This window comes from Variovorax sp. SRS16, assembly GCF_901827165.1.
In the GTDB taxonomy this organism is placed as follows: Bacteria; Pseudomonadota; Gammaproteobacteria; order Burkholderiales; family Burkholderiaceae_C; genus Variovorax.
Genome location: NZ_LR594668.1, coordinates 1 through 114,273 on the forward strand (window position 1 = coordinate 1; position 114,273 = coordinate 114,273).

103 protein-coding genes and 10 pseudogenes (1 of these 113 only partly in view) are annotated in these 114,273 nt (G+C 63.9%); 68 read left to right on the forward strand and 45 right to left on the reverse strand.

Annotation, left to right across the window (positions count from 1 at the left end; genetic code table 11):
• From E5P2_RS32155 to E5P2_RS32205, 11 genes are all read left to right on the forward strand, one after another.
• Positions 1–1,254 carry an AAA family ATPase gene (locus tag E5P2_RS32155; protein WP_162571156.1) on the forward strand — a complete coding sequence of 418 codons (1,254 nt, stop codon included), beginning with the start codon at positions 1–3 and terminating at the stop codon, positions 1,252–1,254.
• 3 nt (positions 1,255–1,257) lie between these two features.
• On the forward strand, positions 1,258–2,328 hold the full coding sequence (locus tag E5P2_RS32160; protein ID WP_162571157.1) for a ParB/RepB/Spo0J family partition protein: 1,071 nt from the start codon (positions 1,258–1,260) through the stop codon (positions 2,326–2,328).
• Positions 2,329–3,217: 889 nt separating this feature from the next.
• Complete coding sequence (locus tag E5P2_RS32165) at positions 3,218–3,550, forward strand: hypothetical protein (RefSeq protein WP_162571158.1); 333 nt, start codon at positions 3,218–3,220, stop codon at positions 3,548–3,550.
• A gap of 154 nt (positions 3,551–3,704) precedes the next feature.
• Positions 3,705–3,998 (forward strand): FitA-like ribbon-helix-helix domain-containing protein, encoded by a 294-nt coding sequence (locus tag E5P2_RS32170; protein ID WP_162571159.1) that lies wholly within the window; start codon positions 3,705–3,707, stop codon positions 3,996–3,998.
• Complete coding sequence (locus E5P2_RS32175; protein WP_162571160.1) at positions 3,995–4,411, forward strand: PIN domain-containing protein; 417 nt, start codon at positions 3,995–3,997, stop codon at positions 4,409–4,411. Before E5P2_RS32170 ends, E5P2_RS32175 begins: the two co-directional genes overlap by 4 nt.
• Positions 4,412–4,889: 478 nt before the next feature.
• Positions 4,890–5,156 carry a hypothetical protein gene (locus E5P2_RS32180; protein WP_162571161.1) on the forward strand — a complete coding sequence of 89 codons (267 nt, stop codon included), beginning with the start codon at positions 4,890–4,892 and terminating at the stop codon, positions 5,154–5,156.
• Positions 5,153–6,994: a phage integrase family protein gene (locus E5P2_RS32185; protein ID WP_162571621.1), complete on the forward strand. Its 1,842-nt coding sequence runs from the start codon at positions 5,153–5,155 to the stop codon at positions 6,992–6,994. Before E5P2_RS32180 ends, E5P2_RS32185 begins: the two co-directional genes overlap by 4 nt.
• Before the next feature lie 41 nt (positions 6,995–7,035).
• Positions 7,036–7,356, forward strand: coding sequence for a hypothetical protein (locus E5P2_RS32190; protein WP_162571162.1), 321 nt, complete (start codon positions 7,036–7,038; stop codon positions 7,354–7,356).
• Positions 7,357–7,681: 325 nt separating this feature from the next.
• Entirely contained in the window at positions 7,682–7,963 is a 282-nt protein-coding gene (locus tag E5P2_RS32195) for a CopG family ribbon-helix-helix protein (RefSeq protein WP_162571163.1), read from the forward strand.
• On the forward strand, positions 7,960–8,235 hold the full coding sequence (locus E5P2_RS32200; protein ID WP_162571164.1) for a type II toxin-antitoxin system RelE/ParE family toxin: 276 nt from the start codon (positions 7,960–7,962) through the stop codon (positions 8,233–8,235). Before E5P2_RS32195 ends, E5P2_RS32200 begins: the two co-directional genes overlap by 4 nt.
• A gap of 143 nt (positions 8,236–8,378) precedes the next feature.
• On the forward strand, positions 8,379–9,260 hold the full coding sequence (locus tag E5P2_RS32205) for a hypothetical protein (protein WP_162571165.1): 882 nt from the start codon (positions 8,379–8,381) through the stop codon (positions 9,258–9,260).
• Between the two features lie 191 nt (positions 9,261–9,451).
• Here the strand turns inward: E5P2_RS32205 and E5P2_RS32210 are convergent, their stop codons facing one another.
• A complete protein-coding gene (locus tag E5P2_RS32210) occupies positions 9,452–9,850 on the reverse strand; it encodes an Ig-like domain-containing protein (protein WP_162571166.1) in 399 nt (132 codons plus the stop codon).
• Positions 9,851–10,350: 500 nt separating this feature from the next.
• On the opposite strand from E5P2_RS32210, the gene E5P2_RS32215 reads away from it, so the two are divergent.
• The 5 genes from E5P2_RS32215 to dctA all read left to right on the forward strand — a co-directional run bounded on the left by E5P2_RS32215 (position 10,351) and on the right by dctA (position 16,083).
• Complete coding sequence (locus E5P2_RS32215; RefSeq protein WP_174262739.1) at positions 10,351–11,211, forward strand: FAS1-like dehydratase domain-containing protein; 861 nt, start codon at positions 10,351–10,353, stop codon at positions 11,209–11,211.
• Positions 11,212–11,241: 30 nt separating this feature from the next.
• Positions 11,242–12,432, forward strand: coding sequence for a CaiB/BaiF CoA transferase family protein (locus tag E5P2_RS32220; protein WP_162571167.1), 1,191 nt, complete (start codon positions 11,242–11,244; stop codon positions 12,430–12,432).
• Positions 12,433–12,442: 10 nt separating this feature from the next.
• On the forward strand, positions 12,443–13,273 hold the full coding sequence (locus tag E5P2_RS32225) for an HpcH/HpaI aldolase/citrate lyase family protein (protein WP_162571168.1): 831 nt from the start codon (positions 12,443–12,445) through the stop codon (positions 13,271–13,273).
• 41 nt (positions 13,274–13,314) lie between these two features.
• On the forward strand, positions 13,315–14,661 hold the full coding sequence (locus E5P2_RS32230) for a class-II fumarase/aspartase family protein (protein WP_162571169.1): 1,347 nt from the start codon (positions 13,315–13,317) through the stop codon (positions 14,659–14,661).
• A gap of 90 nt (positions 14,662–14,751) precedes the next feature.
• Positions 14,752–16,083, forward strand: a complete 1,332-nt coding sequence (dctA, locus tag E5P2_RS32235; RefSeq protein WP_162571170.1) for a C4-dicarboxylate transporter DctA — start codon at positions 14,752–14,754, stop codon at positions 16,081–16,083.
• Here the strand turns inward: dctA and E5P2_RS32240 are convergent.
• Positions 16,077–17,030 (reverse strand): LysR family transcriptional regulator, encoded by a 954-nt coding sequence (locus E5P2_RS32240; protein WP_162571171.1) that lies wholly within the window; start codon positions 17,028–17,030, stop codon positions 16,077–16,079. The two genes, dctA and E5P2_RS32240, sit on opposite strands and share 7 nt — an antisense overlap.
• Before the next feature lie 160 nt (positions 17,031–17,190).
• On the opposite strand from E5P2_RS32240, the gene E5P2_RS32245 reads away from it, so the two are divergent.
• Complete coding sequence (locus E5P2_RS32245) at positions 17,191–18,162, forward strand: Bug family tripartite tricarboxylate transporter substrate binding protein (RefSeq protein WP_162571172.1); 972 nt, start codon at positions 17,191–17,193, stop codon at positions 18,160–18,162.
• Between the two features lies 1 nt (position 18,163).
• Complete coding sequence (locus E5P2_RS32250; protein ID WP_162571173.1) at positions 18,164–20,188, forward strand: 4-oxalomesaconate tautomerase; 2,025 nt, start codon at positions 18,164–18,166, stop codon at positions 20,186–20,188.
• A 313-nt stretch (positions 20,189–20,501) separates the two neighbouring features.
• Here the strand turns inward: E5P2_RS32250 and E5P2_RS32255 are convergent, their stop codons facing one another.
• Together E5P2_RS32255 and E5P2_RS32260 are read right to left on the reverse strand one after the other, a co-directional pair.
• Positions 20,502–22,235, reverse strand: coding sequence for a tannase/feruloyl esterase family alpha/beta hydrolase (locus tag E5P2_RS32255; protein WP_162571174.1), 1,734 nt, complete (start codon positions 22,233–22,235; stop codon positions 20,502–20,504).
• Positions 22,236–22,408: 173 nt separating this feature from the next.
• Positions 22,409–22,669, reverse strand: a pseudogene (locus tag E5P2_RS32260) (DUF4158 domain-containing protein); the annotation flags it as partial.
• Positions 22,670–23,139: 470 nt separating this feature from the next.
• On the opposite strand from E5P2_RS32260, the gene E5P2_RS32265 reads away from it, so the two are divergent.
• Both E5P2_RS32265 and E5P2_RS32270 read left to right on the forward strand, forming a co-directional pair.
• Positions 23,140–23,487, forward strand: coding sequence for a hypothetical protein (locus E5P2_RS32265; RefSeq protein WP_162571176.1), 348 nt, complete (start codon positions 23,140–23,142; stop codon positions 23,485–23,487).
• Between the two features lie 22 nt (positions 23,488–23,509).
• Positions 23,510–24,931 (forward strand): aspartate ammonia-lyase, encoded by a 1,422-nt coding sequence (locus E5P2_RS32270; protein WP_162571177.1) that lies wholly within the window; start codon positions 23,510–23,512, stop codon positions 24,929–24,931.
• A 203-nt stretch (positions 24,932–25,134) separates the two neighbouring features.
• On the opposite strand, the pseudogene E5P2_RS32275 reads toward E5P2_RS32270, so the two are convergent.
• Positions 25,135–25,601: pseudogene (locus E5P2_RS32275) on the reverse strand (winged helix-turn-helix transcriptional regulator).
• On the opposite strand from E5P2_RS32275, the pseudogene E5P2_RS37955 reads away from it, so the two are divergent.
• The 7 genes and pseudogenes from E5P2_RS37955 to E5P2_RS32310 all read left to right on the forward strand — a co-directional run.
• A pseudogene (locus tag E5P2_RS37955) lies at positions 25,514–25,822 on the forward strand (FAD-dependent oxidoreductase); the annotation flags it as partial. The pseudogenes E5P2_RS32275 and E5P2_RS37955 overlap by 88 nt on opposite strands.
• A pseudogene (gene alr, locus E5P2_RS38435) lies at positions 25,807–26,453 on the forward strand (alanine racemase); the annotation flags it as partial. The pseudogenes E5P2_RS37955 and alr, both read left to right, overlap by 16 nt.
• Before the next feature lie 153 nt (positions 26,454–26,606).
• Positions 26,607–26,759, forward strand: a pseudogene (locus E5P2_RS32290) (HAD family hydrolase); the annotation flags it as partial.
• Between the two features lie 20 nt (positions 26,760–26,779).
• Positions 26,780–27,988: a M20 aminoacylase family protein gene (locus E5P2_RS32295; RefSeq protein ID WP_162571180.1), complete on the forward strand. Its 1,209-nt coding sequence runs from the start codon at positions 26,780–26,782 to the stop codon at positions 27,986–27,988.
• A gap of 124 nt (positions 27,989–28,112) precedes the next feature.
• Complete coding sequence (locus E5P2_RS32300; RefSeq protein WP_162571181.1) at positions 28,113–29,870, forward strand: dihydroxy-acid dehydratase; 1,758 nt, start codon at positions 28,113–28,115, stop codon at positions 29,868–29,870.
• 19 nt (positions 29,871–29,889) lie between these two features.
• The gene (locus tag E5P2_RS32305; protein ID WP_162571182.1) at positions 29,890–30,816 is read left to right on the forward strand and encodes a 2-hydroxyacid dehydrogenase; all 927 of its coding nucleotides are present in this window, start codon (positions 29,890–29,892) and stop codon (positions 30,814–30,816) included.
• A gap of 165 nt (positions 30,817–30,981) precedes the next feature.
• Positions 30,982–31,653, forward strand: a complete 672-nt coding sequence (locus E5P2_RS32310; protein WP_162571183.1) for a haloacid dehalogenase type II — start codon at positions 30,982–30,984, stop codon at positions 31,651–31,653.
• Between the two features lie 276 nt (positions 31,654–31,929).
• Here E5P2_RS32310 and E5P2_RS38310 read toward each other — a convergent pair whose 3' ends face one another.
• The gene (locus E5P2_RS38310) at positions 31,930–32,208 is read right to left on the reverse strand and encodes a hypothetical protein (RefSeq protein WP_197908641.1); all 279 of its coding nucleotides are present in this window, start codon (positions 32,206–32,208) and stop codon (positions 31,930–31,932) included.
• Between E5P2_RS38310 and E5P2_RS32320 the strand changes: the two genes are divergently transcribed.
• Complete coding sequence (locus E5P2_RS32320; protein WP_197908643.1) at positions 32,201–32,398, forward strand: hypothetical protein; 198 nt, start codon at positions 32,201–32,203, stop codon at positions 32,396–32,398. The two genes, E5P2_RS38310 and E5P2_RS32320, sit on opposite strands and share 8 nt — an antisense overlap.
• 46 nt (positions 32,399–32,444) lie before the next feature.
• On the opposite strand, the gene E5P2_RS32325 is transcribed toward E5P2_RS32320, so the two are convergent.
• Positions 32,445–33,425, reverse strand: coding sequence for a threonine ammonia-lyase (locus E5P2_RS32325; protein ID WP_443083568.1), 981 nt, complete (start codon positions 33,423–33,425; stop codon positions 32,445–32,447).
• Positions 33,422–34,417 (reverse strand): ornithine cyclodeaminase family protein, encoded by a 996-nt coding sequence (locus tag E5P2_RS32330; protein ID WP_162571184.1) that lies wholly within the window; start codon positions 34,415–34,417, stop codon positions 33,422–33,424. Before E5P2_RS32330 ends, E5P2_RS32325 begins: the two co-directional genes overlap by 4 nt.
• Before the next feature lie 330 nt (positions 34,418–34,747).
• Between E5P2_RS32330 and E5P2_RS37975 the strand changes: the two are divergent.
• Positions 34,748–34,822, forward strand: a pseudogene (locus tag E5P2_RS37975) (aldolase); the annotation flags it as partial.
• 179 nt (positions 34,823–35,001) lie between these two features.
• Here the strand turns inward: E5P2_RS37975 and E5P2_RS32335 are convergent.
• From E5P2_RS32335 to E5P2_RS32405, 15 genes and pseudogenes are all read right to left on the reverse strand, one after another.
• The gene (locus E5P2_RS32335) at positions 35,002–35,550 is read right to left on the reverse strand and encodes an Lrp/AsnC family transcriptional regulator (RefSeq protein ID WP_162571185.1); all 549 of its coding nucleotides are present in this window, start codon (positions 35,548–35,550) and stop codon (positions 35,002–35,004) included.
• 78 nt (positions 35,551–35,628) lie between these two features.
• Positions 35,629–36,981: an aspartate aminotransferase family protein gene (locus E5P2_RS32340; protein WP_162571186.1), complete on the reverse strand. Its 1,353-nt coding sequence runs from the start codon at positions 36,979–36,981 to the stop codon at positions 35,629–35,631.
• Positions 36,978–38,018, reverse strand: a complete 1,041-nt coding sequence (locus E5P2_RS32345; protein WP_162571187.1) for a phosphotransferase — start codon at positions 38,016–38,018, stop codon at positions 36,978–36,980. The genes E5P2_RS32340 and E5P2_RS32345 overlap by 4 nt, the downstream gene beginning before the upstream one ends.
• Positions 38,015–38,680, reverse strand: a complete 666-nt coding sequence (locus tag E5P2_RS32350) for a haloacid dehalogenase type II (protein WP_162571188.1) — start codon at positions 38,678–38,680, stop codon at positions 38,015–38,017. The genes E5P2_RS32345 and E5P2_RS32350 overlap by 4 nt, the downstream gene beginning before the upstream one ends.
• A gap of 263 nt (positions 38,681–38,943) precedes the next feature.
• Positions 38,944–39,408: pseudogene (locus E5P2_RS32355) on the reverse strand (IS256 family transposase); the annotation flags it as partial.
• A gap of 152 nt (positions 39,409–39,560) precedes the next feature.
• Positions 39,561–40,001, reverse strand: a complete 441-nt coding sequence (gene fur / locus E5P2_RS32360) for a ferric iron uptake transcriptional regulator (protein ID WP_162571189.1) — start codon at positions 39,999–40,001, stop codon at positions 39,561–39,563.
• 67 nt (positions 40,002–40,068) lie between these two features.
• Positions 40,069–40,696: pseudogene (locus E5P2_RS32365) on the reverse strand (haloacid dehalogenase type II).
• Between the two features lie 745 nt (positions 40,697–41,441).
• The gene (locus E5P2_RS32370) at positions 41,442–42,767 is read right to left on the reverse strand and encodes an NAD(P)/FAD-dependent oxidoreductase (RefSeq protein WP_162571190.1); all 1,326 of its coding nucleotides are present in this window, start codon (positions 42,765–42,767) and stop codon (positions 41,442–41,444) included.
• A gap of 21 nt (positions 42,768–42,788) precedes the next feature.
• Complete coding sequence (locus E5P2_RS32375) at positions 42,789–43,508, reverse strand: cupin domain-containing protein (RefSeq protein WP_162571191.1); 720 nt, start codon at positions 43,506–43,508, stop codon at positions 42,789–42,791.
• Between the two features lie 46 nt (positions 43,509–43,554).
• Positions 43,555–45,036 carry an aldehyde dehydrogenase family protein gene (locus E5P2_RS32380; protein ID WP_162571192.1) on the reverse strand — a complete coding sequence of 494 codons (1,482 nt, stop codon included), beginning with the start codon at positions 45,034–45,036 and terminating at the stop codon, positions 43,555–43,557.
• 142 nt (positions 45,037–45,178) lie between these two features.
• Positions 45,179–45,673, reverse strand: a complete 495-nt coding sequence (locus E5P2_RS32385) for an Lrp/AsnC family transcriptional regulator (RefSeq protein WP_162571193.1) — start codon at positions 45,671–45,673, stop codon at positions 45,179–45,181.
• An 80-nt stretch (positions 45,674–45,753) separates the two neighbouring features.
• Positions 45,754–47,157, reverse strand: coding sequence for an aspartate aminotransferase family protein (locus tag E5P2_RS32390; RefSeq protein WP_162571194.1), 1,404 nt, complete (start codon positions 47,155–47,157; stop codon positions 45,754–45,756).
• Between the two features lie 317 nt (positions 47,158–47,474).
• Entirely contained in the window at positions 47,475–47,909 is a 435-nt protein-coding gene (locus tag E5P2_RS32395; protein ID WP_232080951.1) for an aminotransferase class V-fold PLP-dependent enzyme, read from the reverse strand.
• A 111-nt stretch (positions 47,910–48,020) separates the two neighbouring features.
• Positions 48,021–48,956 carry a 2-hydroxyacid dehydrogenase gene (locus E5P2_RS32400; protein WP_162571195.1) on the reverse strand — a complete coding sequence of 312 codons (936 nt, stop codon included), beginning with the start codon at positions 48,954–48,956 and terminating at the stop codon, positions 48,021–48,023.
• A 5-nt stretch (positions 48,957–48,961) separates the two neighbouring features.
• The gene (locus E5P2_RS32405; RefSeq protein WP_162571196.1) at positions 48,962–49,840 is read right to left on the reverse strand and encodes a GNAT family N-acetyltransferase; all 879 of its coding nucleotides are present in this window, start codon (positions 49,838–49,840) and stop codon (positions 48,962–48,964) included.
• 506 nt (positions 49,841–50,346) lie between these two features.
• Here E5P2_RS32405 and E5P2_RS32410 point away from each other — a divergent pair.
• The 10 genes and pseudogenes from E5P2_RS32410 to E5P2_RS32455 all read left to right on the forward strand — a co-directional run.
• Positions 50,347–50,709, forward strand: a pseudogene (locus E5P2_RS32410) (haloacid dehalogenase type II); the annotation flags it as partial.
• A gap of 37 nt (positions 50,710–50,746) precedes the next feature.
• Positions 50,747–52,039 carry an NAD(P)/FAD-dependent oxidoreductase gene (locus tag E5P2_RS32415; protein WP_162571197.1) on the forward strand — a complete coding sequence of 431 codons (1,293 nt, stop codon included), beginning with the start codon at positions 50,747–50,749 and terminating at the stop codon, positions 52,037–52,039.
• A gap of 57 nt (positions 52,040–52,096) precedes the next feature.
• A complete protein-coding gene (locus tag E5P2_RS32420) occupies positions 52,097–53,716 on the forward strand; it encodes an ABC transporter substrate-binding protein (RefSeq protein ID WP_162571198.1) in 1,620 nt (539 codons plus the stop codon).
• Positions 53,717–53,732: 16 nt separating this feature from the next.
• Entirely contained in the window at positions 53,733–54,689 is a 957-nt protein-coding gene (locus E5P2_RS32425; RefSeq protein WP_162571199.1) for an ABC transporter permease, read from the forward strand.
• Between the two features lie 11 nt (positions 54,690–54,700).
• A complete protein-coding gene (locus E5P2_RS32430) occupies positions 54,701–55,576 on the forward strand; it encodes an ABC transporter permease (protein ID WP_162571200.1) in 876 nt (291 codons plus the stop codon).
• A 1-nt stretch (position 55,577) separates the two neighbouring features.
• Complete coding sequence (locus E5P2_RS32435; protein WP_162571201.1) at positions 55,578–57,206, forward strand: ABC transporter ATP-binding protein; 1,629 nt, start codon at positions 55,578–55,580, stop codon at positions 57,204–57,206.
• A gap of 13 nt (positions 57,207–57,219) precedes the next feature.
• Entirely contained in the window at positions 57,220–58,308 is a 1,089-nt protein-coding gene (locus E5P2_RS32440) for a tartrate dehydrogenase (RefSeq protein WP_162571202.1), read from the forward strand.
• A gap of 37 nt (positions 58,309–58,345) precedes the next feature.
• Positions 58,346–59,815: an NAD-dependent succinate-semialdehyde dehydrogenase gene (locus tag E5P2_RS32445; RefSeq protein ID WP_162571203.1), complete on the forward strand. Its 1,470-nt coding sequence runs from the start codon at positions 58,346–58,348 to the stop codon at positions 59,813–59,815.
• Between the two features lie 124 nt (positions 59,816–59,939).
• Complete coding sequence (locus tag E5P2_RS32450) at positions 59,940–61,274, forward strand: NAD(P)/FAD-dependent oxidoreductase (protein WP_162571204.1); 1,335 nt, start codon at positions 59,940–59,942, stop codon at positions 61,272–61,274.
• Positions 61,275–61,362: 88 nt separating this feature from the next.
• Positions 61,363–61,614 carry a hypothetical protein gene (locus E5P2_RS32455; protein WP_443083569.1) on the forward strand — a complete coding sequence of 84 codons (252 nt, stop codon included), beginning with the start codon at positions 61,363–61,365 and terminating at the stop codon, positions 61,612–61,614.
• A 609-nt stretch (positions 61,615–62,223) separates the two neighbouring features.
• Here E5P2_RS32455 and E5P2_RS32460 read toward each other — a convergent pair.
• The 3 genes from E5P2_RS32460 to E5P2_RS32470 all read right to left on the reverse strand — a co-directional run bounded on the left by E5P2_RS32460 (position 62,224) and on the right by E5P2_RS32470 (position 64,741).
• A complete protein-coding gene (locus tag E5P2_RS32460) occupies positions 62,224–62,832 on the reverse strand; it encodes a hypothetical protein (protein WP_162571205.1) in 609 nt (202 codons plus the stop codon).
• Between the two features lie 75 nt (positions 62,833–62,907).
• The gene (locus tag E5P2_RS32465) at positions 62,908–63,453 is read right to left on the reverse strand and encodes a flavin reductase family protein (RefSeq protein ID WP_162571206.1); all 546 of its coding nucleotides are present in this window, start codon (positions 63,451–63,453) and stop codon (positions 62,908–62,910) included.
• Between the two features lie 13 nt (positions 63,454–63,466).
• Positions 63,467–64,741 (reverse strand): acyl-CoA dehydrogenase family protein, encoded by a 1,275-nt coding sequence (locus E5P2_RS32470; protein WP_162571207.1) that lies wholly within the window; start codon positions 64,739–64,741, stop codon positions 63,467–63,469.
• Positions 64,742–64,872: 131 nt separating this feature from the next.
• On the opposite strand from E5P2_RS32470, the gene E5P2_RS32475 reads away from it, so the two are divergent.
• Complete coding sequence (locus tag E5P2_RS32475; RefSeq protein ID WP_443083570.1) at positions 64,873–65,406, forward strand: MarR family winged helix-turn-helix transcriptional regulator; 534 nt, start codon at positions 64,873–64,875, stop codon at positions 65,404–65,406.
• Positions 65,407–65,523: 117 nt separating this feature from the next.
• Positions 65,524–66,483 carry a LysR family transcriptional regulator gene (locus tag E5P2_RS32480; protein ID WP_162571208.1) on the forward strand — a complete coding sequence of 320 codons (960 nt, stop codon included), beginning with the start codon at positions 65,524–65,526 and terminating at the stop codon, positions 66,481–66,483.
• 28 nt (positions 66,484–66,511) lie between these two features.
• Here E5P2_RS32480 and E5P2_RS32485 read toward each other — a convergent pair whose 3' ends face one another.
• The 4 genes and pseudogenes from E5P2_RS32485 to E5P2_RS32500 all read right to left on the reverse strand — a co-directional run bounded on the left by E5P2_RS32485 (position 66,512) and on the right by E5P2_RS32500 (position 69,022).
• Positions 66,512–66,826 carry an iron-containing alcohol dehydrogenase gene (locus E5P2_RS32485; protein ID WP_162571209.1) on the reverse strand — a complete coding sequence of 105 codons (315 nt, stop codon included), beginning with the start codon at positions 66,824–66,826 and terminating at the stop codon, positions 66,512–66,514.
• Positions 66,827–66,881: 55 nt separating this feature from the next.
• Positions 66,882–67,007, reverse strand: a pseudogene (locus E5P2_RS38230) (Dabb family protein); the annotation flags it as partial.
• Between the two features lie 135 nt (positions 67,008–67,142).
• The gene (locus E5P2_RS32495) at positions 67,143–68,012 is read right to left on the reverse strand and encodes an intradiol ring-cleavage dioxygenase (protein ID WP_162571210.1); all 870 of its coding nucleotides are present in this window, start codon (positions 68,010–68,012) and stop codon (positions 67,143–67,145) included.
• Positions 68,013–68,044: 32 nt separating this feature from the next.
• Entirely contained in the window at positions 68,045–69,022 is a 978-nt protein-coding gene (locus E5P2_RS32500) for an amidohydrolase family protein (RefSeq protein ID WP_162571211.1), read from the reverse strand.
• Positions 69,023–69,534: 512 nt separating this feature from the next.
• Here E5P2_RS32500 and E5P2_RS32505 point away from each other — a divergent pair.
• Complete coding sequence (locus tag E5P2_RS32505) at positions 69,535–70,932, forward strand: MFS transporter (RefSeq protein ID WP_162571212.1); 1,398 nt, start codon at positions 69,535–69,537, stop codon at positions 70,930–70,932.
• Between the two features lie 274 nt (positions 70,933–71,206).
• On the opposite strand, the gene E5P2_RS32510 is transcribed toward E5P2_RS32505, so the two are convergent.
• Entirely contained in the window at positions 71,207–72,850 is a 1,644-nt protein-coding gene (locus E5P2_RS32510; protein ID WP_162571625.1) for an ISL3 family transposase, read from the reverse strand.
• Positions 72,851–73,047: 197 nt separating this feature from the next.
• Between E5P2_RS32510 and E5P2_RS38315 the strand changes: the two genes are divergently transcribed.
• The 4 genes from E5P2_RS38315 to E5P2_RS32525 all read left to right on the forward strand — a co-directional run bounded on the left by E5P2_RS38315 (position 73,048) and on the right by E5P2_RS32525 (position 76,836).
• Positions 73,048–73,596 (forward strand): alcohol dehydrogenase catalytic domain-containing protein, encoded by a 549-nt coding sequence (locus tag E5P2_RS38315; RefSeq protein ID WP_332107579.1) that lies wholly within the window; start codon positions 73,048–73,050, stop codon positions 73,594–73,596.
• Positions 73,571–74,014, forward strand: coding sequence for a zinc-binding dehydrogenase (locus tag E5P2_RS38320; protein ID WP_332107572.1), 444 nt, complete (start codon positions 73,571–73,573; stop codon positions 74,012–74,014). Before E5P2_RS38315 ends, E5P2_RS38320 begins: the two co-directional genes overlap by 26 nt.
• 333 nt (positions 74,015–74,347) lie before the next feature.
• Complete coding sequence (locus E5P2_RS32520; RefSeq protein WP_162571213.1) at positions 74,348–75,337, forward strand: NADPH:quinone oxidoreductase family protein; 990 nt, start codon at positions 74,348–74,350, stop codon at positions 75,335–75,337.
• Between the two features lie 338 nt (positions 75,338–75,675).
• Positions 75,676–76,836, forward strand: a complete 1,161-nt coding sequence (locus E5P2_RS32525) for a CaiB/BaiF CoA transferase family protein (protein ID WP_232080953.1) — start codon at positions 75,676–75,678, stop codon at positions 76,834–76,836.
• A gap of 16 nt (positions 76,837–76,852) precedes the next feature.
• Here the strand turns inward: E5P2_RS32525 and E5P2_RS37985 are convergent, their stop codons facing one another.
• Both E5P2_RS37985 and E5P2_RS32530 read right to left on the reverse strand, forming a co-directional pair.
• Positions 76,853–77,407 carry a helix-turn-helix domain-containing protein gene (locus E5P2_RS37985; protein ID WP_232080954.1) on the reverse strand — a complete coding sequence of 185 codons (555 nt, stop codon included), beginning with the start codon at positions 77,405–77,407 and terminating at the stop codon, positions 76,853–76,855.
• Positions 77,319–78,188 (reverse strand): sigma 54-interacting transcriptional regulator, encoded by an 870-nt coding sequence (locus E5P2_RS32530; RefSeq protein WP_232080955.1) that lies wholly within the window; start codon positions 78,186–78,188, stop codon positions 77,319–77,321. The genes E5P2_RS37985 and E5P2_RS32530 overlap by 89 nt, the downstream gene beginning before the upstream one ends.
• Before the next feature lie 124 nt (positions 78,189–78,312).
• Here E5P2_RS32530 and E5P2_RS32535 point away from each other — a divergent pair, with 124 nt between their 5' ends.
• The 4 genes from E5P2_RS32535 to E5P2_RS32550 all read left to right on the forward strand — a co-directional run bounded on the left by E5P2_RS32535 (position 78,313) and on the right by E5P2_RS32550 (position 83,439).
• On the forward strand, positions 78,313–79,125 hold the full coding sequence (locus E5P2_RS32535) for an alpha/beta fold hydrolase (protein ID WP_162571214.1): 813 nt from the start codon (positions 78,313–78,315) through the stop codon (positions 79,123–79,125).
• Positions 79,126–79,154: 29 nt separating this feature from the next.
• Positions 79,155–79,913: an SDR family NAD(P)-dependent oxidoreductase gene (locus E5P2_RS32540; protein ID WP_162571215.1), complete on the forward strand. Its 759-nt coding sequence runs from the start codon at positions 79,155–79,157 to the stop codon at positions 79,911–79,913.
• A gap of 368 nt (positions 79,914–80,281) precedes the next feature.
• Positions 80,282–82,375, forward strand: coding sequence for an acetate--CoA ligase family protein (locus E5P2_RS32545; RefSeq protein WP_162571216.1), 2,094 nt, complete (start codon positions 80,282–80,284; stop codon positions 82,373–82,375).
• 107 nt (positions 82,376–82,482) lie between these two features.
• On the forward strand, positions 82,483–83,439 hold the full coding sequence (locus E5P2_RS32550) for a LysR substrate-binding domain-containing protein (protein WP_162571217.1): 957 nt from the start codon (positions 82,483–82,485) through the stop codon (positions 83,437–83,439).
• Between the two features lie 18 nt (positions 83,440–83,457).
• Here E5P2_RS32550 and E5P2_RS32555 read toward each other — a convergent pair whose 3' ends face one another.
• From E5P2_RS32555 to trxB, 5 genes are all read right to left on the reverse strand, one after another.
• Positions 83,458–83,967, reverse strand: a complete 510-nt coding sequence (locus E5P2_RS32555; RefSeq protein WP_162571218.1) for a UGSC family (seleno)protein — start codon at positions 83,965–83,967, stop codon at positions 83,458–83,460.
• Positions 83,968–83,991: 24 nt separating this feature from the next.
• Entirely contained in the window at positions 83,992–85,068 is a 1,077-nt protein-coding gene (locus E5P2_RS32560; RefSeq protein WP_162571219.1) for a hypothetical protein, read from the reverse strand.
• A gap of 34 nt (positions 85,069–85,102) precedes the next feature.
• The gene (locus E5P2_RS32565; RefSeq protein ID WP_162571220.1) at positions 85,103–85,954 is read right to left on the reverse strand and encodes an SDR family NAD(P)-dependent oxidoreductase; all 852 of its coding nucleotides are present in this window, start codon (positions 85,952–85,954) and stop codon (positions 85,103–85,105) included.
• 9 nt (positions 85,955–85,963) lie between these two features.
• Positions 85,964–86,923: a Bug family tripartite tricarboxylate transporter substrate binding protein gene (locus E5P2_RS32570; RefSeq protein WP_162571221.1), complete on the reverse strand. Its 960-nt coding sequence runs from the start codon at positions 86,921–86,923 to the stop codon at positions 85,964–85,966.
• 67 nt (positions 86,924–86,990) lie between these two features.
• The gene (gene trxB, locus E5P2_RS32575; RefSeq protein WP_162571627.1) at positions 86,991–87,938 is read right to left on the reverse strand and encodes a thioredoxin-disulfide reductase; all 948 of its coding nucleotides are present in this window, start codon (positions 87,936–87,938) and stop codon (positions 86,991–86,993) included.
• A gap of 87 nt (positions 87,939–88,025) precedes the next feature.
• On the opposite strand from trxB, the gene E5P2_RS32580 reads away from it, so the two are divergent.
• Positions 88,026–88,970, forward strand: a complete 945-nt coding sequence (locus E5P2_RS32580) for a LysR family transcriptional regulator (RefSeq protein ID WP_162571222.1) — start codon at positions 88,026–88,028, stop codon at positions 88,968–88,970.
• A 25-nt stretch (positions 88,971–88,995) separates the two neighbouring features.
• Here E5P2_RS32580 and E5P2_RS32585 read toward each other — a convergent pair whose 3' ends face one another.
• The 4 genes from E5P2_RS32585 to E5P2_RS32600 all read right to left on the reverse strand — a co-directional run bounded on the left by E5P2_RS32585 (position 88,996) and on the right by E5P2_RS32600 (position 94,898).
• Positions 88,996–89,970, reverse strand: coding sequence for a Bug family tripartite tricarboxylate transporter substrate binding protein (locus tag E5P2_RS32585; RefSeq protein ID WP_162571223.1), 975 nt, complete (start codon positions 89,968–89,970; stop codon positions 88,996–88,998).
• Positions 89,971–89,990: 20 nt separating this feature from the next.
• The gene (locus E5P2_RS32590; protein ID WP_162571224.1) at positions 89,991–91,667 is read right to left on the reverse strand and encodes a GMC family oxidoreductase; all 1,677 of its coding nucleotides are present in this window, start codon (positions 91,665–91,667) and stop codon (positions 89,991–89,993) included.
• A gap of 80 nt (positions 91,668–91,747) precedes the next feature.
• A complete protein-coding gene (locus E5P2_RS32595; protein ID WP_162571225.1) occupies positions 91,748–93,397 on the reverse strand; it encodes a GMC family oxidoreductase in 1,650 nt (549 codons plus the stop codon).
• A gap of 4 nt (positions 93,398–93,401) precedes the next feature.
• Complete coding sequence (locus tag E5P2_RS32600; protein WP_162571226.1) at positions 93,402–94,898, reverse strand: aldehyde dehydrogenase family protein; 1,497 nt, start codon at positions 94,896–94,898, stop codon at positions 93,402–93,404.
• A 192-nt stretch (positions 94,899–95,090) separates the two neighbouring features.
• On the opposite strand from E5P2_RS32600, the gene E5P2_RS32605 reads away from it, so the two are divergent.
• The 4 genes from E5P2_RS32605 to E5P2_RS32620 all read left to right on the forward strand — a co-directional run bounded on the left by E5P2_RS32605 (position 95,091) and on the right by E5P2_RS32620 (position 100,484).
• Positions 95,091–96,524: an MmgE/PrpD family protein gene (locus tag E5P2_RS32605; RefSeq protein ID WP_162571227.1), complete on the forward strand. Its 1,434-nt coding sequence runs from the start codon at positions 95,091–95,093 to the stop codon at positions 96,522–96,524.
• Positions 96,525–96,549: 25 nt separating this feature from the next.
• Positions 96,550–98,037 carry an aldehyde dehydrogenase gene (locus E5P2_RS32610; protein ID WP_162571628.1) on the forward strand — a complete coding sequence of 496 codons (1,488 nt, stop codon included), beginning with the start codon at positions 96,550–96,552 and terminating at the stop codon, positions 98,035–98,037.
• Between the two features lie 176 nt (positions 98,038–98,213).
• Positions 98,214–99,263, forward strand: a complete 1,050-nt coding sequence (locus E5P2_RS32615) for an IS110 family transposase (RefSeq protein WP_162571228.1) — start codon at positions 98,214–98,216, stop codon at positions 99,261–99,263.
• 303 nt (positions 99,264–99,566) lie between these two features.
• Positions 99,567–100,484 carry a LysR family transcriptional regulator gene (locus E5P2_RS32620; protein ID WP_162571229.1) on the forward strand — a complete coding sequence of 306 codons (918 nt, stop codon included), beginning with the start codon at positions 99,567–99,569 and terminating at the stop codon, positions 100,482–100,484.
• A gap of 27 nt (positions 100,485–100,511) precedes the next feature.
• Here E5P2_RS32620 and E5P2_RS32625 read toward each other — a convergent pair whose 3' ends face one another.
• A complete protein-coding gene (locus E5P2_RS32625) occupies positions 100,512–101,390 on the reverse strand; it encodes a Bug family tripartite tricarboxylate transporter substrate binding protein (protein WP_162571230.1) in 879 nt (292 codons plus the stop codon).
• Positions 101,391–101,794: 404 nt separating this feature from the next.
• Here E5P2_RS32625 and E5P2_RS32630 point away from each other — a divergent pair, with 404 nt between their 5' ends.
• The 10 genes from E5P2_RS32630 (at position 101,795) to E5P2_RS32675 (ending at position 111,361) form a co-directional block, all read left to right on the forward strand.
• Positions 101,795–103,234, forward strand: coding sequence for an aldehyde dehydrogenase family protein (locus tag E5P2_RS32630; RefSeq protein ID WP_162571231.1), 1,440 nt, complete (start codon positions 101,795–101,797; stop codon positions 103,232–103,234).
• 65 nt (positions 103,235–103,299) lie between these two features.
• A complete protein-coding gene (locus E5P2_RS32635) occupies positions 103,300–103,701 on the forward strand; it encodes a carboxymuconolactone decarboxylase family protein (RefSeq protein ID WP_162571232.1) in 402 nt (133 codons plus the stop codon).
• 42 nt (positions 103,702–103,743) lie between these two features.
• Positions 103,744–104,874: a zinc-binding dehydrogenase gene (locus E5P2_RS32640; protein ID WP_232080958.1), complete on the forward strand. Its 1,131-nt coding sequence runs from the start codon at positions 103,744–103,746 to the stop codon at positions 104,872–104,874.
• 122 nt (positions 104,875–104,996) lie between these two features.
• Positions 104,997–105,923 carry an NAD(P)-dependent oxidoreductase gene (locus tag E5P2_RS32645; protein ID WP_162571234.1) on the forward strand — a complete coding sequence of 309 codons (927 nt, stop codon included), beginning with the start codon at positions 104,997–104,999 and terminating at the stop codon, positions 105,921–105,923.
• A 110-nt stretch (positions 105,924–106,033) separates the two neighbouring features.
• The gene (locus tag E5P2_RS32650) at positions 106,034–106,846 is read left to right on the forward strand and encodes an SDR family NAD(P)-dependent oxidoreductase (RefSeq protein ID WP_232080959.1); all 813 of its coding nucleotides are present in this window, start codon (positions 106,034–106,036) and stop codon (positions 106,844–106,846) included.
• Between the two features lie 39 nt (positions 106,847–106,885).
• Entirely contained in the window at positions 106,886–108,046 is a 1,161-nt protein-coding gene (locus E5P2_RS32655; RefSeq protein ID WP_162571236.1) for an ABC transporter substrate-binding protein, read from the forward strand.
• A gap of 76 nt (positions 108,047–108,122) precedes the next feature.
• Complete coding sequence (locus E5P2_RS32660; protein ID WP_162571237.1) at positions 108,123–108,977, forward strand: branched-chain amino acid ABC transporter permease; 855 nt, start codon at positions 108,123–108,125, stop codon at positions 108,975–108,977.
• Positions 108,974–109,894, forward strand: a complete 921-nt coding sequence (locus E5P2_RS32665) for a branched-chain amino acid ABC transporter permease (RefSeq protein WP_269475712.1) — start codon at positions 108,974–108,976, stop codon at positions 109,892–109,894. The genes E5P2_RS32660 and E5P2_RS32665 overlap by 4 nt, the downstream gene beginning before the upstream one ends.
• Entirely contained in the window at positions 109,894–110,655 is a 762-nt protein-coding gene (locus tag E5P2_RS32670; protein WP_162571239.1) for an ABC transporter ATP-binding protein, read from the forward strand. Before E5P2_RS32665 ends, E5P2_RS32670 begins: the two co-directional genes overlap by 1 nt.
• Complete coding sequence (locus E5P2_RS32675; protein WP_162571240.1) at positions 110,642–111,361, forward strand: ABC transporter ATP-binding protein; 720 nt, start codon at positions 110,642–110,644, stop codon at positions 111,359–111,361. The genes E5P2_RS32670 and E5P2_RS32675 overlap by 14 nt, the downstream gene beginning before the upstream one ends.
• A 67-nt stretch (positions 111,362–111,428) precedes the next feature.
• On the opposite strand, the gene E5P2_RS32680 is transcribed toward E5P2_RS32675, so the two are convergent.
• Both E5P2_RS32680 and E5P2_RS32685 read right to left on the reverse strand, forming a co-directional pair.
• Positions 111,429–112,295: an N-acyl homoserine lactonase family protein gene (locus tag E5P2_RS32680; protein ID WP_162571241.1), complete on the reverse strand. Its 867-nt coding sequence runs from the start codon at positions 112,293–112,295 to the stop codon at positions 111,429–111,431.
• Between the two features lie 67 nt (positions 112,296–112,362).
• Positions 112,363–112,851: an enoyl-CoA hydratase-related protein gene (locus tag E5P2_RS32685; RefSeq protein WP_162571242.1), complete on the reverse strand. Its 489-nt coding sequence runs from the start codon at positions 112,849–112,851 to the stop codon at positions 112,363–112,365.
• Between the two features lie 181 nt (positions 112,852–113,032).
• Between E5P2_RS32685 and E5P2_RS32690 the strand changes: the two genes are divergently transcribed.
• From E5P2_RS32690 to E5P2_RS32700, 3 genes are all read left to right on the forward strand, one after another.
• Positions 113,033–113,527, forward strand: a complete 495-nt coding sequence (locus E5P2_RS32690) for a carboxymuconolactone decarboxylase family protein (RefSeq protein WP_332107573.1) — start codon at positions 113,033–113,035, stop codon at positions 113,525–113,527.
• Between the two features lie 29 nt (positions 113,528–113,556).
• Positions 113,557–113,784, forward strand: a complete 228-nt coding sequence (locus E5P2_RS32695) for a hypothetical protein (protein WP_162571243.1) — start codon at positions 113,557–113,559, stop codon at positions 113,782–113,784.
• An 82-nt stretch (positions 113,785–113,866) separates the two neighbouring features.
• Positions 113,867–114,273, forward strand: partial view of an SMP-30/gluconolactonase/LRE family protein gene (locus tag E5P2_RS32700; RefSeq protein ID WP_162571244.1) — the 5' end (the start) only. 568 nt of this gene lie beyond the right edge of the window; only the first 407 of its 975 coding nucleotides appear in the window; the start codon lies at positions 113,867–113,869; its stop codon lies off the right edge, out of view.

Consider the following 114,273-nt stretch of genomic DNA (forward strand, 5'->3'; position numbering starts at 1 on the left):
ATGAAGGAACTTGATATCACCATACCGTCTGAGATCTTTCTCCAGCCATCCACCATGGCCGACATCAAGGCACAGGCCCAACGCGCGAGCATCATGGTGGAGGAAATCCGAGCCAAGATGCTCGCCCCCTCGGCATCGAAGACGAGTCCTGTCTTCATCCAGAAGGAAGTGGCTGAAGCATGCGGGCTGGAACCAGGCCAATTCTCATATCGAATGAAGAATGCCGACCTCCATGCCCTGCCTGAAGGTCACTGGGATGCGAAGAGTCGGCGCCGCGAATTCAGTCTTGCCGAGACGCGGACGTGGGTCAAGGAGTTTCGGAAGGATCGGCTGCGGCCGCCGGGTGGTGAGGCTGTGGTGATCGCAGTGGCCAACTTCAAAGGTGGCGTCGGCAAATCCACGACGACAATGACATTGGCTCAGGGCCTGTCGCTCCTGGGCCATCGAGTGCTCATTATCGATGCTGACCCTCAAGGGTCTCTGTCGACCCTCACGGGGTTGGTGCCGGACATCGACGTCCAAGAGGAGGACACCTTCCTACCTCTGTGCCTGGGCGAAGAGGAATCGATTCGCTACGCGATTCGCTCGACCTACTGGGACGGATTGGACATCGTCGCAGCCGCGCCCCTCCTCTTTGGTATCGAGTTCAGCCTGCCAGCTCGTCAGGTCAAGGAAAGTCGAGATGGCTTCGAGTTCTGGAATGTCCTGAACTTGGGAATTGACGACGTGCGGCAAGACTACGACGTGATCCTGATCGACACGGCCCCTGCCCTTTCCTACGGAACAGTGAATGCTCTTTACGCGGCCAATGGGATCATCATGCCGCTGCCTCCGAACGCCCTGGATTTCGCATCGGGGGCTCAGTTCTGGACGCTTTTCACCGATCTAACGGAGAACCTGATCGGCGCCGCCGGTGTCGAGAAGACGTTCGATTTCATCAACGTGTTGTTGTCGAGGGTAGATAACGACGACGCCAGCACCATGGTTCGCAAGTGGATCATTCAGACCTACGGTGACAAGGTGTTGCCGGCGGAAATCCCGCGGACGGTCGTTACCTCTGCGGCGAGCGCTGAGTTCAACACCGTCTACGACATCTCGCGCTATGACGGCAACGCCCGAACGTACAAGCGTGCCCGTGACGCGTACGACAACCTTGTGCAGTACATGGAGGGCGTGGTTCGCGCCGTCTGGCAGAGAGACATCAAGCGCAGGCAGGCAACCAGCCAGACTAGCGCTGCATTGGAAGGAGCGTGATCGATGGCAACGCGTAAGTTCTTGGAGAAGGGCAACTCGATCGTGTTGCCTTCTGACCCGAAGCGGGAAGACCAGGCTCCCGGGGGAGACACCCCGTCCGTCGGAGCGACCACCAATGGCAACGCCGCGCCGTTGGGCTCCCGACCTCCGAGGACAGCAATCGGGGGAATGGCGGCTTTCATGCGGGAAGAGTCGATGGTGGTTGGCGAGTTGGAAGCGCTCAAGGTGGAGCACGCCCGGTTCGTCGGGGCCGATCCGGTTCGATCCCTTGATCCTCGGGCGATCCGGCGCTCTCGCTATGCCAATCGTCACGTCAGTTCGTTCGCTAGGAAAGAGTTCGCCGGTCTTCGCGACGAAATCCGCAGCGCAGGCGGGAACAACCAGCCGATCAAGGTTCGGCCCGTGACGCCGGGGAGCTTGACGCCAGAGGAGGCCGCAGCGGTTCCGAAGATCGAGTTCGAAATCGTCTACGGGCACCGGCGCCACGCGGCTTGTCTCGAGCTTGGCATTCCTGTCAACGCGGTCATTCAGGCCCGCACGGATCGTCAACTGTTCGAGGACATGGAACGTGAGAATCGGGAGCGCGCGGATCTTTCACCCTATGAGCAGGGGGCAATGTATCTCCATGCGCTCAAGGCAGGGCTCTATCCGTCGATGCGTCAGATGGCCGAAGCTTTGGGCGCCAACGTCTCCGTGGTGAGCCGGGCATGTGCACTCGCTGGATTGCCCTCCGCGGTTGTGGACGCATTTCCATCGCCGGTAGATATTCAGACGCGGTGGGCCAAGCCGCTGAACGATGCCCAACAACGCGATCCGGATCTGCTGCTTGAGCGCGCACGGCGACTGGGCGGTCAAGGAGTAAAGCTGACTGCTGCCCAAGTCTTCAGCTCGCTCATCGATGCGCCGGACGGCGACTCTAGTTCAAGTACAGACTTCGAAGTCGCCGGACCAGGGGGCAGGGCGGTGATGAGCATTGATCGGAAAGGGCGCATGACGGTGAAGTTCGACAGGCCTCTGACGCCTCAGGCCAAGGCCGAGTTTGAGCGTGTTCTAAAGAAGATGTTCGAGCGGTAGGGCTCATTAGCCGAGCAGTGAGCTCCTGTCCCAGGCGCTTTTTTTGAGTCGCGGCCGCTCCGCGCGCCAAGTGTTGCTCCGAGCAACACCCGCCACGGTAGGCTTGCGGAATGTCGGCACCTGACGCTTTGATGCCAAGTTGATGGTGGCGACGCAGACGGCTTGCGGCATTTGCGCTATTGGCGCGCCCTTGGCGCCGGCAGGGGTTGTGATGACCGCGGGGGGCGAAATCTGCGAGGTCCCTAGTCGTGCTGCTGCAGGTCATGAGGCGGCCTGCATCGCGCCATGCGCCACAGCAGACGAGTTTCCACTCGGCTTTGCACTAGGTGCAGGCCCTGAATTGACGACACCCCAGGACGCTCTACGTCGGCTGCTCGGCCCGCCAGTTGCGTCGGTGGTAAGCGTCGCGTGCCTCTTGCGCCTTCATCTCGCCACCATGCCGCAGTGAGCGGGGAGCGACGCCTCGGTGATCACGAGGTCAGCTTCGCGTTCGCGGTGTTCCAGCCGGGTGCGCGTGCAGCGATCGCATCTTGGCGCCGCGCGATTGCGGCGGAGATGTCCAATTCGGGTTCGCTCTTCTCGACGTCGTCGGCCCCACGCGCTCGTTGAGCGAGGCGCCGATTTGAGCCTTCAACTTGCCTTCGGCCTTGAGCATATGGCTTTGCTCATTGCCTTGTGGGCGGTAAGGAGCCTTGATCGAAGAAGTTGTTCGAGGGTAGGACGGCCAGTCGATCAGCGAGCGCCTGGCCCAGGCATTTTCTTTTGGCCTGGCCGCCGGGCGAGCGTCACGCGGACCAGGGTGTTGCTCCGAGCAACACCTGTGCGATTGCGACGAATTGCTAAAACAGGATCTCGCTGAGCATCGACTCATGGCTTCTAGCATTGGCCAATGGATTCGAGCCTTGACTGCGACTTGCCCCAGGCGATCGCCACCCAAGCAACCAACGCCGTGCAGCTCCGCCACCTGTTGCATGGCGGAGAGGTGCGCCAGAGGTATTCATCGTTGCCGCGCGGGTCCACCGGGCAGGCACCTGACGGCAACGAGCTGCGCTGGAACAGCCCGGACGGCAAAAAACTGGCAATGATGAAGGCGGATCGGAAGGGGAGGGTGACGCTTTCCATCGGACAGCCGTTGGATCTGGCCAGACGCGAGGAGCTGGGCAGGCTGATCGATGCCTTTCTGAAGGGTTCGGTACGCGCTGGGACGGCGTCCTCCCACTAATTCGTCGAAGGCCTGTTCAAGGAGCAGGGCCTCGAGTGCGACTCTGCGAGGACCTGGCTAGACGGTCCACCACCAGCAGCTGCGCGCTCGGAATTTTGCTATCGAATCAGAAAACAGCTATCATAACGATATCCTTCTTAAAGGAGTGATAGCAATGCCCACCTTGATCATCCGAAACCTTCCCGAGGAGGCGCATCTCGCGCTCAAAGTCATGGCGGCGAATCAGGCGGGCAGGGCGGCGCGCGGGAGTGTCGAAGGTGTGGCTCGCCGTCTCCTGGTCGAAGCGACCCAGCCGAAGGGACCAGGACTCGGCACCCGGTTCGCACGTATCAACGCCGAGCTCGCAGCAGATCTCGCCGCGGCTGGCGAGGAGGCCTATACCGACGCGGAAGTCGACGCGCTGTTCAAGCGCTCGGACGAGGTCAGTCAACCAGCGAACTTTGAATGATCGTTCTCGATACCAACGTGCTCTTGGAACCAAGCAAGAGCGTGGCCAGCCCCGTGGTCATGGAGTGGCTGGAGCGACAACAGATTGACGGCCTCTACACGACGTCAGTCAACGCAATGGAGCTGCTTGAAGGGATAGGGCGCCTGCCTGAAGGTGCGCGCAAGCGCTCCCTCGAGTCGGCCAACGGCAAGGTGCTCAACGAGTTGGAAGGGCGCATTCTCCCTTTTGATGTCGCAGCCGCCGCAGCTTACGCCGACCTCATGAACTCGACGCGCCGCAACGGTTTTAGTGTCGGAGTCGCCGATTGCATGATTGCCGCTGTGGCCTCAATCCACGGCTTCGTGGTGGCAACCGGCGACGACGCTCCCTTCAAGGCAATGGGCCTGAAGGTGATCAACCCCTGGACGGCCTGAAAACCCCAGTGCTGCGGCCAGTGCGCGTCTGGAGCCGCAGTTCTGGTCCCTTTTCTCGGACTTGACCGAGACGATGCTGGAAGGCCGCAGCCAGACCAAGAGCTTCCACTCCTTTGGCGCAGTGACGCAAGCCGAGTAAATTCGTAGTGAACACCGACTTCTCTTATGAGGCGCAAGAGGGGCCATGGGACTGATCCGTCAAACTCGCGCTCCATCCGCGTGCAAGAGGGCTCGATCGCCAGCAATCAGGGGATTGAAAAATCTCCAATGAAATCAATGGCTTGAAAAGACCTTCTCGAGAAATGCCACCAGCGACACCAAAAAATGGTATTGATGATAATAATGCCTATCATCGCGTCTAATCCGGTCCAATGCGATCCCGCTCCTCGAAGAGGAGGACAGTGCCATCTCCACTGCCGCACCCTTTTTGATGCATCCGCCCAAACGTCCAGCTTCTCATCGGTTTACCGTCGCAGCCATGGCCGCCGTACCGACCCCACAGCAACTCGGCCACCTCGATGATGAGGAGCTCGAGCGCCTGGCTGTGTCCTGGCGCACTCTGGCGCTTCGCGGCGACCGCGAGGCCAACGGGATCGCCCATGCCCTCGAAGTCGAGCGGCGCCGACGGATGCGGGCGAGCCAGCTGGCGCAACTGCCGCCGCAGCCGCTGGCAACACCGCGGCCCTGGTGGAAATTCTGGGGATCCCCTGCCGACAAGGACCGCGACCCGCCGTGGCCGACATGAGGAAAAAAGCGCTTCCACGCAAGTTGCACAGCGGGCACTTCGCCTTCATGAGGGCCCTGGCCCAAGGCCTCAACGAGCGCGCGAGCTGGGACCGGTACCTGCGGCTCGAAGGCGAGCACACGGATCTGCGGACGGTCCGAAAAACGATCGCCTGGATCCGCGACGAATTCGCGGCCGCGGCCAGGCGTGAGAACAAGCCGGGCACCGCCCGGCTGATCCTGCTGGACCCGGATCGGATCAAGTCGGCACCCAAGCAACCGACGCTGGCCGAGTTTGCCCAAGCGCAGGGCATGGAGGATTTTTCGGAAACCGAGCAGCTTGAAGCCTACGAAGAGGCCTATCCGCCCAGTGCGAGCGGAGGTAGGGGAGGGCAGGGCGCTTCGGCCCAGCCCACGCGCCGCGCCCGCGTCATCGAACGGCAGCTCGAAGCGCTGCGTTGGTTGCAAGGCCTCGTGGCGCAGGATCCGCGACCGGGCGACCGCGTGGGGGCGTGGCTGAATCCTTCGCTGGCCAGCCGCCTCGAGCGCGCCGACGTCCCGACACTCGCGACGCTCGTCGAACGCATCAACGGCATCGGCGCACGCTGGTGGGTGCAGGTGCCGGGCGTGGGAGCGCTCAAGGGCTCACGAATCCTCGAGTGGCTTCATGCGAACGAGGCCGTGCTGGGGCTGCGGGTCGGGAAGCACGTGGACCAACCGCGTGCGCAACTGTCGCCAGCCACCCTGGCCGACGTCGTGCCAGCGGCCACCGCCATCCGCCCTTTCGAGAAATTCCTGCTGCCGGCCGATCTGGATGGCCGTGCGGGGCGCTTTCGAGCGCCGATCGAGAAATGTCTCATCTTGGCCCGCAACGACCACGAGGCGATCGGCGCCTGGCTGGCTTCGAAGCAGCCGGGACGTGTCAATGGCGAACTTTCGTCGACGCAGCGGGCGTATCGCAAGGAGGCGGAGCGGCTGCTGCTGTGGGCGATCCTTGAACGGCAGAAGGCGTTGTCATCCTTGACGGTGGGGGATGTGGCTGACTACAAATCTTTTCTCGCGGATCCGCCGGCGACCTGGTGCGGCCCGCGCCATCACCAGCGCTGGTCGCCCCTGTGGCGGCCGCTCGAGGGGCCCCTGGCCGCGGCCGCGCTGCGGCATTCGCTGACCATCCTGAGGAGCCTGTTTGCTTTCCTCATGGGTCAGGGCTACGTGACGGGGAATCCGTTTACGGGCGTGACGTTGCCGTCAAACCAGCAGAGGCCGCTGGGCTCGAGCCGGGCCCTGACCTTCGCCCAGTGGGACCACGTCGACGCGCTGTTGAAAAACTATGTCGACACGGAAGCCGAGCGGCGGCTTCGGCGCGGCATGCGCTGGCTCTACGCGACAGGGCTGCGCCTGGCCGAGATCACCAGCGTGAAATGCGAGGACCTAGAGCAGATCGAATACAAGACGGCCGATGGGACCGTTACGACCGACTGGATGTTGTCGGTCACCGGCAAGGGCGGGCGCTGCCGGCGGGTGCCGATTCCGGGCGAGCTGGTCGACGAGCTTGGCGAAGAACTGGCTCGATTCGGCTTCGAGCGGCAGGTGAGCGCGCCGGGCAATCGGGGCATCCATGTGTTGGCGCGCTTCGACACGGAACTCGAGCGGCCGGGATGCTGGTCGGCCTCGGGGCTTTACCAGGCGGTCAAGGCATTCCTGGCGCACGCAGCCGACAGCCTCGAGGGAGTCGATGCGCAGCAGCTTCGAAAGGCCAGCACGCACTGGCTGCGCCACTGTGTCCCGCGCCCGACTATCGCCGGTTTTCGGCCGGCGACGCCACCGCACACGGAAGTCGCCCAAGTTCACCGGACATAGTCTTGCCCCTTCCAAGCTAACTCGATTGGAAGGAGCACGTCATGGCACATTCTCGCGAGCCTTCGTGGTCCATGGCACGCCCACCTGAAGGGCCGCTGGCCGGGCGCATCAATGCCTTCACCTCGCACCTGATCAACCAAGGCTACGCCGCATCCTCCGCGCACCTGGAGACACCCCTGGTTGCGGATTTCAGCCGGTGGCTGATGACCGGGGGAGTCGCGCTGGCAGAGATCACGCCTGGGCACGTGGCTCGGTATCTCCGTCACCGCGCGCGTCACAAGCGTCCGCGGCGAGGCGACCCGGTCGCACTGGGCCGGTTGTTGACGCTCCTGTGGGCGGCGACACTCTTCTTGTCCGGTTGAACGACAAATATGATGGCCAGTGGTGAGGAGTCGGAGGCGGCGTAGCCGCCGTAGACGACGAACCACCGGCGGCGCCGGATTGGCGGGGGTTCACGATGACGGGTTCAGGTCTCAAGAAGAGGTCGGTTCCCGTGTCAGGTCCCCGAATCACCGATCAGCGGGTACGCCTCGCCTCCGTCGTGGTGGCCGCGGTTTCGGCAACCCTGCGCAAGCGCACGAGCCGCTGGCTCAAGGGCGTTCACGGGCCATGCTTGACGATTGGTTCTCAATCAGATAGATTGGAAACCGATCAACACTTGCTGAACTGTCTTCAAGACCATTGACCATGGCACAAACCGCCGAAACCCGCGTACTCACTGCGCACGTCCCGTTGCAATTGGCAGAGAAAGTCGACCAATGGGCCGCGCGTCTGGAACGTTCCAAGGGATGGATCGTCAAGCAGGCGCTGACCGCCTGGATCGACCAGGAACAGGAGCGCAGCCGTCTGACGCACGAAGCGCTGGCGGACGTAGATGCTGGCCAGGTGATCGATCAGCAGGCGGTCCAGGCTTGGGCGGACAGCCTGGGCACCAACGCCGTGCTGCCGGTGCCCGCCGCCCGCCGATGAAAGTCCAATGGACGAGCAAAGCGCTTTCGGATCTGGTCAGGCTCCATGAGTTTCTAGCCGCCGTGAACGGGCCGGCCGCTGCACGCGCGATTCAGCAGCTCACAGCGGCGCCGAGCAAACTGACGATCAACCCACGCATAGGCGAACGCCTGGAGGAGTTCGAACCGCGCGAAGTGCGTCGGATTCTGGTGGGTCGTTACGAAGTGCGCTACGAGATCCAGGAGTCAACCATCTACGTGCTGCGGTTGTGGCACACGCGCGAGGACCGATGAAGTGGGTGACTGGCCAGCGACAGCGATCTAGTGCCGTGCACAAAGTTGGCGTCGCAAGCACCGCGCCGCGGCGTAAGCACATGCCTGCCCCCCACGAGCTGATTGACAGTCACGCGCAAGGACAGCCCGTTCGGAATGGGACCATGCAGCCGCAACAACTCGACATCTTCGATCACAGTCGCGACACCGTGCTCGGCAACGACGTCGCGGCCGCCCTCGAGCGTCGCGACCCGAGCGGCGCCAGATCGGCGTGGGGCACATTCGCAGAGGAATTCCCAAAGCATGAATCCCTGGCGCCGCTTTCCGTGCTCGTGGATGCGCTCGAGCAGCGCGTGGCTGTACCGCTCCAGGATCACGAGTCCCTGCACGATGCGCGCCGTGCATTGAGCGAAGTGATCGAACCTGCAGCGCTGCGTATTTTCGGGAAGTGCGCCGCTGCCACATGGCTCATCCCGCTGTGGAGGGAGATGGCGCAGCGGGCCGCGCATCTTGTGTTTCGCCCCGAGCGCCATGATGACCACGCCGCCGCACTGTGGCTGCGGGCCGGCGATTGGTCCGCGGCGAACGACGCCGTGGCACGGATCGCGTCGTGGCGCCGAATTCCGGCGCCGCTGGCCTGGATGGCAGAGGCGCGTTATCGCGCCCATGATCTGGACGGTGCATGGGGCCTGCTCGCAGAACTCGCCTGGCTGTCGCCCGATCGATTTGACCAACTGACGAAGAGGCTCGCCGACCCGCTGCTGGAGCGACTTCGCAAGGCGTTCGACGCGAGTTTTGACGGGCACGGCGACGTGCGCGACCTGGCCTGGTTTCCAGCCTGGGTGCTCACGGAAAAACCCAGCTTGTCAGCCCTGTTGGGCCAAGCGCAGCGTTCTCTCCACACCGAGGCCGAACAGGCGATGCGACTGCTGCTGGAACTTCTGGGTCTGGAGCGCCAGGGCCGGCATTACGAGGTGGTCGCGCAACGCAAGGCGCTGCGCGATGCCCATCCGTCGCTGTATGCGGCCTATATGAGGACGCGGTGATCGCGTCATTGCGAGCGGAGCGGAAAAAACCTGGGCCCTCAGACCAGCTATGAGACGCTCGTCGCTATTCGGTCAGAAGGCGGGATCACGGAATGGACGATCAGGCTCCGAGCTGACGCTGGCCCTTGATGTCGACAAACATTGCGTGGTTGGCTTGTTACCTCGGCATGGAGCCTCCGGCGCGTGAGCGATCAGGGCGCGGTCACGACCACGTTGACGTGCAGTTTGAGCCTGTCCTGTTGGGTGCGCGCCCGCGCGAAAGCCTCGTACTCGAATTCGTCATCGCCGACATAGCCCGGCTCGGGCGTGTAGCGCGCCTCGGGCGGCACGAACTCCGCCTTGCCGTGCGTCGGTTGTCTGGTGATGCTGCCCGAGTCTGCAGGGCCTGTCTTGTCGGCAGCCTCGCCATAATTGGCCATGACGCAGGCACTGCCGTCGTTGACAACGTGCATCTTGGTCGAAGTGCCCTGGGGCAACGTGGCGCCGCGTAACGAATCTATCCGGCAAGTCTTTTGCGCGAAGGCCGGCGGCGATGCTGCGGCGGCCACGAGCAAGGTGATGGCGGCATAGCGAGGGGGGCACAATTTCAAGGCGTTCTCCTTGGGCTGGGGTGCGAGCGAGAGTAGCCGTTGGAGTCATACCCTGGCAACCGATTCCGGTTCTGTTGCAATCCGGCCGTCCGGTTAGCTGGAGGATCCCGTTCGAATCGCGTCAGGAGACCCCTGCACTTGGGCGGCTCTGGTGCAGCAGGGCGTGCGGTTGGCTGCTGCATTGGTGAAATGCGGGCAGCTCGATGGCGAAGAAGGTTCAAAGCATGGACGATCTTTTCAAGGGTCGGCACTTTTGGCTAGCTGAGTTCAATGACTTCAACAAGCGCTCCCCCCCGCCGGATCAAGGTCTTGCGATCTGAGGCGATGGCTCGCAGCGAAGTGAAGCCAACGGCGATGAACATTCAGCACAAAGCAATAGCTGTTTATTGCACTGCATGCATCAATAAGTCCAAATAATGCAATTCCGCAGATAGAGCCTGCGCCGCAAACTTCGGGTCAAGAACTGCCGCCGCTCGGTGCAGTCAACGAAGGAGACTACTGTGGACGCTCAGCAAGATCAGCTGCAATCATGGATTGGACGCAGCGAGAGGGTCGAAGACACCATCAACCCCACCCCTGTGCTGGCGCTGACGGCAACGCTGGATCACCCAGCTGCACCGACCACCGCCGGCACCGCGATTCCGCCCCTGTGGCACTGGCTCTACTTCCTTCCGATGCATCGGCAGAGCGACATCGGCGCCGATGGCCATGCGAAGCGTGGCGGCTTCCTGCCGCCGGTACCGCTGCCGCGGCGCATGTGGGCGGGCAGCCAGTTCGAGTTCCGCTCGCCGATCCGCGTTGGTGATCGCGTTGCCCGCACCTCGACGATCGACGATGTCACCACAAAGGAGGGCCGCACCGGCAAGCTGGTGTTCGTCAAGGTGCGCCATGAAGTGCGCTGCAATGAAGCCACCGAACCGGCGCTGGTCGAGTTCCACGACATCGTCTATCGCGAAGCCCAGGGCCCGGAGGACGTCGCACCCCCGCCGCAGGCCGCGCCGGCAGAAGCCGCATGGCGCCGCGAGATCGTGCCCGACGACGTGCTGCTGTTCCGCTATTCGGCGCTCACCTTCAACGGACACCGCATCCACTACGACCGCCAGTACGTCACGCAGGTCGAAGGCTACCCCGGCCTGATCGTGCACGGCCCGTTGATTGCGACGCTGCTGATGGATTTGCTGCGCCGCCAGTTGCCCGACGCCGAGGTCGCGAGCTTCCGCTTCAAGGCCGTGCGCCCGACCTTCGACCTGAATGCCTTCCACGTCAGCGGCCAGCCGCAGCCCGACGGCAAGACGATCCGTCTCTGGGCCTCGGACCACGAGGGCTGGCTGACGATGGACGCCACCGCCGTGCTGCGCTGATCCACCTCCAACATAGAAAGAGACAACCACATGCAGCCACTCAAAGGCATCACCGTCGTCACGCTGGAGCACGCGATCGCCGCGCCCTTTGCGACGCGGCAACTGGCCGACCTCGGCGCCCGTGTCATCAAGATCGAGCGCCCCGGCTCCGGCGACTTCGCTCGCGGCTACGACGAGCGCGTTCGCGGCTTGGCGTCGCACTTCGTCTGGACTAACCGTTCCAAGGAAAGCCTTACCCTCGACGTGAAGCACCCCGAGGCCGCCAAGGTACTCGAACGCTTGGTCATGGAGAAGGCCGTCGTCGTCGTGCAGAACCTGGCACCCGGCGCGGCGACCCGCCTGGGGCTGGGCTACAGGAAGCTCTCGGCCGCCAAGCCGGGCCTGATCGTCTGCGACATCTCCGGCTATGGCGACGACGAGGCCAACCCCGGCCCCTACCGCGACAAGAAGGCCTACGACCTGTTGATCCAGAGCGAAGCCGGCTTCGTCTCGGTGACCGGCACGCCCGACGAGCCCTGCAAGGCCGGCCCGTCGATCGCCGACATCGCCGCCGGCATGTACGCGTACAGCAGCATCCTCGCCGCACTGCTTCAGCGCGGCCAGACCGGCAAAGGCCAGCGCATCGACATCTCGATGCTGGAGTCGCTGGTCGAGTGGACCAGCTACCCGCTCTACTACGCCTTTGAAGGCGCCGCGCCGCCGCCGCGCACCGGGGCGAGCCACGCGACCATTTACCCCTATGGCCCGTTTCCCGCCGGCGACGGCACCACGGTGATGCTCGGCCTGCAGAACGAGCGCGAATGGGCCAGCTTCTGCGACAAGGTGCTGCAACAGCCGGGCCTCGCGACGGACCCGCGTTTCACCGCCAACTTCAAGCGTGTGGCAGAGCGTATCGCCTTGCGCCAGATCATCGTGGACGCCTTCCAGACGTTGACCGGCGCGCAAGTGGTCCAACGGCTCGAGCTGGCTCAGATCGCCAATGCCCGGGTCAACACGATGGCAGATGTGTGGGCGCATCCACAACTCGCGGCGCGCGGCCGCTGGACCGAGGTCGGCACCGCCAAGGGCCCGGTGCCCGCGATGCTGCCACCCGGCACCTGGGACACCGGCCCGCGCATGGACCCGGTGCCTGCACTGGGCGAGCACACCGACGCGATCCTGTCCGAACTGGGCTATAGCACGGCCGAGATCGCCGGCCTGCGTTCGTCCAATGCCGTCTGAGGTCAGCGCCATGTCATCCCATTCACCGACCCACGCGCGCACCTACCTCTTTGTGCCCGGCTCGCGGCCCGAACGATTCGCGAAGGCACTGGCGAGTGGCGCCGATGCGGTCGTGCGCGACCTGGAAGATGCAGTGGCCGAGGACGACAAGGCCACGTCGCGCGATGCAGTGGCCGAGTGGTTCGCAACCGCCTCAACCGAAGACCGGTTGCGCATCGTGGTGCGCATCAACGACACAGGTTCGGCTTGGTTTGCCGCCGACCTCTTGACCATGCGCGACGCAGGGGTGATCAGCGTGCTTTTGCCGAAGGTCGAGTCGGCTGACCAGATCGACACGACGCAAGCGGCGTTGCCAGGCGTCAGCGTGCTCGCGCTCATCGAAAGCGCCCGCGGCGTGGCGCAGGTCGATAGCGTGGCTTCTGGCGGCGCATCGCGCCTGGTCTTCGGCACGCTCGACTTCGCGCTCGACCTCAACATAGACATCGGCACCGACGCAACCGGCCTGGCCTACGCGGCAAGCCGCATCGCGATCGCCTCGCGGGTCGCAGGAATACCCGCGCCGGTGGCTGGCGTCACGCCACAACTCGACGACGAGGCGTGCTTGCTGGCCGACCTGGCCGACGCACGCCGCTTCGGCTTCGGCGCCAAGCTGTGCATCCATCCGAAACAGGTGCTGCCGATTCACACCGCGCTGCGCCCCGACGCAAAGGCGCTCGACTGGGCGCGCCGCGTGCTGGTCGCCGACGCCGCATCCCCCGGTGCCGCACGCCTGGACGGCCGCATGGTCGACCGTCCGGTGGTGCTGCAGGCCCAACGCACGCTGGCCCTGGCCCGCGACTGAACCCCCTCCCCAACTTCCAGATCAGAAAGAGACAACCCACCATGGCCTCCACCATCATCGACTCCCGCATCTTCGGCGACATGTTCAGCGACGTGCGCATGCGCGACGTCTGGTCCGACGAGAACCGCACCGCCAAGTACCTCGACATCGAACGCGCTCTCGCCAAGGTGCAGGGCGAACTGGGGATCATCCCAAAGGAAGCGGCCGACGAGATCGTCAAGAACTGCGAGCTATCGCAGATTGACTGGGACAAGCTCAAGGCCAAGACCGAGCAGATCGGCTACCCGATCATCGCGGTGGTCAACCAGATCAATGCCAACTGCCGCGACAAGCTCGGCGAGTTCTGTCACTGGGGTGCGACCACGCAGGACATCACCGATACGGCCGCCGTGCTGCAGATGCGCGAAGGCCTGGCATTGGTGGAGCAGGACCTGAACGAGATCGGCGAGGCGCTGGCCGCGCTCGCGAAGAAATACCGCGACACGCCGATCATCGGCCGCTCGAACCTGCAGCAGGCCACGCCAATCACCTTCGGCTACAAGATGGCAAGCATCCTCGCGGGCATCGACCGCCATCGCGAGCGCCTGCAGCAGCTCAAGCCGCGCGTGCTGATGGGCGAGTTCGGCGGCGCTTCTGGCACGCTGTCGTCGCTCGAAAAGGGCGCGATGGAAACGCAGGCCGGCCTGATGAAGGAACTGGGACTGGCCCAGCCGCTGATCTCCTGGCACACGGTGCGCGACACCATCGCGGAAGTCGGCGCCTTCCTCGGGCTGGTCGGCGGCTCGCTCGGCAAGATCGCGATGGACGTCAAGTTGATGATGCAGACCGAAGTGGCCGAGGTGTTCGAGCCCTTCGCGCCGGGCCGCGGCTCGTCGTCGACCATGCCGCAAAAGCGCAATCCGATCTCCTGCCTCTACATCCATGCCAACGTGTCGGTGGCGCGCCAGCATGCCGCCGCGCTGATGGACGCAATGGTGGCCGACCATGAGCGCTCCACTGGCCCGTGGGAAATCGAGTGGGTGTCGCTGCCCGAGATCTTCTGCCTGATGTCGGGCGCATTGAAGCAGACAAAATTCGTGCTCAAGGGCCTTGAAGTGGACGCGACCCGCATGCGCGCCAACATCGACATCACCAATGGGTTGGTCATGTCGGAAGCCGTGATGATGGGCCTCGGCCCGTACATCGGTCGCGAATACGCTCACGACCTGGTGTACGACCTGTGCCGCCAGTCGCTCAGCGAGAGCCGGCCTTTGATCGAGATCCTCGCTGCGCACCCGGAGATCAACAAGCACGTCACCCGCGCGCAACTCGACGCCATGTGCGACCCGGCGAACAACCTCGGCCAGGCCGGCGTGATGGTCGACCGCGTGCTGGCCGCGCGACGCTGACCGCCGCGCACCCGCCCGCCACCGTGTCCAGAGACCCACCGGCAAAGACCGGTTCGCCTACCCGCGCGCCCAAATCCAGGAGACAACACCGTGAACATCCGCAAGCTCTTGAAGCTCCTCTACGTCCAGGTTCTGATCGGCCTGATCTTCGGCATCACCGTGGGCCACTATTGGCCGGACTTCGGCGCCGGCTTGAAGCCGCTCGGCGATGCCTTCGTGAAGCTGGTCAAGATGATGATTGCGCCAGTGGTGTTCTGCACCATCGTGACCGGGATCACTTCCCTCGGTGATTCGAAAGAGATCGGCAAGACGCTGCTGAAGGCGATGGGCCTGTTCTACGCGCTGACCATCCTCGCGCTGATCACCGGGCTGGTGGCGGTGTTCGTGCTACAGCCCGGAGCAGGCATGCACATCGACCCGAAGAACCTCGATGCGTCCGTCGCCACGAGCTTTGCGAAGCAGATCCACATCCACGGCTTTGCCGACTTCGTGCTGCACATCATTCCCAACGCCTTCTTCGGCGCGTTTGCGGAAGGCGAGGTGTTGCCGGTGCTGCTGCTGGCCGTGCTGTGCGGCTTTGGACTGACACGCATCGGTGCGGCGGCCAAGCCGGTGCTCGACGGCATCGATGGCTTCTCGCACATGCTGTTCGCGGCTTTCAGCATCATCATGCGGCTGGCGCCCATCGGTGCGTTCGGTGCGATGGCCTTCACCGTCGGGCGTTATGGCATCAAGTCGATCGGTTCGCTCGGACTTCTGATCGGTACGTTCTATGTGGCCTGCGGCTTCTTCGTCGTCGTGATGCTCGGCGTGCTGGCCCGACTTCACGGGTTCAAGCTCTGGCAATTGCTGCGCTACATCCGCGAGGAACTGCTGGTGGTGCTGGGCACTTCGTCGAGCGAGCCGGTGCTTCCGCGCCTGCTCATGAAGCTGGAGCGGCTGGGTTGCAAGAAGGGCGTGGTGGGCCTGGTGCTGCCGACCGGCTACTCGTTCAACCTCGATGGCACGGCCATCTACCTGACACTGGCATCGATGTTCATCGCGCAGGCCTGTGACATCCACCTTTCATGGGGCCAGATCGCAGCGATGCTCGGGATCATGCTGCTCACGTCGAAGGGCGCGGCAGGGGTCACGGGCAGCGGTTTTGTTGCCCTGGTGGCAACGCTCACGGTGATGCCCGAACTGCCGGTGGCCGGCGTGGCGTTGATCGTCGGTGTCGATCGCTTCATGTCGGAAGCCCGCGCGCTGACCAGCACCATCAGCAACGCGGTGGCCTGCATCGTGGTGTCGAAGTGGGAGAACGCCTGCGACCACGAGGTACTGACGCGGGAGCTGTCCACCAACTATGCCAGCACCGAGCACGAGCTTGAAGTTGGCGACGGGCAACCCGTAGTGATCGGTCGCGCCGGTACGGCTCACTGATCCACAGCAACAGAAATCGGCGCGGCGGCGCGGCCTTTGGCCGGCTTGCCGCGCTTTGCTTTCATCTCCAGGAAGAATCCATAGAGCTGTTGCGCGGCCGGCGACAGCGAACGGCCCTTGCGCCGGATCAGTCCGATCTTGCGTGTGACGAGCGGCTCGATCAGCGGCACGCTGACCAGCAGCGGGTGGTCGGCGGCGGGCATCGCCATCGACGGCACTGCCGCCACGCCCAGCCCCGCCTCGACCAGCCCGAGCATCGTCGTGACGTGCTGCGTCTCGTAGATGGGCTGCGGCCGGCCCCGCACGTTCGACAGCGCCTGGTCCAGCAGCAGGCGGTTGCCCGACACCTTGCTCACCGAGATGTAGTCGTAGGCGGCCAGTTCGGTCCAGGTGACGCGGCGCTTCTTGGCCAGTGAATGGTCGCGCCGGCAAGCCGCGACGAATCGCTCCTCCAGAAGGGGCATGAAATCGATGTCGGTCTCCTGGCTGCCGACGAAGTTGAGGCCGAAGTCGGCATCGCCATTCGCCACGGCCGACAGCACGTCATTGGCACCCGCATCGAGCACCTTGACCCGGATCTTCGGATAGCGCTCGTGGTATCGCGAGATCACCTGCGACAGGTAGTAGTAGACAGTCGACGGCACGCAGGCAATCGTCACCTCGCCCATGCGCGTCCCCGCGACGCCGCGAATGCCGAGCAGTGTCTGATCGAGGTCGTCGAGCAACTGCTGAACCTTGCGGTCGAAATCGCGGCCCACGGAGGTGAGGCTTACGCGCCGCGTGGTGCGCTCCAGCAGGCGCACGCCCAGCGCTTCCTCCAGTTTTTCGATACGCCGGCTGAACGCGGGTTGCGACACGTGCAAGGCCTCGGCCGCCTTGCGGAAGCTGCTGAGTTCGGCCACGGCGCGAAAGGCCTGCAGGTCGTTCAGGTTGAAGTTGATGGCCACGGGTGCTCTCCGGTTGTGGATCCCAGTGATCCAAAGTGTGCATCAATCCATCGGAAACATGCAATTCACAGTAGTTCGCAGGGCGCGGAACATACGTCCATCGGTCCAACGACAACAGACTCGCAGAGACCGCGGTTCCAGAATCCACCGGAGTAGACAAATGCATTTGAAGAAACATCACCTTGCCGGCGCTATCGCGCTGGTTGCGGCCCTGGTTTGCGGCAACGCGGCCGCGGCTTTCCCCGAGAAAGCGATCACGATCGTTGTGCCTACTGCAGCGGGCGGCGCCAACGACGCGATGGCCCGCGTCATCGGCCAGTCGATGTCGGCCATCCTGAAGCAGCCGGTCATTGTCGACAACAAGGCCGGCGCCAACGGCGCGATCGCCAGCGAATACGTGATGCGCGCCGCACCCGACGGCTACACGCTCATGCTCGGCTACGTGGCCACGCACGCCATGAACCCCTCGCTGCAGAAGCTGCGCTACGACCCGGTGAAGGACTTCGAGCCGGTCGGCATGGTGGGCTCGTCGGCCACGGTGATGGTGGTCAACCCGGGCGTCAAGGCGAGCAATGCGAAGGAGATGGTGGCGCTACTCAAGGCAGCGCCCGACAAGATCAGCTACGCGTCGGCTGGCAACGGCACGGCGCCGCACTTCGCGGCAGAGATGTTCAAGTTGTCGACCGGCACCAGCATGCTGCACGTGCCGTACAAGGGCTCTGCGCCCGCCATCACCGACACGCTTGGCGGCCAGACGCAGGTGATGTTTCCCAGCCTGTTCACTGCCATGCCCTATGTAAAGGCGGGCAAGCTCAAGGCACTTGGCATCGCCGGCAGCAAGCGCTCGGCGTTGATGCCCGACGTGCCCACGCTGAAGGAGCAGGGCATCAACGACGTCGACGTGTCGCAGTGGTATGGGATCTTCGCGCCGGCGAAGACGCCAAAGCCTGTCGTCGAGCAACTCAACAAGGTGCTGAATGACGTGCTGGCCGACAAGAGTGTCATCAAGCGCCTGGAGGACCATGGCGCCGAGGTCTCGACCATGTCCACCGACCAGATGCGCACCTACGTGGCCGAAGAACAGGTCAAGTGGAAGAAGGTCGTGCAAGCCGCAAAGCTCACGGCGGACTGAAATGAGTCAAAGCATCCCCTGCGTGCTGATGCGCGCCGGCACGTCGCGCGGCCCGTTCTTCCTGCGCGAATGGTTGCCCGAAGGCGACGAGGCGCGCGACCAAGCGTTGATCGGTGCCATCGGCGCATCTGACCCGCTGCAACTCGATGGCGTCGGCGGTGGCAGCACGCTCAACAGCAAGGTCGCGATCGTCTCGCGCTCGAAGGAACCCGGCTGCGACCTCGACTATCTCTTCGCACAGGTCGGTGTTGGGCATCGCTCCGTCGACACGCGGCCCAACTGCGGCAACATGCTCTCGGGTGTCGCGCCGTTCGCGATCGAGCAGGGGCTGGTCGCCGCGCAGGACGGCATCACGCAAGTGCGCGTGTTCAACGTCAACACGCGCTCGCGGATCGACGTCACGGTGCGCACGACCGGCGGCCGAGTCACCTACGAGGGCGATGCACGCATCGACGGCGTGGCCGGCACCGCGGCGCCGATCCTGCTCAATTTCCTGGATGCGTGGGGTGCGGTCACGGGTCAGGTGTTTCCGACCGGCCAACGCATCGACACCATCGACGGCATCGAGGTCAGCTGCATCGACGCGGCGATGCCATTGATGATCGTGCGTGCCAGCGACCTTGGCGTGACCGGCCGCGAAAAGCCAGCTGCGCTCGATGCCAACACGGCCCTGCTCGAACGCCTCGAGGCGCTGCGCCTGCAGGCTGGCCGGATGATGGGGCTGGGCGACGTGTCGAACAGCGTGATCCCGAAACCGGTGCTGGTGAGTGCAGGCGACTCGCCGAACAGCATCACCTCGCGCTATTTCACGCCGCGCAAGTGCCACGTGTCGCACGCGGTCACGGGCGCAATCGGCGTGGCCAGCGCGTTCGCATTGCCGGGCACAGTGGCGAGCGCCGCGGCACGCGCGCCGGCGCGGCACAGCCTGGTTGTGCTGCATCCGGCCGGCCAAATCGACGTCGAAGTGGAAATCGAAGGTGAGGGCGCCGACGCGACAGTATCGTGCGCGGCGTTGGTGCGCACGGCCCGCAAGATCATGCAGGGAGAACTGCATCTGCCCGACTATGTGTTCTCGCGATCCGAGGAACCGACCGTAACGCCGGTGGCCTTTCCGAGCAAACTCATCACCATCGTGGTGCCGACGCGTGCTGGCGGCGGCAACGACACCATGGCGCGGATCATCGCGGCCAAGCTCGGGCCGCTACTCGGGCAGGAGGTGCTGGTCGACGCGCGCGCTGGCGCCAACGGTGCGATCGCCAGCGAATATGTCGCGCATGCGGCGGCGGACAGTCACACCTTGATGTTCGGCTACATTGGCACGCACGCCATGAATCCGGCCTTGCAGAAGCTGGGCTACGACCCGGTGAACGATTTCGAGCCGGTGGGGCTGGTCGGCTCGTCGCCGACGATGATGGTGGCGCACCCGGACCTGCATGTGGCGGATGTGTCCGCGCTCGTCTCGCGGCTCAAGGCCACGCCGCGTTCGGTCGACTACGCTTCGGCGGGGGACGGTACCCCGCCACACTTTGCGGCCGAGTTGTTCCAACTCAACACCGGCACTTCGATGGCCAACACGACCTATGACGGTGCGGCACCGGCGATTGCCGACACAGTCGATGGTCGCACGCAGGTGATGTTCCCGAGCCTGTTCACGGCGCGCCCGTTCCTGCGCAGCGGTCAACTACGCGCGCTGGCCGTGGCGGGGCCGCGGCGACTCGGCGAGCTTCCGGGCGTTCCCACGTTGTCCGAAGCGGGCGTCGATGGCGTCGAGGTCACGCAGTGGTATGGACTGTTCGCACCGTCCGGCACGGCGCCCGCGGTCATCGATCAACTCAATCGCGCGCTGAACATGGTGCTCGCCGATCCAGCCGTGATCGATCGCTTCGAAAGTAACGGCGCGCATGTCGAGTCCGGAACCCCGGCCGCGCTCAGGGCGCAGGTCGGGTCGGAACTGGCGCGTTGGCAGCAAGTGGTCGCGCTCAGCGGGCTTGCGCCGCAGGAGCAGCGCCTCGCCGCCTTGGAGTAGCCAGCAGTCGGCCAACTGACGTCCGTGGCCTGACCAGCGCTTTGCCGTCACTCACCCAAGGTAGGAGCCGTATGCCCGAATCGGGCACGTACGGATCTGCGGAGGGCGTCCAGCAATGGGTGTCCCTACCGTAATCCTCGGCCAACGCCAGACCTTACGCCCAGCATCGAAAATTCAGTCTTCGCGTGATCCTCGAACCAGTCCAGCCGCTTTCTTGCCGCCGGTCCTTCCCATGCAAACACCGAGATCGGGCGGATGTGATCGCACTCCTCGGCAGAGTGCGACAGGCGTGATTGCGCAGACGCCCAATACGTCACGGCAACGACGCAACACAACGATAGCTTTCAGCCTTCGTCACGTCGCCCGAAACGTACGCCGGGTAGTTTGGGTAGCGGCACATGGGGCGCGTCGCGAGCGTGCTGAAGGGGGCGGCGGGCGAGTTGCGCACCTGCAGAAGCGCATCGGACGGCGCGCCGCCACTCGTCACCCAGTGATCAAGTGTCGTGAGCAAATCGTGATTGGTGGGAATTTCGGTGCCTGTCGTGAGGCTTGCCGCCGTACCGCCGTGATTCGACGCAGGTGACACATAGAGGCGCACGAACTCGTCCACGACCGGCTGCGTCAGCTTGTTGACGACGCTTTGGTAGTACTGGATGCCGGCCATCGGGCTCTGCGCCCAGTCACCGGAATTCTCGCGGATGATGAGCTTGCCGCCCCGTGCGCGAAAGGCTGCAAGATCAGGATCAGTCGCGTCCATCAGCGCCGACACCTCCTGGATGCGCGCCTGGAAGTTCAAGGCGTTCCATGTGCGGATGTCGAAATCGGCGTTCTTCGCGATCACATAGCGAGCGTAGCTGCTGCCGTAGATCACACCGCGAGCGTCTGCCGCAGTCGGTCGCAGATTGGGAACGAGGCCCGAGGTCACCCAGCGTCCCACGCCTTCACCCCCGAGTTGGATCTCGCCGCCGTACAGGCGGCCTGGGTAGGTCGTGAGACCGTTGGCAAGGGGGAAGGGCAAGACCGTCGGCCCGTACGACGCCTTGAGGACGGCGAGTTGCGCGTCGGACAGGCAGGTGTTGCCCGTGTCGCTACCGCCAGGGCAGCGCAGGCCCTGCAGGTTGATACGAGACGGACAAGCGAGATAGTTGCTCACCACGCCATCTGCGCTTTTGTCGAGCGCATCGCACGTGGTGTTCACGTAGTTGGCGAGCACGCGCACCTTGTTGGCGTTGATTGCGCCGCCCGAGAACTGCGGCAACTGGTAGCTGATGAAACCATTGAAGAGTCCCGTCCAGTTGATTACTGGCACGACGGATACGATGCCATCGAAATCTTGCGGGTACCGCTGTGCCATGAGGAGACCTTCGCGCCCGCCCTCGGACCCGCCATAGAAGTACTGTTTGCGCGGTGAGCGTAGGTAATACTGCTGCATCAACACGTGCGCGACGTCCTTGACCTTTTTGTACGACTGATGCGCGAAATTCAGGAACATCTCGTCGTTCAACGCAAACTTGGCGGGATCGGTCGTGCCGTAAGTCGTACCGTCGTGCCCAGAGTCGGTGCCGAAGGTCGCGAAACCCTGGGTGATCGGCTGCGCTTGGCCCGGCGCTGCGTCGCGAAGCGCCGCGACGGCATCGATGAGCGTGCCGTTAAAGCCGCCGCCGCCCACCATGACGGCCTTTTCGTTCCATGTGGTCGGCAGGTTGAGTTGGAAGCGTATCGGATCGGCACCTGCCGTATGGGGAGCGATCGAGCCCTGCACCCTGCAATATTCGGCAAAAGCTGGCGCGGTGGTGACGGCGGGTACGAGCACGGCCGACGACACAACCGCTCTACCGCTCGTCAGCGCGATCTGCCCCGACGAAACCGTTTTGCCGGCCATGCCGGCGCAAGCCTGAGCGAGCGTGGTCTTGTCCGGTACGGTTAGATTTGTGGCCTTGCCGACCCAGCCGCCTCCTCCGCACGCCGCAAGCAGCGTCGAGCAGGCGATAAGGCTAGCTACGCCGAGCCAGCGGCTCGGGCGATTTTTTAACGGCATAAGTGTCATGGGCTGGGCTTCATAAAGTGTGTCGGCACCTTGGAATCGATCACACACGGATCACAGATACAGAGGTTCTTTCCTCGCAAGTCCTGCACTTTAGTGCTTCCTCACGGCCCAGTCATCTAGGTGTACGAACCGCCCGAATCCGGGGCGGTTCATACAGGGTGCGACTACGACCAATACACGGCGCGCAGCGAGGCAATCTCGGGAGCGACGATGCCCAGTTCGTTGCCAACGCGCCGCCACAACCCCGGCGGCACGACCCGTACGGCGTCCAGCAGTCGACCACTCATGCTCAGCAATCCGATGTGCAATGCAAGACCCAACTTGAAGGCGTCGCCGCGGCGCGCTTGAATCAGCTCATGCTCGGCGCGGCTGAAGGTGAAGAACGCCTGCAACTAGAAGGCGCTGAGGTCGTGCGGGAACTCGCGCAGGCCAATGAATGTCGTGCGCCAGCCTTACATCGCGCGTCTCCTTGAAAGGGGAGAGACGATACGCTTGCCGAAAGCGAACAGCAATCTCAACCAGATCAAGGACTTGCGGATCGGCCCCCGCGCCAGCCACCTCTGTTGGCGCTGCATCCCGTCAGTCGGTGCACCGAAAACGGAGTCGACCCCAAAAAGCGCCCCGCGCCCGTTCTAGCGAGCCTGCCGGCCCGTTTGACCCCGAAGGCCTGCGAGGTCCGCAAGGGTGCGGATCCATGGGCCCGCAGGGCGTGCACGGAGCGCACCGGGAGCCAGCCGTCTATCTCGTCCGTGACCGAAGTGGAGGGGAGCGGTAGGCAAGACAGAATCGCCAGCGCATGGTTGATCTTGGGGCGACACGTGCGCGCTTCCGAGCATCGGCAACAATCTTCAACGCGGCTCGATCACCAAGACCGGCAATGCACGCGCCAGGCGGCTGATGCACGGTGGTGCCAATCGACGGATATCAGTTTGATCCACTTGTCGCAGCAGCAGACTTTGTGCCGATCACAGGCGCCCGCTTGCCAATGAACATCAACTTGACGAGAGCGACCTATCAGTCCCTGTACGTGACGAACAGCTGGCGGCACACCTTGCTGTCGAGGGTTGCCACAACGGCAGTTTGCTTGGAGCCAGTCCTCCAATTCGAAATCGAAGTGCGAGGGATCGATGCTGCAATCAGCGACATGAAACATTCAAAGGCTTCTGCCTTGCTCGCCTCCGCACAGTTCGACGCGATTTCGCGCTGCTTATTCATTGGTGGCGCCTGGGTGGACCCGATCGGCCGCATCTAATCCCATCCCTCGAAAGTCACTGATGAATGAATTGAACCCCCGCCTGGAGACCGACTTCCTCGGCTCAAAGCATATTCCGTCGCATGCCTACTGGGGCGTGCACACGGCCCGCGCCGTGGACAACTTCCCGATCACGGGCCAGACCGTCTCCCAGATGCCGGAATTGGTTCGGGCATTGGCGCATGTCAAGAAAGCTGCCGCCGCCGCCAACGCCCGGCTCGGCGTCATCGATGCGTCCAGGGCCGCGGCCATAAACGACGCCTGCGAAGATCTAATAGCCGGTCAACTGCACGACCAGTTCATCGTTGACGTGATCCAGGGTGGAGCGGGCACATCGACCAACATGAATGCCAACGAGGTGATCGCGAACCGTGCCCTTGAGCATATGGGCGCGGATCCGGGCTCCTACGACCTGATCCATCCCAACGATCATGTAAACGCTTCGCAAAGCACAAACGACGTGTATCCGACGGCGCTGCGACTGGCCGCTTGGAACGGTATCGAGCAACTTCTCGCCGCAATGGCCAACCTGCGTGCGTCGTTCGAGCGCAAGGCAGAGGAGTTTCGCGCGGTACTCAAGATTGGTCGAACCCAGTTGCAGGACGCCGTTCCGATGACGCTGGGCCAAGAATTCGCGACCTTCGCGATCATGATCGGCGAAGACGAGGCTCGGCTGCGCGAAGCTAGGGAGTTGATCACCGAGGTCAACCTGGGCGCCACCGCGATCGGCACGGGTATCAATGCCCCGGCTGGCTATAGCGAAATCGTCATTCCCCTGCTGGCCGAATTCAGCGGCGTTCCGGTCGTGCGCGCCGCCAACCTGGTCGAGGCGACGCAGGACACCGGTGCGTTTGTCCAGTTGTCCGGGGTGCTCAAGCGCGTCGCCTGCAAGTTGTCAAAGGTATGCAACGATCTGCGCCTGCTGTCGTCCGGCCCGCAAGCCGGCTTCGGCGACATACTCCTGCCGGCGCGCCAGGCCGGCTCGTCGATCATGCCCGGCAAGGTCAACCCGGTTATTCCCGAAGTGGTGAACCAGGTCGCGTTCGAGGTGATTGGCAACGACCTGATGATCACGATGGCATCCGAGGCCGGTCAACTGCAACTCAATGCCTTCGAACCGATCATGGGATGGGCGCTGTTCAAGAGCACCAAGCATCTCGCAAACGCCTGCAAGACGCTCCAGGTCAACTGCGTGGAGGGCATCGAAGCCAACCATATGATTCTCTCTAAGCGGGTCGCAGAGTCGGTGACCCTCGTCACAGCCCTGAATCCAATTGTCGGCTACGAGAAGGCCGCCAGGATCGCCAAGTCAGCACTGGCCACCGGCAACACTATCGCCGCCACGGCCGAGCAACTGGGCATCATGAGCTCCGCGGAAATGACCGCATTGCTCGTCCCGGAGAACCTGACGCAGCCAATCCGGCTTGTGACCCTAAACCGTTGAGAAAGCTGGCGTGGCCCTTGTTGGAGATCCGCCCTGCAATGGACGGAGGCGGTTCACCAAAATCGCATCTCGATGAGCGTGGACGCACCTGCAAACGAAATGACGTCCCTGAGTTGCGAAGCCCCCGCGGGTCGTTTTGGTGGCATCTGAGCACTGTGGCAATGTGAAGTTTTGCCGCAGCTCGACCGAGAAGACGTTCGAATTCAGCGGTCGGTGCGCAGCAGTAGCGATTCCTTGAGTTCTTCCATCACCACAGAGCTATTGGACTGTGCGGTCACCGGCAGCTTCTTCAGGATGTCACCCAGCAGACTGCGGTATTCCTCCATGCCGCTCAGGCGCGCCTTGACAAGGTTGCCGAAGGTGCCTGAGATCAGATGGCACTCCTGCACGTCGAGAACATGCAGCAGTTCCTTGCGCACCTTGTCGAAGACTTCGCCCGATTTCGCCGCGAGCGTGATCTCGACGACACCAGTGGCTTCTTGCCCAGCGCATTCGGTACCACACGCGCGTGGTATCCCGTGATCACGCCTTCGCGCTCCATGCGCTTGACCCGTTCCGAGCAGGGAGAAGGGGACAGGCCGATCTGTTGGGCGAGTTCGGTCATCGCGATGCGCCCGTTTCGCTGAAGGATGTCGAGGATTTTGCGGTCGATTCGAGCAGCTGCGTGCAGACACCGGTATTGAGTACGAGCGGCGCACCGGAGGAACGCTTCAACTGTTCCGCACTCAGGCACAGCTCGAAGCGGTCCAGCGCGATATCGCCGTGCTGCAGGAATGCAACGTAGTCTACGAGCTGCTCAACGCAGACCAGCTTGCCTTGATTGAACCCAGCCTGGCCCAAGCGCGTACACGGCTCGCCGGCGGGCTGCGTTTGCCCAAGCGACCGGCAGGGTGACGAACATCACGCTCATGACGCATTTCGCCAGGGCCGACGAGCCAGGCAGCGATGCGACATCCCGGCAAGTGGCGGCGTTCGATGCCGCAACGGAAGCGTTGCCAGGGGATCGCAGTGTGAGCAATTCGGCCGGCATTCTCCAATGGCCCTCAGGCCGGCGCGACTGGGCCCGGCCTGGCATCCTGTTATACGGTGCAGATCCCGTGCCGCAGCGAGGGGCAGGGGAGGGCGGCGATGAGCAATTGCGCCCCGTGATGAGTCTCGAAGCGAAGTCTTCGCAGTTCGCACGCTCCAATCGGGCGACGCCCTGGGATACGGCGGAGGATTCGTCGTGACGGAACCGACGAGGATCGGGCTGGTCGCGATCGGTTATGCCGATGGTTATCCACGCCTTGCAACGACTGGCACGCCCGTAGCAGTCGACGGCACGATCACCTGCGTGGTCGGCCGCGTCTCGATGGACGTGCTGACCATCGATCTGAGCAACCATCCTGGATCCGGGATCGGATGCCGCGTCGAACTGTGGCGCCGGCACGTGCCCGTCAATGAAGTGGCCCGTCGTGCAGGCACGATCTCCTGCGAGTTGCTCTGCAACGTGAAACGAGTGCCCATAATCTATGACAAATAGACAAGGCATGGTGCCGTTCCGATGCCAAAGAAGATGCTGGTAACGCGTCAATAACGAAACGCCGTGCCGCAGCGCAGACCCAATTCGGTATTGACCTGTGAGGCGCGCACTTATGCTCAAGTTCACTCTCATGCGCTATTTCTGGAGATTTTCATGTCCGTGCTGAATTTCAAGGACTTCACTGTCGACGTGGTTGGCGCGCTGATCGATTTCGAGGGCGACATGCTCGCCTGCCTGCGCTCAGCCGTGCCTAAGGCTGGCGAGACGGACGAGTACTTCCTCGCCGCCTACCGCCGTTCGCGTGCTGGTGCCGTCGAGGCCGGGCGTTGAGCTTGGACGCGATCGCCGCGCCGGTCGCCGACCTGCTGCCCGATCTAGTCGCGCTGCGCCGCGACCTGCACGCACATCCGGAGCTCGCCTTCGAGGAGCGGCGCACCGCCGGCGTGGCGGCCCAGGCGCTGCGCCTGCTCGGCCTCGAAGTCCATGAAGGGCTGGGCGGCACCGGCGTGGTCGGCACGCTGCGCTGCGGCAGCGGTGCGCGAAGCGTGGGCCTGCGCGCCGACATGGACGCCCTGCCCATGGTCGAGCTGGGGCGCACCGCCCATGCCAGCCGCACGCAAGGCGTTCACCACGGCTGCGGGCACGACGGCCACACCAGCATGTTGATCGGCGCCGCGCGTCAACTGACACGCACGCGGCGCTTCGACGGCACGGTGCACTTCATCTTCCAGCCGGCGGAGGAAGGCAAGGGTGGCGCACGTGCCATGATCGAGGACGGCCTGTTCGATCGCTTTCCCTGCGACAGCGTCTACGCGCTGCACAACTGGCCCGACCTGCCGCTGGGCCGGGCGCAGACGCGGGTCGGGCCGATCATGGCGGCGGCCGACCGCTTCGACATCGTGCTGCGTGGCCGCGGCGGCCACGCGGCGCAGCCGCATCACACGCCCGACGCCATCCTCGCCGCGAGCCAGCTGGTCGCGCAGCTGCACACCATCGTCTCGCGACGCATCGATCCGGGCGAATCGGCGGTGCTCTCGGTCACGCGCATCGAAGGCGGGCACAGCCACAACGTGCTGCCGGCGGAGGTTTCGATCACGGGCACCGTGCGCAGCTTCGACCTCGCGTCGCAAGACCGCATCGAGGCCGCGCTGCGCGCCATCGTCGATGGCGTGGTGCTGGCGAGCGGCGTCCAGGCCGAGGTGCGCTACTCGCGCTACTACCCCGCCACCCTCAACACGCCCGAAGAAGCAGCGCTCGCGCTCGCCGCGGCCCAAGCCGTCGGCCTGCAGGCCGACATGGCGCCGCGCGCGGCCTTCACCTCGGAAGACTTCGCCTTCATGCTGCAGCGCCGTCCGGGCGCCTACCTGTGGCTGGGTCAGGGGCGCGCGGACCCGGGGCCCGACGGGGAGCGCGCACTGCACCACCCCTGCTACGACTTCAACGACGACGCGCTGCCGCTGGGCGTGCGCTGGTTCTGCGAGGTGGCCGAGCGTGCGCTGGCATCTTCTTCTCTTCCATCCTCTTCATCCCCATGAGCATCACCGTTCTGCACCAACCCACCACCCTCGCCGACCTGCAAGGTGCAGGCCCCCGCGAGGGTGTGCATGCCCTCTGCCTCAGCCACCGCGCCGAGCCACTCCAATCCAACCCGATCCAGCCATGACCCAGAACAGCGCAGACAGCGGCGCCAACCTGCGCAGCGCGCGGTGGTTCCGCAAGAATGACCTTCCCGGTTTCATCCATCGATCAACGCTCGCGATGGACGGCTGGTCGCGGGACGATCTCATGCAGCGGCCGGTGATCGGCATCCTGAACACCTGGTCCGATCTCAACCCCTGCAATCTCAGCCTGCGCACGCTTGCCGTGAAGGTGCGCGAAGGGATATTGGCGGCGGGTGGCATTCCGCTCGAAGTCCCTTTGATGTCGATCAGCGAGAACCTCGTCAAGCCGACCTCCTTCCCCTTCCGCAACCTGCTGGCCATGGAGGCCGAGGAGACCATCCGCGCCTATCCACTGGACGCCGTCGTGCTGCTGAGCGGTTGCGACAAGACCCAGCCCGCGCTCCTGATGGGCGCGGCGAGTGCCAACGTGCCCGCGATCGTTCTCAACAGCGGCCCGGCCACGCCGCGCTCGATGTCCGGTGGCGCGCTCGCGACCGCGAACGGGGTCTGGAAATTCGTCGACCAGATGCGCGCGGGCACCTTGCCCGACAAGTCCTTCGAAACTTTCGAGCGCAATGTCATGGGCTCACCGGGGCATTGCGCCGAGATGGGCACCGCCTCGTCGATGTCGATCGTCACTGAGGCCTTGGGGCTCGCACTCTCCGGGTCGAGCCTGGTGCCTTCCACGGATGCGCGCCGCGGCCAGTTCGCCAGGCTGGTAGGCCAGCGCGCCGTCGAACTGGCGCAGACGGGCGGGCCGACGCCCAAGGAGATCCTCGATCACCGCGCCTTCGACAACGCCATCAGCCTGTTGTGCGCGATCGGCGGCTCCACCAACGTCATCATCCATCTGCTGGCCCTCGCCGGGCGCGTGGGCGTGCCGCTGCAGCTCGACCGCTTCGACGAGATCGCGCGCAAGGTTCCGTTGATCGCCAATGTGCAACCCGCCGGCGAGCACCTGACCGAGCGGCTGATGATGGCCGGTGGCGTGCCCGCCCTCTTCAAGGAACTGTCGCCGCTGCTTCATCTCGATGCGCGCACGGTCGAAGGCCGCACGATCGGCGAAATCGCGGATGCCGCCGAAACCACCGACGACGAGATCATCCGGCCGCGCCACAGGCCCGTGCGGCCCGGCGAGAGCCTGATCGTCGTCACGGGCAGCTTGGCGCCCGACGGCGCGGTCATCAAGGCGGCCGCGGCCGATCCTGCACTGTTCCAGCACCGGGGGCGTGCCGTCGTGTTCGAGGATGTGCAATCCCTGGCGGACTGCATCGACGACCCGGCGCTCGAAATCGACGAGAACAGCGTCCTCGTGCTTCGCAATGTCGGGCCCAGGGGGGCGGCCATGCCCGAGTGGGGCATGCTGCCCATTCCCCGCCGCCTGATGGCGCGCGGCATCCGCGACATGGTCCGGATATCCGATGCGCGCATGAGCGGTACGGCGTACGGCACGGCAGTGCTGCATGTCTCGCCCGAAGCGGCGGCCGGCGGCCCCCTGGCCCTGGTCCGGACGGGCGACATGATCGAGCTCGACGTCGCCGGGCGCCGCCTGGACCTGCTGGTTGACGAAGACGAAATGCAAAGGCGGCGCGCCGCATGGGCCGCGCGCGACGAAGTGCATTTGCGCGGCTATCGCAAGCTCTACAACAGCCATGTCGAGCAGGCCCACAAAGGCTGCGACTTCGACTTCCTGCGCGGCGCCAACCCCGACAACCTGCCCGAAGGCCTGTTCGACGGCTGGGTCAGCGGCTGGTGAAGCGAGAAGGGATGACGCCATGAGCGTGCTCTATAGGTCCGACGCGCCGCGCGCAGCGGCCTGGGCCCGGTTCTTCAAGGACAACGCGCCCGATATCGATTTCCGTACATGGCCGGATGCCGGCGATCTCGAAGAGATCGAATACCTGGTGTCCTGGGCCGCACCCGCCGCGTTCATCGCATCGCTGCCGAATCTGAAGGTGCTGTTCTCGTCGGGCGCCGGCATCGACCATATCGATCTTTCTGGCGTTCCCGACCACGTGCAGATCGTGCGCATGGTCGAGCCGGGCATCATCAACGGCATGGTCGAGTACGTCACGCTCTCGGTCCTCGCCCTGCACCGCGACTTCTTCGACTACGTTGCGATGAAACCTTCGGGTGCATGGAATCCGCTCGAGGTGTCGCCCGCTTCGAGCCGCACTGTCGGTGTCATGGGACTCGGAGTTCTGGGGCAGGCCGTTCTGCAGCGGCTCTCGACTTTCGGCTTTCGCTTGTCCGGCTGGAACCGCTCGCCAAAGAACATCGCGGGCGTCGCCTGCCATGCAGGCGCGCACACCCTCGATCAGTTTCTCGGTCAGTGCGACATCCTCATCTGCCTTCTGCCGCTCACCGATGCCACAAAAGGAATACTGAACGCGCGGCTCTTCGCCGCGCTGCCCCGCGGCGCAAGTGTCATCAACGTCGGCCGGGGGGGGCACCTCGATCAGGCGGCGCTACTGACAGCGCTCGACAGCGGTCACCTGTCGCACGCCATCGTCGACGTCACGGACCCCGAGCCCTTGCCGCCGGACCATCCCTTCTGGACGCATCCGCGCATGTTCGTCACGCCGCACGTGGCCAGCATGACCCAGCCCGAGACGGCTGCGCCCATCATGCTCGCGAATCTGCGCAGCCATATGCGCGGCGACGGGCTGCGGGATGTCGTGGATCGCAAGCAGGGGTACTGATGCCAAGCGGCACGTCGCGATCTGCTTGCAAATTTATGCCGAAACCCTCGTGAAAAAAGCTCAGCCTTCCGATTCGGATGGCCAATTCGGTACCGAACCCGAGAGCACCCTGCCTACGATAGTTCCATCCCAATAACGTGATTTGAATTTTCCAACGGAGCTTCCATGACCATCACCTTCCGGCCCAAGTACATCAGCTTCGATTGCTACGGCACCCTCACTGACTTCCAGATGGCGCCGACAGCGCGCAAGCTCTTCCCCGACCGGGTCAATCCGGAAGACATGGAACAGTTCTGCAAGGACTTCGCCGCCTACCGGCTCGACGAGGTGCTGGGCGAATGGCAGCCCTACTACGACGTCGTCTACAAATCGGTGCTGCGCACCTGCAACCGCTGGGGTGTGCCATTTCGCGAGGCCGACGTCTCGGAGATCTACAACGCCGTTCCTACCTGGGGTCCACACCCGGACGTGACGGCGGGCCTTGCCAAGATCGCGGACAAGATCCCGCTGGTCATCATCTCGAACGCCATGGACGCGCAGCTCGTGCACAACGTCAAGCTGCTCGGCGTGCCTTTCCACCGGGTCTACACGGCGCAGCAGGCCAAGGCCTACAAGCCCCGCCTGCGCGCCTTCGAATACATGATCGATGGATTGAACGCCAAGCCCGAAGACTTCCTGCATGTGTCGTCATCGATGCGCTATGACCACATGTCCGCCCGCGACGTGGGCATCAAGGACAAGGCCTTCGTCAATCGCAACCACGAACCCGGCGTCCCGGGCTACGGCACGACCGCGATCTCCGACATCGGCGGCCTGCCGGCGCTGGTCGGCCTCTGAGCCTGACGCGATCGCCTTCAGGGTGATCGCTTCGCGGGCATCGCGTGTGCGGCCCCGCCCGCGCGCCCGAGGAAGAAGGTCACTGCCCCGGGCTCCCCCCAACGCAGGGCGAGGGCAAGGTCATGACGGCCCGAGACCGCGCGTCGGCCGCACGGTCCTACGCCTCCAGGGTGGCGGTGCAAGCGATTGGTGCAGCATCGCCAGAAAGGCAGTTGCCCGCGCACTTCGCCCGAAGCGGGTGCCCAGCATGGCGACAACGTCGGCGGCAGGAACCTCTCAGCTCGCGAGCACGCGCTTGAGCCGGCCGGCTGCCAGATTGGCAGCGACGTTCCACTCCGACCGGATCGCGACACCCCGGCCTGTTACCGCCCACTCGCGCACCACGGCACCGTCATTGCTGCACATAGTGGGACGGATGCGCACGGTCTGCGGCTCGCGCGTAGCGTGCTCGAAGCGCCACAGCGTGACGTCCTCGCCGTTCTCTGACCACCAAGCATCGATGCCGCGGCAAGTCCGAAGGAGACTGAATCGGCGAAGCACTGGCGAGATGACCATTCCTGCGGCCGGAACGGTCGATCAGGCGGATGACAAGAACCGCCTGCCAATGAAGTTCCGCGGTCGCGATGAGGTCATCGAGGAAGGTGAGTTCATCCTTGTGCCGCATGGCGTCGAGCACTGTCCCATCGCACTGGAAGGAGCCTGCGAGGTCCTGCTCATCGACCGGGCGGCGAACTCGACGCGTTGAAGGAAGGCGCTGCCCTCCCATCGTGGGCACTCTAACTCGGGAGCGATCAGTTGCCGCGTTGAAAGACTTCGGCAAGGTCGCACAGATCCCAGTTCCCACCTGTCAACACCACACAGACCTTTTCCTTCGGCGTCACTTTGAGTCCTTTCGCCAGCAGCGCGCCAATGCCGATCGAGGCAGCCGGCTCTGCGATCAGCTTGGCGTCCTTGGCCAGCATGCGCATGCCCTCGATGATGTGTTCGTCCTCCACCAGCACGATCTCGTCGACGTACCTTTCGATGATGGGGTAGGGGTTCTGGCCCGGCACGCTGATGCGCAAACCGTCGGCGATCGTGTTCTTCAGCGGCAGCGACGTGCGCTCCTTGTTGATGCGGCTGTGGAAGTACTTTGGGGTCAGCGCTGGTTCCGCGCCCACCACACGCACGGAGGGCTTGGTTTCCTTGATGGCGGTGGCAATGCCGGAGATGAGACCCCCGCCGCCCATGGGGATGATGACGGTGTCCACGTCGGCCAGGTCGTCCAGGATTTCGCAACCAATGGTTCCCTGGCCCGCCATTACCATGGGGTCCTCGAAGCCGTGCACCGCTGCGTAGTGGTTGGCTGCCGCGATCTCGGTGACCCGTTTCCAACGCGCCGCGGTGTCTCCGTCGAACATGATGACCTCGGCGCCCAGCGCCCGTGTGTTTTCCACCTTGATGCTCGGGGTGGTAACGGGCACCACAATTACCGCCTTGACACCCAGCATCCGCGCCGCGTAGGCGATCCCTTGGGCATGGTTGCCTGAAGACGTGGCGATGATGCCGTTGGCAATGGCCTCGGGGGGCAACGACAGGGCCTTGTTCAGCGCGCCCCGGATCTTGAACGCTCCGGTGATCTGCAGCGTCTCGGGCTTGAGATACACCTCGCACCCGAGAAGCGGCTCCATCTTCTCGGCACGCAGCAAGGGCGTGTGTCGGACGTGCGGTTTCAGCCGCTCCCGCGCTTGGTGGATGTCGGCAAGGGTAGGGTGCTCGAGCAGGGGTGTCATGATGAAATGAACTCGAAGGCCGTACCGGTGTTGCTCGCGATGGCGTTGCGATAGATCAGGTTCGACGTCGTGTTGTCCTGGATGGCCATGCCCGTCGAGTCGAAGATCGTGATCTCGTCGTCGGACTCGCGCCCCGGCTTCTTGCCCAGCAGGATCTCGCCGATCTCGGCGTGGATGTCGTGTTTGCCGATGATGTTCTTGTGCAGCGGGTGCCAGGTTTCGCCCTTCTCGACGCACTGCGCGATCGAATCGTTGACAATCCTGGCGTTGCGGAAGATCTCCGGCTCCAGCTCCTGCTTGCCTTGCGTGTCCGTGCCGATGGCAACGATGTGTGTGCCGGGCCGAACCCAGGCGGCTTCCACCAGAGCGCCTTTGCCGCGGGTGGTGGTCACGAGGATGTCCGCCTGTTCCACCGCGTCTTGTTTGGAGCGCGCCATCACCACCGGGATGCCGAACTCGCGCTCGATGTCGGCCTTGTACTGGGCGAGGGTCTGGGGGTGGTGGCTCCAGGCATGGATGGCTTCGATCGTCATCACCTCGCGGATCGCCCGGATCTGCATCCGGGCCTGATTGCCAGTCCCGATGGAGGTGATGGTCTTCGCGTTCTTGCGCGCCAGCGCCTTCACCGAAACGGCTCCGGCGGCGCCGGTTCTCAGGCCGGTGATGAGGCTGCCATCCATCACGCAGATGAGCGCACAGGTTCTGGCGTCGAACAGGAGGATGGTTCCCATGCCGCTGGGCACGCCGTGCTCGATGAGGTTGTTCGGGAATCCCCCGGATGAGGCTTTCATCGAGATGATCTCGTTGGCCTCGCAATAACCCAGCTTGAAGTCGATTTCGCCCCGGGGTGGCGGGAGGTGGATGCATGTATACGGCGGTTGATTCACCTGGCCGCTGTTGAAGGCCTTGTACGCCTCCGCCACCGTCCCGATGACTTCTCTCATGGAAATCAGGCTTCCTACATCTTCTTTGTTCAGCAACAGTGTCTTCATCGGTGTGATCTCTGATCAAGGGCTCCGGCGGATTGCTCTCGGCGCCCGCACACGGTCGGCCACCAGGACCATCGGCGTGCCCAGCTGCTTCCGGCGCGGTGATCTTGCTGATAAGACTACATGCGCGCCGCCGCAGCGTGATGCTGCAATTCGGGCTCGATGCCGAGCTTCCTGTTGTTTTCAAGCGTGGCGCTGGCAGATGATGCTTTTGAATGCGGGCCTGCCCACTTCGGCCTAAGGGCCGCGTGACAGCATCAAGCCGCGTGCGATGTACATCTTCTCGATCGGACCGCACGTCTTGAGGAACGGCGCCCTGATGACGACGCGCACTTGGGTTCGAACGTCTGGCACGACACCCCGGCCGCCCCGATGGCGGTGCTCGAGGAGATCGAGGAGACCGCGCGGCGCTGCTGACGCGGCTGACACCGCGTGACTAGGCACAGATCGCCGGACTGTGCTGCGTGTTCGGCGTGATGTGGTAGCCGGTGCATCAGCTACTTGCGCAGTGCCCAGCGGGAAACCTCGGCCAGCTGGCCAGCAAGGCGCCTGTCCATCTCTCGGCGCAGCGGCGCTCGGCGCCGGAATCAACGCGGGTTGTTCGAAGTCTCGTGCCTATGGTTCACCGGGTGCGACCCGATGCCGCCGCGCGGCTCCGCGATGAGGCTAAGCGGATAGATGCGCTTGCTGGATGACTGGCGCAATACGATCCGGTTCGTGAACTTCTCGATGCCGATATCGCTTTGCAGCAGGCTCTCCATCAGCGTCTGAAAAAAGGCAACACTCGGCACCACGATGTTCAACAAGTAGTCGTAGCCACCGCTGACGTTGTACCACTCGACGATTTCGCGGTGCTGACCCACAACCTCTTCGAACTTGCGAAAGTCGTTGCGCCGATGGCTGCTGATGGTCACCTCGGAAAAGACGATCACGCACGTGCCGAGCTTCTCCAGCGCGATGTCAGCGCCATAGCCGCGAATCACCCCGATCTCCTGCAGCCGCTTCGTCCGCACGAGGCACGGACTCTGGCTCAGGCCAACGGCATCGGCCAACCCGACATTCGAACAGCGACCCTCGCGCTGAAGGTGCGCAAGGATCTTGAGGTCGAACTTGTCCAGTGAGACTGTCGAAGACATGGGTGAATCGTAGCGCCCTGCGTCGATGTGCCGCCAGGACCTGTTCACACGATCCGACACCAAGGCTGGACGCCTTGGCTAGACTGCGCAAGCCCTCTGCGCTTCACGCAGGGATTCGTCAACCGCCTGAATGACGAGGCTCGCCTGATCCGCTGACAGCACAAGCGGGGGTCGAATCTTGAGCACGTTGTGTCCCGTCGCGCAGGCGCTGATCAGCACGCCCTTGTCGCGCATCCGATTGACCACCTGGCTCGTGAGGCTGCGATCGGGTGTTCGCGATGCGCGATCGGAGACGAGTTCGACCCCGACGAACATGCCCGCACCGCGCACATCGCCGATGGCCTCGTGAAGGCCGGCCAGAGCGGCGATGCCGTCGCGCAGGATCTTCCCGACCGTGGCAGCGTGCTGCACCAGCCGGTCGCGCTCGATCGCGTCCATGACCGCCAATGCGGCCGCGCACGAGACGGTATTGCCCGCAAAGGTGTTGAAGTAGCGCGAGCTCTTGCCGAACTCCGCCAGCGCGTCAGCGGTCGCCAGCAATCCGGCAATCGGTTGACCGTTGCCCATCGGCTTGCCCATCGTCACGATGTCGGGCAGCACTCCATGGCGCTGAAAACCCCAGAGGTGCTCGCCGGTCCGGCCGAAACCGGGCTGGACCTCGTCGGCAATGAACAGCCCGCCTGCCCGCTTGATGGCATCGACTGCGCCCTTCAGGAAACCCTCTGGGCCGGGAAGGATGCCGTCGCTGGTGAACAGCGAATCAACAATCAGCGCGGCCGGCTTGATGCCATGACGGCGCAGGTCCGCGATCGCCGCCTCGACGTCGCGTGTGAAGCGCTCGGACAGGTCGGCGCCTTCGGCGTGATAGAGGCGCGGCGCCGGAACCAGGCGCACATGCTCGCCGAGATCGACGGTCACGCCCAGCGAGGGCGAGAATTTCGACACCGCGTCGGTGATGCCGTGATAGGCCGTGTCGGTCACGATCACGCCGGTGCCACCGGTGCGGACCTTCGCAATGCGATAGGCGAGGTCGTTGGCCTCGCTGCCGGTGCAGGTCAGCATCAGGTGGGCAAGCTCGGTCTCCGGCACGCTCGCAAGCAGGCGTTCCGCCAGTTCGAGAATCGTGTCGTGGAGATAGCGCGTATTGGTCGCCAGCGTCTGTACCTGCCGACAGATCGCCTCGGTCACCGCCGGATGGCAATGTCCGAGCGACGTGACGTTGTTGTAGGCGTCGAGGTAGCGGCGCCCTTCCGGGTCGATGAGCCAGGCGCCTTCGCCTCGCACGATGTGAAGCGGCCGCTCATACATCAGGCGGTAGGCCGGGCCAAGCAAGGCGTCGCGACGCGAGATCATCGCGGCGGTGGCAGGGCTCACGTCGGCGCGGCCGGGGATGTAGGCGTTGACCATGTTGAGGTCGGTCGTGCTGTTCATTGAGTGGCTCCAATTTGTAGGCCGGCCAGCAGCCGGTCGCGTGCCGTCGCGCGGGAAAGGTCTGCCATGTGGAACAGGGCTTCCCACGCTGCGGGGTTGTGACGCATGATGTAGGCGCGGTTCTCGGGGTAGCGCGCGGCGCGCCATTCGGAGATCAGCACCGTGATGAGGTGGCGCGTTGCCATGAGATCGGCGACGACCTCCTGTTCGGCGTCGGTCAGCGGCAAGGCGGCGTGATAAGCCGCCACGAACTGGGCCGGCCCCTCGAATGGATCAACGCTGCCGGCCATGTGGAAGGCGGCGGCTGTTGCGACTTCGCCGACGAGCGGCGCGTGCACCATGTCGCCGAAATCAATGACCCCCACGATGCGCGAATGATCGTCGGGTGCGACCAGCACGTTGTAGAGGTGGTAGTCGTTGTGGATCACCTGCGACCGTAGCGCCGCCAGGCGCGGCAGCACGTGTTCGGTGAAGCGCGTCATGAACGCTTGGGCGAGAACGCGGCGGTTCTCATCGACGATGCCATCGAGCTTTTCGGCCAGCCGGTGTGCCGTCGCAACGTTCCACAGCAGGTCATGCGCCGCACCCGGATGCGCAAAACCGTGCAGTGCGCGGTTCAACTCAGCAAGTCCTGTCCCCATGGCCCGACGCTGCGCGGCGGTGCGCACGGTCTCGCGAATCTGGATGCCGTCCAGGTAGGTCAGCATCCGCACGCGTGCGGGGAGGCCCTCAGGTAGCGCTATGTTGCCGTGCGTGCGTCCTTCCAGTGTCCGCACGACGCGCGGCACCGGCTGGTCCGGCGACGCGCGAGCAATGTGGTCGAGCGCCGCGATTTGGAAGTCGACGACCGAGGCCGGCTCGGATGGATTGCTGATCTTGAAGACGTAGCGACAGCCGTCCGACGCCTGCACCAGACAGTTCTGGTCACGTTCGCCCGCCAGCGGCCGGGTGGAACCCTCGATGCCGTAGAGGCGATGGACCAATGCCTCCACCACCGCGGGCGCGAGGTCTGGCGCGGTGGTGCTCAACGCGGTCATAGGCCGAGCAGGCCGGGAAGCTGACGGACGTCGGTCAAGCGGCTGACACCGTAGCCCTCGCGAGCCGGCTCATGCGCACGATCGATGTATGCCTTGGCCATGAAGCCCAGGTCGGAGGCCGTCATCAGGTCGTACCGGAAGCTCGACGAGACATGCATCATCTGGTCCGGCGGGCATCCGAGCTGGTCGAACATGTACTCGAAGGTCTGGAAGCGCGGCTTGTACGCGCGTGCTTCCTCGGCGGTGTAGACGGCGTGAAACTTTGCCTTGAGATGGGCGACGCTCGCCGGGATCAGGTCGACCATCGAGTTCGAGAGGATCACCAGGGGGACGTGCGGTGCGATCGCCTCCAGAACCTCGACGACGTTCGGATGCGGTTGCCACGTTGGGATGGCGTCGTACAGCGCTGCGGCGTCCGACGGCCTGTAGTCCACGCCGTGCGTCTTGCAGGCGCGCCGGATCGAGTTCTCCACGACGTCGAAAAAGGGCTTCCACTCGCCCATGACTTCGTCCAGACGATAGGCCCGAAAGCTGTTCAGGAAGGCAGGCATCCGATCGGTCGGGACGCGGTCCTTGAACAAGACGTTCGCGGTCGGGCCCATCTCGAAGTTGATGAGCGTGCCGTAGCAGTCGAAACTGATGAATTTGGGTTTGAAGGTCATCGACAAGTCCACTGGTTGGGGTGGCTATAAGTCTATGAATCCGGCGGCTGAGGAAATGCCGCATTCATGTGTGACGCAAGTGGAATCCGTTTCAATCGGGCCGCTTGTCGGAACTTTGCTCGGTGCTGACTTTTGGTGCCCTGACCTCAGGGAGCTGTCGGCATTGTTGTGCCTCGAGGCGGATTGGATTGATTGGCTCTCGAGTGTTTGTTCAATGTCTTCAGGCCCCCGCCGGGCCGCCGGAGGCACCCGGTTGAGCCATGTACGGTCGGTGGAAACGCGAAGAATGGAATCACCCGGTCCCACGCGCGGCGCCAGGCCGCCACGACCGTAGGGCACTTCAGTCCCCAGAGGCCGCGCGCAAAGGCATCGAGTTCGACCTCAGCCGCTTGGGCGCTCGCGGCCGTGTAGATCGGCCTGATCGCCGCGGCCAGCAGCTTGCGATCCTTCCAGCTGGCGTATGTCCAGCGAGTTGCGGATCAGGTGCACGATGCACGTCTGCAGCGTGGTGGCCGGATACACCGTCGCCAGCGCCTCAGGCATGCCCTTCAGGCCGTCGGTGACGGCGATCAGGATGTCGGCCACACCGCGGGTCTTCAGGTCGCTGAACACCTTCATCCAGAACTTGGCCCCTTCGGTGCCCTCGATCCACAGACCAGGATGTCGAGCGTGCCGTCGGGCAGCACGCCCAAGGCCAGGTAGATGGCCTTGTTGCGCACCACTGCGTCACACGCCGAACGCCTTGTTGACGCCGAGCAACGTCGGGCGGAAGGTCTTTGACAGGCCGCGATTCTGGCCATCGCGCGCTGAATAGGCTCTGCGGTCATGGAAGCGCCTCGGCCGTCCGCAGGCCCTTCAACAGCCTGTTAGGCACCTCCGCTCACCGACGCTCGCTGCTGATGCAACTGAAGCACAGGCCGTAAAGAGCAAGCGCGTGCTCCTGCAACCCGAAACCGATGGCGCGGGCCGCCTCGCGTTGGCGCGCTTCGATCTCGGCGTCGTAGAACTCGTCGACGCGGCCGCAGCCGAGGCACACAAGGTGGTCGTGATGCGTGCCCCTGTTGAGCTCGAAGACCGCCTTGCCGATCTCGAAACGGCAGCGCGTGAGCAGTCCGGCCTGTACGAGCTGCATCAGCACGCGGTACACCGTAGCGAGCCCGATTTGCGAGCCTTCGTTGACCAGCACCTTGTACACGTCCTCTGCACTCAAGTGCCGCGGCTCGGTGCGCTGGAAGATCTCGAGGACCTTGATGCGCGGCGTCGTAGCCTTGAGGCCACCCCTTTGGAGCGCACCCGTCCCATCACTCCTGAACTTCGCCATCGCGAGCGCCCAGCGACGTGTGTCGATCAGTTCGTTGAACTTGGACGCTCGCGATACGTACCCCCGCTTACAGCCCGACCAGCGCAGGCAGCCCGGTGATGTCCGCAAATCTCGGCGAAGCTGTAGGCCTCGTTGCCCCTCGGCTCGTGGCTGCGGATGACAAAGACTTTGTTCTTGATGCCCAGGTTGTGGGCCGGCATCAGGTCATAGCGTGGGCTGGATGACACGTGCAGGATGTCCAGTGGCGAGCAGCCGAACTGGTCGAGCATGTATTCGGAGGCGGCCAGGCGCGGCTTGTACGCACCGGCGTCCTGTGCGGTGTAGTCCTTGTGGAACGGAGGTTCGAGTTTGCGCAAATTCGAGTGGAACTGTTCGTTCATTGCATTGGAGAGGATCACCAACGGAATCTCCTTGCCCACCCGGGTCGGCGCCTGCGGCACGTCGGCATGCGGGCCCCAGGTGGGCACGGCGTCGTAGAACTTGCGCCCGTCTTCCTCGCGGAAGGCCACGCCGTAGCGTTTGCAGGTGCGGTCAATCGCCGACTTCAGCACCTGGTCGAAGGGCTTCCAGTCACCCATGACCTCGTCGAGTCGGTACGCCGCGAAGTCCTTGATGACCAAGGGCAGTTGCTCAGCGGGCAGCTGACTTGCGTAGATCTCGATAGCCACCTCCCGCATGCGGAAGTTGGTGAGCATGCCGTAGCAGTCGAAGGTGATGTACTTGGGTCGAATATCACGGTGGGTCGCGCTGATGAGTTGAACGGACAATTGTTTCTGGCGGTCTCGATCCTGCACCGGGTGTTCATGCAGTTCGTGTCGACAATGCTAGGCGGCGGCTGCAAAAGTCGGTGCGGTTCTGCACGGTCGGCACGAGGCAATGGTTTGGAATTTGCGTCGGAAACGAAGCCTTGTGCGGTGCGGTTCGTCCGTCGCGTGAATCTTTCGATCGTGTCGATCAGATGCGCAACGGCTCGGGCAATCCCAAGTGCATGGCGTGGCCAGGCACGCTCGATCCCGCGTTGATTGAGTGCTTTCGGCCCTTGAGTCTTCATACGCGGATGTCCGGGTGGGGTCGCAAGCTGCGATCGGCGAGAAGACTCTCGACCGAGGTGTGTGCGTCAGCAAGGCGCCGACTGCCGCAATGGCTTGCCATGCGATTCAATGCCACGCCGTTTAGGTCACCGACCCGGCCGGATGGCCGCTTGCGGCGGGGGCCGTATCGATGCGCCGGTGCAGCGTGCGTGATCGTCTTGCTGGCACGGTGTGCGTCGATCTGGCGTCCGCCGGCGTCAGCCGCGCCATCTGGTCCGTGGTCCAGACAACCCAGGCACGCATCCGTCGAGGTGATCAGGCACCCGTCGGCCAAGCGCACGCTGAAGTTGCCATGGAAGCCCTCCGGGCGGTCTTTGGAGAGATGGGGCGTGTGCCCGGCGCGGAAAACCTAGAAATCAGCCACCCTGCCCCACATCGACTCCTTGAACCGCGCGGGGTCGAAAGGCGCGGGATCGAAGATCGGTTTGGCCCCGGATACCAGGTCGGCGATCAGGTGGCCTGCGCCGGGGCCGATGCCAAAGCCGTGGCCCGAAAAGCCCGCAGCCAGGATGAGCCCGGGAACCTGCGGCAGCTCGCCGATCCCCGGCACACCGTCGGGCGTGCTGTCGATGTAGCCGGCCCAGGTACTGGCGATACGCGCTTCGCGCAGCGCAGGCAACAAGTCGACGGCACGGCGGTGGATTTCGCGGACATTCGCGGGGTCGGGCTTCGGGTCGAGGATGCGCGCCCGTTCCATCGGCGTGGGAGCGTCCAGCTTCCATTTCGCCCGCGTTTCGTGACCCCAGCGTATGCCCTCCAGGCCGCCAGGAAACACGTTGCGCCAGCGCTTGGCGAACATCGGGATGAATTGCGGCGCGAAGCGCACCAGTTGCGCCGTGGGGTCGGCGCGCCCACGGCCGCTGATGGCCAGGATGTAGTGGCCGTCGGGGCGGCGGGTGATGGCCACACGTGGGCTGGTGAAGGCTGCCGGCAGTTGCTGCTCGACCGGTGCCAGACGGACCATCGATTGGCGAATCGTGGCGACCGGAAACTGCACGCCGAGCTGGTTGCAGAACGAGGACGCCCACGCACCGCCTGCGAGCACTGCGGTGCGGGTCTTGATGGCCCCCGCTTCGGTCACCACGCCGCTGAGCCGGCCGCCCGCCATCTCGATGCCACGCGCGGCGCAGTTCTGGTGCACCGTGCCGCCGAGTTTCATGAGCGCGGCGGCCACGGCCGGCGCTGCCTTGGCCGGATCGGCCGTGCCGTCGCTGGGCGAGAAGACGCCGCCCTTCCACGCGCGCCCGGTCGCCTGGCCGCGCTCGGAGGCCTCGCCGCCGCTCAGCATGTGCGTGGTCACGCCAACCGTCGTCGCGAACTCGCGCCACTTGGCCCAGCCGGCAATCTGGGCTTCGTCGTTGCTGAGGTACAGCAAGCCGCAGCGCTTGAAGCCCGTGTCTTCGCCGCTGTCGGCAGCAAACTGATCCCACAGCTCCAGGCTCCTGGTGGACAGGGGCAGTTCACGCGCGTCGCGATTCTGCTGCCGGCACCAGCCCCAGTTACGGCTCGATTGTTCGGCGCCGATGCGGCCCTTCTCGACCACGGCGACCGACATCCCGCGCCGGGCCAGGTAGTAGGCGGTGAAGACACCGATGATGCCGCCGCCGATCACGACGACATCGGCATGGGCCGGCAGCGTGGGCGACGTCTCGACAAGGCGCAGTGGCTGTGACATGGCTGGGGCTCGGTCGTCGCTTCAGGTGCGCACGGCTTGGCACACGTAGAACTTCGCCACGCGATCGCTGCTTTCCCAGCCGATCGCTGTGCCCTGGGGCACGAACAGCGCATCGCCGGGGCCCACGGACAGAACGCTGCCATCGGGGGCTGCGAACCGCACGTTGCCATCCAGCAGGTACATGAACTCGTTGAGACGGTGGTCGCGAACGATGCGGTGGTAGGGTGTCGAGTCCCAGGTGCCGGCGACGACCCCCGTCAACTCGTCCTTGAAGACGTTGTCGCTGCGGCACTGCGGAGCGGGGCCCAGCAAAATCTCGGCCGGCAGCGAGTTGGACAGTTTGAAGTTCGCGTCGGCGCGCAGCGGCGTGATGCCAGGCTGGTTCGCCAGTTCGGCCGCGGCGGCACAGAACACGAACAGGCTGCGCGCTGCGGCCTGGATGCGAAGTGCCGTGCCGCGGGCGATGACGGCGCCTTCGCCACGTCGCAACACCAGCGGCGCAGCGCCGGCAGCAACTAGGCTGAGCGTGCCCTCCACCACGACGATCGTCTCGGTGTGGGGAAAGTGCCCAACATCGACTTCACCGATGAAGCTGACGCGGCCGGCGCTCATCGCGCCCGACCCTTCCCAGGCGATTTCCCGATCGCGCGCGAAGGGATCGCCCGGGCCGAAGGCGGCCTTGCGGAAAGAGGTCGATGGCGATGCGCCATCGGCGCGGTGCAGCAGCAGGGCCACGGTCATGGTTGTTGTTCCTTTGAGTTGCGGTTATTCATCAGCGTTGGGATCCTCAAGCGGCAGCGGGCGCCGGGCCTTCCAAGTAGCCAAGGATGGCCTTGGTCTCGAGGTATTCCTCCAGGCCTTCGACGCCGTATTCGCGGCCGTTGCCCGAGCGCTTGTAGCCGCCAAAGGGCGCATCGAGGCTCCAGGGCGGGTTGTTGATGTGGACCTGCCCGGCGCGGATGCACAAGGCCACTGCGCGCGCGGCCGCCAGGTCGCGGCCCTGCACGTGCGCGCCGAGGCCGTATTCGGTGCCGTTGGCGATGGCCACCGCCTCGTCCACGCTGTCGTAGGCGATGATCACCAGCACCGGGCCGAAGATCTCTTCCTGCGCGATCCGCATGTGCGGCTGCACGTCGGAGAAGAGGGTCGGGCGTACGTAGCAGCCGCGCTCCAGCCCCTGCGGCCGGCCGGGGCCGCCGCAGACGAGGCGTGCGCCTTCGGCCATGCCGACACCGATCATCTCCTGCACGCGATTGAACTGCGCGCGGTTGGCCACCGGGCCGTGCGTGGTCTGCGGCGAACGCGGATCGCCCACGACGAATGCAGAGGCCGTCTCGCATGCGAGCCGCTCGACCTCCGCGAGGCGTACGCGCGGCACGAGGATGCGGGTGGGCGCACTGCATGACTGGCCGACGTTGCGCATACCGGCCGACACCGCAGCCGGTATGGCGCGTGCGAAATCGGCATCCGGCAGGATGACGTTGGGCGACTTGCCGCCAAGTTCCTGGGCCACGCGCTTGACCGTTGGCGCGGCCGCCTGCGCAACCAGCACGCCTGCCCGGGTGGAGCCTGTGATGGAGATCATGTCGACGTCCGGGTGCGCAGCCAGAGCGGCGCCAACCTCTGGCCCTTGGCCGTTGACCAGGTTGAACACACCCGCCGGAGCGCCAGCGTCGTGCATCACTTCCGCGAACAGCAACGCGCTTAGCGGCGACAGCTCGCTGGGCTTCAGAACGACGGTGCATCCCGCCGCCAAGGCGGGGCCGACCTTGGCGGTGATCTGGTAGAGCGGCCAGTTCCAGGGCGTGATCAGGCCGCACACCCCGATGGCTTCTCGCACGATGGCCGTGTCGCCCCGATGGGTGAGGAAGGGATAGCTGCCCGCAATATCTCGGGCCACGCGGATGTGCTCCGCCGCAATAGGCACCTGAGTGCTACGCGCCATGCCGATCGCCGCGCCCATCTCCAGCGAGATGGCCTGGGCAAACAACTCCGCGCGCTCGAGAATCAGACTGTGCACGCGATCGAGAAGCGAGGCCCTGCTGTGCGGGGAACTCACGGGCCAGGTCAAGAAAGCGCGCTGCGCCGCAGCCACCGCGGCAGCAACGTCTCTTGCACTTCCCAGCGCGATCTCCGCGACAGGCTCCTCCGTCGAGGGGTCGACGACGGCGCTGCGACCTTGCGTTTCGGGCACGACCCACTCGCCGCCAACATACATGCGGTCCAGGTGGCCAGCGCTCCTGAGGTGTTCGATGATCGAGGAGTTCATGGCAAAAAGTTTAGGCTGCGTTCCGCTCGCGCCGGTGCTGCAATGAGGGTCTTGCACAAAGGAGGCTGCTGTTGTCCGAGTCGCTGCAAGCAGATCCTGCCGTCAGCCACCAGCAGCCGGGAATGGGCTGAACGCAAGCGCCTCAGCGCGGATGCGGGAACAGCCGCTCGATCGAACAGTGCGTCTTGATGAAAGGCGACTTGATCACGATGTAGCTGAAGTACTTCGCGATGCCGATGTTGCGTTCGAGCAGTTCCTCGACCACTTCCTGGTAGTGGTTGACTCCGCGCGTCAGGAAGCGCAGCAGGTAGTCGTAGCCGCCGCTCACCAGATGGCACTCGAGCACTTCGTCGACCTCCTGGATGGCGGTCTCGAACCGCACGAAGTCCTCGCGATGGTGGTCCTGCAGCGTGACCTCGGTGAACACCGTCAGCGTGTCGCCCAGCTTCTCCAGCCGCAGGTGCGCGCCATAGCCGGCGATGTAGCCAGCCTGCTCCAGCCGCTTCACGCGGATCAGGCAGGGGCTGGGCGACAGGCCCACAGCATCGGCCAGGTCGACATTGGTCATGCGGCCGTTCTTCTGCAGTTGGGCGAGGATGCGCAGGTCGAGCCGGTCGATCTTGAATGCTTCTGACATGGGTGGTCGTGGTGGTGAACTCGGAGTCGTCGATTCTGCGCCCGCGGTACGTTGCGTCCGGTGTTTTCCCGGGGCCTGCTTCAGCCCGCCAGCGCGCTGCGCACGTCGGGCGCCTGCAGCACCTCGTCGAGCGTCTTCTTGAGCCGCACGAACATCTGCGCGAATTCGTCCTCGCTGAAGGTGAGCGCCGGCGCAAAGCCGAGGATGTGATCGCCGAAGGAGCGGAACACCAGCCCGTTGCGGTAGCCCGCGGCGAAGATGCGGTCCGGCAGCCCGAGCGATGCGTCGAAGCCCCGCTTGCTAGCCTTGTCGCTCACCAGCTCCAGCGCACCCAGCAGGCCGCGGTGGCGCGCATCGCCCACCAGCGGATGCGCGCGCAGCGCCTCGAGGCCGGCCGCGAAATGCGCCGCGCCGCGCTGGCCGTTGGCCAACACGCCGCCCTCTTCGTAGAGCCGCAGCACCTCGAGCGCAACCGCGGCGCTGACGGGGTGCCCCGAATAAGTGGCGCCATGCCCAACCGGCGCGCCGGCCGGCGCACCATCGGCAATGCCCGCATAGACCCGCTCCGACATCAGCGTCGCGCCCATCGGCACATAGCCGGCGGTCAGGCCCTTGGCCACGGTCATCAGGTCGGGCTCCACGCCCTCGGCCTCGCACGCGAACATGGGCCCGGTGCGGCCGAAGCCGGTGATGACCTCGTCCACCACGAAGAGGATGTTGAGCTCGCGCGCGGCCTCGCGCATGGCTTTGAGCCAGCCCCTGGGCGGCACGATCACGCCGCCCGAGCCCTGGATAGGCTCGCAGAAGAAGGCCGCCACGTTGTCTGCGCCCAACTCCTCGACCTTGGCGCGCAGCGACGCCACAGAGGCAGCGATCAGCGCCTGCGGATCGGCGCCGTCGGCATGGCGGTACGGGTTGGGCGAAGGGATGTAGTGCTGCGTGGGAAGCGGCAGATCGAAGCCGCGGTGAAACACCGGCAGCGCCGTCAGCCCCGCCCCGGTGGACGAGGAGCCGTGGTAGCCGCGCTCCAGCGCGATGAACTGCTTCTTCGACGGTTTGCCGATCGCGTTGTAGTACTGCACGATGAAGCGCACCGCCGCATCGACCGACTCGGAGCCGCCGAGCGTGAGGTACACGCGGGTCAGCGATGCGGGCGCGATCTGCACCAGCTTCTCGGCCAGGCGAATGGCCGGCTCGCTGCTGAAATGAAAGTAACCCGTGGCGTAGGGCAGCCGGCGCATCTGCTCGGCCGCGGCCTGCACCACGCTCTCTTGCCCATAGCCCACGTTCACGCACCACAGGCCGGCGAAGGCGTCGAGCAGTTCGTGGCCGTTGGCATCGGTCAGCCACGCGCCGCGGCCCGAGGCGAGCACGGTCGGCCCGCGCTCTTCGTGCACGCGCCAGGGCGAGACGGGATGGATGAGGTGGGCGCGGTCGATAGCGTCGAGCGCGGCCTTGTTGGGCAATGCGGCAGGGTGTGTCATGTGGGGCGGAGGTTGGGCCTTTGGATGTCCAAAAGCTTAGGTCTCGTGCCCCTCGTGCGGGTGCTGCATTGGGGGGCCTGCGCGGAGCAGGCTGCGGTTGTACGCTTCGCCACAGCAGATCGTGCCGTCCGCGGCAAGGAAGCGCCCGCGTCAGATGCGGTTCTAGCCGAGCACGCGGTCCAGCGCTTCCACGAAGCGCTGGACTTCGGTTTTCCGAATGCAGACAAGCGGAGAAACTCTCAAGTCCTCGATCGGCCCCACGCGGCGGTACTTCGCATGCACCCGATGCCTGTCGCGCAATTCCCGCTCGACATGCCTCATGCGGCACCGGCAATCGAGAACAGGCTGACCGCGGCGATCCGCTCGTCGTCGACCGGCGTGTGCATCCTGAAACCTCGAACGCCACGCGCCAGTGCCACCCAATAGCGGGTCAACTCGCAGGCGGGCATGCATGGCATGGACGCCGATTTGGCGATGGATCTCGATGGCGGGGCGGTGCCCGCCTGCAGCGCGGAGTTGTAGGTCCCAAGGTTCCAGTGGTCGAATTTGTCGATGCGGTCCGGTACGTCTTTGAACGGCGCCATCAGGGCCCACGTGGATGCTATGGGGTCGCGGCGCGCGATCAACATGCCGTTGCCAACGGGAGCACCCAACCACTTGTGGAGGCTGGTGATGAAGAAATCGCAGCCGAGCGTCCAAAAGCTAACGGGTATTTGCGCGAAGGTCTGCGCCCCGTCGACGAAGGACGCCACGCTACGCATTGCGACTAACCAGACGAAAGGCCTCGATCGCCGCCTGCTCCACGACCCGTGGTGGCGGGCTGACGCCCACGTTGTTCAGGTTAAGCACCATGCTTGTACGCCTCAGTACCCTCGCGCGCGATCGACGAGCCCGACCATCGGCTCGCCGTCCTCGTAGCGCTGCAGGTTGTCGAGCACCACCTGCGCAGCACTCAGCGGCTGGGTGACGCTCGCGATGTGCGGCGTGAGCTGGATGTTCGGATGGCGCCAGAAGGCATGCGCCGGTGGCAGCGGCTCCGGGTCAGTCACGTCCAGCACGGCATCGCCGATCTGCCCGCTGGCGATGGCAGCCAGCAGATCGGCCTCTACCAGTTGCGGACCGCGGCCGACGTGCACCAAGCCCGCGCCCTGCGGAAGCTCCGAGAACAAGCGCGCATCAAGAAAGCCGCGCGTCGAATCGGTCAGCGGCAACAGGCAGACGAGGATGTCGGTGCGCGCGAGAAAGGCCGGCAGCTCGTCGGCGCCGGCATGGCAGGTCACGCCATCGACCGCATGCCGGGAGCGGCTCCAGCCCGCGCAGTCGAAGCCCAGGCCCACGAGCTGCGCCAGCACCGCCTGACCCAGCGAGCCGAGCCCGAGCACGCCGACGCGCCGCTCGCCCGCGGCTCGCACGGGCAGCGGACGCCACTGGCCCTCCTGCTGCTGGCGCCGGTAGCGCGGCATGTCGCGATGGAGGTCGAGCACCGCACGCGTCACGTACTCGACCATGCCTTGCACGATGCCGGGCTCGACCATGCGCACCACCGGCAAGTGCGGCGGCAATGCCGCGAAGTCGAACTGATCGACGCCGGCGCCGGAAGAGAACAACACCTTCAGGTTGGGGAAGCGCTCGGCCAGATTGAGCGGCGGCTCCCAGGCCGCGAGGAAGCGCACCTGCGCCGGGTCGCCGATGTCGGGCCAGATGCGAAAGTCGATCGCCGGCGCGCGGCGCTGGAACACCTCGGCCCATTGGCGGCCGCGCACCGGGTCGGACTTGTAGAGAAAGGTGGTGGCGCTCATCGTGATCAGCCCACGGCCTGCGTGACGATCGCGAACAGGGACGGCCTGCCGGCCGGCACGGCGAGCGGCGTGCCGCGCGCCATCGTCGTCAGCGTTTCCACGCGCAGCAGGCCGATGCTCTCGAGCCATTCGGCCAGGCCACTCGCGAAGTCGATGTCGATGCGCGTGAACTTGCCGGCATTCATCCCGGCGAGGTGCGCGATCAATGCCTTCGCGCCTTCGGCGTCGGGTGCCACCACCGGACCGATCGCGTGCCCGCGCCCGAAGCGGCGCAGCATCGCAAAGCCACGTGGCGCGTTGTCGTGATCGAGCACCACGCAGGCATCGGACGCGGCGAGCAGGTCCGCGATCAGCGCATCGCGCGGCATGCCGCGCGCCGCGGCGTCGAGCGCCTGCAGCGATGCAGCCTCGCTCTGGCCGGCCGGCCGCAGGCGCCAGCCGGTCGGCAGCGCGACCAGCGGCGCCGGCTGGGCCACGCCCTGGTGCTGCCGCAGCTCGCCGGTGCGCACGAAGCCCAGGCGTTCGTAGAGGCCGCGCCCTTCGGCGGTGGCATGCAGCAGCACCGTGTAACCCTCGAGCGCTTCAAGCAACGTGCTCATCAGCCGGTGGCCGAGACGGCGCCCCTGGCAGGCCGGCGACACGACCACCAGGCCGATGGTGGCGTGGCGCTCGCCCCAACGCCAACGCAGCGCGGTGCCGACCATCTGGCCATCGCGCTCGGCGACGATGCCCTCGGCATGAGCGAAGACCTGGGCCCAATCCGCGGGGCGGTGCGGCCAGCGCAACTCGGCGGTCAATGCATGCGCGAGCGGCAGGTCGGCAGCGGTCATCGGTCTGAGCACCATGCCGTCGAGAGTGGGTGCGTTCGGTGTCTGGACGGGCATCGGAGGTCTTCGTGCGGGCAAAAGTGCAACTCATCTTGAACGACATCCGTGCCTTTCGCCAGACCGAATTTGCGCACTTTCGCAACTCGCAAGCTTCTACTGCAAAAGGTCCTTGTTTTGCAATTCGCTGCGGCAGCGGGCCTGCTTAAACATATAAATGGTGAGCCACTCTCCGTCGCATCGCTCGCCACGCGAAAGCTTCGACGCGGACTCGAACGTGCCTCATCTCGATCTCACCAGGACCTCCTTTCCGAATCACTTCATCTGGGGTGTGTTGGTCATGACGAGGAGGTGCGAATCATGGCCTGAGCATGAAGGCGCTGCTGCCGCTGCACAGGGGTACACACGCGAGAGGCAGACCGCACGGCATGCCGCCGCACCCCCTTCAAACCGCAGCTTCCGCGCGTTAGGACCCGCATTTCCGTACATCCTCGGCGCTGTCGCGTGCTGCAATCGCTTCGTCATGAGTTTGTCGTGTTTGTTTTTAATTCCAACGAATAAAGACCATGAGCTTGCGTCCCAAATACATCACCTTCGACTGCTTCGGCACCCTCACGCGCTTTCGCATGGGCGAGCTGACGCGCGACATCTTTGCCGACCGCATCCCGCCCGAGCAGGTCGGGCGGTTCATCGCCGACTTCAGCGCCAACCGCTTCGACGAAGTGTTGGGCGCCCGGCAACCCTACGAAGTGGTGCTGAGGAATGCCATTCGGCGACTGTGCAGGAAGTGGAAGCATCAGTACCTCGACAGCGACGCGCAGAAGTACTACGACGCGGTGCCCACTTGGAGCCCGCACGAAAACGGACCGGCTGGCCTGGCCAAGATTGCCAACGAGATCCCGCTTGTGATCCTGTCCAACGACATTGACCTTGCCCTGACTTGATCCTCCATACCTGCCCCACACCATGAAGCTCGACTCCTACTGGACCGATTCCGCGCCCGCTTTCGTGCCCGAGGCGCACGAGCTGCCGGCGCAGGTCGACGTCGCGATCGTCGGCGGCGGCTTCACCGGCCTGTCGGCGGCGCGGGCGCTGGCCCGGCGCGGCGCGCGCGTCGCGGTGCTGGAGGCAGGTGAGCGTGTGGCATTCGAAGCGTCGGGCCGCAATGGCGGCCACGTCAACAATGGCCTGGCGGTGGACTACGCCGAGGTTGCGGCCAGGGTCGGCGTCGAACAGGCACGCGCTTGGTACCGCGCCTACGACGACGCGGTCGACGCAGTCGAGCGGCTGGTGCGCGACGAGGCCATCGACTGCGACTTCATGCGCCACGGCAAGCTCAAGCTCGCCACGCGTTCCCACCACATGGCCGCGCTCGAGCGCAGCGCCGGGCGTTTGGTCGGCGACGGCGTCGACACCGACGTCGAGATCCTCGATGCGGCGCGCGTGCGCGCCGAAGTGCAGAGCGAGCGCTTCCATGGCGGCCTGCTCTACAAGCGCAGCGGCCAGATGCACATGGGTCGCTTCGCAAAGGGCCTGGCGGCAGCGGCCGAGCGCAACGGCGCGCAGATTCACACGGGCACGAGCGTGCAGCGCATCGAGCGCCTGGGCTGGGGCCAGGCGCACCGGCTGCATACGGGGCGCGGCAACCTGATCGCGCAGCAAGTGCTGCTGGCAACAGGTGCCACGCGCCACGGCGGCTACGGCAGCTTCGGCTGGCTGCGCCGCCGGATCGTGCCGATCGGCAGCTTCATCGTGGTCACCGAGCCGCTGGGTGCAGAGCGCGCGCAGGCCCTGCTGGCCGCGCGGCGTACCTACACCACGGTGGCCAACATTCACCACTACTTCCGTCTCGCGGCCGACCACCGGCTGGTGTTCGGCGGCCGCGCGCGCTTCTCGGTCTCCAGCCCGCAGGCCGATGCGAAGAGCGGCGAGATCCTGCGCGCCGGGCTCGAAGAAACCTTTCCGCAGCTACGCGGCGTGCGGCTCGACTATTGCTGGGGCGGACTGGTCGATGTGACGCAGGACCGCCTGCCGCATGCCGGCGAGCGCGACGGCTTGTTCTATTCCATGGGCTACAGCGGCCACGGCACGCAGATGTCGGTGTTGATGGGCGAGCGCATGGCCGCCGTAATGGCGGGCGACGCGTCGGCCAACCCGTGGCGCGGGCGGGAATGGCCCGCGATCCCGGGCCACCTGGGGCCGCCGTGGTTTCTGCCCGCGATCGGGCTGTATTTCCGCCTGAAGGATCGCTTGGCCTGAAGGCGCTCTACTTTCTTCCACGATGACACGACAACCATTAAACAGGAGCGAGACACCATGACCGATCGCAAATCAATCGACGCACTCGTCGGCCCCGAACAAAGTCAGCGCCTGTTCGGTGCGCTGCAGCGCGGCGCCACGCGTCGCGACATGCTGGCGATGCTGATGGCCGGCGGCATGCAGGCCACGCTGGCCGGCGGCGTGGCGGCAATGGCTAGCACGGCGCACGCGCAGACACCGCGCAAGGGAGGCCGCATCACGGTCGCGACCAACGCCTCGGGTGTTAACGACTCGCTCGATCCGGCCAAGCAGTCCAACCAGACCGACTACTGCCGCGGCTTCATGTTCTACAACGGGCTGACGGTGCTGGACGGCAGCCTCACGCCACGGCCCCAGTTGGCCGAGGAGTTCACCACCCAGGACGCCAAGACCTGGGTCTTCAAGCTGCGCAAGGACGTGACCTTCCACGACGGCAAGCCGCTGACGCCGGCCGATGTGGTGTTTTCGATCCTGCGGCACAAAGATGCTGCGACCGCATCGAAGGCCAAGGTGCTGGCAGACCAGATCGAGTCCGTGACCGCCAGCGGCCCCAACGAGGTGACGTTCCGCCTGACCTCGCCCAACGCCGACCTGCCCGTGATCCTGGGCACCTACCAGTTCCACATCGTCAAGGCCGGCACAACCGACTTCAATGCGGGCATCGGCACCGGCCCCTACAAGGTCAAGGAGTTCAAGCCGGGTGTGCGCTCCATCGCCGTGCGCAACGAGAACTACTGGAAACCGAACCGCCCGTACCTGGACGAAATCGAGCTCGTGGGCATCACCGACGAGTCTGCGCGCGTGAACGCGCTGCTGGCGGGCCAGCTCGACCTGATCCAGGCGGTCTCCCCGCGCTCGGTCGAACGTGTCACGTCCGGCGGCAAGTACGCGATCTTCGAGACCAAATCGGTGTCGTACACCGACCTGATCATGCGGCGCGACAGCACCCCGGGCAACAACCCGGACTTCGTGCTGGCCATGAAGTACCTGTTCAACCGCGAGCAGATGCTCAAGACCATCGTGCAGGGCTATGGGGCGGTGGCCAACGACCAGCCGATCGCCTCGAGCAACCGCTTCTACTTCAAGGGCCTGCCGCAGCGTGCGTACGATCCCGAAAAAGCCAAGTGGCACATCCAGAAAGCCAACCTGGGCAGCACCCCCATCCCGGTGGTGGCTTCGCCGGCGGCGACCAGCTCGGTGGAAATGGCCCTGGTAATGCAGCAGGCGGCCCAGCAGATCGGGCTGAACCTGGATGTCAAGCGTATGCCGGCCGACGGCTACTGGTCCACGCACTGGATGAAGCACCCGGTGGGATTCGGCAACGTCAACGCGCGCCCCAGCGCCGACCTGGCCCTGTCGCTGTTCTTCCAGTCCGATGCGCCCTGGAACGAAGCGGGCTGGAAGAACGAGAAGTTCGACCAGTTGCTGGTGGCCGCACGTGGCGAAACCGATCAGGCCAAGCGGGCCCAGATGTATGCCGACATGCAGGTGATGATCCACAACGAAGGAGGTATCGGCATCCCGATGTTCGTCTCCAGCCTAGACGGGCACAACAGCAAGCTGAAGGGCCTATCGCCGATTCCGATCGGCGGCATGATGGGCTCCAGCTTCGCCGAGCACGTGTGGCTCGACGCCTGACGCGAGGGCAGCGGCGATGAACGCACTACTTCTCAAGCTGCTCGTGCAGCGCATCGGCCTGGCGTGTCTGTCGCTGCTGGTGGTGTCGGTGCTGGTGTTCGCCATCACCGGCGTGCTGCCCGGCGATGCGGCGCAGGAGCAGCTCGGCCAGGAAGCGACCCCGGAGGCGCTGGCCGCGCTGCGTGCACAGATGGGCCTGGACGTGCCGGCCCCCCAGCGCTACTTGCACTGGCTCGGCGGCCTGGCGCGGGGCGACCTGGGTGTTTCTTCAACGACCCAGCTGCCGGTGGCCGAGCTCATCGCCAGCCGGCTGCCGAACTCGCTCCTGCTGGCGGCGGTGACCGCGTTGTTCTCAGTGCCGATCGCGCTCACGCTGGGCATCTCGGCGGCGGTGTGGCGCGGCTCGTGGTTCGATCGCGCCGCCTCCACCGGCGCGGTGGCCGTCGTCTCAGTGCCCGAGTTCCTGGTCGCCACGCTGGCCGTACTCATCTTCGCGGTGCAACTGAAGTGGCTGCCGGCGCTGTCCTACCTGAGCAGCATCGAATCGCTCGGCCAATTGCTGCGCGCCTTCGCCATGCCGGTCATGACGCTCACCTGCGTGATCGTGGCGCAGATGATGCGCATGACCCGCGCCGCCGTGATCGACCAGCTCGAGGCTCCATACATCGAGATGGTGCAGTTGAAGGGCGCCTCGCCGCTGCGCACCGTGCTCGCGCACGCGCTGCCGAACGCGGTCGGGCCGATCGCCAACGCTGTCGCCTTGAGCCTGTCGTACCTGCTGGGCGGCGTCATCATCGTCGAGACCATCTTCAACTACCCCGGCATCGCCAAGCTGATGGTCGACGGCGTGACGCAGCGCGACCTCCCGCTGGTGCAGGCCTGCGCCATGCTGTTCTGCGCCGGCTACCTGATCCTGGTGACCACGGCCGACCTTTTCGGCATCGTCGCCAACCCGCGTCTGCGGCACCGCTAAAGGAAACTCCCATGACGACCCTGACTCACAGCGGCGGCGTCGGGCGCCCGGCGATGCGCCGCTGGCTCGCGCGGCTCGCGCATTTCGGCGTGACGGGCTGGCTCGGCCTGGCCGTGATCGCCTTCTGGGCCGCAGCCGCGGCTTTTGGGCCGGCTCTGCTCTCGCAGCGTGGCAACCTGGGTGGCGGCGAGGTGTTCGCGCCGATGAGCGCCGCGCATTGGTTCGGTACCGACTACCTGGGCCGCGACATGCTGGCCCGGGTGATCGAAGGCGCGCGCTACACCGTGGGTGTCGCCTTCTTCGCCACGCTGCTGGCCTGCGGCAGCGGCACGCTCCTGGCGCTGCTGGCGGCGGCCAGCGGGCGCTGGATCGACAGCACCCTGAGCCGCGTGCTCGACACGCTGACCGCGATCCCGAGCAAGATGTTCGCGCTGCTGATCGTGGCCAGCTTCGGCTCGTCGATTGCGGTGCTCATCGTGGCCGCAGGGGTCATCTACCTGCCCGGCTCCTACCGCATGGCGCGCGCGCTGGCAGTGAACATCAACGCGCTCGACTACGTGACGGTGGCGCGCGCACGCGGCGAAGGCACCGGCTACGTGATGCTGCAGGAGATCCTGCCCAACATCACCGGGCCGATGCTGGCCGACTTCGGGCTGCGCTTCGTCTACGTGGTGCTGCTGCTGGCCAGCTTGAGCTTCCTCGGCCTGGGCATCCAGCCGCCTGCGGCGGATTGGGGTTCGCTGGTGCGAGAGAACATCGAAACGCTCGCCAGCGGCGGTGCCGCGGTCATCACGCCTTCGATCGCCATTGCCAGCCTGACGATTGCCGTCAACCTGGTTATCGACAACCTGCCGGGCCGCGCGGCCCGCGAACGAGGAGGGCGTTGACATGGGTGCACTGGTCGTCGTCGACAAGCTCACCGTCAGCGCCGGCAGTGCCACGCTGGTCGACGCACTGAGCTTCACCATCCGTCCGGGCGAAGTTTTGGCGCTGATCGGCGAGTCGGGCTCGGGCAAGACCACTACGGCGCTCGCGCTGATGGGCCACGCGCGCCGCGGCTGCCGCATCAGCGACGGCAGCGTGCGCATCGGCGACGTGGACGTGCTCTCGCTGGGCGCACGGCAGCTTCGCGCTTTGCGAGGACGCACTGTGTCCTACATCGCGCAGAGCGCGGCGGCGTCGTTCGACCCTTCGCGCTCCATCCTCGATCAGGTGGTCGAACCCGCTTGCCTGCACGGCACATTGCCACGCGGCGAAGCCGAATTGAAGGCGATCGCACTGTTCCGCGAGTTGGCGTTGCCGGAGCCGGAGACCATCGGCCAGCGCTACCCGCACCAGGTCTCGGGCGGTCAGTTGCAACGGCTGATGGCGGCGATGGCGCTGATCACCGACCCCGAGGTCGTGATCCTCGACGAGCCCACCACCGCGCTCGACGTGACAACCCAGGTGGAGGTACTGCGTGCCTTTCGCCGCGTGGTACGCGAGCGCCAGGTGACGGCGGTATACGTCAGCCACGACCTGGCGGTGGTGGCGCAGATGGCCGACCACATTTTGGTGCTGCGCGACGGCCGCATGCGCGAGGTGGGCACCACCGAGCGCCTGCTCGCTGCACCGCAGAACGATTACACGCAGAGGCTGCTCGCCGCGGCGAGGCCGGCCACGCGCACCGCCGGCACCGCCGGCGCAGGCGCCGAGGTGCTGCTGCGCGTGAAGGGCCTCAGCGCCGGCTACGGTGCGCGCGGGCCCGACGGCAAGCCGGCGGTGACCATCCTCGAGGACATCGACCTGGAGCTCAAGCGTGGTCAGGCGATCGGCGTCATCGGCGAATCGGGTTCGGGCAAGACGACGCTGGCGCGTGTCGTCGCCGGACTGCTGCCGCCCAGCACGGGCACAATGGAGTTCGACGGCCGCGTGCTACCGCCGGCGCTCAGGCAACGCAGCCGCGAGGACCTGCGCCGCATCCAGATCGTCTTCCAGTCGGCCGACACGGCCCTCAACCCGTCGCAGTCGATCGAGCGCATCCTGGCGCGGCCGCTGCAGTTCTATCGCGGGTTGAAGGGCGAGCCGCTGCGCCGCCGGATCGACGAATTGCTGGACCTGGTGAAGCTGCCGCGCACGCTGGCCGAGCGGCTGCCCGGTGGCCTGTCGGGTGGGCAGAAGCAGCGTGTGAACCTGGCTCGCGCGCTGGCCGCCGAGCCCGACCTGATCCTCTGCGACGAGGTGACTTCGGCGCTGGACACCGTGGTCGGCGCCGCGGTGCTGGACCTGATCGCCGAACTGCGGCGCGAGCTCGGCGTGTCCTACCTGTTCATCAGCCACGACCTGCACACCGTGCGCGCGGTCTGCGACGAGATCGTCGTCATGCGCCACGGCCGCAAGTTGGCGCAGGTGGCACGCGCCGACTACGACCGAGGGCCGCACCACCCGTACTACGAAGAACTCGCGCGCGCCGTGCCGGAGCTGCGTCGAGGCTGGCTGGACGAACTGGACCGGGCGCGACCTGCGCTGGTCGCCTGAAGGAGTGAACGATATGACACCCGCTTTTCGCATCGCCGCGATCGCTGGCGACGGCATCGGCAAGGAAGTGCTGCCCGAGGGCCTGCGCGTGATACAGGCGGCGGCCGTGCGCTTCGGCTTCGAACTCGATTGCCGCACCATCGACTGGGCCAGTTGCGACTACCACGCTGCGCACGGCCAGATGATGCCGGACGACTGGAAGGAGCAATTGAAGGGCGTCGACGCGTTGTACTTCGGCGCTGTCGGCTGGCCCGCCACGGTGCCCGACCACGTGTCGCTGTGGGGCTCGCTGCTGAAGTTCCGCCGCGAGTTCGACCAGTACATCAACCTGCGCCCGGTGCGACTGTTCGAAGGCGTGCCCTGCCCGCTGGCCGGCCGCAAGCCTGGCGACATCGACTACTTCGTGGTGCGCGAGAACACCGAGGGCGAATACACCTCGCTCGGCGGCGTGATGTACCAAGGCACCGAGCGCGAGATCGTGATCCAGGAATCGGTGTTCTCGCGCCACGGAACCGACCGCGTGCTGCGCTATGCCTATGAACTGGCCAACAGCCGCGCGCGCAAACACCTTACGGTGGCCACCAAGAGCAACGGCATCGCGATCAGCATGCCCTGGTGGGACGGCCGCGCCGATGCCATCGGCCGCGACTACCCCGAGGTGACGGTCGACAAGCAGCACATCGACATCCTGTCGGCGCGCTTCGTGCTGCAGCCCACGCGCTTCGACGTGGTGGTGGCGAGCAACCTGTTCGGCGACATCCTGTCCGACCTCGGCCCCGCGACCACCGGCACCATCGGCCTGGCGCCCTCGGCCAACCTCAATCCGGAGCGCAAGTTCCCCTCGCTGTTCGAGCCGGTGCACGGCTCTGCGCCCGACATCTACGGCCAGAACATCGCCAACCCGATCGCCATGATCTGGTCGGGCGCGCTGATGCTGGATTTCCTGACGCAAGGCCAAGGCGCAGGGCGCGTGGCGCACGACGCCATCCTCGCGGCGATTGAGGCGGTGTTGCGCGAAGGTCCGCGCACGCGCGACCTCGGCGGTACTGCATCCACAACTGAACTGGGCACCGCAATCGCTGAACGCGTGGCGGCCTCCTAAGGCCTTCGTTGCCGAATTAACCGAAACCATCCTTACCATGACACTGACTCTCGAACGCCAGGACCTGATGCCCGCACGCCAGCTGATCGGCGCCGAATGGCGCGAGGCGAGCGACACGCGCCGCTTCGACGTCACCGACCCCGCCACCCGCGCCGCCTTCGCCAGCGTGCCCGACGGCACGGCCGCCGATGCGCGCGCCGCCGTCGATGCCGCGCACGCCGCGCTCCCTGGCTGGCGCGCCGTGCCCGCGAAACAGCGGGCCCAGATCCTCAAGCGCTGGAACGATCTGGTGATGGCACACCAGGAGGACCTCGGCCGACTGATCTCGCGCGAGCAGGGCAAGCCGCTGGCCGAGGGCCGGGGCGAGGTGGCCTATGCCGCCAGCTACATCGAATGGTTCGCCGAGGAAGCCACGCGCGCCAATGGCGACGTGATTCCCGCGCCGGTGCCGGGACGGCGCATGTTCGCGCTGAAGGAGCCGGTGGGCGTGGTCGCAACTATCACGCCGTGGAACTTCCCGGCCGCCATGATCGCGCGCAAGATCGCGCCGGCGCTCGCCGCCGGTTGCACCGTGGTGTGCAAGCCGGCCGAGGACACGCCGCTGACCTCGCTGGCCCTGGTGAAGCTGGCCCAGGAGGCCGGGGTGCCGGCGGGGGTCATCAACATCGTGACCGCCTCGCGCGAACGCACGCCCGAGGTGGTGGACGTGTGGCTGGATGATGCGCGCGTGCGGAAGATCAGCTTCACCGGCTCCACGCCGGTGGGCCAGCACCTGGCGCGCCGTTCGGCCGACACCTTGAAGAAGTTGTCGCTCGAGCTGGGCGGCAATGCGCCTTTCATCGTGTTCGACGATGCTGATCTCGATGCCGCGGTCGACGGTCTGATGGCCGCCAAATTTCGCAACGGGGGACAGACTTGCGTGTCCCCGAATCGCGTGTTCGTGCATGAGCGCTTGCACGATGCTTTTGCCGACAAGCTGGCGGGGCGCGTCGCGGCCCTCAAAGTGGGGCCGGCAAGCGACCCGGCCTCTCAGATCGGTCCGATGATCAACGCCCGCGCGGTCGAAAAGATCGAGCGACACGTGCAGGACGCTGTCGCAAAGGGCGCCGGGGTGCTCACCGGCGGAAAGCGCCTTGCCAGTCTGGGCGCAAACTACTACGCGCCCACGGTGTTGGTGAACGCCGACGCCACCATGGCCTGCAGCTGCGAGGAGACCTTCGGCCCGGTGGTGCCGATCACGCGCTTCGACAACGAAGCCGAGGTGATCGCCGCGGCGAACGACACGCCGTTCGGGCTGGCGGCGTACTTCTACTCGACCGATGTCCGCCGGATCTGGCGCGTGGCCGAGGCGCTGGAGACAGGCATCATCGGCATCAACGAAGGCGCGCTCGCGGCGGAGGCCGCCCCCTTCGGCGGCGTCAAGGCCTCGGGCTACGGACGAGAGGGCTCGGTGCACGGCCTCGACGACTATTTGCACATCAAGTACCTGTGCCAGGGGCAGTTGTAGCGGCGCAAGGTCTCCAGCTGGAATGCTGGTGCGCTTCCAACGAAGTGGCCGTGCCCGGTGAACCGATCGATCGTCGTGGCCCAGCCGCGCTGAAGCGCCCCCGCGCCTGTACGAGCAGCCAACCATGAACAGCCCTTTGTCCAAGCACCGCATCGTCATCGTCGGCGGCGGCGCCGGCGGGCTGGAGCTGGCCACGCGCCTTGGCGATACACTGGGCAAGCGCGGTACGGCGGACATCACGCTGGTGGACAAGCACCGCACCCACGTGTGGAAGCCCAAGCTACACGAGATCGCGGCAGGCAGCATGGACATGAACGCGCACGAAGTCGACTACCTCGCGCAGGCGCACTGGCACCGCTTCCGCTTCCAGCTCGGCGAGCTCACTGGCATCGAGCGCGAGCGGCGCGAGGTGCACGTCGCACCCTACCTGGACGACGAGGGGCGGCTGGTCACGCCGGCGCGGGTCCTTCGCTACGACACGTTGGTGGTCGCCATCGGCAGCCTCAGCAACGACTTCGGCACGCCCGGCGTGCGCGAGCATGCGCTGCGGCTCGAGTCGAAGGCGGATGCGCAGCGCTTTCACCAGCGCATGGTCAACGCCTGCATCCGCGCGCATGCGCAGACCACGCCGCTCAGACCCGAGCAGCTGCACGTGGCGATCATCGGTGCGGGCGCCACCGGCGTGGAGTTGGCGGCCGAACTGCATGGCACCACGCGCGAGGTCGTGGCCTACGGACTCGATCGCGTGGACGCCGATAAGGATATCCAGGTCAGCGTGATCGAGGCCGCCGACCGCGTGCTGCCCGCGCTGCCGCCGCGCATGTCCACCGCCACGGAGGCGCTGCTGCGCAAGCTGGGCGTGGACGTGCACACGTCCGCCAAGGTGGCGGAGGTGCTGCCCGAGGGCGTGCGCTTGGCCAACGGCCGCACGCTGCCGGCCGAGCTGGTGGTGTGGGCCGCCGGCGTGAAGGCGGCCGACTTCATGAAGGACATCGCGGGACTCGAAACCAACCGCAGCAACCAGCTCGCGGTGCTGTCGACGCTGCAAACCACGCGCGACGCCGACATCTTCGCCATCGGCGACTGCGCGGCCTGCGTCTGGCCCGAGGCCAACGGCGGCAAGGGCGGCTTCGTGCCGCCGCGCGCGCAGGCAGCGCACCAGCAGGCCTCGCACGTCGCGGAACAAATCCGCCGCCGGCTGGCCGGCAAGTCGCTGAAGGGCTACCGGTACCGCGACTTCGGCTCGCTGGTCTCGCTCGGCGAGTACAGCACGGTCGGCAACATGATGGGCGGCCTGATCGGCGGCAGCCTGATGATCGAAGGGGTGTTCGCCCGCCTCATGTACATGTCGCTCTACAAGATGCACGAGCTCGCGCTGCACGGCGTCGTCAAGGTCTCGCTCGACACGCTCGCACGCCTCATCACGCGGCGCACCGAACCGCACGTGAAGCTGCATTGACGCGTCGCACGAGAGACCGGAAGACGCAGCCCGCCATTGGTTGCCGGCTCGTGCGAGTCCGCGAGCGGGTGAGGGCAGGGGATCAAGAGTGGTGCTCACCGTCCCGCACTACGTCGCGGTCGGACACATCCTGCACGACTCCGACCTGGTGGCGACAGTGCCCGAGCAGCTGGCGCAAGCGCTGGCGGAACCCTTCGGTTTGTCCTACGTCCGCCATCCGGCCAAGCTGCCGGAAATCGTGATCAACCTGTTCTGGCACGAGCAATATAACAAGGATCCCGCCATCGCCTGGCTGCGTTCGCTGATCATCCGCCTGCACGGGGAAGGCGCGCCGACTTAGGCGTCCGATTCAGTTCAGGCGACGCCTTGGCGGCGTAGGCGATCAGTTGATCCACCACGTAGCGCACGCGCGGGCTCAACTGCGCTGGCGAGGCCATACTACGTGAACGTCGACTCCAGCTGAAGAGAAGCGTCGCAGCACCGGTTTAAGAAATCCGTGCCACGGCATGCTGCACCATCGAATCGGACAGTTGCGCAAAACCAAGGCCGCCGATGGCGGCGTCGACCATTGCTCCTCCGTCGCTCAGACCGCGCGCCGCCTTCGTTTACGAACCATTTCTGGGGGTAGTTTCGACGATCACACCATGCATCAATGCCGCGCACCTGCGCCAACGACCGCGTTAAGCTGCTCACGATGCCCTGCTCGGCTGGGTGCGCTGGTGTCAGAAATCTACAAGGGCCTCGAGGTAGATGCGTAACTGCTTGCCGAGGGCGCCGATACTCCGGCCGGTTTGCCCTCGCCTTATACGTCAAGCCCTCGACACCTCGTCGGCAGGCCTCGGTGGTTTCCCCCGGGAGTCGTTCAGTGAGCTTGTCCGCGGCCGCGCAGGCCAAGGGCTCTCGATCCAGGTCGGCAAGAACATGCTGTTCGAGCAGGTTCCTGGGTGAGCTACCTCGAGTTTCGAGGTTCGCCGACGTAACCTGGGTATGCCGGCGAGCACGAGCTCCACCCGAGGAAGCGACGGGCGAAACTATCGTCTCCTTTGGCGATCGCTGCGCGTATTGCCGTGCTAGAAACGCGAATCCCGTCGACTGCGAGCCCCTCCAAGGTGTTTACCTCAAGGCCTACGGGGCCACCCAGAGTTCTCAATGTACCTACGTCGCCGCAGCGACCCGCGCCAAAATGAAAGTCCTCGCCGAGCAGCAGTGCCCGAACCCCGAGCCGCTCGACGAGAACATCAAATACGAACGCTTCAGGCGACATGCCTGCAATCCCTTCAGTGAAAGGGCAGACATATAGTCGGTCAACTCCGAGAGATTCGAGCAGCCGGATCTTGTCGGGCAGAGCCGTCAATCGGGCCGGCGCGCGCGCTCCCATGAAATACTCGACCGGATGAGGGTCAAAGGTCAGGACGCAAGCGGGCAATCGCCGAGCTGAAGCGTTCTGCTTCAATCGCTTAATCACCGCTCGATGCCCGAGATGTACGCCATCGAACTTGCCGATCGCCAGCGCGATAGCCGAGTCTGCTTCAGTGGGAAGATCCAATATGACTTTCATTTACGCGCCTCGCTGAGGTTTCGAATGCGTCATGTCGCCTGCCTGGGTCTTGGCGCCGATCAAATCGACGGTGCGCTATTGCGGCCGAGCCAAGGTATCGGCGAGCTCCCACAGCGATCCCATCTGCCCTGAATGAAAGAGCAGAGGGGGCGTGTCGGTCCGCGAAAATCGATCCACTCGCCCAAGGATGATCGTGTGGTCCCCCTCCTGGTGACGCGAATACGTCGAGCATTCGAAGGTCGCCACGCTCTCGACGAGCTTCGGGCAGCCGTTAGATCCGACTTCGAAGGCATCGGCGAAGCGCTCGAACTTGTCCGGCGCGGGCTTGGCGAAATGCCAAGCCAGGTCACGCTGTTCAGCGTTCAGCACACTGAGATTGAAAGGTCTTGCAGCAAGGAATGCATCGGAACTGCGGGTGTCGTCGCGGATGCTCCACAGGATCAAAGGTGGATCCAGCGAAACGGAGGAGAATGAGTTGATCGTCATGCCCTCGCGCTTGCCGTCTAGTGTGGTGGTCGTTACGAGGCACACCCCGGTAGGGAATGCGCCAAGCGCCTGCCGCAGCTGGCGAGCGTCGACCGTGTCTGCCGCGTCGCCAGTGATAAGTGCCCAGGAGTACATGGCCGACACCCGATCAGTACTGACCCTTCGGCTCGAGGCCGAGGAGGTATTGACCCACCATCGACGAGACCGCATCCCAGTTGAGGCTGATGTGGCGGGAGATGGCGTTCGCGTCGCGCCACATCCGCTGAATCGGCTGATTCAGTGACAAGCCAGCGCCTCCGACGCTGGCGAACACCGCTTCGACGGCATCGCGCGAAAGGCGCGCGGCGAAGGCATGGTCGCGTCGATTGCGAATCCGTTGTTCGACACTGATAACGTGACCATCGGCCGCCATCTGCTCCACCTGGGCGGTGTCACGGTAGAGCAGCAGCCGCGCTGCATCCACGCTCGCCGAGGCTTCGGCCAAGCGAGACTGCACCGGGAAGAATTCGCTCAGACGGCTTCCGCCTCCGGAGACGGCCCCCCGGGTCACCCGCGAGCCGGCCAAATCGATCAGTTCGTCGACGGCCCCTTGTGCCGTACCGAGGATTGGCGAGACGAGGCAAACCGGCACCGCAGAAAGGAAAGGAATACGGTAGATCGGGTTCGCATTGATCGTGGTCCCAGGAGGGCAGTTCGAGGAGGCTTCTGCAAACGTCAGCTTGCGGTGTCCCGGAACAAAGGTCGGCTTGTCGATAACGACCGCCTTGGATCCCGTGCCAGCCTGACCAGCCACGTACCAATTGTCCTCGATCGACCAGTCCGATCGTGGAGCGAGCAGAAAGCCAGCCGTCGGCGGGGCGCCCTTTTCTTCCGGCGGAAACTGAACGCCCAGCAAAGCCCACTGGGAGTTGTCCACGTTGGACGCGAAAAGCCATTTGCCGTGCACGAGGTAGCCCCCGTCGACCTTCTCGGCCATCGTTGCCGGCGCATAGGAGCCGCAGACGATCGCACTGGGGTCCTTGCCCCAGACGTCGTCTTGGGCTTGTTCAGGGAACGTGCCGACCAACCATTGGTGGATGGCGCCCAGCGAACAGCCCCAAGACGATGAAGTGCAGCCTCGTGCGAGTTCACTGACAACGTCGATGAACGCAGTAAACCCGTACTCGTAACCACCATAGCGTGCCGGCTGCATCAATTTGAAAAAGCCAGCGTCATGAAAGTTCCGGGTCGTCTCATCAGACACCCGGCGAGCTTGCTCGGTGCGCTGCGCGCGAGCGCGGAGGACTGGGACCAATTCCCTTGCGGATGCAACTATTTGCTCGATCGAGGGAGCACCCGCGACGGGCGACTTCCTGCCCGGGGCAGGAAGATCAACGCGATTCAGTTGCGCGAAGGGGGCAAACGGGGCAGCGACGTCATTCATGGAAGTCTCCAGTAGGGGTTGATCTTCAGGTGAGGGCCCGATTGAAATCCAAACTACATGCAAACGCAAGTAATAAGACACTAGGGTTTACGCTATGATTGACCTCAGATTTGCTTGTAAGAATGGTTACCGTGAAGAGAAAACCAGGCACAGTAGTCACCCTTTTGTCGAATCGAACGGGGGTTCAAAAGCTTCCCGAATCGAATGTATTTGCAGGCAAACTTGCGGATCACGATTTGGAGCGTGCAATCCCATACTTGCTTGCACGTGCAGGAACGAGGATGGGGCAATCGTTCAGCAGGGAACTTAAGCAGTTCAAACTGTCGCTGACAGAGTGGCGTGTCTGCGTAGCCCTGCACCACCAGGAGCATCAGCGACTGTCGGACCTTGCGTTGCACACGTCGACGGATCCGTCCACGCTCTCAAGGGTGGTCGACGGTCTCTTGCAGCGTGGCGTGCTGGTGCGCGAGCGATCGAACGAGGACGCTCGTGCGCTTGCTCTTGGTTTGACAGAGGCGGGCCGAGATCTGACCTTGCGAATCATTCCTCTGGCGCAGTTGTACGAGCGTGTGTCGCTGTCTGGACTAACCACCGCGCAAGCGGAATCCCTTCGAGACATGCTTGTTATGGTCTATGACAACCTCGGGGTGTTGGACACCGACTGACGAGTCGGCGACTGCTGCAAGGGCGCGCCAGAGCCCTGGAAGCGTGGCCTGACGAGTTTTCGCCATCTTCGGTCGAATCGTACGTATCCTCAGGCAGATCAGAACGGAGACGGCAAAGTGAATATCAACTCGATCGATCTGAACCTCTTTCTGGTCTTTCAGGCGATCTACAACACTCGTAGCGTCACGCTCGCAGGCGACCGTCTTGGCATGACTCAGTCCGCGGTGAGCAACGCCCTCAAGCGCATGCGTGAGCGATTCAACGATGCACTATTTGTACGTTCGGCAGATGGGATGGTGCCAACGCCCGTGGCCGAGCGCCTGATCGCTCCCATCGAGGAAGGGCTTTCCTACTTAGTTCAGGCGGTCGACCAGGGAAGAACATTCGACGCGGCGACATCAAGCCGCTTGTTCCGAATCGCCGTTAACGACATAGGACAACTGGTCATGATGCCCGAGTTGCTCTCGATCGCACGCGGTATTGCGCCCGGGATTCGCTTCGAGACTGTGGACGTCTCGATGACCGAAGCTCGACAGCGGATGCTTCAGGGACAGATCGACATAGCGCTAGGCAGTTGGGAGATGATGGGGCCATCCTTCTATCAGCAGCGACTGTTCGACGAGACTTTTGTGGTGCTGGCCTCCAAGTCGTCACCCCTGGGTAAACGAAAGAGGATCGATCTGGAAGTCTATCTAACGGCCGAGCACATCGCCTATCGGCCGCAGGGCACAACCGACTTTCAGCTCCAGCAGACTCTGGAAAAGGCGGGCGCACTCGATCGTCGGCGAGTCGTTCTGACCGCGGCTCACTCGCTCGGCCTGTCGTCTATCGTTGCCGCATCAGGGCTTCTAATGACCGCGCCGGCCAGACTTGCCAATGCGATGGTGGCGTCGCGCACCGATCTATGCACGATTGTTGCGCCTTTTGAAGTTACGCCCTTCGAAATACACCAACAATGGCATGAGCGCTTTCATCAGGACAGTGGCAATCGATGGTTGCGAGAACTGATCTTCGGCCTCTTCCATGTCAAGTCGCGCCATGGGAGCGTGTTACACACTCAGGTCGAGTGCGCGTAGTGGGAAGCAACCTGCCGCTGCAGGTAGATCACGGACCCACGCCCTCAAACGCGCGACCAAGCAAGTCTCGCAGTGCCATTCTTTCGAGAGGCCGAGGGTTCGGGTATTGATTTGAAACCGCGAGTTCAGCCGCTTGGTCAAGTCCATTGGCTGCCATACCAATTGCCGCGAGCGACACCGGAGCGCCATGTGCCTTCGCCAGTTCAAAAATGCCCGTGGGCGCATCCGTGACCACGAGTGCCTTCGCGATCCGAGCCATAGCCTCGGGCGCAGCCTTTGCGTTGTAGCGAAGCGCGTGCGGTAGAAGTACCGTGTGCACTTCGGTGTAGAGGAAATTGTCCATCAATGTGTCGGGGTAAGGAAGAAGTCAACCTGTGCCGCGAGACGCGCATGTCGCCGAGCTCGCGCTTGACGCGAAGATGCTCAGGATGCGTCGCGTAATCTTCAAGGCTCTGAGCGTCCTGGAAACGCGTGCATAGAACCACGTCGCAGGCATAGTCAACGCGGCTTGAATCAATTCCGATCTAAAGCTCCCGAAGGCCAGCGACCTTCCCCCTCTGCCCCAGGAACGCGTCGCGAACCGTATTGCAGCTCCTGCTTCTCTCATCGGCTGTCGATCAGGCGACGCGCCACATAACGATGTGTCTGATCTCTATGATCTAGTCCTTTGAGGCGCTGCACAAGACAAAGTCGTACTCGAGCGTATAGAACGGTACTTCGATACGCGTCCCGTCAGGCGCGGTGCCTGGCTCGTGTCGCTTCCAGTCCGCGATGAGGGAAGACCGCACGCCGAACACGGCGTCCGAATCCAGATACGTACCGCCCGAGCGGAACACGTGGGTGATGAGCGTCTCGTAACCGGGCGCCTGAATCATGAAGTGAAGATGTGCCGGTCGCCACGGGTGGCGCCCCAGCTTCTCCAACATCTGCCCGACTGGGCCGTCATAAGGAATTGGATAGGGGACGGCCACGATGGATTTGAAGTGATAGCGACCATCGTGTTGGCTGGTCAGATGGCCTCGGCCCTGCGCATGATCCAGCCCCGGTCGCTGGACGTCGTATGACCCCTTGTCGTCCGATTGCCAGACATCCATCCGTGCGTTAGCGATCAGCTCACCGCCGATTCCCTGGACTGTTCCGCTTACGAAGCAGGGTTCGCCGGTAGCACCATTGGAGATGTCATCGCCGTTGTCGTACTTCGGCGCGTTGGGCACAAAGAAGGGGCCGAACACGGTTGCCTCCGTGCATCCCGTCGGCCAACGATTGCGCTGAGCAGTGACCAACGTCGAAAGGCCTAGCACATCGGACAACAAGATGAACTCTTGGCGCTTGTCATCAGTGATCTCCCCGACGCGGGTGAGGAAGTCGATGCCGCTGGACCACTCCTCTTCGGTGAGCTGCACTTCGCGGGCGAAGTCATGAAGGTGTCGCACAAGACTGTCCATCACTGTCTTAAAGCGGGCATTCGACGCTGCGCCTTGCGCCTTAAGGACGGCGCCCGTGATCGTCCATTCATCAATGTCAATCATTTGATCAGCTTTGTCTAGAGGGACCCTTTGGTTTACTTGAGCTTGAAGAGCGACAAGGCGTTCGTTCGCCCGATCTTCCTGCGATCCGCCTCGCTGATGCTCGTGTCGTTGAACCAGTTCGAAGCGTGATCGACATTTTCGAATGGCCAGTCGGTCGAGAACAGAATGCGGTCCGACCCAATCTCCAACATCGCGTCAATCAGCGTCTGGGTCCGGAAGTTGCCCGAGGTTGTGAGGTAGAAGTTCTCGTGGAAGTACTCGCAAAGCTTGCGCTTGGCCGGATAGCCTTTGGGGGCCTTCACCCAGGCGTTGCGATGGTCGACTCGCCACATGTTGTAGGGAAGCCCCTCGCCCAGATGACCAAGGATGATCTTGAGGCCGGGATTGCGGTCGAAGAGGCCGCTCGCCATAAGGCGAAGCGCGTGGACAGCAGTTTCCTGAGCGAACGCCCAAGTGGGGCCGAGTAGCCATGGGTGGCCGTCATAGATCTGCGCCCAACCTTGCAGTGGGTTGCGCGGATGCAGGTAGAACGGCACGTCGAGCCGTTCTACAGCGTCCCAGAATGAAGCGTACTGAGGCGCGTCATAGTAGACGACGTTGTCAGGTGTACCGACTTGCGAGAAACCGTTTACCAGCGCCCCGCGGAAGTCAAGGTCTTTCACGCATCGCTCGAGTTCTTGTGTCGCCTTGTCTGGGTCCTGCATTGGCAAGGCTGCGAAAGCCTGAAAACGGTCAGGCCTCTTCGCGACCTGCTCTGCCAGAAAGTCGTTGGCGCGAACGGAGAGCTCGTAGGCCTTCTTCGGATCAGGCACCGCTTGAACCGCTGGCGCGTTCAGCGAGAGGATCATCATCTCCATCCCGTGTTCGTCCATTTGATGGAGGCGCTTGTCGTGGATATCGAGCAGTCGGCTGCTGAGTTCCGTCCAATATTCACCTGGCACAAAGCCAGCTGAGTCCTGCAGTGTTTCGGGTATCGCAAAGTGCTCCTCGAGGCCGATCTTTCCTTGCATGCCTATCTCCTTTGTACGGCCGCGAGCCGGTGGTGATTGAGTGGATGACAGCGCCACTGCGGCGCCGGCTTCGATGGCCACTGTATGAGGCACCGCGCGCAAGGTCTAACGAAATTCGGTGATAGCGTCCATTTTGGAATCGAATGGAAGGGCGGGTGGGCCTCTGATGCGGACGCCGGAGCAGGGTGCCTCTCCGAGTGAAGATCCGAAGTTGCATTGGATGGCAGCGTCGCGTTGCCACAGAATTTGCAGACGTATGGGTTGACCCGCCCCAACATTTCCTTACTGCATAGGAAGTATCAAGAAATTGCGTTGGACCACTGAGAGCAAGTTGCCCATCATCGGCGGTGTCGCCAAGCAAGTCTCAATCAAGGTTGACTGGGACATCCACTGAATGCACCACCTGTGTCACCTAGGTTGACTGTTCGAACTTGTCACGCTACGCGTATCGGAGGACCTGCCGACGCGCAAGTCCTGCAACCCATCCCTGCCAACAATCGGAAACAAGAACCATGCGCCAAATCGATCTTCATAGGCTGGCAGACGATGCCCGCTTCAACCGCTTTCACGGTCTCGTGCTCCTCTGGTGTGCGCTGATCATCGTGTTTGACGGCTATGACCTCTCGGTCGTTGGGATCGCCTTGCCGTCGATCATGGCAAAGATGGGCGTAGACGCGACCAATGCCGGTTTTATGGTGAGTTCGGCCCTGTCCGGCATGATGTTTGGTGCAGTCTTCCTGGGCACCATCGCTGACAAGATAGGTCGCCGCTGGGCGATCGCAGTTTGTGTTGGACTCTTTAGTGTGTTCACCACGGCCGCTGGGCTGGCAAGCGATCCCATTGCATTCGGAGTGATGCGTTTCCTTGCCGGACTCGGAATCGGGGGGGTCATGCCCAATGTCGTCGCCCAGATGACCGAGTACTCTCCGAAAAAGATCCGTGCGACGTTGGTCACATTGATGTTCAGCGGCTACGCCGTGGGGGGGATCATCGCTGCGTTGCTTGGAAAAGGGTTTATCGAAGCCTACGGGTGGCAATCCGTTTTCTTCGCGGCGGGTTTACCGGTGCTGCTCATCCCCGCCATTCTGAAGTGGGTTCCAGAATCGATGCCGTTTTTGCTCGCCAAGGGCCGGACGAAAGAACTGGAACAAATCGCGTCTAGGCTCGACCCTAGCTTCATTCCGCTAGCAGGCGACCGATTTATAGTTCCGGCCAAGGATCGAGCGGACAGCGCACCTATCAAGCACCTTTTCTTCGACGGTCTGGGATTTAGCACGGTGATGTTCTGGATTGCATTTTTCATGTGCTTGTTCATGGTCTTTGCCCTGAGTTCGTGGCTGACGAAGCTCATGGCGAGCGCCGGATATAGCCTGGGATCTGCGCTGACGTTCGTGCTGGTCCTGAACATGGGTGCGATGATTGGCGCGATCGTGGGGGGCTGGCTTGCCGACAGGTTTCACATCAAGTACGTGCTGGCCGGCATGTATGCACTGGCAGCGGTGTCCCTGACCCTGCTTGGCTTCAAGATGTCAACTCCTGTGTTGTTCGTTCTCATCGGATTGGCTGGCGCATCCACGATCGGCACGCAGATTGTGGCGAACGCGTACACCGGTCAGTTCTATCCGATGGCCGTCCGCGCCACGGGCCTGGGTTGGGCGCTAGGCGTAGGGCGAAGCGGTGCGATCCTCGCACCGATCCTGATCGGCGTACTGGTCGGAATGAACCTCCCTTTGCAGCAGAACTTCTTCGCTATCGCGATTCCTGGGCTCATCGGTATGATCGCAGTCTTGCTGATCAATCACGATCGGTCAGCTTCGTCAATGCGTCCCGAGATAGTCGCTGGACGAGATTCGATGGTTTCCAATGGAACTGGACGAGTTGAGAGATCGGAATTGCAGAGGCATGCCTAAATTCGGCCATCAACGGCTCGTTCTCCGAATTTGTGGGCCGTGCTGACTTTTGATAGACCCCGAATTCATTTTTACGGGTCTTCCGCACTTTGTGTGACGCGGATGTGGCGGTGCGCATCGGTGAGAAATATTCGAAGGGCCCGGGTTTGCGGACTGGCACGTACCGGTCTTGGCTATCCAATCCGCGAATCCGTGAGCGCAGGCGGTACGTGCTAAGTCGCCGCCTTATCGAGGGGCTGCGGTCCACGGCGACTTTGAGGCGCGCGTTCGTGCGTCAGCTCGGGCCCAGAACTCGCAGCCGTAGCAACTCGACGCTTGCCCGCCCGTACATCTGGCGCTTGAGGAACTTCAAGCGATTGACATGGCCCTCCGTCTGGCCATTGCTCCACGGCAGCGTGAAGGCCGCCCGCACGGCTGCCAAGTCGTGGCGCAAGCTGCGCGCGAAGTTTTGCATCTCAGGCGCGCTGCACTTCGACAAACGCTCAAGCCAACGATCGAACTCCCGAGGACGCCGCCGGTGCATGAGTCCAAGGAACTCACGCGCAAGGCTGCGGACCTCGGCGACTACCGGTTCGATCTTGACCAGCGCCTGGACGAACCGCTCGTGATCGACATGCCGGGGCTCATTGAATGCCAGCTTCCTCCATCCCACCAGCCAGCCGAATGCGCGCCGGGCAGACGGACACGGCAGGGTGCGAACAGGAGCGATAGCCGACGCGGGCTTGCATTGGGGAGACAGCAGGCGCGCGACGCAGCCGAGCACAGTGGCGCGACAGCCGGTATAGCCCCGCTGCCGGACTTCCTGCCACATCAGACTCGGACAGTGACAGCCTTGGGCAATCCGCTCCTCGATATAGCGCCTGTGGGCATCCAACGGCGTTGGCCCCCGCGCCCTCGGTGCGCGCTCCGGAAAGGCGCTGCTGGTGACGAACTTGCGCACGGTTCGATAGTCGATCGACAGTTCGCGCGCGATGCCTTTCATGCTGCCACCCTGGGTGCGCAGCATCATGACTTTTTCGTACAACGCCAGACACGTGGCACGTCGGTCATCGCTCAGGCGCTGCCATCCGCGAAGTGCAGCGCCTTGTGGCAATCCCTGGCGCCCCAGTGTCACACTGCCAACGGTGACCTGCTGCGCGGCGTGGCGCAATTGCGGCCCCAGTCGATGCAGCATTCTTTCGACGTTGTCGCGCAGATTGCTCAGCAGATGCCAGCGGTCAGAGACTTGCGTGGCTGCCGGGAGCGCAATGTCTGCGGCCTCGGAGTAGGCCCCAGCCCGATCCCGGGCGACGACCCGAATAGAGGGATTTGCGCGCATCCAGGCCGCCACCGCGGTCGCTTCCCGGCCGGCAAATACCTCGATCGGCTCGCGACGTTCCAGATCGACGACGATGGTCCCGTAGTGGTGACCCTTGGCAATCGCCCAGTCGTCGATGCCCACGATTCGAGGGAGGTGCTTGCGTCCGGTCACAGCCGATCGGCGCAACTCTCGCAACACGGTGTCAGCACTGGCGCTCAGGCCCAACTCGGCGGCGAGCCGCGTGGCCGCCTCGCCACCCAAGGCATGACCGAGTGCATGCAAGGCCCGAGCATGTGATCGGGTGCGACGTTGATGCCGGCCTGCCAATGCGTGGATATCCTCGGCGAATGTTCGGCGGGGACAGTCATCGTTCAGGCACTTGAAGCGCCGCGTTTCGACAGAGAGCACGACCTGCTCGTCAAGGACGGGGCGCTCCGCCAGCTGGCGACAGTAGCTTCCGTGCAGACGACCGCTCCAGCATCGGCAGGTCGGACATGGTGCGGCGCGCACGGTGCTGCGCGTCTGCACCACCAGATACCCTCGCCGATTGATGCAGCCGACGACGCGCTTGCCCACCCGAGCGAGAACGCGATCGATAACACCGATACCACTGGTCATGTTGCCAGAGTTGAGGTCGACCGGAGACGCAATCAAGCCCTCCGACTTGGACGTCACACAAAGTGCGGAAGAACCTTTAAAAGGACTCTTTTATGCGTGGAGTAACGTTTCCCGGGGAGCGAGAAGTTGCCATCCTCGAATTTCCCGACCCCACCCCGGGGGTTGGTGAGGTGGTCATCGAAATGAAGGCGTCGGGAATGTGCGGGAGCGATCTGCATGCGTACCGAGGGCCAAAGGACCCCGAGGAATTCCGTCGCATCTTCAAGGGCCGCCCTCTGGAGAGGATGCGCGATCTCGGACCCCTCATCGTCGGTCATGAACCTTGCGGGGTCGTGGTGGAGATTGGCCCGGGCGTCACCGAGCACCAGGCCAGGATTGGACAGAGGATGATGGTTCACCATTATCACGGGTGCGGCGTGTGTGACCAGTGCCGTACGGGATGGGCACAGATTTGCGAAACACATAAGCCAGTCACGTACGGTTTGTCGGCTCACGGCGGACATGCAAAGTTCATGAAGGTGCCTGCAGCCACGCTGGTTGCCTTGCCGGACGAGTTGTCTTTCGAGGCAGGCGCGGCCATCTCCTGCGGGTCCGGCACCTCCTACTCTGCTCTGCGTCGGATGAAGCCGAACGGTTCTCACACAGTCGTCATCTTCGGTCAGGGGCCCGTGGGTCTCTCCGGAACGCAGTTTGCTGCCGCCGGGATGTCGGGTCATTGCGTTGGACATCAACGAGGATCGCCTTGAGCGCGCAAAGGCGTTCGGCGCGGATGTTGTACTCAACCCGGCATTCGTGGATGTGCGTGAGGCGATTCGCGACCTGACCCAAGGGCTCGGAGCGGACTACGCCCTGGAGACCTCAGCTTCCGCAAGCGGGGTCGTCGATGCGATCAAATGCCTTCGCTACTGGGGCACGGTGGCGTTCGTCGGAATGGGGCAGCCGGTTGCCATCAATATTGCGTCTGATGTGATCGCGCGGCAGATCAACATGCTCGGCTCCTGGACCTTCTCATCAGCCATCATGAATGAATGCGCACGCTTTGCTGTCGCGCGCAAAGTCGAGGTGGATGCCGTTTTCACGGATCGGTGGCAGCTAGAGCAGGCCGCACAGGCCTACAAGCTACTGGACGCCCAAAGCGCCGGGAAGGGCGTGTTCGTCCTCTGAGCTCGCAATCTGCCATTGAAGATCGTTCCGTTGGAACTCGCCAATGCCATAGCTGTTGACCTCGCATGACCCGCCCATGCCCCAACGTGATAACTGTCCAATGCCAAGGCTTGACGCGGTTTTGCCTTATTTATTAATAGGACGGCCTTCGATCCGGCAAAAGCAAAGCTTCGTCAATCCCAAATTGCCGTCGCGCCTGCGACAGGACAAACTCTCGACGGTCTTGGTGCGCCATCCGCATTTGGCATCGCCATCCCGTCAACGATTGTGGTTGCCCAAATGCCACGACTGGATCCCCGAATTAATCGTCCCGCCATCTGAGATCGCACGTCCATGAAAGCCATCGTCATCCAGGAATTTGTCTCACCTGCAGCTGTCACCATCGGCAACCTGCCGGATCCAGGTGTCCGAGATGGCGAGGTGCTGATCCGAGTCAGCGCTGCGGCTGTGAACTATCCCGACGTACTCGTTGTTCGGGGCAAATATCAGAATCTCCCTCCCCGACCATTTGCTCCGGGCAAGGACGCCGCCGGTATGGTGGTTGCTGTCGGCCCCAAGGTTGTCAACTTCCGTCCCGGCGACCGCGTAGTGGCTCAGCTCGAGTACGGAGCTTTCGCCGATCTCGTCAGCGTCAAAGCCGCCTCGTGCTTTCGAATCCCGGACGCAATGAGTTTCGAGGATGCTGCTGCGATGGGGCTGGTGTACCAGACGGCATATTTTGCCCTGAACGAGCGCGGCGGGTTTGGAAAGGGCGAGGCCGTGCTGGTGACCGGGGCCGCCGGCGGTGTGGGCTCTGCGGCCATTCAACTCGTGAGAGCCCTGGGCGGCATTGCCCTCGCCGGGATCAGCGGCGCAGAGCACGCCGAGGCGGCGTTGCGGCTGGGTGCCGATGCTGTGATCGATCTCGCGGCGCCCGATCTGCGGAACTCGCTGCGCGAACAGGTGCGCAACGCCACGGGTGGGCGCGGTGCGGACATCCTGCTCGACACCCTGGGTGGGGACGTGTTCGATGCCGCGCTGCGGGCCATGGCTTGGTGTGGCCGAGCCGTGGTCATTGGCTTTGCCGCGGGCCGTATACCGGAGGTGAAAGTGAACTACCTCCTCGTCAAGAACATCACCGTGAGTGGCCTGCAGTGGAGCGACTACCGCGAGCGGCAGCCCGAGAAGGTGCTGGCGGCGCAGCAGGAAATTTTCCGCCTCTATGAACAAGGCGCACTGAAGCCGAAGATCGCTGGCGTCCTGCCCCTGGCCCGCGCCGGCGAAGCTCTAGCAAAGCTCGAGTCGGGTCAGGTGTCCGGAAAGTATGTGCTGACCCTTGACTAAACCTGCAAGGCGCGCGCTCTCTCCGCCGCGGCGCGACACTCGTGCCAGATATAGCTCGACGTCGACGAGGATCTGGCCGGGGCCCGCCTCCAGGTCGGGCACTTCCTCGATGACGTGGGTTTCGATCGGACCGGGCTTTCGGACCTGGACGGCGAGCATGTTGTGTTCCTCTCAAGATGAATTGGATCCAACCGCCGCGCAAAGGCCGTGCCGCCGTCCGCAGCGCCTTGTGTTGCAAGGAAGGACCGCTTCGTGTGTACGGACATGACACGCTGTGTCCTCGTCGTGCACACGAAGGCGCATCTCGAAGGGCAAACCGGGGGAAAGGACGGTGGCACATGGCTTGCAGCACCATCGCAATGAAATCGCAAAGCACTCCGGCGCAACGCGCGCCTCTGGCCGGCATTCGTGTCGTGGACTTCAGTACCCTGTTGCCCGGACCCATGTGCAGCCTGTTCCTGGCGCACGCAGGCGCGGAAGTGATCAAGATCGAGCGGCTCGGCCGCGGCGACGAGATGCGCTCCTATTTGCCGAAATTCGGCAAAGACAGCGTGAACTTCGCGTTGCTGAACCAAGGCAAGCGCTCGGTGGCGCTGGACCTGAAGGAGCCGGCCGCAGTGCAGCAAGCCATTGCGCTCGTGCGGCAGGCCGACGTCCTGATCGAGCAGTTCCGCCCCGGTGTCATGGACCGCCTCGGGCTTGGCTATGAGGCGATGCGTGCCATCAATCCGCGCTTGGTGTACTGCGCCATCACCGGCTGGGGCCAGCACGGACCTTTGGCCGACATGGCCGCGCACGACCTCAACTACCAGGCGGAAACCGGCCTCATGGCCCTGACCGCCGGCTCGGATGGTGCGCCGGGGCTTCCCAACGTGCTCGCGGCCGATCTCGTCGGCGGGGCGTATCCCGCCATGATGAACATCCTGCTCGCACTGCGCGCGCGCGAGGCCGGCGGGCAGGGCTGCTTCATCGATGTCGCGATGGCCGACAACCTGTTTCCGCTGGTGTACTGGGGGCTGGGCAATGGCTTCGCAGCGGGTGAGTGGCCCGTCCCTGGCGGAGATCTCGTCACGGGCGGCACACCGCGCTACCAAGTCTATCGCACCAGCGACGGCCGCTACCTCGCGGCGGCGCCGCTGGAGCAGAAGTTCTGGGAGAACTTCCTGCGCGTGCTGGAGGCACCGCAACTGCTGGACGACGCGGGCGACCCGAAGGGGACGCGCGAAGCCGTTGCTGCCATCATCGCCACGCGCACGGCGGACGAATGGCTGCAGCGCTTTGCCGGTATCGATGCGTGTGTGTCGGTGGTGAAGTCTCTGCAGGAGGCTGTGGCGACGCCGCACTTTCGAGAGCGCGGGTTGTTTCAGGCACACATCGCGAGCGGCGACGGAGTCGAAATCCCGTCGCTGCCGCTTCCGATCGCGCCGGCCCTTCGGCACGCTGCCGGCGATACTGTTCCCGAACTTGGGGAGGCCGACCCCGATGCCTTCAGGCGTTAGCCCGCAGCGGCGGGGATCAGGTCTCGGACTCGACGCCCAAGCCAAACTGGGCGAGGCGCTTGTACAGATAAGAGCGCGAAATGCCCAGTTCGGCGGCGACGCGTTTCTTGTTGCCGTTGAACTTCACCATCGCCTGGCGGATCAGCTGTTCCTCCACCTGCTCGACGGCGCTGCTCAAGCGCATGTGTTCACGCGGCGCGGCTGCAACGGGGGAAGCGGGTACGCCGTCCACAGGCGCGGCCGTGGTCGGCGACAGGGGCTCGCCCGGCTCCAAATCGATGATGCCGAAGTCGCTGGGCTCGATCACGTCCGAATCACCGAAGATCGCGGCACGCTCCACCGTATGCATCAGCTGGCGCACATTGCCGGGCCATCGCTGAGACTGCAGGTACACGATGGCGGCATCGGAGACCTTCTTCGCGCGCTGACCGTGGCGGTCGGCGAATTGCTTCAGCGCCAGGTCCACCAGCAGGGGAATGTCCTCAAGCCGCTCTCGCAGCGACGGCAGGCGGATGCTGACGCCGCCGATGCGATAGAACAGATCGAGTCGGAAAGTTCCCTCGGCAATCATCGCCGAAGTTGCGGTTGCTGGCGCTGATCAGACGGAAGTTGGAGTGCCGCTGCTCGTTGCCACCGACACGTTGGAACGTGCCGTCCTGCAGCACGCGAAGCAGCTTGACCTGCACGTCCGCCGGCATATCGCCCGCCTCGTCGAAGAACAGGCTTCCATCATTGGCCTGCTCGATCTTGCCCTTGCGCCCTTTGCGCTCGGCGCCAGTGAAGGAGCCCGCCTCATAGCCGAAGAGTTCGCTTTCGACCAGCGTGGCCGGCAGGGCTGCCGCGTTCACCATCACCATCGTGCCTTCGCGTCTGGGACTGAGCTTGTGGATGGCATGAGCAGCCAGCTCCTTGCCAGTTCCGGTTTCACCCGTGAGGAGCACGGGCACATCCAGGGGCGCCACCTTCACGATCTGCTCCTTGAGCCGCTGCATGGCCAAGCTGTCGCCGACCATCTGATCCAGACCGTAGCTGCGATTGCGCAGGCCGTTGAGCTCGCGACGGTAGTAGGCCACCGCGGACTTCAGCTTGGAGACCTCGTTGGACAGCGCTTGCAGTTGCTCCGGTCCCTTGAACATGATCTGGCCGATGGCGCCGACCAATTCGCCGCGGCTGTTGCGGATCGGGTGACGCGCGACCACACGCGTACGAGGCCGGGCAACAAGCGCACCAGCGCGCTGCCAGGCGGGGCGAGAGACGCCATGTCGCAGCCTCGCACGCGAACCTTGCAGCGACCGGCCGATGAGTCGCACACCGGTGCGAAGAGTTTGCCTCTCGAGCGCAAACGAAGCCATCAAGGACACCTGTCTTCGCCAAAGACACGCCAAGCATGCGATGAGGCGTCGCTGAACGTATAGCAAACTGGCATACAGCTTGCTGTCAGACCAAGCTTCCTTCTATAGGACTTGGATACTACTCATGGCAAATACTCCAACCGGCCGCCGCAGATTGCTGCAGGCAGGCGCAGCGGCCGCATTCGCAGCCGCCACTGCTTTCGGCACGAGCGCAAACGCGCAGCAGCGCGCCGGCCGCACCTACGTCCTTGTCCACGGCGCGTGGTTCGGCGGCTGGTGCTGGAAGCAGGTGGCCGACAGCCTCCGTGCCCTCGGACACACCGTCTACTCCCCCACCTTGACCGGATTGGGAGAACGCAAGCACCTGGCGCGTCCCGGAATCAATCTTGACACGCACGTTGACGACGTGGTGAACCTCATCGAGACGGAGGATCTGAGAAACGTGGTCTTGGTCGGGTGGAGCTACGGCGGGATGGTCGTGACGGACGTGCTCGCCCGAGTTCAGCAGCGGATCGCCTCGATGGTGTATCTCGATGCCTTCGCGCCGGAGCGGGGCCGCTCCGCCACGAGCTACACCGCGCGCAACCCGCCAGAACAAATGATCCAGCTGGTCGCCGGCAACAAGGACATTCCGCCCCTGGCGCTGAAGTCGCTGGCCGTGGACGACCAGGCCGTCACCGACTACTGCGTGCCGCGCCTTGCACCGCATCCGGTGCTCACCTTCCTGCAGGCGTCGAAGGCCATGCCTGAACGACCAGACATCCCGCACACCTACGTGTTGGCCGGCGCCTACGCGAAGATTTCGCAGACTTTCAAGCCGTTCTATGACATGTTCGAGCAGGACAAGCGCGCGCGGGTTCACGTTGTCGACACCGGCCACGTGATGATGATGACGGACCCAGCGGGAACATTGGACATCTTGAAGAACGCGCGCTGAGACCGGCGGGCAGCGAAAGAAATCCGGAAATGAAGAGATTCGACAAGCGAGTGGTGATCGTCACCGGCGGCGCAAAAGGCATCGGTGCCGCGGCCGTGCGCATGTTCCACGCCGAGGGGGCATCCGTGGTGCTCGTGGACGCGGACGCGGACGCGGCCGGCGCACTGGCTTCAGAACTCGGGGGCGAGCGCGTCATCGTGCAGGTCATCGACGTGACCGACGCGGCACAGGTCCAGACCTGTATTGATACGGCGGAAGGGCGGTTCGGCACGGCGGACGTACTGGTGAACAGCGCCGGCATCACCGATGGTCACGCGCCGCTCGACCTGCCGATCGAACGCTGGCGCCGCGTGATGATGGTGAACGTCGAGGGTGTATTCAGCCTGTGCCAGGCCTTCGCCCGCAAGGCGTGCGCGGCGCAACGGCCGGCGACCATCGTCAACGTTGCATCCACCGCCGGCCTGATCGGAGTGCCCAACAGGCCGGTGTACGTCGCGTCGAAACATGCAGTGGTGGGGCTCACGCGCGAACTGGCTTTCGACCTAGCGCCGCTCGGCATCCGCGTCAATGCGGTCGCGCCAGGCATGGTCAAGACGCCAATGACCGACAAGTATTTCGAAGATCCTGAGAACGCCGAGCGCCTGCGTACCTCCACCCCGCTGGGCCGCGTCGGAATGCCCGAGGAAATTGCCGAGGTCATCCTGTTCCTGGCTTCCGATGCAGCAAGCTTCGTCAGCGGCGCGGTAATCCCGGTGGACGGCGCATTCACGGCTGCCAAGGGCCGCTGAACTAGCGGATCCGCGGCCCGGGTACTGAACGCTTTGCATCGTGGCATGCTTTCACCGAAGACATCCAAAATTCGGCTGGGCGGCAGGCCGCGCCGATGCCTTTGTGCATCGCCTGCGCCAACTCGATGAAGCTATGCCGTGTCCTGGCTGATGCCGGCAGGTGTCTTTCGCAAACACGCCGTGTTTTCGGAAAGAACAGCCACGCTGCTTGAATACGGGTTTTCGGCTCGACCGTAGCGAAATCCGAATGGCACGTGATTTGCAGTACTGGGCTGCCGTTGTGGCTAACCGCGGCGCAAAGGGTGGTGGGTGAGCAATGAAATGGCGAAAACGGCCAAAGACGCGCCCTCCAGAAAGACAACATCGATATGACCAAACAGAATACCTTCGCTCGATTTCTACAGCCCCGGAGTATCGCCGTCATCGGCGCATCGCCCCAACCCGGCAACCCCCGCAACGCCTTGGTGAAGAACTTGCTTAAGCATGGCTTCGAAGGCACGGTCTACCCGGTGACCCCCAGCAATGCGGAGATCGAGGGACTGAAGGCTTACAAGACGGTTGCCGATCTGCCCGAGGTGCCTGACGTCGCGCTGGTGATCACGCCTGCACACACGGTTGCCGGCGTGATCGCCGAGTGCGGGCAGAAGGGCATCCTCAATGCGATCGTGTTCAGCTCCGGGTTCGAGGAGGTGGAAGGCGGCCAGGAAAACGCGCGGCAACTTGCCGAGGCGGCCAGGAAGCACGGCGTGACCGTCGTTGGCCCCAACTGCAACGGCTTCTGGTCGGTTCGCCAAAAGGCGATCATGACCTTCAGTGGCGCGGCCCTCAATATCGAGAAGATCAATCATGCGCCAGTGGCCGTGCTGAGCCAGAGCGGTGCGTTGGCGGGCGCCATCGCCAACTCGCTCAATGTCGGCGGCATGGGTCTGTCGTACATCGTCAGCGTCGGCAATGAGACCTGTGTGGATGTGCTCGATGCCGCCAGTGCCATCATCGAGCAGGACGATGTGCGTGTCGTCCTGCTCTACCTCGAAGGCATGAACGATGCGAGTCGAATCCTCGAAATCGCGCAGCGCGCCCGCGAGCGTGGCGTGCAGATCGTCGCGCTGAAGACCGGTCGGTCCGCCGTCGGCCAGGACGCGACCGCCTCCCACACCGGCAAGATTGCTTCGTCCCACGCCATCTACACCGCCGTCTTCGAACAGGCCGGCGTCATCGAAGTCGCCAGCATCGGGGAGCTCATGGACGCCGTCGAGGCGCTGACTTTCCTGCGCGACCCTCGCGACAGCCAGGACGCAAAGGGGGGCGTGTCGGTCCTGAGCGCTTCGGGGGGGGCTGGAGCCTTGCTGGCCGACCACAGCAGCGAGCGCGGCATGACCATGAGCGAATTCAATGCGGCCACGGTGGCCCGGCTCGATGCCATTCTGCCATCCTATGCTCGCAAGACCAATCCCATCGATTTGACGGGCGCGATCAACACCGCACCGGACATGCTGAAGGATGCCTGCGAGGCCGTGGTGGCCGATGCCAGGACGGAGGCCGTGATCGTCCAGTTCGCCTCCACCGTGCGCCGCCATTTGCTGGCCAACGCAGAGGCGTTCAAGGCGATGGCGCGCAAGGTGCCGGTATTCCTGAGCGTCATCGGCGAGGCCGTCGAACCTGAGATCTGCAAGGACTTCCGCGACGCGGGCGTGCTCCTGGTCCGCGATCCGTCGGCTGCGATGAGCGCCTTGTCGCTGCTCTATCGGCGACGCAATGCCATGCGCCTGCCGCTGGTGCCAAAGCCACGAGACCTGCCCCCGCGGGCGGCTCCGATCGCGTGGGCGGACATGATGCAGTTCTGCGAAGACAGTGGCGTCACGCCAGCCAGGTGGGTGGTGCTTGGCGCTGAGGACCGCGCGAGCGACGCTTGCAAGCTTCTGCCCTATCCCCTGGTCGTCAAGGCGTTGCCTTCCGAGGCAGAGCACAAGACGGAGATGGGCCTCGTCAAGCTTCGCGTCCCATCGCCCGAAGACGTCGATGCGCTCGCTGCGCAGTTCCGGGCGCGGATCGGCAACGCCCAGGCCGGCATCCTGGTGCAGGAGATGGTCGGCGACGGCGTAGAGGTCGTGCTTTCATGCCTGCGCAATGCCGATTTCGGTCCCGTGATTTCGATCGGCCTGGGCGGCATCGCCATCGAGTTGTATCGAGACGTCGCATACCTGGCCTTGCCTGTCTCGGAAGAGCAGGTGATTGCTGCGCTGCAAAAGCTCAAGCTCTGGACCCTGCTGCAGGGTTTCCGCGGCAAGCCCGCCGCGGATGTGGAGGCGCTTGCGCGCGCGGCGGCGCGATTTGGCGACATGTTCCTGGCCAGCCCCGAAGTCTGGGAGTTCGAGATCAACCCCGTCATCGTGAAGAAAAGCGGTGAAGGCCTGGCAGCAGTGGATGCGCTGGTGACGACCGGGCCGAACGGCGGGCGATGAGCAAGTCTTGCGGCAGCGGGTCGGCCGTGCGCGAATGAAATCCCGCGCCGTGGTCTCGACGGCTCCGATATGCTCTGGCGCGGGGATTCACCCGTCCGCTGATCGCAATGGAACTTAGACACCTGCGTTATTTCATGGCCGCCGCCGAAGAGGAACATTTCGGCCGGGCGGCCGAGCGGCTTCACGTCACGCGGCCTGCCGTCTCCAAGCTCATCGCGGACCTCGAAAGCGAGCTGGAGACACCGTTGTTCGAACGGCTCGCGCATGGCGTGAAGCTCACAGATGCCGGGCACGCCCTGCTGCCGATGCTGAAGATGGCAATGACCGAACTGAACGACGCGTTCTCGGTGGCCAAGCGGGTGGGGCAGGGCAAGCGCGGCTCACTGAGCATCGGCTACGGCTCGCTCACGCTCTTGCATCCGATGTTCCGGGCAGCGGTCAAGCAGTTTCGCCAGACCTGTCCCGACGTCACGCTGACCCTGGTCGAGGCGCCGAGTTCCGAGCAGTTCAAGGTGCTCGCCTCCGGCAAGATCCATGCGGGCTTCATGCATCTGAGTCCACGCGCCGCTGTACTGCGGAAGCATCGAAGTGCCGATGCGCTGGCACAGGACGAAATCCTGCTGGATTGGTTCCGCATCCAGACCTGCGGCTTGGGCGTGGCCGTCCCCAGCGACCATCGATTGGCGAACCGCAAGTTGGTGGCGATGGAAGAACTCGCCGGCGAGCCGTTCATCGTGGTACCGGGTTCCAGCCGCAGTCCTGCGTTCGGCCTGCCGCACGACCTGTGTCAGAAAGCCGGCTTCGAACCACAGATCGTGCAGGAAGTGAGCACGGTCACCTCGCAGCTGAACCTGATCACGGTCGGCATGGGCATCGCGCTGATGCCTACAGGGCGCGACTTTCTCTATCCCTCGAGCGTGAGTGTGATTCCGCTGGAGCATGTGAGCTACTCGACCTCGTTCGTCCTCGGCTGGGTGAAGGGCATGCGATCTGCGGCCCTCGACCACATGATTGAAATCGTCCGGACTCTCGCGAACAAGCCGCGTCAGGCAAAGGGCGCCTGATCGATCTGCGCAGCCTTTTCATTCCGCCATCAGCAGTCTGACGATTTCCTCGGTCGCGACCCTCGCCTTGCCTCGCTGCTCCTCGGCCGTGTCGCTGCCCTTGCGCGACGGAATGACCGCGAAGCGGATGTCCGGACTGCCTTGGATCCTGGCGGCGGACCTCGCAGCTTTCTCGAACGTGTCCCAGACGATGGTGACCGTTCGCACGCCCTTCCTTTCGAGTGCCACTGCGTCATACACCGTCGCGGCGGTACACGAACCGCACATCGCCACACCCACGACCGCCGCGCCGCACTGCGCGGCCTCCTCGATCACCGGCTTGGGCGAAGGCGTGTTGCCGGATTTCTTGATGAAGCGCTTGACGCGTGCGCCATGGACCTCGGTCAACTGCTTTTCGACCTCGTCCGCAAGCTCCGCATCCAGATAGTCGTCCACGAAGGCCAGATCCACACCGCGCACGGAGGCGATGTCGGCCGTGGCCTCCTGCAACACGGTCTGTTTTGGCCAGATTGGCAGCATGACTTCCATGATTGATTTCCTGCGAAGTTGGGGTCAGCGGACCATGGGCCGAATGCGCGTCGTGACGGCGTAACCGCCGTGCGCTCCCCAGCCGGGACACACCGCCGCGAAATAGGTGCGACCCCCGGCCACGACGATATGAAGATCCTTCGGACTGTTCGTCAACGGGATGCGTGCGGTCGGATCGTCCACGCCGAAGCGTGGAGGATTGCGCCCTTGCTCTACCAGCATCCTGCGCACCCCCCTGCGGAACTCTCCGCATGCGGAAATCTCGGCGACGCTGCGGCGGGCGTTTTCCCACAGGTGCTCGCGCACGTCGTTCTTCGTCCAACCTGCCTTGGCAAACTCTTCCGCCTGGCGCGGATTGATGACCACCAGCGCCTGACCTCCGGCGTGGACGTTGTTGTTGCCGAGCGCCGCCATGGTATCGGCGAGCACGTGAAGCATTTCGCCGGGCGTGCCGTGGCAGTCCGCGCTGTGCGGGCCTTCGCAGGCGAACACGGTCACCGCATCGCTGTCTGGTGCACAACCGCGCTCTGCGTGCATGGGTTCCCACGGGTTGTCTTCGGCTTCCTCTGCAATGCAGAACGCGTAGTCGGCCGGATTGGACAGCGTGCTCATGTTCGTCGAGCCCGGAATCGCGCCGCCGAGATTCCACATGGCCAGCCGAACCGCACGGCCCACGGCCGCATTGGCGCGGTAACCGTTGCCGAAGACACCTTCACGCGAATTGAAATTCAGCCTGCGCGCAATCGGTCCATGGACGATGGTGAGCGAGGAGCACATGTGCGTGGTCTGGATCACGCCGCCGAGGTTGTGCTCGGGCTGCATCATCGCCTCGATAGCCGCAATCACGATGGGGAAATGCTCCGGCTTGCAGCCACCCATGACGGAATTGACCGCCAGCTTCTCGATGGTCACCTTGTCGTTCATCGGCGGCATCTCGCCAAGGCTTTCGTCCCGGTCGCGGCCGCTGGCTGCGATGAGCGCTTCCACCTTGAGACGCGTCGGAAGAACAATCGGCATGCCGTCGGTCATGCCGCGCTCGTAGAACAGTTCGATGGCCTCTTCGTAACTGTCGATGTGAATGGAATGAGGGGTTTCCTGCATGACAAGGACTCGGTTTCGGCTCAACGCGTTCGCGTCAGTGAAAGCATTCGCCGCCGTCGAGGTTGATGGCCTGCCCCGTGATGTGTTTCGCATCCTGCGAGATGAGAAACGCAGCCATTCCTGCCACATCATCCGAATTCGCGACGCGTCCGAGGGCATTGAGCTTCGCCCGTTGCTCGAGCGCTGCGCGATTCTGGTCCTCGGCGGTAGTACCGGCCTTTTCGGCGGCGAGCGTCTCTGCAAGGCTGAAGCGACCGGTGTCGATCCAGCCGGGGCAGATCGAGTTGACGTTGATGCCGTAGGGACCCAACTCGTGGGCCAGCACCTGGGTGAGCCCGTTGATGGCGAATTTCGATGCCGAGTAGGCACCATGACACGCCATGCCGCGTTTGCCGGAAAGCGAAGACATGTTGATGATGTGCCCCGGTCCTCCGCGCTGCACCATGTGCCTGGCGACGGCACGTGTGACAAGGAGGGTGCCGCGCACGTTGACGTTCATGACGCGATCCCACTCCGCCAGCTCGAGCTCGACCACCGGAACGCGGTCCCGGCCGATCCCGGCGCGCGCGTTGTTCACCAATACGTCGATGGCGCCCAACTGCTCCAGCGTGTCTGCGCACGCACGGTCCACATCGGCGGTATCCGAAATGTCCGCATGGATGCAGAGCGCGCGGCCTCCGAGCGCAACGATCTCTTCCCGCACGCTTTCGATGCCGCGCCAGCCGGCCGCCGACTCGGCCGGAGGAATCTGCGAAGGGTCGCGATGAATGTCGACCAGGGCGACAGCAAGCCCCTGCCGCGCGAAACGCAAGGCGATCGCCCGCCCGATGCCCCGCATGCCGCTGGCGCCGGTGACGAACGCCACTCGCTTGTCTTGTTGATCCACGATGTATTCCTATTCTTCCAACTTGATCTGGTTCTCTTGGATCACGCTGCGCCAACGGGTCGACTCCTTGCGCATGAAAGCGCCAAGCTCGGTTCCGTTCATCGGCTGAATGGACACGCCGATCTTGCGCAGGCGCTCTTTCACGTCCGGGTCGCTGGCCGCAGCCGAATAGGCGCGGTAGATCGGGTCGACGATCTCGGGCGGCGTCTTCGCCGGAACGAGGTATGCGCTCCAGGATGAACTCGTCCATCCCTTGAAGCCCTGCTCGGCCAGGGTCGGCACATCCGGAAATTGCGGCAGGCGTTCTGGTGACGTGACGGCGATCAGGCGCAGCGATCCTGCTTTCACCAACTCCGCCACGTCGGGAATGTTGACGACGGTAAACAGGACCTGGTCGGACCGCACGGCCTGTACTGCGTTGCTCAGTCCCCGATAGGCGACATGCATGGCCGGCACCTTGAGCGCATGCACCAGATAGGCGGCTGTCAGGTGGCTGATCGAGCCGGCCCCGCCTGACGCATAGTCGATGCCCTTTGGCGTCGACTTCGCGGCGGCGGCCAGATCCGCCGTGGAGTGAATCTGCGATGTGCCGTTGACGGCAATGGCCTGGGGCACTGTGGTCGCACCGAAAACCGGTGCAAAGCTGCGCTGCCAGTCATATCCCACATCCGAACGCAGACTCGGGAGAATCACGTGGCCGGTGGACACCTGCAGCAGCGTGTAGCCGTCGGGCTTGGCCCTGGCCGCGAGCTGGGCGCCAATGGTGCCGTCTCCGCCCGAGCGATTGTCGATGATGAGCGTCTGACCCAATTGACGGCCGGCCGCTTCGCCCAGTATCCGTGCAATCAGGTCGGCCGTTCCGCCGGCGGCGAATGGAACGATCACCGTGATCGGTCTCGTCGGATAGCTTGTCGATTCTGCGTGCGTCGTGCTGGCGGCAGTGGCCAGTGCAGCTGACGCGAGCGCCATGCAGACTTGTCTCCTGGATATCACCATGGTTCTTCCTGCGTTTGGGGGAAAGGAATGGGCGCATTCGTCAGAGCGCGCCGTGCTGCTCCAGGAAGCGCTGGGCATCCAGCGCCGCCATGCAGCCGGACCCGGCGCTGGTGATGGCCTGCCGATAGAGATGGTCCTGTACGTCACCGGCCGCGAAAACGCCGGGCACGCTCGTCATCATCGCGAAGCCGTTCACGGCCTGGCCCGTTCGGATGTAGCCATCGTTCATTTCCACCTGGCCCCTGAAGATGTCCGTGCTCGGCGTGTGGCCGATGGCAATGAAGCAGCCCTGCACCTCGATGTCGCGCGTGCGGTCTCCGGCCGTGCTGCGAAGGCGCACGCCGGTGACGCTCTGGCCGTCCCCCAACACCTCGTCCAGCGTGTGCAGCAGATGCAGGCGCACCTTGCCCGCCTCGACCTTGGCCATCAGCCTGTCGACCAGCATGGGTTCGGCGCGGAATTTGTCGCGCCGGTGAACGAGATGCACGGTTTCAGCAATGTTGGAGAGATAGAGAGCCTCCTCCACGGCGGTATTTCCGCCTCCGGTCACGCACACGTCCTGGCCGCGGTAGAAGAAGCCATCGCAGGTTGCGCAGCCGCTGACACCGCGGCCCTTGTACGCCTCCTCCGAGGCCAGGCCCAGCGAGCGAGCGGATGCACCGGTGGAGATGACCAGCGCGTCGCAGGTATAGGTGGCACCGTCCCCCTTCAGCGTGAAAGGGCGCTTCGACAGATCGACTTCGACGATCTGATCGAAAACGAATCGGGTTCCGACGCGCTCGGCATGCTCCAGGAATCGCTGCATCAGTTCAGGCCCCTGAAGGCCTGTGGCATCGGCGGGCCAGTTGTCCACATCGGTCGTGGTCATCAGTTGGCCGCCCTGGGCCATGCCGGTGATCAATACCGGATGAAGATTGGCACGCGCGGCATAGATGGCGGCCGTGTAGCCGGCGGGCCCGGATCCGAGAATGATGAGGCTGCAATGCATGGGCAGAATTCTGTTCAATCGGCTATCTTCTGAGAAGACATGGATTCGAAACTCAGTTCTAGGAATCCTTGAACAGGAGACAAAGAGATGGACGTCCTTTGGGCGATGAAGGTGTTCGTACGCGTCGCCGAAACAGGCAGCTTTTCGCGGGCCGCCGAGACACTGGACGTTGCGAACCCGACGGCAACCACGTGCGTTCGAAATCTCGAGAAGCATCTGCGCGTCACGCTGATCGATCGCACGACGCGGCGTTTCCGATTGACCGAGCAGGGGCAGCGCTATTTGGCACGCGCCCGCGAAGCGCTGGAGACCATTGCCCGGGCCGAAGAGGAATCCCGCCTGACCCGAAGCGAACTGAGCGGCCATCTGCACATCGAGACAACCATCGGCCTGGGACAGTCGCTGCTGTCGCCCCAACTGCCGCTGTTCGCCCGGCGATATCCCGACATCACCACGGCCGTCTGGCTGAGCAACCAGCCGCAGAACCTGATCGAAGAGGCCATCGATGTGGCCGTGCGTGTGGGCCACGTGGAGAATGCCGATGTCGTCGCTCGTCCGGTCTGCGACCTGCAATACATGCTTTGCTGCTCGCCCGAAGTGGCGGCCACGCTGCCTGCGCATCCCGCCGACCTCGACCCACGCTTGTGCATCGGCAACCTTTCGGAGGAACGGCATTCGGTCAGGCCCTGGCGCTTGAGCCACGGCGGCGAAACGATCGAACTTCGGCCGAACGGCCCACTGCATTTCAACAGCGGCGCAGATGAACTGGTCGTCGCCAAGGCAGGCATGGGCGTGGCCTGCGTTCTGGACATGCTGACCCAGCATCACATCGAGAGCGGCTCGCTGATCCAGGTGTATCCCGAATGGTGCGCGACAGAGAGAAAAACGCTGTACGTCGTGATTCCGCGGTCGCGCCTGGGCTCGGCCAAGGTGAAGGCATTCACCGATTTCCTGTTCGAGATCCTCGAATATCGGCGCCAACCCCTCGACAGCCAGATGATGATCCAGACCCGAAGGGCTCGCAGCGGCTGAGTTCGCTGCCAGGTGCCCTCGCGCCCTAGTGCTCCAACTTGATGGCGTTGTCCTTGATCACCTTGTGCCAGCGGGCTTCCTCGTCATTCATGAATTTCACCAGCTCGCTGCGGTTCTTCGGCATCACGCTCACGCCGAGGCTGCCGAGTCTCTCTTGCACGCCTGCGTCCGCGGTCGCTTTCGCGAAGGCAGCATTCAAGCGCTCGATCGCTTCCGGAGGGGTGCCGGTCGGTGCCACATAGGCATTCCAGGACGAGGCATAGAAGTCCGCGAATCCCTGCTCCTTCATGGTGGGCACATCCGGCAGGAGCGGCTGTCGCTTTTCAGCAGTCACGCCGAGCAGACGGACGTTGCCGGACTTCGACAGCTCGATGACATCCGCCACCGTCGCGCAGATGAAGTTGACTTGATCGCCCAGAAGGGCCTGCACCGCGGGACTGAAGCCCCGGAAGGGCACATGCGTGCCGTTGATCTTGAGATCCCGCACCAGGCGAGCGGCTGCCAGATGACTCACCGAACCCGCGCCGCCCGAGGCGTAGTTCAAGCCATTGGGTGCTTTTTTCCCGACTGCCACCAGATCCGCAAAGGACTTGATGCCGGACTTGGCGTTCACCGCGATGACCAATGGGGTGGCGGTGATCCCGAACACCGGCGTGAAATCCTTGTGCCAGTCATAAGGCACGCTCTGCACGTTGGGCAGGATCACATGGCCGGTCGCCATGAACATCAACGTGTAGCCGTCCGGCTTGGCCTTCGATGCAACCTGGGCCCCGATGATGCCGTTGGCGCCCGACCGGTTCTCGATGATGATCGCCTTGCCGAGTTCGGCGCCGGCGTTTTCGCCCACGATGCGGGCCACCATGTCGCCGGTACCCCCGGCGCCATAGGGCACGATGACTCTGATGGGGGCGTTGGGGAATTCGCCCGCCGCCCCTGCGCTGCCGGCCAGTGCCAGCGCCATGAATGCGCCGGCGAAAAGGTTTTTCCAGTCGATGAACATCTTTATCTCGCTGTTTCGTTTCAGTGATGGGCCAGTTCCGGTCGCATTTCGCGCTTCGCGTGGTGCAGCGCTGCCGCGTCTTTCGGCTTCGTGTCGGCGAGCACCATGTCGGCACACTTCTCGCCGATCATCATGCAGGGAACGCTGGTGTTGCCCGAGACGATCGTGGGCATGACGGAGGCGTCGGCAATGCGCAAGCCGGTGATGCCGTGCACGCGCAGTTGTTCGTCGACCACCGCCATCGCATCGCTGCCCATCTTGCAGGTGCCCACCATGTGCTGCGTCGGTATTCCGGTGTTCCGGATCATCTCCAGGATTGCAGCATCGCTTTGCACCTGCGGCCCGGGCATGGTTTCCTCGGCGATGACATCGCGCATGGGCGAGGCCGCGGCAATGTCGCGCGCTCGCCGAACCGCTGCCACGGCGGTCTTGCGGTCGTACTCGGTCTCCAGGAAGCGAAAGTTGATCACCGGCATCGCCAGGGGATCGGCCGATCGGACGTGGATGCTTCCCGTGCTTTCCGTGCGCTGCACGTGCGTGTACATGAAGAAGCCTTCGGTGGCCGACATGCGCCGCCCACGGCCCGTCTTGAGTTCGATGATGTAGGGGCTGACGATCATCATCACGTCCGGCTCCTCGAGCTCCGGTCGCGAGCGCGCGAACACCCGCATCGCACCGTGCCCCTGCGCAATGAGGCCTTCGCGAAGGAACAGCCAGCGCAGGATCTCCAAGCCCAGGCGCCAGCCGCGGCCCTTCCTGGCCAGCGAGATGCCGGGGCGGTTGAAGGTCCATTTCATGGTCGCCGCGAAGTGATCGCGCAGGTTCTCGCCCACGCCCTTGAGTTCGTGCACGACCGGAATCCCGTGCTGGCGCAAGACCTGAGGATTGCCGATGCCCGAAAGCTCCAGCAGCTTGGGCGTGTTGGCGGTGCCGCCGCAGACGATGACCTCGCGCGCCGCCCGGACCTCCTCGGTCACGCCTTTGCGCAGGTAACGCACGCCCACGCAACGCTTGCCTTCAAGGATCAACGATGTGGCCTCTGCGCCCGTGAGGATCGTGAGATTGGGCCGGTTGCGCGCAGGCCGCAGATAGGACGTGGCTGTGCTCTGGCGCTCGCCGCGCCACGCGGTCAGCTGCGCCATCGCCACACCCTCCTGCTTCTCTCCGCTGTAGTCAGGGTTGTCGGGGATGCCGGCGGCGTTGGCCGAGCGCATGAACAGATCGAAAAAGGAGCACAGCTTCTTGCTCTGGCTGATCTTGATGGGCCCGCTGCGGCCTCGGTATTCATCCGAGCCGAGGTCTGTGCTCTCCAGCTTCATCAGATACGGCAGCACTTCGCGGTAGCTCCAGCCCTTGCAGCCCAGCGCACTCCAGGTGTCGTAGTCCAGCTTCTGGCCGCGGTTGTAGACGATGGCGTTGATGGAGCTGCTGCCGCCGAGCATCTTGCCGCGCGGCACGGGAATCTTGCGATTGCCGTGCGTCTCATTGGGCTCGGACTCATAACGCCAATCCACCAGCGGGTTGTCCACGAGGTACACGACACCGAGCGGCGGGCGTGACCAGATGTAGCTGGCGTCCTTGGTACCCGCTTCGAGGCATAGCACGTTGTACTTGCCGCTCTCGCTCAGACGCGCGGCCACCACGCCGCCGCCTGAGCCGGAGCCCACCACGATGAAATCATAGGGTTCGGATTGCACTTTGCGTTTGTCTCCAATTTGACGTGGGCAGGCGGGATGCAGATGGCAAGTCACGGTTCGCCCGTGCGGATGGCCACTGTTCAGGCGGCGAGCGCGAGGTGGTGCTCCTGGCGCCCGGACACCGCGGGCTTGCCCCGAATGAGGTCCGAAGCGCGTTCCGCGATCGCAAGAACGGCCGCATGGATGTTGCAACTCAGGATCTCCGGCATCACGGATGCATCCACGACGCGCAAGCGCTCGATGCCATGCACCTGCAGCTCCTGATTCACCACGGCGAGGTCGTCACGTCCCATCCTGCAGGTGCAGGATGCGTGCTGGACGGTCGTCGCTGTGCTGCGGATGTAGGCATCGAGTTCGCCGTCCGAACTGCAGTCCTGACCAGGTGCCAGCTCGCGGCCACGGAAGCCGTCAAGCGGCTTCTGGCGCGCGACTTCACGCACGATGCGCAGGCCCTCGCGCAGCGTCCGCATGTCCTCGGCGCTGGAAAGGTACCGCGGATCGATTCGCGGCTTTGTTCGGGGGTCGGTCGACATCAGCGACACCGTGCCGCGGCTTTCCGGGTGCGACACCATCGGCCGCAAGGCGAACACATCCTCCCACTCGTTCCAGCCGGGCAGCCAGGGCTTGGCCTCGAATGCAGCGCTGCCGAACATGATTTGCAGGTCCGGTGCATCCAGCTCGGGGCGCGAGCGCAGGATCGAATTGACGCCGGCAGGCAGAACGGTCAAGGGGCCCTTGCCTGCAAAGTAGGCGCCGAGAAAGGCAGGCATCAGCCGATCCAGCCGCAGCGTGCGGTGAAAATCGCTTTCCGCTCCCGCGCGCACGTGCGTGAGACTAACCACCAGATGATCCTGCAGGTTGGCGCCCACGCCAGGGAGATGCTGCACGCAGCGGATGCCCAGCCTCGCCAACGCATCCGCGTCGCCGATGCCGGAGAGCATCAGCAGCTGCGGTGAATTGATGGCGCCACTGGCGACGATCACTTCGCGATTCGCCCGGACTTCATGCAGCCGGTCCTGCCAGCTGTACTGAAGGCCCGTGGCTGTTGCGTTCTCGAACAGGATTCTGGTTGCCAGCGAATTCACGCGGAGCGTCAGGTTCCTGCGCGACAACGCGGGTCGCAGATAGGCACGCGAAGCGCTGGCACGTCTTCCCCCGTGAATCGCCGATTGCGCATAGCCGAAGCCATTGGGCTCGGGGCCATTCAGGTCGTCGAAGATCGGGTGGCCGGCTGCGCGCGCCGCGTCCAGCACGGCCTGCGCGATGGGGTCGTCGCGGCAAGTCCAGCTGACGCCCACCGGCCCGTCGCTGCCGCGATGCGGCACCGGGCCTTCCAGCCAGGTTTCGCTGCGCTTGAAGTAGGGCAGCAGCGCGTCATACGACCACTCGGGCGCGCCGAGCCGAGCCCATCGCTCGTAGTCGCTGCGGTTGCCACGGTTGTGGGCCATGAAGTTGACGGACGAAGAACCACCGAGCACCTTGCCTCGCATCAGTTCCACGCACCGGCCGTTCAGGCCGGGTTGCGGCACGGTCTGGTAGCCCCAGTCATACATGCGGCCTTGCCGCAACTTGCCTACGCCCATCGGAATGCGGAGCATCGGGTGCCAGTCTCGGCCGCCGGCTTCGAGCAACAGCACCTTCACCCCGGGGTCTTCGCTCAGACGGGTCGCGAGCACGCAGCCGGCGGATCCACCGCCAACGATCACATAGTCGAATTCCTCGCAACGCATGGGGTTACAGGAAGATCTGCACCGACTTCTCTTCCGTGTACGAGTACAGCTCCTCGATCCCGCGTTCGCGCCCTATCCCGCTGTTCTTGTAGCCGCCGAAGGGAACCGCGCGCACGTGCGAGTTCACGCCATTGACCCAGACGAAGCCGGACTGCACGCGTTTCGCCGTGCGCAGTGCCTGCGTGATGTCGTTGGTCCAGATGGCAGCCGTCAGGCCGTACTCCACCGAGTTGGCCATCGCGATCGCTTCCTCCAGATTCGACCAGCGCAGGATCGACAGCACCGGCCCGAAGATTTCTTCGCGCGCGATGCGCATCTCGGGCGCCACGTCGGCGAACACGGTGGGCTGCAGCCAGTACCCCTTCTCGAAGGCGGCGCCCGCGGGAGCCGCACCGCCCGCAACCAGGCGAGCGCCCTCCGACGCGCCGGACTCCACGTACTGCATGACCCGATCGAGGTGCGCGCGTGTGTTGAGTGCACCCATCTGTGTGGACCACAGGAAAGGATCGCCGACGCGCACGGCCTTCACCTTCTCGGCGACAGCCTTCACGACCTCGTCGTAGATCGCGTCGTGCACGAAAAGTCGGCTGGTCGATCCGCAAGACTGCCCCTGGAGGCCGAAGTTCATCCCGGCCACTGCGGCTGCCGAAACCTTTTCGACCGAGACATCCGGAAAGACGATGAAGGGATTCTTGCCTCCCAGTTCCAACGAGATGGACTTCACTCCCACCTCGGCGGCAGAACGCTGGATCGCCATGCCTGTTCGCACGGAACCGATGAACGAGAGACGCTTGACGCGCGGATGGCGCACCAGCGCGTTGCCGGCGGCACCGTCGCCGGATACCACATTCAGGACGCCAGGAGGAAGGATGTCGCGCGCGATCTCGCCAAGACGCAGGGCCGACAGCGGGCACTGTTCGGAGGGCTTCAGCACCACTGCGTTGCCCGCCATCAGCGGCGTGGCCATGCCGTGGACCGCCATCGCGATCGGGTGATTGAAGGCAATGATTCGGCCGACCACGCCGTAGGGTTCGCGCAGCGTCATGTGCATGCGATCGGAAGCGCCGGGGATCGTGTGACCCTGGAGTTCGAACCCCAGGCCCGCGTAGTAGCGCAGGCGCTCGACGCAATTGGCCAGATCCGGTTTCATGGCCGTGATGGCATTGCCGCTGTCCGCGACTTCGAGCATCAGCAGTTCGTCCGCGTGGGCGGTAAATGCGTCCGCCAGTTTCATCAGGTAGTTCGAGCGCTCCTGCACAGGCAGCTCCGCCCATTTCACCTGGGCGGACTCTGCCACGCGCACGGCCTGGTCGACGTCGGCCTGGGTGGCGCGCGGCGCCTTGCCGATCAAGTCCTCCGTGGCGGGATTCAAACAGTCGATCCAGCCGCCGCCGGAGCTCTCGACGAGTTCGCCGCCGATCAGCATGCGCAAGGTGACAGGCGACTTGCGAAACGCGGCGGCGGCGGCTTCGGGCGAGGTGGGAAAGGAGGTTTCGGTCATGGCGGCATCAAGGCTTGTCTCTGGATGCAGGAATGGTCGACGCACCTCCTTCGAGGGTCAAGACACATTTTCTGCAGCTCACGGTAACCAGCGCTCACGGGGCGGTAACGGCAAGTGACTCTGCGGGCACGAAATACCACCGGCGGATCCCGCGCCGCGCCTCAGAATTTGGCTTCCAAAGGAGTGAACCCGATGCCCTCACACACGCGCCAACTCGCCGAGTTCGCGACAAACCTCAAGCTGTCGGATGTCCCCCCGGAGGTGGTCGCTCGCGCGAAGTCGATCATCCTCGACGGACTCGGCTGCGGCCTCTTCGGCGCCCATTTGAAGTGGACCCGGATTCTCGGCGGCGTCATCGAGCGTCTCGAACCGCAGGGTGGCTCGGCCTCCATCTGGGGCGGCGGCAAGAGCGCTTCCGCGGCCAGCGCCGCCTTGGTCAACGGCACCATGATCCAGGCCTACGAATTGGACGATGCGAATCCCGCTTCCATCCACAGCTGCGCTGCGGTGTTGCCTGCGGTGTTCGCGGCCGCCGAACTGGTCGGCGTCGACAAGGTCGACGGCGAGACGCTGCTGACGGCCATCATCGCCGGCTTCGAAGTGGGCCCGCGAGTCGGCCTGTGCATGAACGGCAACAAGATGCTGGGCGACGGCTGGCATACGCCGGGGCTGTTCGGCCCGTTCCCGGCGGCTGTTGCTGCGGGGCGCGTGCTGGGGCTGGACAGCGAACAGATCTTCCAGGCCCTCGGCATCGCCGGGCCGCAGGCTGGCGGCATTCTGGCTACGCAGTTCGGCTCGATGGTCAAGCGCATGCTGTCCGCCAAAGCGGCGCAAAGCGGCCTTTACTCAGCACTTCTGGCGGCCGATGGATTCACCGGCATCGCCAACGTCTTCGAAGAGGTGTACGGCGGCTTCTGTACCACCTTCACCCAGAGCACCGACCAGTTCGACCTGTCCGAACTGACCGACGGCCTGGGGACACGTTGGGAAACCATGCGCATCTCGATCAAGCGCCACGCCTGCGTAGGCACCAATCTGTCGACCATGGATGCGATCGAGGAGTTGATGCAGGAAGGGCTGAAGGCCGACGACGTCGAGCGCATCACGGTCAAGATGACCCGTGACGCCGTCAACCACTCCTGGTGGCTGCCCTATGAGCCCCTTGGCCTCACCGCGGCACAGATGCACCTGGGCTTTTGCATCGCGATGAAGCTGATCGACGGCGAGGTGTTCGTCGACCAGATGGTGGAAGAAAACATGGGGCGGCCCGACCTGATCGCGTTCGCCAAGCGGGTGGACTGCTTGCGCGACGAGGAGCGCGAGAAGAAGGGCCGTCCATTCGCGCGCGGCGCCGACGTCGAAGTGCAGTTGAAGGACGGCCGCGTCATTCGCAAGGTTGTCGACAACTTTCTGGGCAGTTGGCAGAAGCCGATGAGCGACGAGCAAATGGCTGTGAAGTACCGCCGGCTGGCTGCCAAGTCGCTCGCACCCGAGGACGTCAAGGCGCTCGAGAGGCTCGTCAGGGACGTGGAATCCGAGCCCTCGGTCGAACGACTCGTCCGGCTTCTTCGCGGCAGCACGCCGATGGCCGGGGCGGAACATGAGCCGGCCGCACGGGCCAAGTAGGCCCGACAAAAAGGAGACAGACAACATGTTCACAGACGCACCCGTCCGGCATCCGGACAAGTTCTTCATCGATGGCCATTGGACGGAACCGTCCGGCACCAGGAAGATCCGGGTCACCAACTCTGCGACCGAGGAACTTTTTCTCACCGTCGCCGAGGCTGAAGAGGCCGACGTGAATTGCGCGGTTGCCGCAGCGCGCAACGCGTTCGACCACGGCCCATGGCCACGCATGTCGCATGACGAGCGCGCGAAATTCATTCGCGCCATGGCGGGGGAGCTGGACAAGCTCGCCGAGCCGCATGCGCGCATATGGACGACTGAAGCCGGCGCGCTGCATGGCTTCACCAAAGCGCGCTGCGCGGGCATCAGCAACGACTATCTGTCCTATGCCTCGCTGGCAGAGACCTTCCCTTTCCAGGAGCGCCACAAGCCCAAGTCGGGCGGCGAAGTGGCGTTGCTTGTCCGCGAGCCCGTCGGCGTGGTCGCAGCCATCGTGCCGTGGAACGCGGCTCCGGGCGCGATCTCCAGCAAGGTCGGCCCCGCGCTGATCGCGGGTTGCACGGTCATCGTCAAGGTATCGCCCGAAGCGCCAGGCGCCGGTTACATCCTGGCCGAGGCCTGCGAGGCTGCAGGCTTTCCACCCGGCGTGGTGAACATTTTTACGGCTGAACGTGAAGTATCGGAACTGCTGGTGCGGCATCCGGGCGTTGACAAGGTCGCATTCACCGGATCGACCGTCGCCGGTAGGCGAATTGCGTCAATCTGCGGTGAGCGCATCGCGCGTTGTACGCTGGAACTGGGCGGCAAGTCGCCGGCGATCGTGCTCGACGACTACGACGTTGCGATCGCTGCACAGAGCATCGCTTCGCGCGCGATCTTCCTCACCGGCCAGGTGTGTGCTTCGCTCACCCGGATCATCGTGAGCCGCAATCGCCACGACGCGCTGGTCGAGGCGCTGAGCGAGAACTTCCGCAACGTCAGGGTGGGCGACCCCTTCGACCCCGCCACCCAGATGGGGCCGCTGGCCATGCGCCGCCACCGCGATCGCGTGGAAGGCTACATCCAGAAGGGCAAGGCCGAAGGTGCGAAGCTGGCCACGGGCGGCGGTCGACCGGCGCACCTGGATCGTGGCTTCTACATCGAGCCGACGGTGTTCTGCAATGTCGACAACAACCACACCATCGCGCGTGAGGAGATCTTTGGTCCGGTACTCGCTGTGATTCCCGCCGACAGCGATGAGCAGGCCGTGGCCATCGCGAACGACACGATCTATGGCCTGAACGCCTCGGTCTTCACCCATGACCTGGAGCGCGCCTATGCCGTGGCGCGCCGCATCCGCTCGGGCACTGTCGGCCAGAACGGGATGCGCAACGAGGGCAGCATCGCTTTCGGAGGTTTCAAGCAATCGGGTATCGGCCGCGAAGGCGGTTCCGAAGGCCTGCGCGCCTATCTGGAGACCAAGGTGGTGGTCCTCGACGGGATGCCCCAATCCGCTGGATGCGTCCGGGATTGAGCGGCTCCAATTTTTTCGCGCGACGTAAAGCACAACTGGAGATGGTATGGACGCCTCCCCCTCGCTGATCGACCGCGAACGGTGGAGACACAGGTGATGAAGGGGGCCTCGCAGTCGACGGCATCGAGTGCCAAAGTGGAAGTTCGAACTACCCACTTACAGACGGAGGCCCCGAGATGAATCGTACGACGTATGGCTTGGACATTGCAAAGAACGTGATGCAACTTCATTGGGTTGATGGCGAGACGGGTGAGATCGGGCGCAGGAAGCTGCCTCGATCCAGGCTGAGCGAATTCTTCGCACAGCGGCAGCCGGCGCGCGTGGCGATGGAGGCGTGCGGCAGTGCGCACCACTGGGCGCGCGTACTGGGTGGTCTCGGACATCAGGTGGAGTTGCTGCCGGCGCGACAGGTGCGTGCGTTTGTGCGCAGCAACAAGGACGACGCGGCCGATGCGCGAGCGATCTGGCTGGCGGCGCAGCAATCGGACATTCGTCGGGCACCGGTCAAGACAATCGAGCAGCAAGCGGTGATGTCGCTGCACCGGGCACGGTCGCACTGGGTGAGCGTGCGCACCGCCACGATCAACATGCTGCGCAGCTTGTTGTATGAGTTCGGTGTCGTGCTCCCGGGCGGCAAGAAGGCCGGACTGAAGACGATGGGGGTCAAGCGCGCCGAGATCGACGATCAACTGTCGCCGCTGATGCGCCGGCTAGCTGACCTGCAGCTCGAAACGCTCAAGGAGGTCGAGCGCAGCATCGATCGGCTTGAAGTTGAGATTGCCGAGCAGCAACGCCGGATCGACCAGGCGCGCACGCTGCGCGAAGTGCCCGGCATCGGCGTGCTCGGTGCGACAGCGCTGGCCGCCACGCTGGGCGATGCGAGCGGCTGGCGCTCGGGGCGCGAGTTCGCAGCCAGCCTGGGGCTGGTTCCTGCGCACAGTGGCACGGGCGGCAAGACGCGCGTGGGCCACCTGAGCAAGCGAGGCGACCCCTACCTGCGGACATTGCTCATCCACGGCGCTCGTTCGGTGATCACGCACGCGAAGGCCAAGCCCGCGTGGCTTGAAGAATTGCTGCGACGCCGGCCGCTGAACGTGGCGGTGGTGGCGTTGGCCAACAAGATGGCTCGCACGGCCTGGGCGCTCCTGGCGCACGGGCGGGCGTACCGATCGGAGTGGAAGAGCACTCCGCCCAGTGGCTGCGGCGCGCAAGCGCAGGCGGCTTAGATCAACAACCTGAGACAACAACCTATAGGAGTGGATGCCGCAAAGAGTGCGTGAGTCGAGTTGATGAAGTGATGGTGAAGCGGTCGGACCGCGGGTCGGGTAAAGCTGAATTTTTGTCCGGGCAAGCCTTGTGCGAAGCCCGTACCGGAGATGAGCACCGACCTTGCGCATGACCATCAAGGCCAGTGGGCGGGCTTCGGTCCGATCTGCACAAACAGGCCGGATATAAGACCGCAGTCATTACCGCCAGCCGGAACTTCAAGAACTCGCTTGCCACACGGGAGGCGTCCATATAAGGCAAAAATGATGATTGACCTGGTGCAATTGCGCACCTTCGTTGCCGTCGCCGAGGAACAGCACCTCACGCGCGCGGCCGAGCGACTGCACGTCAGCCAATCGGCCGCCAGCGCCCACGTGCGAGCGGTCGAGGAATGCCTGGATACGCAAATGTTCGTGCGTACCAATCGCAACCTGGAGCTGACGCGTGCCGGGCAATTGCTGCTGGCCAAGGCGAAGGCATTGCTCAACGAGGCGACGCTGTTCACGTCCTTCGCACGCGAGATCCACGGCAAGCTCGAAGGTCATCTGATCGTGGGGTCGACCAGCGATCCGACCTCGAGCCGGATCGGGGAAGTGATCGCCGCTTTACGCTGCGCGCATCCGCTCATCACCGTCGATCTGCGCGCGCGGCCGTCCACCGGCGCGCAGGAGGGGCTGAAGACCGGGGAATTCGACATCGGGCTGATGTTGGGCCGGCCCACCAACGCCGCATTCACGTACTACCAGCTCACGACCATCCCGTTCCGGGTCGCGGGTCCCGCGGCATGGAAGGAGCAGATCGAGGGCGCGAGCTGGGCGGAGCTGGCGGCCCTTCCCTGGATCTGCCCCACCGACAGCAGCCTGGCCTATTCGACGATGTTGAAACAACTCTTCGACGAGCGCGGCCTCGAACTCAATACCGTCGCGCGCTTCGACAACGCAATGCTGGGCCGCGCGATGCTGGAGGCCGGCGTGGGCTTGATGCTGATGCGCGAAGAGCATGTCAAGCACGGGCTGGAGAAGGGCTTCCTCGTCACGTCGTCCATTGCGTACGCTGAATTTCCGCTGTTTTTAGCCCATGCGACCAGCCGCCTCAATGATCCCCTGGTCTGCGCTTTCCTTTCGGCTGCGGTCCAGGCTTGGCCCGAGATGGCGGTCACGCCTTCTCATGGGGCTTCCTGAAACCGAGCCGCTCCTCGGAAGGCCGCACTACTCTGCCGTGACCTTGTACTTCTTCACGACCGGCCGCCACTTCTCCACTTCCTCCTCGACGATCTTTTCGAATTCCTCGGGTGTCGACGGCATCGCCGTCATTCCAAGGCTGGCGAATTTCTCCACATACACCTTGTTCACAAGAATCTCGTTCAGCGTCTTGTTCATCTCGACGATGATGTCGCGTGGCAGGCCCCGTGGGCCTTCCATGCCGGTCCAGGGCTGCGACGAGAACCGATAGCCTTCTTCGATCAAGGTCGGGACATTCGGCAGCGCGGCGTCACGGCGATCACCGAAGACCACGAGCGCCTTGAGTTGGCCCGCCTTGATTTGCGGCATGAAGTTTCCAACAAGGGCGCTGCCAGCGTCGAGTTGCTCTCCGAGCAGATCCTGCATGACCTGCGGCGGTCCGCGGTAGGGAACGATGTTGAACTCCACGCCGGCCAGATCCTGTAGCGCCAGCTGGGTCATGTGCGACTGGGTACCGATACCCGGGGCGCCCATCTTGACCTGGCCGGGTTTGGCCTTCGTGTATGCGATGAATTCCTTGAAATTGTTGACCGGCAAATTGCGGCGAACCACGAGAACGGCAGGATCCCTGTTGGTCAGCGAAATAAATGAAAAGTCCTTCAGCGGGTCGTAGGGAATCGACTTGAACGTCAAGGCGTTGTTGGCTGCCGGGCCGGGCGTGGTGATGATGAAGGTGTAGCCGTCGGGTTTGGCCTTGGCGACGAAGGCCTGGCCGATATTGCCCGATGCGCCGGTACGGTTGTCCACAACGACAGTGTTGCCGTACTTTTGCCGAATGCCTTCGGCAATCAGGCGACCGACGATGTCGAAGCTCGAGCCGGCGGGCCATGGCACCACGATCGTCATCGGCTTCTCCATCGGCCACTTCCCCGCCGCGAGTGACGGAAAGCCCATCAGCGCCGCCGATGTGAAAAGCATCACCTTGACGCAAGCGTGCCAGCGGCGAGTGAGGTTCATAGGGATCATTCGATCTGTCTCCTTGAGTGTTGTCTCTGTTCGGGAAGGCAGTGTAGGAATCAGCAGCCTACCGGGTCCATGGCGCTTTTCGGGACGCCGTGTCCCTGAATTGCGAACGCATTTCAGTGAGCTGCGCTTGCCGCACGGGCTCGTGGGAGCCTGGCACGATCCGAAGCGCCACGGCGTTCGGTAAACACGGACGCCGACTCCCGAAAAACACGATGGACTCTCGACGACGGCGCTCCCTACACTGCTGCGCAACATACACGCCGTCCGGCACAGGAGCCCAGCCTATGAACCAGAACGTCAGCAAGAAAGAGCCGGAAAAAATCCGCATGCATATCGGCGGCCAGTGGCGCGACGCGGAGCAATTGCAAGAGGTTCGCAACCCTTACCGCGGCGATATCGTGGCCTATGCGCCGATCTCGAGCCAGCGCGATTGCGATGACGCACTCGACGCCGCCCACAAGGCGAAGATGGCGATGGCGCAGATGCCTGGCTATGAGCGGGCAGCCATGTTGCGTCGTGCGGCCGAGGTGATCAGTTCGCGGACCGATCAGATTGCCGATGCCATGACTCTGGAGACCGGCAAGGCGCTGCGTGAGTCGCGTGTGGAAGCCGAACGTACGGTCGACCTGCTGCGCCTCTGCGCGGAAGAGGCTGTGCGGATACAGGGCGAGCACATCCCGATGGACGGAAGTGCCGTCGGCGCCGGCAAGATCGCGATGCTCATGCGCTTTCCAGTGGGGGTGGTCGCCGCCATCACGCCATTCAACGGTCCCGTCAATCTGGCGATCCACAAGATCGGACCGGCGCTCGCTGCAGGGAACAGCGTCGTGCTCAAGCCCTCGCCCAAAGCGCCCTTGTGCGTCCACATGCTCATCGAGGCGCTGGTTGAAGCAGGCATGCCTTCGGGCGCGGTGAACACGATCTACGGGGACGCGGTGGCTCCAGGCCTCGTTCGCGACGGGCGGGTCGACTTCGTCAGCTTCACGGGCTCGATCCGGGTGGGAAAGTTGATCCGCGACGCCGTCGGGATGAAACGCGTGGCCTTGGAGCTCGGCGGCGTCGGGCCGACATTCGTTCACCACGATGCGGACCTTGCTGCGGCCGCCAAGGCTTGCGCACGCAATGCGGTAGCGCTTGCCGGCCAGAGTTGCGTTTCGGTGCAGAACGTCTTCGTGCACAAGAAGGTTCACGATGTGTTCGTTGACGCAGTCTGCAGCGAGATGGATTCGATCCGGTTCGGTGATCCCATGGACCCGGCCACGGAAGTCGGTACGCTGATCGATGAGCAGGCAGCGATTCGCGTCGATTCCATGATCGCGCGCGCGGTCGACTCCGGCGCATTGGCCCTGCGCGCCGGAAAGCGCAATGGCGCGCAGTTGGGCGGAACGATCCTCACCCGTGTGAGGCCCGACATGGACGTGGTGCGCGAAGAGATCTTCGGACCCGCCATGTCCATCCAGCCGTATGAGGAGATCGCCCCGATCTTCGCGTCCATCAGCGACAGCCCGTTCGGCCTGCAGTGCGGGATCTACACCAACTCCCTGGACCTTGCGCTGTCTGCGATCAGAACGGTGCGCACCGGCGGTGTGATCGTCAATGGAACGTCGCGCTGGCGCTGCGACCAGATGCCGTATGGCGGGGTCAAGGACAGCGGGATGGGCCGCGAGGGCCCGAAGTTCTCGATCCGCGACATGACCGAGGAACGGCTCTTCGTTCTGAACTGATCCGCTCGACCCCGTCTCTCTTCACACTGGCGCCTGGTCGCCACCTGTTCAAAGGTATCCGCAGAATGACGAAACAAGAAAGCCCCATGCGCGCCAAGGGCCGAGCGATGCGCAGAAAGCTCGCAGGCGACGCCTATATCGACAAGCTCGACAAAGAGGTCTACACCGATCCGATCATGGAGAAGTTCGCCGAATTGACGCAGGAGGTGATCTTCGGCCAGTTGTGGACCCGGCCAGGACTCGATCTCAAGACGCGGGCCCTGGCGACCCTCGTATCCGATGCGTCCACGGGCCGAACGACGGAACTGAAAGTGCATCTGCGTTTTGCGCGCAACCATGGCTGGACCGAAGACGAGCTCGTCGAAACGCTGCTCCATCTGCTCGGCTACATCGGAGCGCCCTTGGTCCGGGAGGCGGTGATTGCGGCAACGGAGACCTTCGCCGAGATGCGTTCCGAGGCGGGTTAAGGAATTGGCGGATCGGTATTTCTGGAGACAAACATGCTAAGAATGACTGCAGCAGTCATGTACGAACAAGGCTTGCCGGCGCCCTATGCCGAAAGCAAGCCGTTCAAGATCGAGGAAGTGGAACTCGACGGGCCGGGTGAGGGCGAGGTGCTCGTCGAGATCAGGGGAGCGGGCATCTGCCACTCGGATCTTTCCGTCGTCGAGGGTCTCAGGAAGCGGCCGTTGCCTATCGTCGGCGGCCACGAGGGTGCCGGCATCGTGCGCGAGATCGGCCGCGGCGTCACCGGAATCGCGCCCGATGACCATGTCGCAATGGCGCTGGTCGCGGGATGCGGGAAATGCCGGACTTGTCTTGTCGGCCGGCCCGGCCTTTGCCAGGCCGTCAGTGGCGCCAGAGCCGAGGGGTCGCTCTCGACAGGGACGCGCAGGCTTCGCCTGGCCGACGGCGGCCGACTCAATCACTACAGTGGTATCTCCGTCTACGCGCAGTATGCAGTTGTGGCGCCGCAGTCGCTGATCAAGATCGACGACGAGGTGCCACTGGATGTCGCGGCGCTGTTCGGTTGCGCCGTCGTCACGGGCGCTGGGGCAGTGTTCAATAGTGCCAAGGTCCGGCCCGGGGCGACAGTTGCGGTCATCGGACTGGGCGGCGTCGGGCTCACGGCAGTGATGGCGGCCCGCGAGGCGGGGGCCTCCCAGATCATCGGCATCGACGTGCTGCCGGGCAAGTTCGATCTTGCGCGCGCGGTCGGCGCGACCAAATGCGTCGATGCGCGCGACGCGCTCGCTGTGCAGCAAGTGCGCGATCTGACCCACGGGGGTGTCGACTATGCCTTCGAGGTGTCGGGCAATCTGGCGGCACTCGACATGGCGCAGGCAGTCACCGTGCGAGGCGGAGAGGTCATTGGCGTCGGTGTGGGCAAGACGACCGCCGCTTTCAGCGTTGCGCAATTGCCGTGGGTCAGCGAGGAGCGCGTGCTGCGCGGCTCGTTCATGGGAGGCGGCGTGCCGCAGCAGGACATCCCGAAATACGTCGACATGTATTTGCAGGGGCGCCTTCCCGTGGACAGGCTGCGCAGCGAGCACATCGGGTTCGACCAGTTGAACGAGGGCTTCGACCTGCTTCACGGCGGAGGCGTCGTGCGTCAGATCTTGCTGCCCCACGGGGCTTGATTCGCACGCAGGCCGAAGGGCAGGCGACGCGTGCAGGCTTGCCCTGACCGCGGACTCGACACCCGACCAAAAGAACGGTCCAGCACGCCGCCGGACTGCTTTAAAACAAAGGAGACTCCATCGTGAATATCGGATACATCGGTCTGGGCAGTATGGGCGGGGCCCTCGCCAAGCGACTTCAACTCCAGCACCCTTTGCGGGTGCACGATCAAAGCGAGGCGGCCGTTCAGCGCCTCGTCGACCGGGGTGCAACCCGATGCGCCAGCTCGAGCGAGCTCGCGGGCCACTGCGACATCATCTTTCTTTGCCTGCCAACCTCCGACCACGTGCGCGCTGTCATCTTTGGCGAAGAAGGAATAGCCGGCGCAGCCAAACCTGGTACGTTGATCGTCGATCAGACGACGGGCGATCCCACGGCGACGCGCGCCATGGCTGCGGAGCTGTCCGCGCTCGGCCTGGCGCTGATCGACGCGCCTGTCAGCGGCGGTCCCCAGGGCGCTGATGCCGGCACCATCGCAATCATGGTCGGCGCCGCACCGGCCCAATACGACCGCATTCAACCGATCCTGCATGCGATCAGCCCGAACGTGTTTCAAGCAGGCGACGTCGGTACTGGACACGTCGCCAAGCTCGTCAACAATCTGGTGGCCGGTGGCCAACGCCTGCTCAGTCTCGAGGCCATCGCGCTGGCCGCGAAGAATGGCATCGCACCCCGGACGGCCGTCGATATCCTGATGGCCGGCTCTGGTCGAAACTTCTTCGTCGAGCGCTTCATGAACTCGCACATCATCAGCGGCAAGCTGGCTTCGGGGTTCACGCTCGGCCTGTTGCACAAGGATGTCAGGCTGGCTTGCCAATTGGGCGAAGACTCCGGCGTCACCATGCTCTTCGGAAATATGGTGAAGGAGTTTCACCAGATGACCATCAACGAGATGGGCCGCGACGCGCAAGTCAACTCAGTGGCATTGATGATGGACCGTCTTGCAGGGACACAGGTCGTGCCGGCTGACCACGATCTAAAGCTGCCCAGGCCGGATCGCGGCGTTTGAGGCAGCACGCCAGTGAATTCGCACAGACAACGACTCATCTTTTCGAATGCGAAGCGGTCGGGCGGTGAGAACCGATGCAGATTCAAGGACGCAAGTCGAGGAGCAAGCATATGACGGATGGTTTCCATCTCGAGGGCCGTGTGGTGGTCGTGACCGGGGGCGGCAGCGGGATAGGTCGTGCCGTCGCGATCGCATTTGCACAGGCCGGCAGCCACGTCGTCGTTGTGGATCGGAATGCCGAAGGGGGCCAGGCGACAGCCGAGGAGGTTCAGCGATGCGGGGCCAAAGCGTTGGCACTCACCTGCGACGTTTCCGATCCCGTCAGCGTGCACGAGGCAGCCAGCGCCAGCGAAGGCGCATTCGGGCCCTGCCAGGTTCTGGTCAACAACGCCGGCGTGATCGCCCAAGGCGCCCTGGCGACGATTTCCCTTGCCGAGTGGAACCGTGTTCTGTCGGTCAATCTGACTGGCGCCCTCTTGTGTTCCCAGGCTTTCGGCGCACAGATGCGCAAACTGGGGTGCGGCTCCATCGTGCACATGTCGTCGATCGTTGCAGATCATCCAGTGGCTTGGGCGGGCGGCTACAGCGTCACCAAGGCCGGCGTTGCGATGCTGTCGCGCTTGCTCGCGGTCGAATGGGCAGCCGACGGTATTCGAAGCAATGCCGTGAAGCCGGGTCTGATCCGAACGGAGATGACTGAATCCTTCTACACGCAGCCTGGTGTCGAGCAGCGGCGAAGTGAACTCATTCCGTCGCGCCGTATCGGCCGGCCCGAAGACATCGCACAGGCCGTGCTCTTCCTGGCGAGCGACCGGGCGTCTTACGTCAACGGGCAGGAAATCGTGGTGGACGGCGGATTTGGCCAGATGCTTTCCAGTCTGGTGCCGCGCGCAGGCTTCGAAGCAGAACCTGCGAGAGCATAGAGAAGTACAGCAAGCGCAATTATTATTTAGGAGACAATCATGAACCTCGAGACCTTCGGAAGAACCATAGTCCTTGCCTTCGGGCTCACCGTGAGCCTGTTCAAAGGTGCAAATGCCGAGACGCTGAAGATCGGCGTCATTGCGCCACTCACAGGCGGAGGCGCACCATGGGGCATGGCTGCGGCAGAGGCGCCGAAGATTCTCGCTGCCGAGATCAACGCAAAGGGCGGACTCGACGTTGGCGGGAAGAAGTATCAGATCGAAGTCATCGCCTACGATGATCAATACAAGGCCGCAGACTCCGTGGCGGCCTACAACCGTCTCCTCAATCAGGACGGCGTGAAGTACATGATCGTTCAGACCTCCACCGCGGCTTTGGCTCTGAAGCAGAACGTCGAAGACGACAAGGTCCTGGCGTTGACCGCCGCGGCGACATCCAAGGCATTCGATGCGAATACGAAATACATGTTTCGCATCGTGAGCCCGCCTTCGGACTACATCTCGGCTCTCATCCCGTGGGTGAAGGAGCATTACAAGGGCGCGCGCATCGCCGTACTCAATCCCAACGACGAGACTGGCTGGGATCAGAAGCAGATCAGCGAGAAGGTCTTCAAGAAGAGCGGCTACGAAATACTGACGAATGATCTGTACGAGCGTTCCCAGAAGGACTTTCAGCCGATCTTCACCAAGATCATCGACATGAAGCCGGACGTCATCGATCTCGGCAGTACCCCGCCGTCAACGGCCGGGCTGATGATCCGGCAAGCGCGCGAGCTCGGCTACAAGGGACTCTTCCTGAAGACCGGCGGCGCAGGGCCGAAAGAGATCGTCGCGGGTGCCGGCAGCGAGGCCGCTGCGGGAATGATCAGCATGCTCTATATCGACCCGACGAATGACGGCTACCGGCGTATCGCTGCGGCCTACAAGAAGTCTGTGGGACAGGAACCGAACGAGATGCTCGGTCCTCTCTACGACGGCGTGAACGTGCTGCTTCAAGCCATTCAGAAGGCCGGCGATGTCCGTGATACCGCCAAGGTCGCCGCAGCCTTTGCGCAGGCACTGCCGATGAAGTCGGTCCAGGGCGACATGCTGACGCTAGGCGGCAAGGCAACGATCGGTGTCGACCAGCAAGTCATGTCGGTCACGTACGTGGGCGAGATCAAGAACGGCCAGCCCGTTGTCGTGGGCAAGGTGAAATAACCACGGACAGCCGGTACCGAAGTGCGACCAGGCCGGTCTGCGCGCCGACATCGGCATCGACAGCGGGAATCCAAAAATGATCGAGCAGATCGTCGTGAACGGCCTGTTGGCAGGCCTCATCTATGTGATTATGGCGCTGGGCTTCACGCTCATCTTCGGCATCATGCGTATTGTCAACTTCGCGCATGGCGAGTTCTACATGATCGGTGCCGTGGTCGTGCTGTTCCTCTTCGGCCGACTCGGCTGGCCGTTCTTCCTCGCCGTCATGGCGGGTGGCCTGCTTTGCGCCTTGCTCGGCGTCATCGTCGAGCGCATCCTGTTCCGGCCGCTGGTCGGTCAGGAACTTCCCGGCATGATCATGTCGCTCGCCGTCGGCATCATTCTGCAATCGCTGGCGCTCCTCTTCTTCGGGCCTTCCGAGCAGACGGTAGCCAGGCCGTTCTCGGGGACCTGGCGTCTGCTCACGGCCGCAGTGCCATGGGACCGGACCATCGTCGCGTTCTGTTCCCTGGCGATCCTCGCTGTCTTCTATCTGTTCCTTCGGTTCTCGCGCCTGGGACTTGCCATGCAGGCGGTCGCGCAGGATCCCGAGACTTCGAGTCTGATGGGTGTCGAGTCGGGGGCCGTCTATGCCGCTGCATTTGGTATTGCATGCCTTCTGGCCGGGCTGGCCGGGGGGCTGATGGCGCCGATCTACACCATCGGCCCTTATATGGGAGAGCTCCCAATGCTGAAGGCGTTCGTGGTTGTCATCCTCGGAGGGCTTGGGAGCATCCCGGGAGCGGTACTCGGAGGCCTGTTGATGGGTTTGAGCGAGTCGGTTCTGTCGACTCTTCTGGACTCCACCGCTGCACTGATCGCCTCGTTCGTGATCGTGTTGCTGGTCGTCGTGGCGCGGCCGACCGGATTGTTGGGGCGGAGCACGCGATGAAGAAAACTCTCGTCGCCATCGCGTTCGCGGCACTTGTGTTTCTGCCGTGGGTGCTCGACAGCCGATACTTCTTTCACATCGCCACGATGATCGCAATCATGATCCCGATGGCGCTGAGCATGAACCTCATGATGCGAATAGGGCAGCTGTCGCTCGCGCAGCCGGCCTTCATGGGCATCGGCGCTTACGGCAGCGCGCTGTTGACGATGCGACTCGGCTTGCCTCCGGCCCTGGCGATCCTCGCAAGCGCCGTGCTGGCAGCCGGAATCGCCTCGATGTCGGGGCTGATCTTTCTACGGATCAAGGGCGTCTACTTCGTGCTCCTGACCTACGCGTTCGGACAGATCATCAATCTGGTATTCCAGGAATGGACGTCGCTGTTTGGAGGCAATAGCGGGCTTTACGGCATTCCGAAGTTCTCCGTCTTCGGATTTCGCCTGACTGCAGTCAGTCACTACTACGTCCTCGGCCTGATCTTCGCGATGGTGTTCTACGCAGCCATGCTCGCCATCGAAAGGTCGGACATCGGTGCCGTGCTCCAGTCATTGACCGAGGACGAGATGTTGAGCCGCTCGCTCGGTTCCGATGCGCTGGCCTGGCGCAACGCTGCTTTCACCTTCAGTGCCTTCGTCGCCGGTGTCAGCGGCGGCCTGTACGCGTTCTACATCGGATTTCTTTCTCCGGATCCTTTCGGATTCCGAACCTCGGTCGACCTGATCGTCATCAACGCGATCGGCGGCGTCAATGCGGTCCTCGGCCCGCTGCTCGGCGCGATCGTCGTCGTTCCGTTGCCGGAGCTCCTGCGCGACGCTCGGCAGTATCAGCTGCTGATCTACGGGCTGTGCCTGGTTGTGTTCCTGATCTTCATCAAGCAGGGACTTGTCTCTCTGCTTCCGCATCGGCGGAGGGCGGCTTGATGAAAGATCTGCTGCAGGTTCATGGCCTGACCCGGCGCTTCGGCGGGCTGACGGCGGTCAACGATATCTCGTTCAACGTCGAACGAGGCGAGATCTTCGGCATCATCGGGCCGAACGGCGCCGGAAAGACGACGCTCTTCAATCTGATAGCGGGCCATTTCAGGCCCAGTGCGGGCGCGATGAGCTTCGATGGTCAGGACATATCCGGCCAATCGAGCGATGAGATCGCCCGACGTGGTGTGGCGCGTACTTTCCAGGCCGTGCATGTCTTTCAGGAACAAACGGTCGGAGAGAACTTGCGCCGCGCCGGGGTCCTCGCTCGGTACCACAGTCCCTTCGCCTATTTCTCGCGTCGTCGAAAGCGCTCCGGTTCTGCGGACTCTCTCGAGGTCGCTCGTTTCATCGGTCTCGCCGACCTGCTCGACAGCACCGCCGGAAGCCTCGCTTACGGGCTCCAGAAGATGCTCGGGATCGGCATGGCGATGATGGCGTCGCCGACGCTGTTGCTCATGGATGAACCTGCAGCAGGCCTCAATCCCTCGGAGAAGAAGGCAGCCGGCGCCCTGATCCGGAAGCTGCGCGACGAACGCGGCATCACAGTCCTTCTCGTCGAGCATGACATGCTGCTTGTGATGGGAACATGTGATCGCATCCTTGTCATCAACCAGGGTCAGTCGATCGCGCTGGGAACGCCAGCGGTCGTCAAATCGGATGCGAAGGTCATCGAGGCCTACCTTGGGGAGGACTATGAGTTTGCTTGAAACTTCAGATCTTTCCGTGGACTACGGTGGTGTGCACGCGCTTCGTCATGTGTCCGTCGAGATTCCTGAAAAGCGGGTCGTCGCGATCATCGGGGCGAACGGTGCGGGCAAGTCGACATTGCTGAAGACGATCGCCGGTCTGGTCCGTCAGAGCAGCGGCGGCCTCAGGCTCGATGGCCAGGACATCTCCCGGCTCAAGACGCACGAGAGGCTCGACCTTGGCATCGTCCTCTGTCCGGAAGGCCGCCGGCTATTTCCGGAACTCACGGTCTACGAGAACATCCGGATGGGCGCCTATCGCATGCGGGACAGTCGGCAGTTTCGCCAACGCCTGGAGTTTCTTCACCAGATCTTCCCAAGAATTGCCGAGCGCGGAAAGCAGATCGCCTCCAGCCTTTCGGGCGGAGAGCAGCAGATGGTCGCGATCGCGCGAGCGCTGATCAACCGCCCGCGCATTCTCATGCTCGACGAGCCGACACTGGGCCTGGCGCCGAAGCTGATTCATGAAGTCGCCAAACTGGTTGAGACGATCAATGCAGAAGGCATCACGATCGTCATGGTCGAGCAAAACGCGAAACTCGCGCTCAAGATCTCGGATTGCGCGTATGTGCTCGAGACGGGTTCGGTCGCCCTGGAAGGGCGCAGCAGCGACTTGCTGCTCAGCGACCGCGTACAGAACGCGTACCTTGGAGGAGAACTCGTCTAGAGTGTCTCGGGCTCGGCCAGGCAGGTGATGATCCTGCCCGAGCCGTACGATGGGCCGAGATGTCCTATTAAAAATTGTCAAGACGCACGAGCTCTTCGAGGTCATGAGGTTTCGGCTCCTCATGCAGCGCCGTCAGTTCAATGCCACCGAAGTTGTATTTCGGATAAAGGGCTCGTACTTTGGGATCATGACCCGGAACGATGCGCTCGGGGGCACCTGCGAGCTCCTTCAGCTTGTCATAGGAGCGCATGCTGGCAATGACATCGACAGTGGCCACGAACGGCGAACGCCGCAGGTAATTCGCGTAGTAGTGGCTGACATCCGACGCGAGGACGATCGGCCCACGAGGCGTCATGACTCTGACTGCCTGCATCCCGACGGTGTGGCCGGGCATCACGTGAACACTGATCCCCGGAAGAGGTGCGCCGACCCCGTCATGAAAGCGCACCCGATCGGCGTACGTATGTCTCACCAGAGTCACGACGTCTTCCAGGTCGAAGGCGAAGCGCAGCGGCCGCTCGCACATGCAACGGCCGGTCGCATAGGCGACCTCGGCGTCCTGCACATGAAAGCGTGCCTTGGCGAAGCGTCCGATATTGCCGGCGTGGTCGTAGTGGAGATGGGTGATGACGATGTCCTCGATGCTGTCGGGATCGATGCCGAGCCGGACCAGCGCCTCTATCGGATCGACATCGAGCACCCTGCCGCGCTCGGTGGCGGCACGCTGACCGAAGCCCGTATCGACCAGAACGGTGCGATGTTCGTTGCGCAGGATCCAGAGGTTGTAGTCCAGCGGCATCGGACCATCGTGCATCTCGTGGCCGATGAAGTTTTCACGAACGCGGCGAGGCAGGCGGGCGTAGCAAAGCGAATAGACGTGATAGACACCCTCGTCCGAGAGTGTCGATTTTGGGAGGTGAAAGGGGTTTGACATTGAGATTCCTTGCAGAGGAGTCTTGAGCTCCGCCGATCGGAGGACGTGAGGGCGCAGCTGGCGTGAATCAGGGCTGCCTGGCCAAGCGTTCCGCCTGCTGGGCGGCGTAGTACAGAACGTCGGCGGCCGGCAGCACATGATTGACAGTGCCCGTCCGCCTCACCTTGTCAAAAGATGGCGCAAGCCGTGCGTCTTCCGCCACGTAAACGACATCGCAATGCAGGAGCATGCGGGTCCCGACGCCGAGGGCCCATCCTTCGACGGCTGCGACCACGGGTTTGGGGAAGGCAGCGAACTTGCTGAGGAACACGATGTCGATGGACTCGGCCTCCCTGCGCGGGTGCTGCAACTGGAGATCTTCCGGGTCGGCTCCTGCAGTGAAGTTGGATCCCGCCCCGGAAAGCATCAGAACCTTCACGGTCGTCTCCTTGGCGGCCCTGTCGAGCGCTTCGCACAGCAACGAGAACATTTCCGAGGTCAACGAGTTTCTCTGTTCGGGCCGGCAAAGAACCGCGTGCATGACGCCTTTGCAGACGCCGGTTCTTATCGAAGTCATGGTCTCTGTTTCCTTCGTTCTGCCTTCGGGTACGAGGCTCGTCGCTTCGATCTGGAAGCAGGGTCAGTGTAGGAGGCGGGGTCGGATGGCGCCATGGCGTTTTTCAAGACGCCGCATCCGCCTTTCACGAACGAATCTCGAGCCGCCGCACGCATGGACCCACAGTGTTCGGAAAACGAGGATGCGGCGTCTTGAAAAACGCCATGGACGCGCGCGGGCGGTGATTCCTAAACTGTTCCTGATCGCAAGCGTCGCCCTCTCTCTTTGGGCGTTTGAATTGAGAATAGATGGAGTCACTATGGACACAAAAGAATCTGGCCGGCAAATCATGCGTGAGCTCATGGGTGCAGAGTACTTGGCCGGGAAGGACAAGAAGCAGAACTCCTTCAACGAAGTGCTCAACGCGTTTTCGGAAGAGGTTTGCTTCGGGCGAGTCTGGGCGCGCAAGGGTATCGATCGCAAGTTGCGAAGCATCCTCAACATCGCAATGCTGACGGCGCTGAACCGTCCTAACCAGTTGCGCGTTCACCTGGAAGGCGCGCTCAACAACGGGGCGACGGTTGACGAGATCCAGGAAATCCTGTTGCAGTCGGCGGTGTATTGTGGTCTCCCGGCTGCGGGCGAGGCGTTCCGAATTGCCGAGGAGGTGCTGAAGGAGCGCAAGCTGCTGGCATGAAGTTCAGGCAGCGCGAACACAGAGGCGATATGAAGACTTCATCCATCGAGACAGGCTCCTCGCACGGGCTGTACATCCTGAGCTATCGATCGGTGCATGACCAGGAGCGGGTCCTCATGTTCCCTTGCGACTCGAAGGGAACGGTGTTGTTGGACGATCTGAGCGATCGGCAATTCAACAACTACCTGTTTGCACGAGGTATGGTGGGTTTCGAATTCGATCCGCCTCAAGTGATGCGCCGCGGCGAGCTTCACTGAATGTGGCAACTGTATGGTGGTGATCCCGGGCAAGTAAGCCTTCGCCGAGATACATTCCCAATGCATCATGCAGGCAGATGACATGGACTGGACACCCCTGGACGTGAGCCCTGACTCGGTGCTGTCCTACACCAGGGCGACAGGCGGCTTCGTTCCGATTCCGGCCTGCGAGCGCGAACTGCCCACCGTCACGGCCCAGCCGTACTTCAAGGTGTCGGACAGGGTGCTCGCCCTCGAAGGTCCGGCATACGACCGACAGGGGAATCTCTTGTTCGTCGACACGCTCGGCGGACGGGTGCTTCGCCTCTCCGCGGATCGTGTTCTCACCACTGTGTACACAGACACCACGCTGCATCCGGCCGGCATCGCGGTTCACAAGGATGGTCGCATCTTCGTGGCCGGCATCGGCAACTTCAAGGTCGGCAGCGTGATTGCGCTCGACCCGGACGGAGCCCATCCGCAGACCATCGTGCCGGCCAGTGCCGGCTA

Coding starts and splice junctions, on each gene's coding strand:
- E5P2_RS32155 (WP_162571156.1), top strand. CDS start 1: ATGAAGGAACTTGATATCACCATACCGTCTGAGATCTTTCTCCAGCCA.
- E5P2_RS32160 (WP_162571157.1), top strand. CDS start 1,258: ATGGCAACGCGTAAGTTCTTGGAGAAGGGCAACTCGATCGTGTTGCCT.
- E5P2_RS32165 (WP_162571158.1), top strand. CDS start 3,218: ATGGATTCGAGCCTTGACTGCGACTTGCCCCAGGCGATCGCCACCCAA.
- E5P2_RS32170 (WP_162571159.1), top strand. CDS start 3,705: ATGCCCACCTTGATCATCCGAAACCTTCCCGAGGAGGCGCATCTCGCG.
- E5P2_RS32175 (WP_162571160.1), top strand. CDS start 3,995: ATGATCGTTCTCGATACCAACGTGCTCTTGGAACCAAGCAAGAGCGTG.
- E5P2_RS32180 (WP_162571161.1), top strand. CDS start 4,890: ATGGCCGCCGTACCGACCCCACAGCAACTCGGCCACCTCGATGATGAG.
- E5P2_RS32185 (WP_162571621.1), top strand. CDS start 5,153: ATGAGGAAAAAAGCGCTTCCACGCAAGTTGCACAGCGGGCACTTCGCC.
- E5P2_RS32190 (WP_162571162.1), top strand. CDS start 7,036: ATGGCACATTCTCGCGAGCCTTCGTGGTCCATGGCACGCCCACCTGAA.
- E5P2_RS32195 (WP_162571163.1), top strand. CDS start 7,682: ATGGCACAAACCGCCGAAACCCGCGTACTCACTGCGCACGTCCCGTTG.
- E5P2_RS32200 (WP_162571164.1), top strand. CDS start 7,960: ATGAAAGTCCAATGGACGAGCAAAGCGCTTTCGGATCTGGTCAGGCTC.
- E5P2_RS32205 (WP_162571165.1), top strand. CDS start 8,379: ATGCAGCCGCAACAACTCGACATCTTCGATCACAGTCGCGACACCGTG.
- E5P2_RS32220 (WP_162571167.1), top strand. CDS start 11,242: ATGCAGCCACTCAAAGGCATCACCGTCGTCACGCTGGAGCACGCGATC.
- E5P2_RS32225 (WP_162571168.1), top strand. CDS start 12,443: ATGTCATCCCATTCACCGACCCACGCGCGCACCTACCTCTTTGTGCCC.
- E5P2_RS32230 (WP_162571169.1), top strand. CDS start 13,315: ATGGCCTCCACCATCATCGACTCCCGCATCTTCGGCGACATGTTCAGC.
- E5P2_RS32245 (WP_162571172.1), top strand. CDS start 17,191: ATGCATTTGAAGAAACATCACCTTGCCGGCGCTATCGCGCTGGTTGCG.
- E5P2_RS32250 (WP_162571173.1), top strand. CDS start 18,164: ATGAGTCAAAGCATCCCCTGCGTGCTGATGCGCGCCGGCACGTCGCGC.
- E5P2_RS32255 (WP_162571174.1), bottom strand. CDS start 22,235: ATGACACTTATGCCGTTAAAAAATCGCCCGAGCCGCTGGCTCGGCGTA.
- E5P2_RS32270 (WP_162571177.1), top strand. CDS start 23,510: ATGAATGAATTGAACCCCCGCCTGGAGACCGACTTCCTCGGCTCAAAG.
- E5P2_RS32300 (WP_162571181.1), top strand. CDS start 28,113: ATGACCCAGAACAGCGCAGACAGCGGCGCCAACCTGCGCAGCGCGCGG.
- E5P2_RS32305 (WP_162571182.1), top strand. CDS start 29,890: ATGAGCGTGCTCTATAGGTCCGACGCGCCGCGCGCAGCGGCCTGGGCC.
- E5P2_RS32310 (WP_162571183.1), top strand. CDS start 30,982: ATGACCATCACCTTCCGGCCCAAGTACATCAGCTTCGATTGCTACGGC.
- E5P2_RS32320 (WP_197908643.1), top strand. CDS start 32,201: ATGACCATTCCTGCGGCCGGAACGGTCGATCAGGCGGATGACAAGAAC.
- E5P2_RS38310 (WP_197908641.1), bottom strand. CDS start 32,208: ATGGTCATCTCGCCAGTGCTTCGCCGATTCAGTCTCCTTCGGACTTGC.
- E5P2_RS32325 (WP_443083568.1), bottom strand. CDS start 33,425: ATGACACCCCTGCTCGAGCACCCTACCCTTGCCGACATCCACCAAGCG.
- E5P2_RS32330 (WP_162571184.1), bottom strand. CDS start 34,417: ATGAAGACACTGTTGCTGAACAAAGAAGATGTAGGAAGCCTGATTTCC.
- E5P2_RS32335 (WP_162571185.1), bottom strand. CDS start 35,550: ATGTCTTCGACAGTCTCACTGGACAAGTTCGACCTCAAGATCCTTGCG.
- E5P2_RS32340 (WP_162571186.1), bottom strand. CDS start 36,981: ATGAACAGCACGACCGACCTCAACATGGTCAACGCCTACATCCCCGGC.
- E5P2_RS32345 (WP_162571187.1), bottom strand. CDS start 38,018: ATGACCGCGTTGAGCACCACCGCGCCAGACCTCGCGCCCGCGGTGGTG.
- E5P2_RS32350 (WP_162571188.1), bottom strand. CDS start 38,680: ATGACCTTCAAACCCAAATTCATCAGTTTCGACTGCTACGGCACGCTC.
- fur (WP_162571189.1), bottom strand. CDS start 40,001: ATGGCGAAGTTCAGGAGTGATGGGACGGGTGCGCTCCAAAGGGGTGGC.
- E5P2_RS32370 (WP_162571190.1), bottom strand. CDS start 42,767: ATGTCACAGCCACTGCGCCTTGTCGAGACGTCGCCCACGCTGCCGGCC.
- E5P2_RS32375 (WP_162571191.1), bottom strand. CDS start 43,508: ATGACCGTGGCCCTGCTGCTGCACCGCGCCGATGGCGCATCGCCATCG.
- E5P2_RS32380 (WP_162571192.1), bottom strand. CDS start 45,036: ATGAACTCCTCGATCATCGAACACCTCAGGAGCGCTGGCCACCTGGAC.
- E5P2_RS32385 (WP_162571193.1), bottom strand. CDS start 45,673: ATGTCAGAAGCATTCAAGATCGACCGGCTCGACCTGCGCATCCTCGCC.
- E5P2_RS32390 (WP_162571194.1), bottom strand. CDS start 47,157: ATGACACACCCTGCCGCATTGCCCAACAAGGCCGCGCTCGACGCTATC.
- E5P2_RS32400 (WP_162571195.1), bottom strand. CDS start 48,956: ATGAGCGCCACCACCTTTCTCTACAAGTCCGACCCGGTGCGCGGCCGC.
- E5P2_RS32405 (WP_162571196.1), bottom strand. CDS start 49,840: ATGCCCGTCCAGACACCGAACGCACCCACTCTCGACGGCATGGTGCTC.
- E5P2_RS32415 (WP_162571197.1), top strand. CDS start 50,747: ATGAAGCTCGACTCCTACTGGACCGATTCCGCGCCCGCTTTCGTGCCC.
- E5P2_RS32420 (WP_162571198.1), top strand. CDS start 52,097: ATGACCGATCGCAAATCAATCGACGCACTCGTCGGCCCCGAACAAAGT.
- E5P2_RS32425 (WP_162571199.1), top strand. CDS start 53,733: ATGAACGCACTACTTCTCAAGCTGCTCGTGCAGCGCATCGGCCTGGCG.
- E5P2_RS32430 (WP_162571200.1), top strand. CDS start 54,701: ATGACGACCCTGACTCACAGCGGCGGCGTCGGGCGCCCGGCGATGCGC.
- E5P2_RS32435 (WP_162571201.1), top strand. CDS start 55,578: ATGGGTGCACTGGTCGTCGTCGACAAGCTCACCGTCAGCGCCGGCAGT.
- E5P2_RS32440 (WP_162571202.1), top strand. CDS start 57,220: ATGACACCCGCTTTTCGCATCGCCGCGATCGCTGGCGACGGCATCGGC.
- E5P2_RS32445 (WP_162571203.1), top strand. CDS start 58,346: ATGACACTGACTCTCGAACGCCAGGACCTGATGCCCGCACGCCAGCTG.
- E5P2_RS32450 (WP_162571204.1), top strand. CDS start 59,940: ATGAACAGCCCTTTGTCCAAGCACCGCATCGTCATCGTCGGCGGCGGC.
- E5P2_RS32460 (WP_162571205.1), bottom strand. CDS start 62,832: ATGAAAGTCATATTGGATCTTCCCACTGAAGCAGACTCGGCTATCGCG.
- E5P2_RS32465 (WP_162571206.1), bottom strand. CDS start 63,453: ATGTACTCCTGGGCACTTATCACTGGCGACGCGGCAGACACGGTCGAC.
- E5P2_RS32470 (WP_162571207.1), bottom strand. CDS start 64,741: ATGAATGACGTCGCTGCCCCGTTTGCCCCCTTCGCGCAACTGAATCGC.
- E5P2_RS32485 (WP_162571209.1), bottom strand. CDS start 66,826: ATGGACAATTTCCTCTACACCGAAGTGCACACGGTACTTCTACCGCAC.
- E5P2_RS32495 (WP_162571210.1), bottom strand. CDS start 68,012: ATGATTGACATTGATGAATGGACGATCACGGGCGCCGTCCTTAAGGCG.
- E5P2_RS32500 (WP_162571211.1), bottom strand. CDS start 69,022: ATGCAAGGAAAGATCGGCCTCGAGGAGCACTTTGCGATACCCGAAACA.
- E5P2_RS32505 (WP_162571212.1), top strand. CDS start 69,535: ATGCGCCAAATCGATCTTCATAGGCTGGCAGACGATGCCCGCTTCAAC.
- E5P2_RS32510 (WP_162571625.1), bottom strand. CDS start 72,850: ATGACCAGTGGTATCGGTGTTATCGATCGCGTTCTCGCTCGGGTGGGC.
- E5P2_RS38315 (WP_332107579.1), top strand. CDS start 73,048: ATGTGCGGGAGCGATCTGCATGCGTACCGAGGGCCAAAGGACCCCGAG.
- E5P2_RS32520 (WP_162571213.1), top strand. CDS start 74,348: ATGAAAGCCATCGTCATCCAGGAATTTGTCTCACCTGCAGCTGTCACC.
- E5P2_RS32525 (WP_232080953.1), top strand. CDS start 75,676: ATGGCTTGCAGCACCATCGCAATGAAATCGCAAAGCACTCCGGCGCAA.
- E5P2_RS37985 (WP_232080954.1), bottom strand. CDS start 77,407: ATGATTGCCGAGGGAACTTTCCGACTCGATCTGTTCTATCGCATCGGC.
- E5P2_RS32530 (WP_232080955.1), bottom strand. CDS start 78,188: ATGGCTTCGTTTGCGCTCGAGAGGCAAACTCTTCGCACCGGTGTGCGA.
- E5P2_RS32535 (WP_162571214.1), top strand. CDS start 78,313: ATGGCAAATACTCCAACCGGCCGCCGCAGATTGCTGCAGGCAGGCGCA.
- E5P2_RS32540 (WP_162571215.1), top strand. CDS start 79,155: ATGAAGAGATTCGACAAGCGAGTGGTGATCGTCACCGGCGGCGCAAAA.
- E5P2_RS32545 (WP_162571216.1), top strand. CDS start 80,282: ATGACCAAACAGAATACCTTCGCTCGATTTCTACAGCCCCGGAGTATC.
- E5P2_RS32550 (WP_162571217.1), top strand. CDS start 82,483: ATGGAACTTAGACACCTGCGTTATTTCATGGCCGCCGCCGAAGAGGAA.
- E5P2_RS32555 (WP_162571218.1), bottom strand. CDS start 83,967: ATGGAAGTCATGCTGCCAATCTGGCCAAAACAGACCGTGTTGCAGGAG.
- E5P2_RS32560 (WP_162571219.1), bottom strand. CDS start 85,068: ATGCAGGAAACCCCTCATTCCATTCACATCGACAGTTACGAAGAGGCC.
- E5P2_RS32570 (WP_162571221.1), bottom strand. CDS start 86,923: ATGGCGCTCGCGTCAGCTGCACTGGCCACTGCCGCCAGCACGACGCAC.
- trxB (WP_162571627.1), bottom strand. CDS start 87,938: ATGCATTGCAGCCTCATCATTCTCGGATCCGGGCCCGCCGGCTACACG.
- E5P2_RS32580 (WP_162571222.1), top strand. CDS start 88,026: ATGGACGTCCTTTGGGCGATGAAGGTGTTCGTACGCGTCGCCGAAACA.
- E5P2_RS32585 (WP_162571223.1), bottom strand. CDS start 89,970: ATGTTCATCGACTGGAAAAACCTTTTCGCCGGCGCATTCATGGCGCTG.
- E5P2_RS32595 (WP_162571225.1), bottom strand. CDS start 93,397: ATGCGTTGCGAGGAATTCGACTATGTGATCGTTGGCGGTGGATCCGCC.
- E5P2_RS32600 (WP_162571226.1), bottom strand. CDS start 94,898: ATGACCGAAACCTCCTTTCCCACCTCGCCCGAAGCCGCCGCCGCCGCG.
- E5P2_RS32605 (WP_162571227.1), top strand. CDS start 95,091: ATGCCCTCACACACGCGCCAACTCGCCGAGTTCGCGACAAACCTCAAG.
- E5P2_RS32610 (WP_162571628.1), top strand. CDS start 96,550: ATGTTCACAGACGCACCCGTCCGGCATCCGGACAAGTTCTTCATCGAT.
- E5P2_RS32615 (WP_162571228.1), top strand. CDS start 98,214: ATGAATCGTACGACGTATGGCTTGGACATTGCAAAGAACGTGATGCAA.
- E5P2_RS32620 (WP_162571229.1), top strand. CDS start 99,567: ATGATGATTGACCTGGTGCAATTGCGCACCTTCGTTGCCGTCGCCGAG.
- E5P2_RS32625 (WP_162571230.1), bottom strand. CDS start 101,390: ATGACGATCGTGGTGCCATGGCCCGCCGGCTCGAGCTTCGACATCGTC.
- E5P2_RS32630 (WP_162571231.1), top strand. CDS start 101,795: ATGAACCAGAACGTCAGCAAGAAAGAGCCGGAAAAAATCCGCATGCAT.
- E5P2_RS32635 (WP_162571232.1), top strand. CDS start 103,300: ATGACGAAACAAGAAAGCCCCATGCGCGCCAAGGGCCGAGCGATGCGC.
- E5P2_RS32640 (WP_232080958.1), top strand. CDS start 103,744: ATGACTGCAGCAGTCATGTACGAACAAGGCTTGCCGGCGCCCTATGCC.
- E5P2_RS32650 (WP_232080959.1), top strand. CDS start 106,034: ATGACGGATGGTTTCCATCTCGAGGGCCGTGTGGTGGTCGTGACCGGG.
- E5P2_RS32655 (WP_162571236.1), top strand. CDS start 106,886: ATGAACCTCGAGACCTTCGGAAGAACCATAGTCCTTGCCTTCGGGCTC.
- E5P2_RS32660 (WP_162571237.1), top strand. CDS start 108,123: ATGATCGAGCAGATCGTCGTGAACGGCCTGTTGGCAGGCCTCATCTAT.
- E5P2_RS32665 (WP_269475712.1), top strand. CDS start 108,974: ATGAAGAAAACTCTCGTCGCCATCGCGTTCGCGGCACTTGTGTTTCTG.
- E5P2_RS32670 (WP_162571239.1), top strand. CDS start 109,894: ATGAAAGATCTGCTGCAGGTTCATGGCCTGACCCGGCGCTTCGGCGGG.
- E5P2_RS32675 (WP_162571240.1), top strand. CDS start 110,642: ATGAGTTTGCTTGAAACTTCAGATCTTTCCGTGGACTACGGTGGTGTG.
- E5P2_RS32680 (WP_162571241.1), bottom strand. CDS start 112,295: ATGTCAAACCCCTTTCACCTCCCAAAATCGACACTCTCGGACGAGGGT.
- E5P2_RS32685 (WP_162571242.1), bottom strand. CDS start 112,851: ATGACTTCGATAAGAACCGGCGTCTGCAAAGGCGTCATGCACGCGGTT.
- E5P2_RS32690 (WP_332107573.1), top strand. CDS start 113,033: ATGCGGCGTCTTGAAAAACGCCATGGACGCGCGCGGGCGGTGATTCCT.
- E5P2_RS32695 (WP_162571243.1), top strand. CDS start 113,557: ATGAAGACTTCATCCATCGAGACAGGCTCCTCGCACGGGCTGTACATC.